The following is a 111,331-nucleotide window of genomic DNA, read 5'->3' as shown; positions in this document are numbered from 1 at the left end:
GTGTTCCTGTTCATGGTCATGTATGCGCCTGGCGGCATTGCCAGCCTGATCATGATGAATCTGCGCCTGGCCAAGTACGGCAAGCTGCGCGGCATCATCAGCGCCTACCTGGCGCTGGGTGGAACGGCACTGGTGGCGGTGCTGGGGGCCGCAGCGATGATCGAGATGACTTATCACCTGCAGCTGAACGAGGCGCTGGGGCCGCAGCTGGAGTTTCTGGGTGCGACGCTGAACGCCAAGAGCGTGGCGAGCTGGTTCGGCGCCGGCTTCGTGCTGGTGACCGGCGTAGGGCTGTTCGAACTCTGTCGCAGGCAGTTCATGCGGCAGTGGGGTGCGATCCAGGAAGAGATCGAGCACGAGATCAAGCGTGGGGAGGCAGGCTGATGGCGGACCAGGCAACCTATGCGTTGGAGCTGCGCGACCTGCGCAAGAGCTTCGGCAAGACCGAGATCATCCGCGGCGCCAACCTGGCGGTACGGCCCGGCGAACGCGTGGCCGTCATCGGACCCAACGGCGCGGGCAAGTCCACGCTGTTCAACCTCGTCAGCGGGCGGTTCGCGCCCACCAGCGGCGAGGTGCTGCTGCACGGCGCGCGCATCGACGGCAAGCAGCCGTTCGAGATCAACCGCATGGGGCTGTCGCGCAGCTTCCAGATCACCAACATCTTTCCCAAGCTCAGCGTGTTCGAGAACCTGCGCTGCGGCGTGCTGTGGAGCCTGGGGTACCGCTATGCGTTCTGGCGCTTCCTGTCCAGGTTGCAGGATGCCAACGACCGGGCCACGCAGCTCATGGAGATGATCAAGCTGGACAAGAAGCGCGACACCCTGGCCATGAACCTGACCTATGCCGAGCAGCGCGCTCTGGAGATCGGGATCACCATCGCCGGCGGCGCCAGCGTCATCCTGCTGGATGAGCCCACTGCGGGTATGAGCAAGAGCGAGACCACGCGCTTCATCCACCTCATCAAGGAGGTCACGCAGGGCCGCACCCTGCTGACCGTGGAGCACGACATGGGCGTGGTCTTCGGCCTGGCCGACAAGATCGCCGTGGTGGTGTATGGCGAGGTGATCGCCTTCGACACGCCCGAGAACGTACGCGCCAACCCGCGCGTGCAGGAAGCCTACCTGGGCTCCGTCATTGCCGCGCAGCAGGCCGGGGGACACTGAGACATGCTGAAAGTCGAAAACCTGCACGCCTACTACGGCAAGAGCCATGTGCTGCACGGCGTGGGATTTGACGTGCAGCCGGGCGAGATCGTCGCGCTGCTGGGCCGCAACGGCTCCGGCCGCTCCACCGCGGCCAAGGCCGTGATGGGCCTGGTGGACTGGCAGGGCACGCTGCAGTGGAAGGGCCAGGATCTCAATGGCAGGAAGGCCTACGAGATCGCCCATCTGGGCATCGGCTACGTGCCCGAAAGCCGCGACGTATTTCCCAACCTCACCGTGCACCAGAACCTGCTGCTGGGCCAGAAGGGCAGTGGCAGGGATAGCCGCTGGAGCTTTGACGACATGTACGAGATGTTCCCGCGCCTGAAGGAGCGCCGCAACATCGAGGCGGGCGTCATGTCCGGCGGCGAGCAGCAGATGCTGACCCTGTGCCGCACGCTCATGGGCGACCCGGACCTCATCATCATCGACGAGCCCACCGAGGGGCTGGCGCCCAAAATCGTCGAACTGGTGGGCGAGTACCTGACGCGGCTCAAGCAGCGGGGCATCTCCGTGCTGCTCATCGAGCAAAAACTCACCATCGCTATGACCATCTCCGACCGCGCGCTGGTCATGGGGCACGGCAGCATCGTCTTTCAGGGCACGCCCGACGAGCTGCGTGCCAACAGCTATGTACGCAAGGAGTGGCTGGAGGTTTGAGGGCCTCATTGGCCTCTAGCCCTTTGTGGATGAGTGCTGTTAGCTATCAAAAGGATAGTTAGACGTTGGTGTGCGCGGCGTGCTTGTCCCGGCTGAGACAAAAAACTGCGACCCCTGCCTCTAGACTTGCGTGCTAAAAACGCACGAGCGTACTTTTCTTTCATCCACCCGAGATTCAAGAGGAACGACAGCATGACGGCTGAATACCAGGTCCACGGCGACGTGGCCGTGATCACCCTCAACAACCCGCCCGTCAACGGGCTTGGCCTGGCCACGCGCCAGGGCGTCGTCGATGGCCTCGATCGCGCCCAGGCCGACGCGGCCGTCAAGGCCATCGTCATCACCGGCGCGGGCGGCGCCTTCTCGGGTGGCGCCGACATCAAGGAGTTCGGCACCGACAAGTCGCTGCAGGAGCCCAATCTGCACTCCGTCATCAACGCCGTCGAGTACTGCACCAAGCCCGTGGTGGCTGTCATCCACACCGTCTGCATGGGCGGCGGGCTGGAGCTGGCCCTGGGCTGCCACTACCGTGTGGCCGCGCCCGGCTGCAACGTGGCGCTGCCCGAGGTGAAGCTGGGCATCCTGCCCGGCGCGGGCGGCACGCAGCGCCTGCCGCGCGTGGTGGGGGTGGAGGCAGCGCTGAACATGATCGTCAGCGGCGAGCCGGTCAAGAGCGAGATGATCGGCGCCGTGCCCGGCCAGAAGCTGTTCGACAAGATGACCGCGTCGCCCGAGTCGCTGGCCGAGGAGGCGCTGGCCTTCGCCCGAAGCGTGGCGGACGTGCGCCCGCTGCCGCTGGTACGCAACCTGCCGTGCAAGCACCCCGAGGGCGATGCGTACTTCCAGTTCGCACGCAACATGGTCAAGGGCATGGCCAAGAACTTCCCCGCGCCCGCCAAGTGCGTGGACGCCGTGGAGGCGGCCACCAAGCGCAAGTTTGCCGACGGCCTGGCGTACGAGCGCGAGCTGTTCATCAACCTGATGTGGACGCCCGAGTCGCGCGCGCTGCGCCACCTGTTCTTTGCGGAGCGTGCCGCGAGCAAGATCCCCGACGTCCCGTCCGAGACTCCCAAGCGGGATATCAAGAAGGTCGGCGTGATCGGTGCGGGCACCATGGGTGGCGGCATCAGCATGAACTTCCTGAACGCGGGCATCCCCGTGACCATCCTGGAGATGAAGCAGGAGGCGCTGGACCGCGGCATCGGCACGATCCAGAAGAATTACGAAGCCCAGGTCAAGAAGGGCAAGCTCAAAGAAGACAAGTACCAGCAGCGCATGGCCCTGCTGTCCACTACGCTGAACTATGCCGACCTGAAGGACTGCGACCTGATCATTGAGGCCGTGTTCGAGGAACTGGGCGTGAAGGAAGCCGTGTTCAAGCAGCTCGACGCCGTGGCCAAGCCCGGCGCCATCCTGGCGTCCAACACCTCCACGCTGGACGTGGACAAAATCGCCGCCTTCACCCAGCGTCCGCAGGACGTGGTGGGCATGCACTTCTTCAGTCCCGCCAACGTGATGAAGCTGCTGGAAGTGGTGCGCGGCAAGGCCACGGCCAAGGACGTGCTGGCCACCGTGATGGCCTTGGCCAAGAAGATCAAGAAGACGGCCGTGGTCTCTGGCGTGTGCGACGGTTTCATCGGCAACCGCATGATCGAGCGCTACAGCCAGCAGGCCGGCTTCCTGCTGGACGAAGGCTGCACGCCCCAGCAGGTGGACAAGGCCATCGAGAAGTTCGGCTTCGCCATGGGCCCGTTCCGCATGGGCGACCTGGCCGGCAACGACATCGGCTGGGCTATCCGCAAGCGCCGCGCCGTCGAGCAGCCCGACATGAAGTACAGCAAGACGGCCGACCTGCTGTGCGAGATGGGACGCTTCGGCCAGAAGACCGGGGCGGGCTGGTACGACTACCAGGCTGGCAAGCGTGACGCGATTCCCAGCGACGTGGTGAACCAGATGATCGAGGCGCACCGCAAGGCCCTGGGCATCACGCCGCGCAAGGTGAGCGACGAGGAGATCGTGCAGCGCCTGGTCTATGCGCTGGTCAACGAGGGCGCCAAGATCCTGGAAGAGGGCATTGCCAGCAAGTCGGGCGACATCGACATGGTGTACCTGACCGGCTACGGCTTCCCCATCCACCGCGGCGGTCCCATGCACTACGCCAGCGAAGTGGGCCTGTTCAACGTGGTGCAGTCCATGAAGCGCTTTGCCCGCAACCCGCTGGATGACGCACGCGCCTGGGAGCCCGCGCCGCTGCTGGCCCGGCTGGCCGCCGAAGGCAAGGCCTTTGCCTGAGCGCCCGTTCGTCCGCCTGAAGCACGCAGAACAAGGAATATTGCAATGACCTCCGCAGTGATCGTTTCCACCGCCCGCACGCCGCTCGCCAAGAGCTGGAAGGGCTCGTTCAACATGACCCACGGCGCCACGCTGGGCGGCCACGCCGTACAGCACGCCGTGCAGCGCGCGGGCATTGACCCCGCCGCCGTCGATGATGTCATCATGGGCTGCGCCAATCCCGAAGGCGCCACCGGCATGAACATCGCGCGCCAGATCGCGCTCAAGGCCGGCCTGCCCGTCACCACGTCGGGCATGACCATCAACCGCTTCTGCTCCTCGGGCCTGCAGACCATCGCCACCGCCGCGCAGCGCATCATCGCGGGCGAGGGCGAGGTGTATGTGGCTGGTGGCGTGGAGAGCATCTCGTGCGTGCAGCAGGAGATGAACCTGCACATGATCCAGGACCTGGCCCTGGCCAAGCAAAAGCCCGAGATCTACTGGAGCATGCTGCAGACCGCCGAGCAGGTGGCCAAGCGCTACCACATCGGCCGCGACGCGATGGACGAGTATGGCGCCGCCAGCCAGCAAAAGGCCTGCGCCGCCCAGGCAGCCGGCCTGTTCGACGCCGAGATCGCGCCCATCACCGTCACCGCGGGCATCGCGGACAAGACGCTGGGCCTGATCACCAAGCAGGTCACCGTGAGCCGCGACGAGGGCACGCGCGAGGGCACCACCAAGGAAGGCATCAGCGGTATCCGCCCGGCCATGCCTGGCGGGCTGATCTCGGCGGGCAACGCCAGCCAGTTCTCGGACGGCGCGGGCGCCTGCGTGGTGGTGGGCGAGGACTACGCTGCTCGCAACAACCTCCAGCCCCTGGGCCGCTTCCTGGGCTTTGCCGTGGCCGGTTGCGAGCCTGACGAAATGGGCATCGGCCCCGTGTTCGCCGTACCCAAGGTGCTCAAGAAACTGGGCCTGACGGTGCAGGACATCGACCTGTGGGAGCTGAACGAAGCCTTCGCCGTGCAGGTGCTGTACTGCCGCGACAAGCTGGGCATTCCCGCCGACCGCCTGAACGTGAACGGCGGCGCCATCGCTCTGGGCCACCCCTATGGTGTTTCGGGCCAACGCCTCACGGGCCACGCCCTCATCGAAGGCAAGCGCCGCGGTGCCAAGCGCGTGTGCGTGACCATGTGCATCGGTGGCGGTATGGGCGCGGCGGGCGTGTTTGAAGTGCTGTAAGCGCCGATCCGCTTTCGGACTGAAATAACAAGCGCCCCGCGCAGACGATGTGGTCTGCGCGGGGCGTTTGCTTTTGTTTTGATAGCTGTCTGCGCTTGCTGCATGGGCGGTAGCAGGAGAAACGAGCGATATTTTTGTGACACGGGTTCCTGTACAGGGAGCGACGCAGCGGGCCAGCCGCTGGAGGGTGCTGCAAGCGTCCTGAAGTGCCGCCCAGCAGGCGGCTGCGTGTGCGGACGATTAAACTTCTCTGAATTACTGGTTGTTACAACAATCCCTGCCTGTCTTCCTGGCTTGGACGACTCGCCAAAGAGTCGGTCAACTCTCCTTTGAACACCCCCATGGTCGCAAGCGTTCTCGTTGGCATGCTCTGCGCGCATCTGCTGTGCTTTGCGGTGATGTTCTTGCTGATCAGCAAGCGGCTGCATGGGCAAAAAATGGGGATGGATCTTTTCGCGCTCGGCAACTTTCTGCTGGGCTCCGCCTATGTGCTGCAGCTGCTGGAGGGCGGCCCCGCCTGGAGTCCGATGAGTGTGGTGAACCACACGCTGACGCTGGCCTCCCCGGTGGTTTACTGGCTCGGAGCCATGCGTTTTTTTGGGCACGCCGTCCCCTTGCTGTCTCCACTTCTCGTATTTGCGGCGCTCTACAGCCTTGCGCAGGTACTGGTGCAATGGAGCTTGGGGCCGGTGGCACGCTACGCCATGCTTTCAGGGGGATCGGCACTCCTGTTTTTTGTGATGGCCCTGACGGTCATCTACGGCGCTCGCACATTTGCCAAGGATCTGTATGGCGAGATGGTCTTTTTTGCCGCGCTGATCAGCGGCATATGCGTACTCAACGCGCTCAAGTTCATGAAGCTTCTGGATGGCGGCCTGGATGCATTGCAGATGGACCGCCAGTTCCAACTGGTGTTCTACATCTACATGTCATTCCTGGCCACGGTGCTGCCGCCATCGATCGTCTGGCTGGTTCTGCGCCGCTTGACCGATCAGTTGCGCCATATCGCTGCGCGGGACCCGATGACGCAGTTGCTCAATCGGCGAGGTCTCACCGAGGCGCTGCAGCTGTCTTTCAACCAGCGCCGGGCGGAGCATGCGCACTTGCTCGTTGTTGACGTTGACCATTTCAAGCGGATCAACGACACCTACGGCCACCACGCCGGAGACACCGTCCTGTGCCGTGTTGCGGAGATACTCCAGGCCACGGCGCGCCGTGGCGATTTGGTAAGCCGTCTGGGCGGGGAAGAGTTCGCGGTGATCTGCCTGCACACCGACTTTCCCGGGGCCATGCACATGGCGGAGCGATTGCGTGCAGCCATCGAGACGCAAACCATCGACATTGCAGAGGGCGGTCATCCGCTGCAGTGCACGGTCACGGTCGGGGTTTCACAGGGCTTTGCAGATGCACACGCCTTGGAGGCAGCCCTGCAACAGGCCGACGCGGCTCTGTACCGTGGCAAAGCCGCGGGACGCAACCGCGTCGAAACGGCCGGGCCGTCTATGGCCACCGCTTCGTACGCCTGAATCACGGGCAATACCGAGACGCCGAGACGGTGATTTGGCCAAAGCCCCGGTGTTCCAGCGCGCGATCCAATGGACCCCCGCGGTGCGCGTCACCCAGCGGACAGGCTTCATCGGCCCATCCCTTCCATAATTTCGCGCATGACCACCTCCCTGCGCTCCACGCTCGACTTCCTGCTCTACGACTGGCTCCAGGCTGAATCGCTCAATGCGCGCGAGCGCTTTGCGGACCACTCGCGCGAGACGTTTGACGCTGTGCTGGACACCTGCGAGCGCATCGCGCGCGAGAAGTACGCGCCGTTCAACCGCACGGTGGACACGCAGGAGCCCCAGTTCGACGGTGAGCGCGTCATCCTGCCCCAATGCACGCACGACGCACGCCAGGCGTTTGCCGACAGCGGCATGCTCAGCGCGGCGCAGGACTATGCGCTGGGCGGCATGCAACTGCCGTATGTCGTGGAGTCGGCGGCCAACAGTTTCTTTGGCTGCGCGTCGATCAGCATTGGCTCCAACCTGCTGACCACGGGCAACGCCAACGCCATCCTGGTGCACGGCACGCCCCTGCAGCAGCAGGTGTTTGCCGCCAACGAATTCAACGGCCGCTGGGCGGGCACCATGTGTCTTTCGGAGCCGCAGGCAGGCTCGTCCTTGAGCGACATCACCACGCGCGCCGAGGCCGACGGCGCAGACTTCGAGGTCGACCCGCTGGGCCCGCGCTACCGCCTGCGTGGCAACAAGATGTGGATCAGCTCGGGCGACCATGAGCTGACCGAGAACATCGTGCACCTGGTGCTCGCCAAGATCCCCGGGCCGGACGGCAAGCTGGTGCCGGGAGTGAAGGGCATTTCGCTCTTCATCGTGCCCAAGAAGCTGGTGGATACCGATGGCCAACTGACGGGTGAGCGCAACGACGTGGCGCTGGCCGGACTGAACCACAAGCTGGGCTGGCGCGGCACCACCAACACGCTGCTGAATTTTGGCGAGGGCAGGTACCCCGTGCGCGGCGGCGCCGGCGCCATCGGCTACCTCGTGGGCCGGCCGGGCGAGGGCCTGAAGTGCATGTTCCACATGATGAACGAGGCACGCATCGCCATCGGCATGGCGGCAACCACGCTGGGCCTGGCAGGCTACTACGCCAGCCTGGACTACGCCAGAACGCGGCTGCAGGGCCGCCCGGTACAGGGCAGCACCAGCGCCGCGGGCAGTGCCGGCAAGGACGCGAGCCAGCCGCAGGTGCCGCTGATCCGGCACGCGGACATCAAGCGCATGCTGCTTGCGCAAAAGAGCTACTGCGAGGGCGCGCTGGCGCTCAACCTGTACTGCGCGCGGCTGGTGGACGAGGGCCGCACGGGCGAGCCGCAGGCGGCGCAGGATGCGAGGCTGCTGCTGGAGGTGTTGACCCCCATCGCCAAGAGCTGGCCCAGCGAGTTCTGCCTGGAGGCCAACAGCCTGGCGATCCAGATCCACGGCGGCTACGGCTACACGCGCGACTTCCCCGTGGAGCAGTACTGGCGCGACAACCGTCTGAACATGATCCACGAGGGCACGCACGGCATCCAGGCCGCCGACCTGCTGGGCCGCAAGGTGGTGATGCAGGGCGGCGCAGGCCTGCAGCTGCTGGCGCGCACCATTGGCGCCACCATTGCCCAGGCGCGCAAGCATCCGGAACTCGCCGCCTGGGCGGACCAGCTGGCCCAGGCCCTGCAGGACGTGGGCGAAGCCACGCAGGCCGCCTGGGCCACCGGCAACCCTACCGAGGCGTTGGCCAACGCCGTGCCCTACATGCAGGCCTTCGGCCACACCGTGCTGGCCTGGGTGTGGCTGGACGTGGCGTGCAGCGTGCTCGCACGGGATGCTACTCTTTCAATAGCTGCTAGCGCTGGAAGGATGGGCGCTGCACGCTATTTTTACCACTATGAATTGCCGCACATCGGTGCTTGGCTGCAGGTGGTGCGCCAGCGTGACCTGACCTGCGCGGCACTGGATGAAGACGCGTTCTGACGCCACGCGCTCTCCGCAGGGTGGTGGTCGCCCGCATGGGCAACGGTCTATGCTTGCCGCATGGATGCGCCCCAGACCCTGCTGATCGTCTACCACTCGCTGACCGGCGGCACGAGCCAGATGGCCGAGGCCGCGCGCGCCGGCGCCGCGGCCGAGCCCGCCGTGTCGGTGCGCCTGCTCCACGCGGCGCAGGCGGGGCCGGACGATGTGCTGGCCGCGCAGGGCTACCTGTTCGCCACGCCCGAAAACCTGGCGGCCATCAGCGGCCAGCTCAAGGACTTCTTCGATCGCTGCTACTACCCGGTGCTGGACCGCGTCAATGGCCGGCCCTACGCCAGCCTGGTCTGCGCCGGCAGCGACGGCCAGAACGCCGCACGCCAGATCGCCCGCATCGCCACGGGCTGGCGGCTGAAGGCCGTGGCCGAGCCGCTGATCGTCTGCACCCACGCCCAGACGCCCGAGGCGATCCTGGCTCCCAAGCAGATTGGCGCGGCGGACCTGGAGCGCTGCCGTGCGCTGGGCGAGGCGCTGGCCACCGGGCTCGCGCTGGGGGTGTTCTAGCAGGCCGTTGAAAAAGTGCTTTTCGAACGCATCAGGGACGCTGAGTTCGAAGACATGAGCTGCCCAGACGCGTCTGCGCAGCGATTGCAACGGCCAATCTGGCCGGTTTGCAGGCCCTCCCGCCCATTTCGGGCGCACGTATCCCTGGGCTCACGCATGATGCGCGTTCCACCAGCCGCCGATGCTGCCCATTCGCACAAGGTTGTAGGTGGCAAAGCACAGCAGCGCCTGGCCCGTGAGCTTGGCCTGACCGATCAGCTTGGTCTTTGCCAGACCACCGACGGTCTTGATCCAGCCAAAGGCCTCTTCGATGCGCTTGCGCACCTTCAGGCTGGTCTTGTAGCCCTCGTGCCGTGTCACTCGCGCATCCACCGCCGAGTGTTTGTCCTTGGCCGCCACGTGGGGCGTGACTTTGAGCTTGCGACAGCCTTTGATGAAGGCCTTGCTGTCGTAGCCCTTGTCGGCACCGACCGTGGCCCGTTTGTTCCTGTTGCCCCGACGCTCCAACATGGCCAGTGCCGCCTCGCGCTCGGCCGTGCCGCTGGCATGGGTGATCTCGACATCCACGATCAGCCCGTTGCGGTTCTCCATGAGGATGTGTCCCATGTGGCACAGGCGGGATTTGTCGCCCCGGCTCTTCTTGAACAGCCGGGCATCGGCGTCCGTGGTGCTCTTGTGGGTGTCGTTGCAGCGCTCCTGCCCCTTGAAGTCCACCTCGGGGTTGCGCCCAGGCGGCGTGCCGCTGTCGTCATCTTTGCGCTTGAAGCTCTTGTGCGAGGCCCAGGCGTCAATGAGCGTGCCGTCCACGCTGAAGTGCTCGTCGCTGGCGAGCTTGCCCCACTGGGCACTGAGCTTGACGCGCTCGAAGAAGGTGCGGGCGAGGTCTTCGTTGAACAGACGTTCGCGGTTGGCGCTGAAAGTGGAGTGGTCCCAGACCTTGTCTTCGATGTTCAGGCCTACGAACCAGCGGTACAGCAGGTTGTAGTTGATCGCTTCGACCAACTGGCGCTCGCTGCGGATGGAGAACAGGATCTGCAGCAGCAAGGCCTTGAGCAGCATCTCCGGTGGCACCGATGGGCGGCCACGGCGGGCGTACACCGCTTCGAATTCGCGGTTCATGGTTGCCAGCAGCGCATCAACCACCGCGCGCAACTTGCGCAGCGGGTGTGCCTGCGGCACGCGCTCTTCAAGGCTGATGTAGCTGAACATCGCCCCCTGGAAGTCTTGGTTGCCTCTCATCGTCCTCGTCTGGGTCGTTCACCTATGGCTTCAGATCGTAGCGGCGAACGCGGGCGTCGGAGGGGGATTTTTCAACGGCCTGCTAGTGCTGCGACCCGAAAGTGTTGGGACATGAAAGCGCGCCTTCGCCCGCGAGGCGGCGTTGCCAATCCTCGCAATGGCCACGGTCGTTGCTGCGGTTCGCGCCTGACCCTTGGGGCGAAGCCATCGATCGCCTTTTGTTCCTCCGCTCCCCGGTTGCGGTACTAGGCCCTGTCCATCCAGCGGCGCAGCGCCGCGCTGGCCCAGTCCACCGCAACCGATAGCACCAGCATCGCCAGGATCACCGTGCCCGCCTGCGCATGGTGGAACAGCGACAGCTCCACGTAAAGCAACTGCCCCAGGCCGCCCGCGCCCACGAAGCCGAGGATGGCGGCCATGCGGATGTTCATCTCCCAGCGGTACAGCGTGTACGCCACCAGTTGCGGCGCCGCCCCGGGCAGCGTGCCGTACAGGAACGCCATGGCGCCGCCGCTGCCGGCCTGGCGCAGCGCACGCGCGGCCGTGGCTGGGGTGTTCTGCAGCGCCTCGGCATACAGCCGGCCCAGCACGCCGGTGGTGTGCAGGGCCAGGGCCAGTGCGCCGGCAAACGGCCCCAGGCCCACGGCCAGGGCGGTGAGCGTGGCCCATACCAGTTCGGGCACCGAGCGCAGTAGGTTCAGCAGCAGGTTCCAGCCCGCGCGCCGGCGCGGCAGGGCCAGCAGCAGCGCCAGCAGGGCGGCCAGCAGCGTGCCCACGATGGAGATGGCCAGCGTCTCCCACACGCCGCGCGCCACCTGCCGCAGCCAGGTGCTGCCCAGCTCGGGCGGGAAGAAGCCGCCGGCAAACTCCGCCATGCTGCGCGCCGCCTCGGCGGTGAAGAGCGCGGGCAAGTCCATGTCCAGCAGCCACAGGCTGGCGGCCAGGGCGGCCAGCACCGTCGCGGTCAACGCGCCGCTGCGCCAGCCCAGCGGCGCGGCGCGTGCCGCGGGGGGCGCATCCAGCGCGCGGCGCAGCCCGCCCGACAGCGCATCGGCCGCCAGCACCAGCAGCATGAAGGTCACAAGGATGGTGCACGCCTCGCCGCCGTTGAGCATCTTCATGGCCTGGTCCATGAGCTGGCCCAGCCCGCCCGCGCCCACGAAGCCCATCACCACCGAGGCGCGCACCGCGCATTCCCAGCGGTACACGGTGTAGGAGGTGAGTTCGCGCGCCGCCTGCGGCAGCAGGCCGTAGAGCAGGGCGATGGGCCGGCGCGCCCCACTGCGCGCCAGCGCCTGGGCGGGTGCGGCGGGCACGGATTCGAGGATCTCGGCATACACCTTGCCCAGCATGCCGCCGTAGGCCAGCCCCAGCGCCAGCACGCCGGCCGTCGGCCCCAGGCCGAACACGCGCACGAACACCAGCGCCCACACCAGCTCGGGGATGCCGCGCAGCACCGTGAGCACGCCGCGCGCTGCCGGGTTCAGCCGGGGGCGTTCGCGTGCAGCGTTGCTGGCCCAGTAGGCCAACGGCACCGCCAGCACGAAGGCCAATGCCAGCCCCGCAGTGGCAATCGCCAGCGTTTCCAGGGTGGCGCGCGCCAGCAGGGCCAGGAAGTCGGCCCCCGTTTCAGGCGGCAGAAACTGGCGCAGGAACCCGCCCAGCACGCGCAGGTTCTCGGGCGCCAGCAGCGCGGCCAGGTCAAAGCCCGACGCCTGCAACAGCGGCCACAGCAGCACCACGGCCAGCAGCGCGCCGCCCAGCCGCCCGCGTGCGGCCGGGTCGCGCAGGTGCGGTGCAGGGGGCGTCAACGGCATGAGGCGTAGCTGCTGGTGGTCGGGGGCGGCGTGGGCGTTTCATCCGGCGGGAGCGCGCCGTCGCCGGGCGGGGCGTACAGCGCCTGCAGCAGATCGGGCGTGACCGCGCCGGCCGGCAGGTCGAAGGCGATGCGCCCCTCGCGCAGGCCCACCACGCGCGCAAAGCAGGCCAGCGCCAGGTCCACCGCGTGCAGGCTGGCGACCAGCGTGGCGCCACGTGCGGCCGCGTCCTGCACCAGCAGCTGCACGGTGGCCAGCGCCAGCGTGGGGTCGAGGGCAGAGACGGGCTCGTCGGCCAGCAGCAGCGCTGGCTGCTGGTACAGCACGCGGGCAATGCCCACGCGCTGCAGCTGCCCGCCCGAGAGCTGGTCGCAGCGCGCGAACAGCTTGTCCTGCAACTGCACGCGCTGCAGCGCGGCGTGCGCACCCGGCAGGTCGGCCGGGTACAGCAGCGAGGCCAGCGCCTTCCATGCGGGCCATTGGCCCAGGCGCCCGGCCAGCACGGCGGTCACCACGCGCTGGCGCGGCGGCAGGGGCGGGGCCTGGTGCACGGTGCCGATGCGCGCGCGCAGCGCACGCGGCGGAGGCCACGAAGCATGGGGCGTGTCGGGCGACGAAGCGCCCAGCGCGGAGCCCAGCACGTGCACGCGGCCGGCGCTGGCGGGTAGGGCTGTGCCCAGCAGGTTCAGCAGGGTGGTCTTACCCGCCCCCGAGGGGCCGATCAGCGCCAGGCTCTCGCCCTGGCGCGCGGCCAGGGTGATGCCGCGCAGCGCCACATGGCCGCCGGGGTGGCATAGATCCACGCCGTTCAGCTCGAAGCTCATGGTTGCTCTTGTTTCAATAGCTGCTAGCGCTTATCCAGCAAGCGCTAGGGGCTGATTTGATCAAAAACGCCAATGGTGCACGCGCGGGCTACCTGGGCCAGGCCCGCGCGCGCCGGCGCGCTTACTTCAGCAGGCCGGCCGTCTTGGCGGCGTCTTCGATGCCGTCGTAGTTGCGCGGCTCGGTGGCGATGAAGCGCGAGGCGCGCTGCAGTTCCAGGATGGCCTTGTGCTCGGGCTTGGCGGGGTCGAGCGCCAGGAAGGCGGCCTTGATCTTCTGCACCACGGCGGGATCGAGATCGCCGCGCACGGTCCAGTTGTAGTCGAAGTAGGGTGGGGTGGTGGCGAACACCCGTACCTTGGACGGATCCACCTTCTTGGTCTCGACCAGCTTGTCCCAGACGGAGGCGTTGAGCACGCCGGCCTGCGCCTTGCCAGCGGCCACGAAGGCCACGGTCGCGTCATGCGCGCCGGAATAGGCCACGGTCTTGAAATCCCGCTCTGGCTGGACGCCGGCTTGCTGCAGGAAGTAGCGCGGCATCAGGCTGCCCGAGGTGGACGAGGGAGCGCCAAAGGCAAAGGTCTTGCCCTTGAGGTCGGCCAGGCCCTGGATGGTGGGGTCGGCGGTGATGAAGCGCGAGGTAAAGCGTGCGTCCTCCTCCCGCTGCACCAGCGGAATGGCCGTACCACCCGTGCGGATGCGCGCCTGCACGTAGGTGAAGCCGCCCAGCCAGGCCAGGTCCAGCTTGCGCGTGGCCAGGGATTCGACCACGGCGGCGTAGTCGGTTACCGGGGTGAACACCACCTTCATTCCGGTGGCCTGCGACAGGTATTCGCCCAGCGGCTTGAACTTGCGTTGCAGTTCGGTAGGCGCTTCGTCGGGGATGGCGGATACGCGCAGCACCTGCGGCTCGGCGGCCTGGGTGGACAGGAGGGGAGAGAAGCTGGCGACAGCGGCGGCGGCTGCGGCAAAGCGGCGCAGCGCCGCACGGCGTGCGGTCGTTGAAGAGGTCATGGCGGTGCGGGAAAGTTGAATCGAGCGCGCTGCAAGCCGAGGGCCTGCGGGGTGTGCGCGAGGGCCGCCATTGTCGCCCAAGGTGGCGCCGGCTGCCCGGAGGGCGCACGGCCGGCGGTGAACGCTCAGCCCGCCGCCTGGGGCGTGGGCAGCGCCGGGGGGCGCCGCCCCGGCAGCAGCAGCGCCACCCCCGCGGCCACCATCAGCAGTGCGCCCGACAGGCCGAAGGCGATCCAGTGCGTGCCGAAATGCTCATAGCCCCAGCCGCCCAGCCAGGCGCTGATCATCGCCCCCACCTGATGCCCCAGGTAGGCCCAGCCGTAGAGCACGCCCACCAGCCGCACGCCGAACATGTCGGCCAGGATGGCGGACGACAGCGCGATGCTGCCCGCCCAGGCAATGCCGCCGATCACCGAGGTGCCGTACAGCTCCAGGGTATTGCCCGCCAGCAGCAGCGCGAAGAACCCCACGCCGCGCACGCAATAGATGGCGGCCAGCAGCTTGCGCCGCGGCAGCCGGTCGGCCAGGCGCCCCAGCACCATGGTGCTGGGAATGGCCACCAGCCCGATCAGGCCGATGCCGAAGGCGCTGGTGGTGGCGTCAAAGCCATGGTCCATCAGCATGGGCATGCCGTGCGTGCCCAGCAGGTTCATGCTGAAGCCGCAGGCGAACAGGCCCAGCGTGATCTTGAGGAAGGTGCCGGTGCGCATGGCCTGCAGCACCGTGTAGTGCTGCCCTGCGGGAGCCACCGGGTTCGCCGCACGAACGGGGCTGCCGGGCGGCGGGGCATCGCCATCGGCAGGCGCCTCGTCGCGGATCACCCACAACGCCGTGGGCACGGTGATGACGGTGAACAGCGCGGCAAAGCCCAGCAGCGTGGCCTGCCAGCTCAGATGCTGCAGCGCGATGCCCAGTGCGGGCGTCATGATGGCGATGCCGGCCATGGAGCCCGTGGACAAGAAGAACAGCGCCATGCCCCGGCGGCGGTTGAACCAGCGGCTGATGACCGGCGTGAGTGCCACCGGGCTGGTGAATCCCGCGCCCACGGACATGAGGATGCCGAAGCTCAGCAGCAGCCCCAGCGGCGTGCGCGTGTTCACTGCCCAGAGTGTCGACGCCACCAGCAGGACCGTGCCCGCCAGCAGCACGAAGCGCGTGCCCCGACGCGCCACCAGCCAGCCCGCCAGCGGCATGGCCGCGCCGTAGCACAGCATGCCCACGGCGACGATGGCCGACAGCAGGCTGCGCGAAAAGCCCAGATCCTCGGTCATGGGCAGGAACAGCGGGCCCAGCCCCAGGCGCAGGCCCACGGTGAGGGCGGTGAGCACGGTGGCCGCGGCCACGATGTTCCAGCCGAAGTACCAGCGGGCCGGTGAGGAATCTTGAGAGGACATGGGAGCGACGGGCGTGGGGCCGGGTGAATGCGACCCTTGGTTGTAACGGCTGCCGTGGGCCGTGTGCGCCGGCTGCGGCCGGCGGCGCATCGCGATTGGCGATGGGGGCTGCCGCGGCGCGCGAGGGGCGGTGACCCGGTAGCCCGGTGGCCCGGTGGCCCCGGTGGCCCCGCGGCGCGGCAGCGACGGCGTCAGCGGCGGAACAGCCCGTCCGCGTCGATGATGGACAGCTCCACGTAGCTGAGGCCCGTGCGGTCGCCGGGGCCGTAGCCCAGCTCCAGCCCGCCCAGGTCGTAGTGGCTCATGCCGCCCAGCGCGGTGACGATCTTCTCGCGCGTGGGCTTGGGGCCGGCGCGGCGCAGGCCTTCCACCAGCACCTTGGCGGAGGTGAAGCCTTCCATCACCGAGGGTGACAGCGTCAGGTTGCCCTTGGCCTTGGCCAGAGCGGCGGCCTCGCGGTTGATGGCGTAGCCCATGGAGCGCACGTTGGGGAACACCTGCGTGACGATCACGCCGCGCACCGAGTCGCCCAGCTGGGCGACGAAGCCGCGGGATGCGTTGTTCGACACCGTGACCACCTGCATGGACGAGCCGGCCTTGCGCAGCGCTTTCACGCCGTCGCTCACCGCCACGCTGGAGCCGATCCAGATGACCGCCTGGGCCTGCGCCTGGATGAGCTGCGGCACGATGGTGGCGTAGTCCGGCTTGGCGCGGTCGGTCTTGATCACGGCCACGGGCTTGCTGCCCACGTTGGCAAAGCCCTTCTGGGCACCGGCCAGGCAGTCCTCGCCAAAGCTGTCGTCCACATGCACCACGGCGATGCGCTGGACCATGATGGTGTGCAGGTGCTCCACGGCCTTCTCGGTCTCGGCCTGGTAGCTGGAGCGCACGTTGAACACCAGCGGGTTGGCGGGCTTGTGGAAGGTCATCGCACCCGTGGAGGGCGCCACCAGCGCCACGCCGTGCTTGGCCAGGTGCGGCAGGATGGCTTCGGTGTGCGGCGTGGCGCGGCTCATGAACAGCGCGGCCACGTTGTCGTCTTCGATCAGGCGGCGCGCGTTCTCGCCGGCGAGCTTGGGCTCGAACTTGTCGTCCAGCGTGATCAGCTTGATGCGTTCGCCATGCACGCCGCCCTTGGCATTGACGTGGTCCAGATACAGGTGCACGCCCGCGACGGTCTCGCCCACGCTGGCCGCCACTGGGCCGCTGACGGCCGTGGTCTGCCCGATCAGGATGTCGGCAGAGGCGGCGCCGCCGCTCAGGGCGCCCGCCAGCAGGCAGGCGGCTTGCCAGGCGCGCAGGCGCCCATGGGGTTTCTGGTTCATGGTTCCTCCCTGTGCCCGCGTTGCACCAAGTGGGTGCATGGGCTGTGGTTTCGCACTGGCAGCGGGTAGCTGCAGTCCCTCAAAAGGTGCATATTGTGACCGCGATGTGGCACGGCCGGCGTACGTGGTGCGCGTGCCGCGCCAGAAAAGTCACATACCGGAACGCACATTCCCGCATCACGCACCTACCGTTGTGAAGCCAGCGCGGCCGCCGGCGATGCTGCCAGCCGCACGGCGCGATAACCTGCGGCGGTGGCCGGGTGCAATGGGCGCGCCTGCACGGCGCCGCGCGCAGCCCGGCGACGCATGCCGGCGCGCCGGTGGCCGTGGCCGTGGCGCGCGCTCAGGCGCCGCAGCGCTGCGGGGGCCAGCCATGCCCCGCGCCCATCAGCGCCATGGGCCGCAGGGTGGGACATGCAGGCGCCGAAAATCCCCATGCCGGCCCGGCGATCCCATGGCCGTGGGGAAGGGGGCCCCGGTTCAGCGTGGCCAGCGCCACCGTCGCCAGACATTCCTATACGCAGGGGCCGGCACCGGCCCCTGCGGCGCTGTGGTCAGGGGTGTCAGGGGCCGTCCGTGGGCCAGGGCGCGTCGCCGTAGAGTTGCTCCACGCCAATGCCCGTGGCCAGGCGTTGCAGCGGCAGGGGCGGCGGGTCCAGCGGCAGCCGCAGGCGCTGGTAGGCGCCTTCGCTGGACAGGCCGTAGGGCGCGGCGTCGCGGTTGTCGAAGGCGTAGAACACCCTGTCCGCGCCGGCCATGACCAGCGCCGCCAGGCACATGGGGCAGGGGTGGCCGCTGGCGTAGACCGTGCAGCCCGCCAGGCTGGGGTTCGCCCGCTGGCGTGTTGCGGCGCGCAGGGCCTGCATCTCGGCGTGGGTACTGGGGTCGTGGCTGTGCACGATGTCGTTCACGCCGGTGGCGATCACCTCGCCGCCGCGCGCGATCACCGCGCCGAAGGGCCGGCCCCCGCGGGCCCGGTTGTCATGGGCCAGGTGCACGGCCCGGCGCAGCAGGGCGGTATCGGTGGACATGGGAACTCCTGAAAAATGAGCGGCCCCCGCTTTCCCCGCGGGCTCCGCGCCCGGATTGTCCTTTGAACACAAAAACCCTGCCGATGAATCACGCATGTGACATGTGTGGCGCGGGCCGCTCGCCACAATAGCCGCTCAAAATCCTGCCGCCGCGCCTCCGTTGCCCACTGTGGGCGATGGCACGGCGTACCACAGACTCTTGGGGAGACACCTTCATGGCCCGTACCGCGCAACAACTCTTCGACCTCTCGGGCAAGACCGCCCTCGTCACCGGCGGCTCGCGCGGCCTGGGGCTGCAGATGGCGCACGCGCTGGGCGAGGCGGGCGCGCGCATCATGCTCAGCTCGCGCAAGGCCGAAGACCTCGAGCAGGCCGCCGCCGAGTTGCAGGCCGCCGGCATCGACGCGCGCTGGGTCGCCGCCGACTGCGCGCGCGAGGAAGACATCCATCGCCTGGCCAGCGAGACGCTGCAGCGCATGGGCGACGTGGACATCCTGATCAACAACGCCGGCGCGAGTTGGGGCGCGCCGGCCGAGGACCACCCCGTGGCCGCATGGGACAAGGTCATGAACCTGAACGTGCGCGGCTACTTCCTGCTGTCGCAGGCGATCGGCAAGCACAGCATGATCCCGCGCAAGAGCGGCCGCATCATCAACGTGGCATCCATCGCGGGGCTGGCGGGCAACCCGATCGAGATGAAGACCATTGCCTACAACACCTCCAAGGGTGCGGTGATCAACTTCACGCGCGCGCTGGCCTGCGAGTGGGGCGTGCACGGCATCGGCGTGAACGCGATCTGCCCGGGTTTCTTCAAGACCAAGATGGCCACCGTGCTCATCGAGACGCTGGGCGAGGAAAAGATGGCCGCGCACGCGCCGCTGCGCCGCCTGGGCGATGACGAAGACCTCAAGGGCATCACGCTGCTGTACGCCAGCGAGGCGGGCAAGCACATCACCGGCCAGTGGCTGGCCGTGGACGGGGGCGTGAGCGCGGTCATCGGCGGCTGACGGCAAGGGCGAACCACCGCGCCAGGGGCACTATCCTTGCGGTCTTTTTTTACCTTGAGCAAGGAGCTTCCCGTGCTGGATTTTGGTGCCGACATTCCCTTCGTCAAAGAGCTGGGCTTCACCCTGCATCACATGCAGGGCGGAACGTCCGAACTGCACTTTGAGGCGCGGCCCGAGCACATGAATTCCTACGCCGTCACCCATGGCGGCGCCACCATGACGCTGCTGGACGTGACCCTGGCCACGGCCGCGCGCAGCGATACGCCGGACATGGGCGTGGTCACCATCGAGATGAAGACCAGCTTCATGCACCCGGCGCGCGGCCCGCTGGTGGCCAAGGGGCGGCTGCTGCACCGCACGCGCTCGCTGGCCTTCGTCGAAGGGGCGGTGTACGACGCCGAAGGGCGCGTTTGCAGCCATGCCACGGGCACTTTCAAATACGTGCCCAAGGCCGTGCCCGGCGGCGTGTCCACCGACTGAGTCTTGAATGAAAAGTGGCTCTGGCGCTTATGTATCAAGCGCTGGAAGCTATTGAAACAATAGCAAAATTTAACCTGGAGATTTCGCATGCCACGCAACCAACAGATCCTCCTCGACAACCGCCCCCAGGGTGAAGCCACGGTGGGCAACTTCCGCCTGGTCACCACCGATACGCCTGCACTGCAGGACGGCCAGGTGCTGGTGCGCCACCATTACCTGAGCCTGGACCCCTACATGCGCGGGCGCATGAACGACAGCAAGAGCTACGCCGCCAGCCAGCCGCTGGGCGAGGTGATGATCGGCGGGACGGTGGGCGAGGTCGTCGAGAGCCGCCACCCGGTCTATGCCGTGGGCGACAAGGTGGTCGGCATGGGCGGCTGGCAGGAGTACAGCGTGGCCGACGGCAACACGCCCGGCATGCTGCGCAAGGTGGATACCACCCACGTGCCGCTGTCGGCCTACCTGGGGGCCGTGGGCATGCCCGGCGTGACCGCCTGGTACGGCCTGGTGAAGATCATCGCCCCGAAGGCGGGCGAGACCGTGGTCGTGAGCGCCGCCAGCGGCGCCGTGGGCAGTGCCTTCGGCGCGCTGGCCAAGGCGCGCGGCTGCCGCGTGGTGGGCATTGCCGGCGGCCCGGACAAGTGCCGCTATGTGACTGAAGAGCTGGGCTTTGACGCCTGCATCGACCACCGTGCGAACGGCGATTTGAAGAGCATGGCCCGCGCGCTCAAGGAAGCCTGCCCGGACGGCATCGACGGCTACTTCGAGAACGTGGGCGGCTACATCCTGGACGCCGTGCTGCTGCGCGCCAACGCGTTCGCCCGCGTGGCCGTGTGCGGCATGATCGCCGGCTACGACGGCCAGCCGCTGCCACTGCAGAACCCGGCGCTCATCCTCATCAACCGCATGAAGGTCGAGGGCTTCATCGTCAGCGAACACATGGAGGTGTGGCCCGAGGCGCTCAAGGAACTGGGAGGCCTGGCGGCCAGCGGCAAGCTGCGCCCGCGCGAGACCATCGCCCAGGGCCTGGCCGCGGCGCCCGAGGCGTTCCTGGGCCTGCTCAAGGGCAAGAACTTCGGCAAGCAACTGGTGAAGCTGGTTTGACGGTGCAGTGGAGCTGGGCACGGTTTGACGACCTGGGCGTGCACGCGCTGCACGATGCCCTGGCCCTGCGCTGCCGGGTGTTCATCCTGGAGCAGGGCCCCTACCAGGACCCGGACGGTGCGGACAAGCACGCCTGGCACCTGCTGGGCCGCGCGCAGCCGCAGGGGCCGCTGCTGGCCACGCTGCGCGTGGTGGACCCCGGCGTGAACTACGCCGAGCCCTCGATCGGCCGCGTGGTCTGCGCGCCCGAGGCGCGCGGAAGCGGCCTGGGCCGCGCGCTGGTGGCTGAAGGGCTGGCGCAGTGCCAGCGGGTGTGGCCGGGGCGCCCGGTGCGCATCAGCGCGCAGGCGCACCTGCAGCGCTTGTATGGCAGCCTGGGGTTTGCTACGGTGTCCGATCCCTATCTGGAAGACGACATCCCGCATGTCGAGATGCTGTGGAGCCCGCCGCCACAGGCCTGAAAGGGCGCAAGGCAGGGGCCGTCTTTCGCACCGCACCGGAGAGCGCGCATGACCGAACTCATCCTGCACCACTATCCCGCCTCGCCGTTTGCACACAAAGTGCGCTGCGTGCTCGGCTTCAAGCAACTGTCGTGGAAGTCGGTGATCGTGCCCAGCGTCATGCCCAAACCCGACGTGGTGGCGCTCACCGGGGGCTACCGGCGCACGCCCTTCCTGCAGATCGGGGCTGACATCTATTGCGACACGGCGCTGATCTGCGATGTGCTGGAGCATCTGCAGCCCGAGCCCGTGCTGTACCCGCCGCACCTCAAAGGCGTCTCGCGCGTGTTCGCCCAGTGGGCGGACATGGTGCTGTTCGGGGCTGCCATGGCCTACTGCCTGCAGCCGCGCGGGGCACAGGCGCTGTTCGCCGGCCTGCCCGATGGTGCGGCCGAGGCCTTTCGCAACGACCGCCGCGCCATGGGCACGGCGCGCACCCACCCGGCGGACGCCACGGCGGCCTACCGCTCGTACCTGCGGCGCATCGCCAACATGGTGGAAGAGCACGACTTTCTCTTCGGCACCGAGCCCTGCGTGGCCGACTTTGCCGCCTACCACCCGCTGTGGTTCACGCGCGAATGCGTGCCGGTGATGGCCGACATTCTCTCGGCCACGCCGGCGGTGCTGGAGTGGATGGATCGCATGGCCGCGCAGGGCCAGGGCCGCGCGGAGAAGTTCAGCGCCCAGGACGCCGTCACCGTTGCCGCAGGCGCGCTACCCCAGCCGCTGCCCGCCGAGGCCTTCCAGGACGAGCATGGCATCCCCCTGGGCAGCCGCGTGACGATCACCGCCGAGAGCTTTGGGCCCGAGCCCACCGAAGGCACGCTGATCGCTGCCACGCGCACGCGCTACACGCTGGCGCGCACCGATCCGCGCGCGGGCGACGTGCATGTGCACTTCCCACGCGTGGGCTATGTGCTGCGCCGCGCCGCATGAGATTTCCATTCATAGACCGCAGGAGACACACAGCATGATCGACAACTTCGCCGGCAAGACCGCCGTGCTCACGGGGGCGGGCTCGGGCTTTGGCCTGGAGTGCGCCCGCATCGGCGCGCGCCTGGGCATGAACCTGGTCCTGGTGGACGTGCAGCAGGACGCGCTGGAGCGCGCCGCCGTGGAGCTGGCCGCCGCTGGCGCCCCCGTGCTGGCGCGCCGGGTGGACGTGTCCAACGCCGCGCAGATGGAGCAACTGGCACAGGACGTGGTGCAGCACTTTGGCGCGCCGCACCTGGTGTTCAACAACGCGGGCGTGGGGTCGGGCGGGCTGGTGTGGGAGAACTCGGCCCGCGACTGGGAATGGGTGCTGGGCGTGAACCTGATGGGCGTGGTGCACGGCGTGCGCCTGTTCACCCCGCTGATGCTGCAGGCCGCCAAGGACGACCCCGCCTGGCGCGGGCACATCGTCAACACCGCCAGCATGGCCGGCTTGCTGGCCCCGCCCAACATGGGCATCTACAACGTCAGCAAGCACGCCGTGGTGGCACTGAGCGAGACGCTGTACCAGGACCTGGCGCTGGTCACCGACCAGGTGGGCGCCAGTGTGCTGTGTCCGTATTTCGTGCCCACGGGCATCAGCCAGAGCGAGCGCAACCGCCCGCAGGTGCTGGCGGACGAGCGGCCCACCAAGAGCCAGCTCATCGGCCAGGCCATGATCGGCAAGGCCGTCACCAGCGGCAAGGTGACGGCCGCCGAGGTGGCGCAGAAGGTCTTCGACGCCGTGGCGGCGGGGCAGTTCTACATCTACAGCCACCCGCAGGCGCTGGGGGCCGTGCGCACGCGCATGGAAGACGTGGTGCAGGCTCGCAACCCCACCGACCCGTTCGCGGACAAACCCGAGCTGGGGGCGCAACTGCGGGCGGCGTTGCGCGCGCAGTGACCGGATTTTGAATTGAAATGGCTTCTGGCGCTTGCTGGATAAGCGCTAGCAGCTATTGAAAATGTAGCGTTTGCGCGACCACCCAGGTGCAGGGTGCGCAGAGCATCCGCTCAGGGCGCCGGGCGCACCAGCCGTATGGGCAGGCGCGTGCTGCGGCCCACGTCGCCGCGGGCCTCGCCGCTGGTCATGTCCACGGCCCAGCCCTGCTGCACCGACAGGCTGCTCTCGCCCGCGCCGCCGCGCGCCACGTTGCCGTAGGCGTAGGGGTTCACGCTGAGGGTGTTGACGCTGGCGGTGCCGGTCCAGTGCCATTCCAGCGGTGCATTGGGAAAGAGTTGGGGGTCGACCGAGGGCGGCTGCGCGTTGCGGTTGACCAGTCGGCGCAGCTCGGGCACGCGCGGCAGGCGCCAGCGCACGCCCTCGTCCTTCCAGCGCTGGCGCACCAGCGCCTGGGCCTCGCCGTAGGTGTAGCGCAGGGCCACGCCGGTGCAAGTGGCGCCTGTCCATTGCATGCCCTGCGCGCAGCGCGGCCAGGCCAGCCGCGCCTGCGTATCGATCACCAGCGCGCCGTCGGGCGACGGCACCAGCACCGGCTGGGCGGGCGCGACCGGAACGGGCGGGGCGTCGTCGGCCTCGTCCTCACGGTCCGTGGCGGCGAGGGCGGGCGCGGCCAGGAGCAGGGCGCCAGCGCACAGGGCCAGGGTGGCGGCCCAGCCGCGCAGGGCGGGGCGATCGGGGGCAGGGGCATGCGGTGTCTCCGGGCGAGGCAGTACAGGACGGCAGGAACAGTGCGGCCGAGCCGCGCACGCGATTGTCGGGCGGCGGCTGGGCCAGGCAACCCGTGAACAGCGGGCTGGAAGGGCGGCTTTTGCGGCCATCGAACGCACGCGGGTGCCGGCCGCGGCGCTGCATGGGAGGCGATGTGGGCCTTCGCGCAGCGCGCCAGCACGATCCGGCCAGTGTGGCGACAATCGCCCGAATGCCCTTTTCCCCGTTCTTCCGCATGGCCCTGATCCTGGGCCTGCTCTCGGCCATCGGCCCATTTGCCATCGACATGTACCTGCCGGCGCTGCCGGCCATCGGCGCGGCGCTGCGGGCCGACGTGGGGGCGGTGCAGTGGAGCCTGACGGCCTTCTTCCTCGCACTGGGCGTGGGCCAGTTGGTCTACGGCCCGGTGTCCGACATGGTCGGGCGCAGGCCGCCGCTGTTCTTCGGGCTGGGCCTGTTCACGCTGGCCAGCGTGGGCTGCGCGCTGGCGACCGACGTGCACACGCTCGTGCTGCTGCGCTTTGTGCAGGGGCTGGGCGCGGCGGCGGGCATGGTGATTCCGCGCGCGGTGGTGCGCGACCTGCACACGGGCACCGAGGCGGCCCGGCTCATGTCGCTGCTGATGCTGGTGTTCAGCGTGTCGCCCTTGTTGGCGCCATTGGTGGGCAGCGGCGTGATCGCGCTGGCCGGCTGGCGCGGCGTGTTCTGGGTGGTGGCGGTGGCGGCGCTGGCCGGGCTGGTGTTGGTCCAGCGGGCGCTGCACGAGACACGGCCCGCTGGCCGGCGGGTGCGCAGCTCCGTGGGCAGCGCGGCTGCGGCCTACACGACGCTGCTGCGCGACTGGCACTACCTGGGGCTGGTGGGCATCGGCGGCTGCTCCATGGCGGGTTTCTTCGTTTACCTGGCGGGCTCGCCTTTCGTGCTGATCAACCACTACGGGTTGTCGCCGGTGCAGTACAGCGTGGCGTTTTCGGTCAACGCGGCGGCCTTCTTCGCCAGCGCGCAGCTCACGGCGCGGCTGGGGCGGCGCTACGGCATGGCGCCGGTGGTGAAGGCGGCCGCCAGCGGCGCGGGCGCGGTCATGCTGGCCCTGCTGGCGCATTACCTGCTGGGCGGCGACCGGCTGGCCGTGCTGCTGGTGCTGTACTTCGTCGCCAGCGCGCTGATGGGGCTGGTGATCCCCACCACCTCCGTGCTGGCGCTGGAGGAGCACGGCACCATTGCGGCGACGGCGTCCGCCCTCATGGGCACGCTGCAGATGCTGATCGGCACCCTCGCCATGGCGGCGGTGGGCCTGTTTGCCAGCGACGCGCCCCTGCCCATGGTGGTGGGCATGGCCACAGGGGCGCTGACGGGGGTGGCGCTGACCTGGATCACGCTGGGGCCGGCGGGCGCGCAGCGCATCGCGCACGGCGCCGCGAAAGACATCGCCCCGGAGCGCCGGCCATGAGCGGCTTACCCGTGGGTGCGCCGCCCCTGGCCGACGGCCTGCCGCAGCCCGCACGCCGCCAGGCGATGCTGGTCATCGTTCTCGGGCTCACGCTGGCGGTGCTCGACAGCAGCATCGTCAACCTGGCGCTGCCCGACATCGCACGCCAGTTGCAGTCGGGCGCGGCGCAGAGCGTGTGGGTGGTCAACGCCTACCAGCTCGCCACGCTGGTCGTGCTGCTGCCGCTGGCCGCGCTGGGTGAGCGCGTGGGCTACCGGCGCGTGTACTTGGTGGGCATGGCGCTGTTCGCGCTGGCGTCGGTGGGCGCCATGCTGGCGGCCAGCATGCCCGCCTTGATTGCCGCGCGGGCGTTGCAGGGCCTGGGCGCCGCGGGCGTGATGGCCGTGAATGCGGCGCTGGTGCGCCTGATCTATCCGCGCGCACAGCTGGGCCACGGCATGGCCATCAATTCGCTGGTGGTGGCCACCGCGTCCATGGCGGGGCCGTCGGTGGCGGCGGCCATCCTGTCGGTGGCGTCGTGGCCCTGGCTGTTTGCCATGAACCTGCCCTTGGGCGTGGGAGTCTGGTGGCTGGGGTGGCGCGCGCTGCCGGTCAATCCTCCATCCGCCAACCATGCGCCGCGCTTTTCCGCCATCGACGTGCTACTCAACGGCGCCATGTTCACGCTGCTGTTCCTGGGCGGGGAGCAACTGGGCGTGCGCAGCGCGGCGCAGGGCGGCAGCGCGGCTACGGGTGCGATCCTGCTGGCCGCGGGTGTGGCCGTGGGGGCGGTGTTCCTGTGGCGCCAGCGCGGCTTGGCGGCGCCGCTGTTTCCGGTGGACCTGCTGCGCATTCCGGTGTTCGCCCTGTCGATGGGCTCGTCCGTGGGGGCGTTCTGCGCGCAGATGCTGGGCTTTCTGTCGCTGCCCTTCCTGCTGTTGGAGGCGCAGGGCCGCACCCACTTGGAGGCCGGACTGCTCATTACGGCCTGGCCCCTGGCCACCGCCGTGGTGGCGCCGCTGGCGGGCCGATTGATTGGCCGCTACCCGGACGGCCTGCTCGGCGGCATTGGCATGGCGGTGTTTGCTGCCGGCCTGGTCTCGCTGGGCCTGATGCCCGCGCAGCCCGCGGACTGGAACGTGGCCTGGCGCATGGCGCTGTGCGGTGCGGGCTTTGCGCTGTTTCAGTCGCCCAACAATCACACCATCGTCACCTCGGCCCCGCTGCACCGCAGCGGCGCGGCCAGCGGCATGCTGGGCACCGCGCGCCTGACGGGCCAGACACTGGGCGCCGTGTCGCTCGCGGCCATCTTCGCCCTGCGGCCGGGGCACGATGGAAGCGCGGAGTCGCTGGCACTGCTGGTGGCAGGGGCGTGCGCGGTGGTGGCAGGGGTGTGCAGCTCGCTGCGGGTGAGGCAGCGGTAACAGAGGCAGAGCCGTGGCGCTTGTGCGCCCCATGTGGGCGGCGTTCTTGGCCTCCCTTTGGCGCAAGAAGAACGTCGTGCGGGCGCGGCAGTCTGTGATCGTCAGATCGTCAGAAAAGATAGCTGCCAGCGCATGCCAGTCAAGCGCTAGAGCTATTTTGATCATAAAGAACCACCTGTTCCGCCAGCCGCTGCACTGTCAGCGGCGCACAGCCTTCCGCGTGGTTGCTGATGGTCACGAAGGCGTTTTGGTCCCGTCCGCAGATGCCCGCCACCGTGCGCGCCAGCAGCGCCAGGTTGTCGGGATCGGGGTCGTGAATGCGGTCGTAGGGCGCGTAGCCCTTTTCAGCGGCTTCATACCCCTGCGGGCCGTGCACGGGGTTCAGGTTCCACCGGCAGACCAGTGGGCCGGGCCAGAGCAGGCGCAGCAGCGGCAGTTGCTCGGCCAGGGGCGGCAGGCGCGCGTGCAGGCCCAGGCAGTAGGTGGCACCGCTGCTGCGCAGTACGTCGGCGAAGTGGGGCAGGTGCGCGGGCGCCAGCCATTCGGGGTCGCGCACCTCGACGGCCAGCACGGCGTCGGGCGCCGCGGGGCGCAGCGCCGGTTGGGCCTGCAAGAGCGTGCGCAGTCGCTCCAACACCTCGGGCAGGCGGTCCAGCAGGTTCCAGGGCAGCGGGCTCAGCTGGAACACCAGCGCGCCGGTGCGCTGGCCCAGCCCCTCCAGTGCGGGCGCCACGAACTCCTGGGCGGCCAACTGCGCATCCAGGAAGGCCGGGTTGGGCTCGCGTCCACGGCCGTCCTCGCTGCGCACCAGCGCGTCGGTGACCAGGCTGGGCGCCTTGACCACAAAGCGGAAGTCCGCCGGCACCTGGGCCGCGTAGCGCGCATAGTCGCTGGCCGTGAGCGGGCGGTAGAAGCTCCGGTCGATGCTCACGGTGCGCATCAGCGGATGCTGGGCGAGCACGGGCAGGCCTTTGCGGGCCAGCAGCTGTTCGGAATGCGTCCCCTCCCACACGAGGCCCTGCCAGCCAGGGTAGCTCCAGGAGGAGGTGCCCAGGCGCAGCGTGGGCGGCAGCCGGTTGGCGAGTGCGTGCAGGTCAACGTCCCAGGTGGCGGGATGCACGCCGGTGCGGCGGGTGGGCGACTTTTCCCGTGGGCGGGCGGGGGTGTCTTCCGGTGGTCGTGGCGGTGCTGAGGGCGATGGCGGCGCACCGCCAAACAGATCGTCCTGCATGGATCACAGGCCCTCGAACAGGCCGCCCGCGTTGAGCAGGGCGTAGACGATCTCGGGGTGCCGCTCCATGCTTTTCTTGATGGCCGCTGGGATGGCCTGGCGCGTCTTGCGGCACAGGCCCGGCTGCTCCTGGACCAGCACGGTGATGCCGCGCAGGCTGCGTACCTCGTTGGGGCTGGTGCCGATGGTCAGGCGTACGCCGAGCTGCTCGAACAGGCGCTGCTCCAAGTGGCGCAGGTCGGCCAGGCTGGTGAGGCTCTCCAGGCGCTGCACGAGGCGCTTTTCCTCCTCGCGCGTGAGGCGCAGGATGCGCACATCACCGCCGGGCGTGCGCATCAGCGCGTCGCGCTCGCACACGCAGGCGCCGGGCGGGCATTCGGTGCGGAGGGGAAAGGGCGGGGTGGACATCGGCAGTTGCAATTTTAGGGAGCAAGCCCTGTGGCAAACTCCCGCGCTTCGTGTTTTGACCCGTCTCAGAAGGCACATGCAGCAGATCGTTCGGCAGTTGGCCGCAGAAATCAAAGTCACCGAATCCCAGGTCCGCGCAGCGGTGGAGCTTCTCGATGGCGGGGCCACCGTGCCCTTCATCGCGCGCTACCGCAAGGAGGTGACCGGCGGCCTGGACGATGTGCAGCTGCGCGAGCTCGAAGCGCGCCTGGCCTACCTGCGCGAGCTGGAAGACCGCCGCGTGGCCGTGCTGAAAAGCATCGACGAGCAGGGCAAGCTCACCGACGCATTGCGCGCTGCCATTGCTGCTGCTCCAACGAAGCAGGAGTTGGAAGACATCTACCTGCCGTTCAAGCAAAAGCGCCGCACCAAGGGCCAGATTGCCCGCGAGTTCGGCATTGAGCCGCTGGCCGACAAGCTGCTGGCCGACCCCACGCTGGATCCGCACGCCGAGGCCCAGGCTTTCTGCCAGCCCGCCACCACGCTCGATGACGGCAAGCCGGGGCCCGACTTCTCGACCACCTTCGCCGTGCTCGACGGCGTGCGCGACATCCTGTCCGAGCGCTGGGCCGAGGACGCCGTGCTGGTGCAGTCGCTGCGCGAATGGCTGTGGGCCGAGGGGCTCTTGCGCAGTAAGAAGGTGGAGGGCAAGAACGAGAATGACCCCGAGGTCGCCAAGTTCCGCGACTACTTTGAGTACGACGAACCGATTGGCCGCGTGCCCTCGCACCGCGCGCTGGCGGTGTTCCGCGGTCGCGCGCTGGAGATTCTGGAAGCCAAGCTGGCGCTGCCTGAGCCGCAGGCGAATTCCACGTTCAAGCCCGAGCCGGGCCAGCCCAGCATTGCCGAGGGCAAGATCGCCCTGCACCTGGGCTGGAGCCACCAGGGCCGCAAGAGCGACGACCTGCTGCGCAAGTGCGTGGCCTGGACCTGGCGCGTGAAGCTCAGCCTGTCCACCGAGCGCGACCTGTTCTCGCGCCTGCGCGAAGAGGCCGAGAAGGTGGCCATCAAGGTGTTTGCCGACAACCTGCGCGACCTGCTGCTGGCCGCGCCCGCCGGCCCGCGCGCCGTGATGGGGCTGGACCCCGGCATCCGCACCGGCGTGAAGGTGGCCGTGGTGGACCGCACCGGCAAGCTGGTGGAGACCGCCACCGTCTACCCGCACGAGCCGCGCCGCGATTGGGACGGCAGCCTGGCCACGCTGGGCCGCCTGTGCATGAAGCACGGCGTGCAGCTCATCGCCATTGGCAACGGCACCGCCAGCCGCGAGACCGACAAGCTGGCGGCCGAGCTGATCAAATTAATGCAAAAACAGGCCGTAGACCAGGCAGATCAAGCGCTACCAGCTATTGAAAAGATAGTGGTGAGTGAGGCCGGCGCCTCGGTGTATTCGGCCAGCGAGTACGCCAGCCAGGAAATGCCCGACGTGGACGTGAGCCTGCGCGGCGCCGCCAGCATTGCGCGCCGCCTGCAGGACCCGCTGGCCGAGCTGGTGAAGATCGAGCCCAAGAGCATTGGCGTGGGCCAGTACCAGCATGACGTGAACCAGAGCGAGCTGGCGCGCACGCTGGACGCCGTGGTCGAGGACTGCGTGAACTCCGTCGGCGTGGACCTGAACACCGCCAGCGCGCCGCTGCTGGCGCGCGTGTCGGGCCTGTCGGGCAGCGTGGCCAAGGCCGTGGTGCGCTGGCGCGAGCAGCACGGTGCCTTCAAGAACCGCAAGCAGCTCATGGAGGTCAGCGGCCTGGGCGCCAAGACTTTCGAGCAGGCGGCGGGCTTCTTGCGCATCCGCGATGGCGACAACCCGCTGGACATGACCGGCGTGCACCCCGAGACCTACCCCGTGGTCGAGCAGATCATGGAAAAGACCGGCAAGCCGGTGGCCGAGCTCATGGGCCGCGCCGAGATGCTCAAGACGCTCAAGCCCGAGCTGTTCGCCAACGAGAAGTTCGGCGTGATCACCGTGCGCGACATCCTGGGCGAACTGGAAAAGCCCGGCCGCGATCCGCGCCCCGACTTCAAGGTGGCGCGCTTCAACGAGGGTGTGGAAGACATTGCCGACCTGCGCGAGGGCATGGTGCTGGAGGGCACGGTGAGCAACGTGGCCCAGTTCGGCGCCTTCGTGGACCTGGGCGTGCACCAGGACGGGCTGGTGCACGTGAGTCAGCTCAGCCACAAGTTCGTGAATGACGCGCGCGAGGTCGTCAAGACCGGCGACATCGTCAAAGTGAAGGTGCTGGAGGTGGACGCGGCGCGCAAGCGCATCAGCCTGAGCATGAAGCTGGACGCCGCGCCGGCCCGGCGCGACGGCCCGCGCGACAACCGCTTCGAAGGCGCGGGCCGTGGCTACGCCCCACCGCGCCGCGCGGCCGAGCCGGCACAGCCCTCGGCCATGGCCTCGGCCTTCGCCAAGCTGCAGCAGGGCAAGCGCTGAAGCGCTGCCCGTAAACAACCGTAAGAGTTGCATGGATAATGGCCCGACCTTCCTGTCTGGGCGATCCGATCCATGGAGTTGAACGCACTGCTGGCGCAGCCCATCACGCTGCCCAGCCTGCCACGCGCGGTTGCGCTGCTGATGAACGAGCTGAGCGCGGTCGAGCCCAACCTGCGGCGCCTGAACCAGCTCTTCGGCACCGACCCTGCACTGGCCGCACGCCTGCTGGAAGAGGCGAACACGCCCCCATTCGCCGCGCAGCGCCAGATCGGCGGTATTCCTGAGGCGCTGGCGCTCCTGGGTGTGTCCCAACTGCGCGCGCTGGTGGCGTCCGCGCCGCTGGGGACCACGTCCCGCTCGGTGCCGGGGATGAACCTGCAGCACTTCTGGCGCTACAGCCTGCACACGGCCAAAGTGGCACGCGCGCTCGCCGGGCTGGTGCACCACAACCAGATCGCCGCCTATACGGCCGGCCTGCTGCACGGGGTGGGCGAGCTGGCCATGCACCTGGCCGACGCGGGCCGCATGCAGACCCTCAACAGCCTGGTGGGCCCGCTGGACCTGCGCCGCGCCCGGCTGGAGCAGCACCTGTGCGGCTACTGCTACGCCCATGTGAGCGCGGGGCTGGCCTGGCGCTGGCAGTTGCCCGAGACCGTGGTGGACGCGCTGCGCCACCACCATGCGCCGTTCGACAACGATGTGTACGAGCCGCTGGCGGGCGTGCTGCACCTGGCCGCGTGGCGCGCCCGCGCGCGCGAGGCGGGGCTGGATGCGCGCGAGCTGGCGGGGTCTTTCCCCGGCGAAGTCGGCATCGCGCTGGGGTTGGACATCGACATGGTGCTGCAGCAGGACCCGATTGACTGGAAGGTCCACCCCGACGCGGGCGATTACGTGTGAGCCGGCGCATGCGTGAGGCGGGGGCGTGATGAAGGCGCTGTGCATCCATGCCGGTCCGCAGGCGCTGCGGCACATCGGGCGCCATGGCCTGGCGCCGAGCGACGTGGCCGTGATTCCCGCGGCCGCGGGCGGCCCGAAGGGACTCATCCTCGGCCCGCTGGACCGGTTTGTTTTTGGTGAATGGCTGGCGCAGTCGGCACAGCCGGTGGACTTGGTGGGCGCCTCCATCGGCGCGTGGCGCATGGCCACGGCGTGCCTGGATAACAGCCTGCCGGCCTTCGAACGGTTGGAGCACGACTACATCCACCAGGAGTACGAGCTGCCCCCCGGCGCGCGCCGCCCCACGGCGGACGCGGTGAGCGCGCAGTTCGGCCAGAACCTGCAGGCCTTTTTTGGCGGCCGTGTGGACACGGTGCTGGGCCATGCGCGCTACCGGTTGCACATCGTCGCCGCGCGCGGGCGCCACCTGCTGGCGCGCGAGCACCGGTGGGCCACGCCGCTGGGCTACCTGGGCGCTTTCGCCAGCAATGCGCTGCACCGCCGCGCGCTGGCGCTGTGGCTGGACCGCGTGGTGTTCTCCACCGCTGCGCCGGGCGCGCTGCCGTTTGACGTGCGCGACTTCCGCACCCACCAGGTGGCCTTGACCCCGCAGAACTTCATGCCCGCGCTGCAGGCCAGTTGTTCCATTCCCTTCGTGCTGCGCGCCGTGCACGATATCGCCGGCGCACCGCGCGGCGCCTACTGGGACGGGGGCATCACCGACTACCACCTGCACCTGCGTTATCAGGCACCAATCGCTATTAAAAATATAGCTGATACCGCTTTACCCGCGGGTGCTGCAGGCCAAAACGGCTTGGAAAGTGCACCGGGGATCGTGCTGTACCCGCACTTCCAGCACCGCGTGGTACCCGGCTGGCTGGACAAGGGGTTGCCCTGGCGCCACCGCGCCACGCCGGCGCTGGACCGCATGGTGTTGCTGTCGCCCCATCCCGACTGGGTGCGCAGCCTGCCCGGCGGCAAACTGCCGGACCGCACCGATTTCACCCGCTACGGCACCGACACGGCCGCGCGCGCCCGTGCCTGGAGCACCGCGACGGCGGCGGCGCAGCAGCTGGCGGACGAGTGGGCGCAGTGGCTGCGGCGGCCCGATCCCGCCCGCGTCCAGCCGCTGTGAGTGTGTCCGCCGCGGCGTGCCGCGGCAGCGTCACCGGGGGCGAAAGACCAGCACGTGGCCCGCGGCGGTGCCGTCGGGCGCGTGCACGGCCGCCACGGAGTAGTCCACCGTGCGCGGCGCACCCGAATGGCAGGCGAGGATCGCGGTGGCCGGGGCGCCCGCGCCGTGCGCAGCATGCCCCTGCGTTCCCGAGGCGGCGAGCACGGAGTGCGGTGGCTCCAGGCGAAAGACCTCATCGACGTGGCGGCTGACCGTCTGCCCCTGCGCGAGCTCGATGACCCGCTGGGCCGCGCCGTTGATCGTGCGCACGAGGCCCTGAGCGTCCATGGTGATGACGCCATCGGCCACGGCGTCCAGCGCGGCCTCCGCACACGCACGGCCGGCGCGCTCTGCCTGCAGTGCCTGGGTGTGCTCCGTCATGTCCACCAGCACGCCGATGGTGCCGGCGGGTACGCCGTCGGGCGCGGTGAAGGTGGCGTGGTAGCAGGCCATCTCGTGCGGCACGCCCTGCAAGGGGCGTACGGTGGTCTGCCATCCCGAGGGCCGGTCGGACAGCCGCTGGGCCAGGACGATGGAGGAGTCCACGCCGTCGGCCCAGAGCTGGTCCAGCGTGCCCGCGACGGTGGCGGGGCGGGAGGCATTGAGCAGTTCGCGCCAGGCCTTGTTGGTCTCCAGGTGCGCGCCATCCGCGCCCAGCACGAACAAAGGCAGAGGCAGGGCGTTCACCAGCTGGCGGCGAAAGTGCAGCTGCTCGTTCTGCTGCCGCTGGGTTTCCTGCAGGGACAGCACCAAGGACTGGACCTTGCCCGCCATGTCATTGAAGGTGTCGGCGATTTCGCGCGCCTCCAGCGTGCCCGTGCGGCGTATGCGCGCGTCCAGGTGGCCTTGCTTGAAGCGCTCCGCCGCGTGCCGCATGCGGTCCAGCATGCGGTCGTTCGCTCGCAGGATCAGGGTCAGCAGGAGCAGGATGGTGAAGATGTTCAGCGCCGTGATGCGCAACTGCGTGGCCAGGGCGCTCCAGGCGCGGTCCACGTAGTGCTGGGGCCACAGCGCCAGCGCCAGCTGCCCCGTGCGGCCGTCCGCCAGCCGGTGCGCCACCGTGTGGCGCGGGGCGGGCAGGTCCAGCAGCTGCACGAACCACGGCGGCGCCTTGGTGGGCGGCATGGCGTTGCGCAGGTCGACGGCCGGGCGGGAGGGCAGTTCCCAGCGGATGGACTGGATCGGTGCGTCCGCGACCTGCGCGGCCTGGCGCAGGCGCTCCTGCGCTGCGGCATTGCCGGCAGGCTCGTCCAGCGCCTGCAGCACGGCGTACGCGGCTGCCTGCAGCTCTGCGCGCATGCGCAGCTGCGCCTCCTCACGCTCGGCGCCCACCAGCGCGTGGTAGCGCAGCAGCGTGACCGCCACCATGATCAGCACAATGGGAACGTATAGGCGCGGGTAGGTGCCTTGCGTCAGCCATTTGGAGAGCGGGTATGTGCGCATGCGGTACGCGGCCCCGCCGAACCGGCGGAATGCGTGTTAATAAATGTTAAGCGCACCAGTGTAGCGAGGCCGCCGGGCGCCTGCTCGGCGGACGCTGCCGCGGGTCAGAGCGACTCGATCAGCATCTCCCGGTAGTCATCTGGCGTGGCCAGGCGGGGATTGGTCTTGTGGCAGTGGTCGGCCAGGGCGCCCTTGATCACGTCGTCGAACACCGCCTCGGTCACGCCCATGGCGGCCAGCCCCGTGGGCAGGCCCAGGCGTGCGCTCATGTCGCGGATGGCATCGGGGATGTCGCTGGCGGAGGCCAGGCCCATGGCATGGGCCATGCGCTCCAGGCGGCGCTCCTTGCGCACCGATTCGGCTTGCGCGTTGAAACGCACCACGGCGGGCAGGAACACGGCGTTCAGCGTGCCGTGGTGCAGGCGCGGGTTCAGCCCGCCCAGGCTGTGGCTCAGGGAGTGCACGCAGCCCAGGCCCTTCTGGAAGGCCATGGCGCCCTGCATGCTGGCGCTCATCATGGCCAGGCGCGCGTCGCGGTCCTGGCCGTCGCGCGTGGCGGCCTCGATATGGTGCCAGCCGCGCTCCAGACCATCGAGAGCAATACCGTCCGCCGGCGGGTTGAAGGCGGCGGACATGAAAGTTTCCATGCAGTGCGCGACGGCGTCCATGCCTGTGGCGGCCGTCAGCAGGGGCGGCAGGCCCAGCGTGAGGCCGGGGTCGCAGATGGCGGCCTTGGGCACCAGGTGCCAGGAGTGAAAGCCCAGCTTGCGGTGGTCATCCACGATGATGATGGCGCCGCGCGCCACCTCGCTGCCCGTGCCGCTGGTGGTGGGCACGGCGATCAGCGGCGCGGCGCGCTCGGTGATGCGCGGCGAACCCCCCTCGATGGTGGCGTAGTGCGTGAGCGGGCCGTCGTGCGTGGCGGCGATGGCAATGCCCTTGGCGCAGTCGATGGCGCTGCCACCGCCCACGGCGATCAGGCCGTCGCAGCCCTGGGCCTTGTAGAGTTCCACGGCCGCGCGCACGGCCGCCTCGGTGGGGTTGGAGGGCGTCTGGTCGAACACGGCGACGTTCAGGCCGGGCAGGGCGTCCAGTGCCTGCTGCAGCACGCCGGCGGCCTTCACGCCGGGGTCGGTGACCACCAGGGGGCGGGTGATGCCGATGCGCTCGCATTCTGCTTTGAGCAGGCGCACGGCGCCGAATTCGAACTGGATCTGGGTGACGTAGTAGATGAAAGCCATGGTGTGCGAAAGAGAGGGAGTGCCAGTAGGATCGCCCGACACACTACAACCAGGAGACACGCATGACCATGAAGCAAACCCTCATCGCCCTGTGCGCGGGGGTCACCTTGGCGACCGGCCTGGGCGCCCAGGCCGAGTGCCTCAGCGACGCTGCGGTGGGGGCGATGGCCTCGCACTACGCCGCCAAGACCCCCGCGCCCAACTTCCCGGCGCTGTCTGACGCCGACGGCGCCTGCACCCGCGCCAAGTTCAATGCGCTGCTGGGCGCCCGGCTGGGCAAGGTGGTGGGCTACAAAGCCGGCCTCACCAACCCCGCGGTGCAAAAGCGCTTCAACACCGACAAGCCGGTGTGGGGCAAGCTGTACGAGGGCATGGTGCGCCCCGGCGGCAGCACCGTGCCCGCCGCGTTTGGGGCGCGCCCGCTGTACGAGGCCGACCTGCTGGTACGCGTGAAGGATGCGGCCATCAACCACGCGCGTACGCCCGAGGAGGTGCTGCAGCACATCGACCAGGTGATCCCCTTCATCGAGCTGCCCGACCTGGTGGTGCAGGCGCCGCCCCAGCTCAACGGCGCCGGCGTGGGCGCGATCAACGTGGGCGCGCGCCTGGGTATCGCCGGGCAGCCTATCGCCGTGCCGGCGACGCGCGGCGAGCGCTATGCGCTGCTGGACGCGCTGGAGCGCATGACCGTGCAGCTCACGGACCATTCCGGCGCGCTGCTCGCCAGCGGCAAGGGCAGCGATATCCTCGGGCATCCGCTCAACGCCGTGGTCTGGCTGGCCCAGGCGCTGCAGCAGGAGGAGATCACGCTGCAGCCCGGCGACCTGGTGAGCCTGGGGTCGTTTTCTCCGCTGCTGCCCCCGCGCGCCGGCCTGAGCGTCACGGCAACCTATCTGGGCCTGCCCGGCGCGCAGCCGGTGCAGGTGCACTTCCAATAACCCAAGGACTTTTCCGTTGACGACGCCCGGTTCCGCTTCCCATGTGCCTTCCCCCCACCACGCGCGGCTCACGCCGCAGATGCGCAACGTCATCGACGGCATGGCGCGCGCCGGGCGCCCCCCACTGCACACCCTGAGCCCTGCACAGGCCCGCGCTGCCTATGAACTGGGTGCCGGGGTGCTGGAGCTGCCCAAGGCGGCCTTGCCGCGCGTGGAAGACCTGCGCATCCCCGCACGCGACGGCACCCCGCTGCCCGCGCGCCTGTATGCACCCACGGCCTCTGACGCGCAGGCGCTGCCGTTGCTGCTGTACCTGCACGGTGGCGGCTTCACCATCGGCAGCATTGCCACCCACGACGTGCTGTGCCGCGAGTTGGCGCGGCTGGCCGGCTGCATGGTGGTGTCGCTGGAATACCGGCTCGCGCCCGAGCATCCGTTCCCCACGGCCAGCGACGATGCGTGGGACGCGCTGGCCTGGCTGGCGCAGCACGCCACCACGCTGGGCGCCGACCCGTCGCGCCTGGCGGTAGGCGGCGACAGCGCAGGCGGCACGTTGGCCGCGGTGTGCGCTCTTCAGGCGCGCGATGCCGGGCTGCCCCTGGCGCTGCAGTTGCTCATCTACCCCGGCACCACGGCGCACCAGGACACGCCCTCGCACACCGAGTTCGCGCACGGCCTGGTGCTCGAACGCGCGGCCATTGGCTGGTTTTTCGACCAGTACATCCCCAGCCGCGCCGAGCGCGAGGACTGGCGCTTCGCCCCCTTGCTCGCGCCCGACGCCGAGGGCGTGGCGCCGGCCTGGATCGGTCTGGCCGAGTACGACCCGCTGGTGGACGAGGGCGTGGAGTACGCGGACAAGCTGCGTGCCGCGGGCGTGCCGGTGCAGCTCGAGATCTACCGCGGCGTGACGCACGAATTCATCAAGATGGGTCGCGCCCTTCCCGAGGCGCGCCAGGCCCATGCCGATGCTGCCGCCGCGCTGCGCAGCGCCTTTCAACTCGACTGATCCCTTCGACGGAAACACGCCATGCAACGCTCTGACTTTCGCTGTTTTCACCGCCTGCGCGTGCGCTGGTCAGAGGTGGACATCCAGAAGATCGTCTTCAATGCCCACTACCTCACCTACGCTGATTGCGCCATGACCGAATACTGGCGCGCGCTGGCGTTGCCGTACGAAACCGGCATGCAGGCGCTGGGCGGCGAGGTGTACCTCAAGAAAGCCAGCGTCGAGTACCACGCCTCGGCCCGGCTCGACGACCTGCTGGACGTGGGCATGCGCTGCGCGCGCGTGGGCACCACGTCGCTGGTGTTCGAGGCCAGCATGTTCGCTGGCGATCGGCTGCTGGTGACCGTGGAACTGGTCTATGTGTTTGCCGACCCCGCCACGCAGACCAAGCGCGCGGTGCCGCCCGCGCTGCGCGCGATGATCGAGCACTTCGAGGCCGGCGGCGAGATGGTGGAGCTGCGCGTGGGCGACTGGGCCACGCTGGGGCGCGACGCCACGGCGCTGCGCACGGCGGTGTTCGTGCAGGAGCAGGGGATTGCGCCCGAGATCGAGCTGGACGCGCTGGACGCCACCGCCGTGCACGCCGTCGCCTACAACCGCCTGGGTCTGCCCGTGGCGACGGGACGACTGCTGCAGGATGCGCCGGGCGAGGCGCGCATTGGCCGTATGGCAGTGGACCGCGTGTTGCGCGGCCAGCGTTGGGGCCGCATGGTGCTGGACGCACTGGTGCAGGCGGCACGCGCGCGCGGCGACGCGCAGGTCACGCTGCATGCCCAGTGCAGCGCCGAGGCGTTCTACCGCCGCGCAGGTTTTGAGGCCGTAGGCCAACCGTATGAGGAGGCGGGCATTGCCCACATCACCATGCGGCGCAGTCTGCAGGGCTGACGGCTTCTTTATTGATAGCTGCTAGCGCTTGTCAAATAAGCGCTAGCGCCTGTTTTTGCTTATATGTCTTCCAGCAGCGCGTAGGGCAGCGGCAGCAGCGTGAGCGCCACGCCATCCGCGGCGCCCACCCGCAGGGCGCCGCCCGTGGCTGCGATCTGCAGCGACACCAGCGCATCCACGCCGCCGGTGGGTGCGGTCGCAACCTGCACCACCGTGCCCACGGGCTGTTCGGCGTCACCGTCGGCAAACACTTCAGCACCCACGGCCACGGCCGACGGAGCGTGCGCCAGGTAAGTGCGCCGCTTGAGCGTGCCGCGGAACTGGCTGCGCGCCACGACCTCCTGGCCGGGGTAGCAGCCCTTCTTGAAGTTCACGCCGCCCACGGATTCATAGTTCAGCATCTGCGGCACGAAGGCCTCGACCACGGGTGCGGTCAGGGTGGCGATGCCGCTGCGCACCTCGCTCCACAGCCACAGCGCTTCGGTCAGGGCTGCGCCAGCGGGCGCGGCGCTGCCAGCGGGCGCTACCCACAGTGCGCGCGGCTGCCCTTCGGCGGGGTAGAGCTGCACCACGCTGGCATCCCCCACATCGGCCTTGGCCCAGGGCTCGCCAGCGGGTAGCACGGCGCGGGCGGCGTCGCCCAGCAGGCCGTACAGCGCAAAGTCGCCGGTGGCATCGGTCAGCTTGGCCTTGGCGCGCATCACGAACATCGACAGGCGCTTGAGCGCGGGCGCCAGCAGGTCGCGGGCGCAGACCAGTAGTACCTCGGCCTCGCTGCGCTTGAAGGCGATGAAGCTGGCCTGCATGCGGCCTTTGACGGTCAGGAACGCCGCCAGGCGGGCGTGGTGCAGATCCAGCAGCGCGAAGTCCTGCGTCAGCTGGCCGTGCAGGAACTTGGCGGCGTCTTCACCGGCCACGCGGATCACGCCAAGGTGGGACAGGGGGACTACGCCGTCCGCAGGCAGGGACGGGGGCACTGGCATGGAGTCGGTCATGGCTGAATTATGATGCCCGGCTTCTTTCATACAGGCTGCAGGGTTGTGCGTCGTTTCCTCGCATTGGTGTTGCTCATCGTGATCGCCGTGGGCGCTGTGGCCGCCTGGTGGCTGCAGGCGCCGTTGCCGGTGCGCGCGGACGTGCCCGCCGGCCAGCCGCTGGAGCTGGAGATCGAGCCTGGCACCACGCCACGCAGCGTGGCCCGCGCGGTGGTGCGGTCGGGCATGGCCACGGATGCAGACGTGCTGTTCCTGTGGTTCCGGCTGTCGGGCAAGGACCGCGAGATCAAGGCCGGCAACTACGAGATTCCCCAGGGCACCAGCCCCTACGCGCTGCTGCAGAAGCTGGTGCGCGGCGAGGAGGCATTGCGCGCCGTCACGCTGGTGGAAGGCTGGACCTTTCGCCAGGTGCGCCAGGCGCTGGCGCGGGCCGAGCAGCTCAAGCCCGACAGCCAGGGCCTGAGCGACGCGGACATCATGGAGCGCCTGGGCCGCGCGGGCGTGCCCGCGGAGGGGCGCTTCTTTCCCGACACCTACACCTATGCCAAGGGCAGCAGCGACATTGCCGTGCTGCGTCGCGCGCTGCACGCCATGGACCGGCGTCTGGACGCGGCCTGGGCGCAGCGCGCGCCGGACACGCCGCTCCAATCCGCCGACCAGGCGCTGATCCTGGCGAGCATCGTCGAGAAGGAAACCGGCCGCGCCGAAGACCGCGCGCAGATCGCCGGCGTGTTCAGCAACCGCCTGCGCGTGGGCATGCTGCTGCAGACCGACCCCACGGTGATCTACGGCCTGGGTGAGAAGTTCGACGGCAACCTGCGCCGCCGTGACCTGACCGCCGACACCCCCTACAACACCTACACACGTGTGGGCCTGCCGCCCACGCCGATTGCCATGCCCGGCAAGGCGGCGCTGTTGGCCGCGGTGCAGCCCGCGCCCACCAAGGCGTTGTACTTCGTGGCGCGCGGCGACGGTTCCAGCCACTTCAGCAGCACGCTCCAAGACCACAACCGTGCGGTGAACCGCTACCAACGCGGCCAGAAATGACCAACGGCGCATTCATCACCTTCGAGGGCATCGACGGCGCGGGCAAGTCCTCGCACATCGACGCGCTGGCCCAGGCGCTGCGCGCTGCGGGGCATACCGTGACCCTGACGCGCGAGCCTGGCGGCACACCGCTGGCCGAGAAGCTGCGCGAGATGCTGCTGCACGACAGCATGGACGCGCTGACCGAAACGCTGCTGGTGTTTGCCGCGCGGCGCGACCATCTGCGCTGCGTGATCGAGCCGGCGCTGGCACGCGGCGAGGTGGTGTTGTGCGACCGGTTCACCGATGCCACCTTTGCCTACCAGGGCGCAGGGCGCGGCTTCGATCTGGAGGTGCTATCGTATATGGAGCGCCTTGCGCAGACTGGTGTTGGTCTGCAGCCTGATTTGATGCGAAACCCGGACCTCACGCTGTGGTTCGACGTGCCACCTGAGGTGGCCGCGCAGCGCCTGTCTGCCGCGCGCGCGCCCGACCGCTTCGAGTCGCAGCCCGTGGAGTTCTTCACCCGCGTGGCGCGCGGCTATGCCGACCGCGCCGCGGGAGCGCCGCAGCGCTTTGCGCGCATCGACTCGTCGCAGCCGCGCGAGCAGGTTGCCGCGCAGCTGCGTGCCGTGGTGGCCGCACGCGGCTGGCTGGCGCAGACGCCATGAGTGCCACGGTCGCCCCCTGGATCGCCGCGCAGCGCCAGGCGCTGCTGGGCCAGCGCGGCCACGCGTGGCTGCTGCAGGGCCCGTCCGGCCTGGGCCAGTACGCGCTGGCGCTGGAGCTGGTGCGCGCCTGGCTGTGCGATGCGCCCACCGCGCATGGCGCCTGCGGCCAGTGCGCCAGCTGCCATGGCATCGATGTGCATACGCATGCCGACCTGTGCGTGCTCATGCCCGAAACGCAGGCGCTGGCCCTGGGCTGGCCGCTGCCCGAGAAGGCGCAGGCCGAGATCGAGGACAAGAAGCGCAAGGCCAGCCGCGAGATCCGCGTCGAGGCCATGCGCGACGCGGTGGAGTTCGCCCAGCGCACCAGCGGGCGCGGCCGCGGAAAGGCCGTGCTGGTCTACCCGGCAGAGCAGATGAACCATGTGACGGCCAACGCGCTGCTCAAGACGCTGGAGGAGCCTCCGGGCGACGTGCGCTTTGTGCTGGCCACCGAGGCCGCGCACGAACTGCTGCCCACCATCCGCAGCCGCTGCCTGGGGCACACCCTGCAGTGGCCCGATCCGGCCCAAAGCCAGCAATGGCTGGTAGAGCAGGGCGTGCCCGCGGACGCGGCCGAGGCCCTGCTGCGCGCCGCCGGCGGCCGGCCTGACGACGCACTGGCCCTGGCGCGTGCGGGCCGCAGCCCGCAGACCTGGGCGCTGCTGCCCAAGGCCGTGGCGCGCGGCGACGTGTCGGCGCTGGCCGGGCTGGAACCCGCACAGGCCGTAGATGCCTTGCAAAAGCTCTGCCACGATCTGCTGGCGCAACGCGTGGGTGCACAGCCGCGCTATTTCTCGCCCGCCGACTTGCCCGCGCCGCCCGGCGTGGGGCCGCTCACGCGTTGGTCGCGCGCCCTCGCCAAGGAGGCGCGCACGGCCGAGCACCCCTTCAACGCCGGCCTGATGCTGGAGTCGCTTGTGGCGCAGGCGCGCCACACACTAAACTCGCGCCATTGAAAGCCTTCTACGACCTATGAGCAGTCCCTCCACAGCGCCGCGCCCCAGCGTCATGCAGCTGAACATCAAGGAAAAGGCCGCGCTGTACGCGGCCTATATCCCGTTCTTCGAAGAGGGCGGCATCTTCGTGCCCACGGCGCGCGAATACAAGCTGGGCGATGATGTGTACGTGCTGCTCACGCTGCCCGACGACCCGCAGCGCTACCCCGTGGCCGGCCGCGTGGCCTGGGTGACACCCGCGCGCGCCGCGGGCAACCGCACGCAGGGCGTGGGCATCCAGTTCCCCAAGGACGAGAAGTCGCGCCAGCTCAAGCACAAGATCGAGGAAGTGCTGGGCTCGGCCCTGGCGTCTGAACGGCCTACGCAGACCATCTAAGGGCAACCCTTCGCGGGCCCCGCAGGATGCCGACCGCGCCCGCCGGTCGGCATTTTTGTTTTTCGAGACCACCATGTTTGTCGATTCCCACTGCCACCTGAACTTTCCCGAACTCATCAGCCAGTTGCCGCAGATCCGCCAGGCCATGGCCGAGGCGCAGGTGGACCGCGCGCTGTGCATCTGCACCACGATGGAGGAGTTCTCCGCCGTGCACGCGCTGGCGACCGGCTATGACAACTTCTGGGCCACGGTTGGCGTGCACCCCGACAACGAAGGCGTGACCGAGCCCTCTGTGCAGGACCTGCTGGAGCGCGCAGCGCTGCCGCGCGTGGTGGCCATCGGGGAGACGGGGCTGGACTACTACGGCATGGACGACCGCAAGGGCGGCCGCAGCATCGCCGACCTGGAGTGGCAGCGCGAGCGCTTTCGCACGCATATCCGCGCCGCGCGCGCGGCGGCCAAGCCGCTGGTGATCCACACGCGCAGCGCTTCGCAGGACACCCTGGCCATCCTGCGCGAAGAGGGCGAGGACGGTGCGGGCAACCGTGCGGGCGGCGTGTTCCACTGCTTCACCGAGACCGCCGAGGTGGCCCGCGCGGCGCTGGACCGGGGCTACTACATCTCGTTCTCGGGCATCGTCACGTTCAAGAACGCGCAGGACCTGCGCGACGTGGCTGCCTTTGTGCCCATGGACCGCCTGCTCATCGAGACCGACAGCCCGTATCTGGCGCCGGTGCCTTACCGGGGCAAGACCAACAACCCGTCTTATGTGCCCTATGTCGCCCAGCAGCTGGCACAGGTGAAAGGGCTGAGCGTCCAGCAGGTGGCCGAGGCAACCAGCCGTAACTTCGAGCAACTTTTCTTGAGCAAGGAGGCAGTATGAAGAGCCTGTTGCGGCGTCGCAGCGCCCTGGCGTGGCTGGCCGCGGTTGCCGCCGGCACCGCGGGGCTGGCGCATGCCGGCGCGTACGACGATTTCCTGCGTGCCATCGCGCGCGACGATGCCGCCACGGTGGCTTCGCTGCTGCGCCGCGGGTTTGACCCCAACGCGCGCGATCCCAAGGGGCAGCCCGCGCTGATCCTGGCCCTGCGCGAGGAAGCGCGGCAGGTGGCCGAGGTGCTGATCGCCGCCAAGGGGCTGAAGGTGGAGGAGCGCAATGCCAAGGACGAAAGCGCGCTGATGATGGCCGCGTTGCGCGGCAATCTGCCCGCTGCGCGCGGCCTGATCGCGCGCGAGGCGGACGTCAACAAGACCGGCTGGGCGCCGCTGCACTATGCCGCCGCGAGCACCACGGCCGATGCCGCGGCCATGGTGGCGCTGTTGCTGGAGCATCACGCCTACATCGACGCCGCATCGCCCAACGGCACCACGCCGCTGATGATGGCCGTGCGCTACGGCACGGCGGATGCGGCGCGCCTGCTGATCAGCGAGGGGGCCGACCCATCGCTGAAGAACCAACTGGGCCTGTCGGCCGTGGATTTCGCCCTGCGCGCCGACCGGCAGGACATGGTGCAACTGGTGGCGGAGGCCGTACGCCGCCGCCAGCCGGACCGCGGGAAATGGTAGGCCCTTGGGCGCGTAGCTATGAATAACGGAGCTGCTGGCGCTTGTCAGTTGGCAGTTTCAGGCCAAAAGAGTGCCGAATCGCTTGCAGGGTAAGCGCAAGCAGCTATTGTTTTTGGTAGGCGTCACGCGCCGCCATGTGCGCGCAGGCGCGCGTACAGGCCGCCCCGGGCCAACAGCTCCGCGTGGGGGCCCTGCTCGACGATGCGCCCTTGCTCCATGACCACCACGCGGTCCGCGTGTTCGATGGTGGAGAGACGGTGGGCAATTACCAGCGTGGTGCGCCCCTGCATGAGACGCTGCAGGGCCTGCTGTACCAGGCGTTCGGACTCGGTATCCAGTGCCGAGGTGGCCTCGTCGAGGATGAGCACCGGAGCGTCGCGGTAGAGCGCCCGCGCGATGGCCAGCCGCTGCCGCTGTCCGCCCGACAGCTGCGTCGCGTTGTGTCCCACCACGGTGTGCATACCCTGCGGGAGGCTGGCCACGTACTCGGCGAGGTTCGCTGCGTCCAGGCAGTGCTGCACACGTTGCTCGTCCACGGCAGCGCCCAGCGCCACGTTGGCGGCGACGCTGTCGTTGAACATCACCACGTCCTGGCTCACCATGGCGAATTGCGCGCGCAGGCTGGGCAACGCCCACTGGTCGGTCGCCACGCCGTCCAGCAGCACCTGGCCGCTGCTGGGGCTGAGAAAGCGCGGCAGCAGGTTCACCAGCGTGGTCTTGCCGGCACCGGAGGGGCCGACGAACGCCACCACTTCGCCCGGGCGGATGTCCAGGCTCACGGCGTCCAGTGCGGGCGCCTGGTCGGGCCGGAAGGACACGGTCACGTTGCGCAGGGCAATCGCCCCCTGGGCGCGCTGCGCGGTGTGCGTGCCGCCTGTCTCGGCCGGCGCCTCGTGCAGCAGGGCCAGGCCCCGTTCCAGCGCCGCCACGCCGCGCGTGATGGGGTTGGCGATGTCGGCCATGCGGCGGATGGGCGCTATCAACATCAGCATCGCCGCGATGAACGAGGCGAAACCGCCCACGGTCACGTCCTTGGCACCGTTGCCATGGCTTTGCCACAGGGCGATGCAGATCACGGTGGACAGCGCGCCCGCGGACAGCAGCTGCGTGGTGGGCGTCATGGCGGCCGAGGCGATCGTGGATTTGATGGCCAGGCGGCGCAGGCGCTGGCTCAGCGTGTCAAAGCGCGCGGCCTGCTCGGTCTGGGCGCCGTGCAGGCGTACCACACGGTGGGCCAGTACGTTCTCTTCGACCACATAGGCCAGGTCGTCGGTGGCCTGTTGGCTGCTCTTGGTGATCTTGTACAGGCGCCGCGAGAGCGTCTTCATCACCCAGGCCACCCCCGGTACCAGCACGGCCACGATCAGCGTGAGTTGCCAGTTCAGGTAGATGAGATAACCCAGCAGGGCGACCAGCGTGAAACCGTCGCGCGATAGGCCCAGCAGCGCCTGGACCAGCGAGGTGAACCCGGTCTGCACCTCATACACCACGGTGTTGGACAGTGCGCTGGCCGACTGGCGATGGAAAAGCCCCATGTCCGCAGCCAGCAGCCGCTCGAACAGCGCCGTGCGCAGGCGCAGCATGCCCTCGTTGGCGATGCGCGTGAGGGCGTACTGTCCCGTGAACTGGGCCAGCCCACGAACCAGGAAGACGCCGATGATGGCCACGGGAACCATCCAGAGCTCCAGCGATCCTTCTGTAAAACCCTGGTCCAGCAATGGTTTGAGAAGCGCGGGAATCAATGGCTCGGTAGCGGCCGCGACGATCGTCGCCACTACCGCCATGGTCCATGCCAGCCGCTGGTGACCGAAGTACGGATGGAGCCTGCGCAACCGCTCCCACAGCGAAAGAGACTGCGGAGCTTGCTGCAAAGTGGTCTTTGGCGCGCTATGATTCGAATCTTGCATGAGGGGCGGATTCTACGTTTCGGCTATTGCAGACCGGCACAGTTTGTCACATGGCACGCTACGCTATGTGTAACATGCGAGGCTCTGTTTGCCGGCATTTGACGGTTATTCGATGGTTCCAATGACTATTGACCGCATCCCCAATACCCTTTCCTTCCGCACGGCTCTGCCGCAGCTTTCGCGGCGCCACGCCGTTGCAGCCTTGGCTGCCAGCTCCTCCCTTTCAGCGCTTGCGCAGTTCCGTGTGGAAATCACGGGCGTAGGCCTGACGCAACTGCCCATTGCGATTGCACCGTTCCGTGGCGAACCGCAGTCGCCGCAGAAAATATCCGCCATCGTCCAGGCTGACCTGGAGCGCAGCGGGCGCTTTTTGGGTGTGGATGCGTCGGGTGTCGCGCTGGATGAATCGTCCCGTCCCGATCTGTCCCTGTGGCGTCAGCGCAAGGCCGACGCACTCACCTCCGGCAGCATCACGCGCTTGGCCGACGGCCGTTTCGACGTGCGATTCCGCTTGTGGGACGTGGTCAAGGCGCAGGACCTGGGCGGCCAGAGCTTCGTGGTCACGCAGGCCGACCTGCGTCTGGTGGCGCACCGCATTGCCGACTTCGTCTACGAAAAACTCACCGGCGAGCGCGGTATTTTCTCCACCCGCATTGCGTATGTGACCAAAGCCGGCTCGCGCTACAGCCTCTGGGTGGCCGATGCGGACGGCGAGAACGCGCAGTCAGCGCTTTCCAGTCCTGAGCCGATCATTTCTCCCGCATGGGCGCCCACCGGCACCCAGCTGGCTTACGTATCGTTCGAGTCGCGCAAGCCGGTGGTGTACGTGCATGACGTGGCCACAGGCCGCCGCCGTTTGATCGCCAATTTCCGTGGCTCCAACAGTGCCCCTGCTTGGTCGCCCGATGGCCGTACCTTGGCCGTGACCCTCAGCCGCGACGGGGGCTCGCAGCTCTACACCATCGACGCCAACGGCGGTGAGCCGCGCCGCCTGATGCAAAGCAGCGGCATCGACACGGAGCCCGTGTTCTCCAGCGACGGCCGCAGCATCTACTTCGTGAGCGACCGTGGAGGTTCGCCCCAGGTGTACCGCGTGGCAGCCAGCGGGGGAGGCGCGGAGCGCGTGACCTTCAACGGGTCCTACAACATTTCACCCAGTATCAGTCCCGATGGTCAGTGGTTGGCCTACATTTCCCGCGTGGGCGGCGCCTATAAGCTGCACGTGATGGATTTCAAGTCGGGCAGCGTGACGGCGGTGACCGACACCTCCGCCGATGAGAATCCCAGCTTTGCTCCCAATAGCCGCCTGATCGTCTACGCCACGCAGCAGCAGGGTCGCGAAGCCCTGATGACCACCACGCTGGACGGCAAAATCAAGGCGCGTCTGGCGGGGCAGGGTGGGGATATCCGCGAGCCCGACTGGGGCCCGTTCCAGAACAAATAAGTTTCCGTTTTTCGAACAACTGCTCTTCAGGAGTCATTAATGAACCGTTTCCCCTTCAAGCGCGTGTCCCTGGCGCTTTCCATCGTCGCCCTCATGGCAGGTTGCAGCTCCGGCGTCAAGCTGGACGATGTGCCGGTCGAAGACCGCGGCGCTACGTCCACCGCCCCGGGCGCCAACTCGGGCAGCACGGGCCAAAGCGGCGTGGCTCCTGTGGACCTGTCCCAGTCGGGGCGCGACGCCGCGGGTCCCGTTGGCGTGGCGCGCGTCATTTACTTCGACTTTGACAGCTTCATCGTCAAGCCTGAGTTCCAGTCCGTGCTGGAGGCCCATGCTCGCTTCATGAAGGCGTCTTCCGCCCGCAAGGTCGTGCTGGAGGGCCATACCGATGAGCGCGGTGGTCGCGAGTACAACCTGGCGCTGGGCCAGAAGCGCGCGGAAGCCGTGCGCCGCTCGTTGGGACTGCTGGGCGTGCAGGACGCGCAGGTGGAGGCGGTGAGCTTTGGCAAGGAAAAGCCGGCGGTGCAGGGCCACACGGAAGACGCGCACTCGCAAAACCGCCGCGTTGAGCTGTCGTACCGTTGATGGCGCGCGTGTCTTTGCTCCTGTGCCCGCGGGCACTGGGCGCGGCGGCGCTGGCCGCCGCTGCCTGCTGGTCGACCCCCAGCTATGCATTATTCGAGGACAGCGAGGCGCGCCGTGCCATCCTTGAGATGCGCCAGCGTGTCGATGCATTGACGCAAGCCAGCCAGCGTGCGGGTGAACGGTCCGGTGATGAGGTCTCGCAACTACGGCGCAGCCTGCTCGACCTACAGATGCAAATCGAGGCATTGCGCACTGAACAGGCGACTCTGCGTGGTCAAAACGAGCAGTTATTGCGCGATGTCGCAGAGCTGCAGCGCCGTCAGAAGGACATGGCGCAGGGTGTCGATGAGCGTTTGCGCCAATTTGAGCCCGCGACGGTGACGCTGGACGGGCGCGAATTCCGGGCTGATCCTGCAGAGAAGCGTGATTTCGAGGCGGCCTTGGCGCTCTTCCGTGCAGGTAAGTTCGGTGAAGCGTCCAACGCTTTCAGCGGCTTCGTGCGCCAGTATCCACAGTCCGGCTATGTGCCGTCTGCCCGGTTTTGGCTGGGCAATGCACAGTACGCCACGCGTGATTACAAAGAGGCCATTAACAACTTCAAGGCTCTGTTGTCGGCGGCGCCAGACCATGCGCGCGCTCCCGAGGCGGCCCTCTCGATTGCCAATTGCCAGATCGAATTGAAAGATACGCGGGCTGCGCGCAAGACCCTGGAAGACTTGCTGCGCGTTTATCCGCAGTCGGAAGCAGCAGCCGCTGCGAAGGAACGACTGGCGCGCCTGAAGTGATCACACCCGTTCACGACACGCCAGACTTGGAGCGGCGCTTCGCAGGGCTGGAACGCCTGTTCGGGCATGAGGGCGCCGCACGCATTCGGTGCGCGCATGTTGCTGTGGTCGGAATTGGCGGCGTGGGTTCTTGGACAGCAGAGGCACTCGCGCGCAGCGGCGTCGGAGCGCTCACGCTGATTGACCTGGACCATGTAGCCGAGTCGAACGTCAACCGGCAAATTCACGCTCTGACCACAACCATAGGCCAAGCCAAGGTACGCGCCATGGCCGAGCGCATTGCCCTGATCAATCCGGCATGTCGGGTGAACTGCGTTGAAGAGTTCGTGGATGCACAGAACTGGCCCACTCTGTTGCCATCTTCGGTGGATGCACTGGTGGATGCATGCGACCAAGTAAACGCCAAGGCCGTAATGGCAGCTTGGGCCGTCTCCACGCGGCTGCCTTTCGTCACGGTAGGTGCTGCCGGGGGCAAGCGTCACGCATATAAAGTCGAGGTAGAAGATCTGGCGTTTACCACGCACGATCCTCTGCTGGCCCAGCTGCGCTATCGCTTGCGCAGGAACCACGGCGCGGCCCGAGAAGGCCGCAAAATCGGTGTCACCTGCGTCTATAGCAAGGAAGCGGTATCAAAGCCACACGCGTCTTGCGGCGTCGGTGAAGGCGACGGATCCCTGAATTGCCATGGTTATGGCTCATCGGTCGCCGTCACGGCCACATTTGGTCACTGTGCAGCGGGATGGATTCTCGACAAGTTGGCGGAAAGGTCGAAGACCTAAAAATCACGCTATAATCTTTAGCTTTGCTACCGAGAGGTGGCAAAGGTTGGGACGTTAGCTCAGTTGGTAGAGCAGCGGACTTTTAATCCGTTGGTCACAAGTTCGAATCTTGTACGTCCTACCAAGTTTCAAAGGCTCTGTAGCGATACAGGGCCTTTTTGTTTTGCTTGGCCAATTGTGAGGGTAGGGGTGCTCCAACGTTTTGCCTACCAATAGCTCCATGATCAGCATAGCAGGCACCCATGAACTGGCTGCTTACCCTTGTCGCTGTGCTAGCGATGAGTGGTACAGCGTCGTTCTACTCCACGGTACGAGTTTCAATCAGTCCGGTAACAATGGGGTACTTCTAAAATGCCTCGACGTTCATCCACATTTCCAGCCATGAAGACTCTGCTTGCCATTGCGGTTGCTGCATTCACGCTTTCCGGTTGCGCGGTCTATCACGACCATTACGACAACCGTGGAGCGGGTCCCAAGAGCCACCCGCACGGGTGCCCTCCCGGTCAGGCGAAAAAAGGCAACTGCTGATGTGACGCCGCGCTTCGCGCCGTATCGGACCTTTTTTGGGAAAGCTCGGTGTGGCGCAAGAGAGGGCAAAAATGCGGGCCCCCGGCCCTCTGCGGCAGATTACGGCGTGCCCAGGCGTTGGTTCGGTCGGTCAGGGCGCGCCAAGTGCGCCTTGCGCCCCGGGATCACCGCTAAAGTGATGGGCTAGGCGGCGCGCTCAGCGCGAGTGCTTTCCTTCCTCCCGCATCCCGGCAAAGTTCCCATGACACTTCACCTCAGCATTGGCCCCCTGGTTTCCCTCATCGCAGGCATCCTGATTCTGATCATGCCCAAACTGCTCAACGTGATCGTTGCGCTGTACCTGATCGTGATGGGCATCCTCGGCCTGTTGGGTATGCACACGCTGCGTTTCTAGCCGGGCTTACCGTTTGCGTTTCGACGGTGTGCCGCCCTTGCGTGTGGGCGCACCGGCCTTTGCCGAGCGGACTGTCGCCCGGCTGATGGGTTGTTTCGCGCTGGTGCGCGCCAGCGAGGTCGCGGCAAGCCGCACGGGCAGGTACATCACGACCTGTTCTCCGGGCTTGAACTTGCTGGAGGTCTTCACGTCGTTCCAGTCGGCAACGTCTGCGGTGCTGACCTTGTAGCGCCGTGCGATGCTGGCCACGGTGTCGCGCTTGCCCGCGCGCACCGTGGTGCGCCGCGTCACGATTTCAGGCGTGAAGCTGACTTGGCCGTTGTCGGCGAGATGACCCGGGACGTCTGCGCGCATGGTGGCTGCGCGGGGCACCATGAGGGCCGAGCCGGCCTTGATCATCATGCGTGGTGGAATGCCATTCACCTGACGCAAATCGTTTTCGCTCATGCCCGTGCGTTGCGCCGCGGTGGAGACGCTCATCGTGTTGGGTACCGTCCATACCGTCCAACTGGCGTATTGGCCTTCGGTGTAGGCCTCCAGATTCTTGCGGAACACCTGGGCGTTTTCCCAGGGCAGCAGGATCTGCGGCATGCCCGCCGCAAGGATCACGGGCTTGTGCAGCGACGGGTTCAGGGCGCGGAAATCCTCGAGGCGTACGCCGGCGAGACTGGCTACCAGGGTGACGTCCATGTCGCGCGTGATCTCCACGCTCTGAAAGTACGGATGGTTCTCGATCAACGGCAGCTCGGTGCTGAACTTGTCGGGATTAGCCACGATGTTCTTCACGGCCTGCAGTTTGGGAACGTACATGCGGGTTTCGGCGGGCATCGTCAACTCGGTGTAGCGCGTGCCCAGACCCTGTTTCTCGTTGCGCGCGATCGCGCGGGCCACGCTGCCTTCTCCCCAGTTGTAGGCGGCCAGGGCCAGATGCCAGTCGCCGAACATGCCGTAGAGCTTCTGCAGGTAGTCCAGTGCCGCGCGCGTGGACGCCAGCACATCGCGCCGGTCGTCGCGGAAGGCGTTCTGCTTCAAGTCGAAGTAGGTTCCCGTGGCCGGCATGAACTGCCACATGCCCGCGGCCTTGGCGCTGGACACTGCCTGAGGGTTGAAGGCGCTCTCGATGTAGGGCAGCAGCGCCAGTTCTGTGGGCATGCCCCGGCGTTCCAGCTCTTCGACGATATGGAACAGGTACTTGCTGGAACGCTCGGTCATGCGCTGCATGTAGTCGGGGCGCGCGGCATACCACTGTTCCCGGTCGCGTACCAGATCGGTGTCCAGGTCGGGCATGGAAAAGCCGCGCCGGATGCGGTCCCACAGATCGGCTGGCGCGCTGACGCCAGCCACTGTGTGGCCGCTGGCGGCGCTCGCCGTGATGGGCTGCAATGGCCCCGACGGATACAGCGGCGTGTGGCTGGCAGTAGTGGGGTCGGTGGTGGATGCGGCGTTGTCCGTAGGGGCAGTGGTCGCGCAACCGGTCAACCACAGCAGGCTTGCCAGCCCCAGGATGTGCAGAAGTCTCATCGAAATTCGTTTTTCCATTGGCGCAGCGCGGCCAGTACGGCTGCGGGTTCGCGCGGGTCTATGAGGGCGTCGAAGCCGTGGGCGGCTTGGGCTACCGTAGCAACGCGCGTGCGCAGAAAAGGGTTGATGTCGCGCTCGATGGCAATGCGCGACGGCAGTGTGGGCTGATCCGCGCGGCGCCGGGACTCGCATTCGGTGATGTACTGGAGTAGCGCAGCGTTATGGGGTTCCACCGCGCGGGCGAACTTCAGGTTGGACAGCGTGTATTCATGGGCGCAGCATACGCGGGTGTTGCCGGGCAATGCAGCCAGCGTATCCAGCGAGGCCTGCATTTGCGTGGGCGTGCCTTCAAACAAGCGCCCGCATCCACCTGAGAACAGCGTATCCCCGCACAACAGCAGGGGCTCGCCTTCCATGTCCGCACAGTAGTAGGCGATATGCCCCGCCGTATGCCCCGGCACGTCCAGCACGGAAAACGTGAGGCCTAGCACCTGAAGAGTGTCGCCGCCCGACAGGCGGATGAGGGGCTCGGGCATGGGCTCCGTGGCAGGGCCATACACGGTTGCGCCCGTGGCTTCGCGCAGGGCGTTCACCCCGCCCACGTGGTCGCCATGGTGGTGCGTGACTAGAATCGCTTCCAATGGCAGCCCCATGCTGCGCAGCGCCTGCAACACGGGTTCTGCATCGCCGGGATCCACAACGACCGCACGCTGCGCGTCGTACAACATCCAGATGTAGTTGTCGGCGAAGGCGGGCAATGGCAGCAAGTTCTTCATGACCGGCGAAATTATAGGTTTGCACCACTGGTTCGATACTGCCCCTGGCCGCTACCTGCTGGCCTGGGAGCAGGAGCGTTACGACGAGCTGGTGGCGGACATCTTCGGCTACCACGCGCTGCAGCTGGGCATGCCGGGCCTGCAGGCATTGCGCAGCAACCGCATGCCGCACCGCTGGCTGGCCGTGATGCCGCCGGAGTTGCTGCTAGAGCGTAGCGATGCGCAGGAGCCACCGGCGCTGCTGGCGGATGCGGTCGCGCTGCCGTTTGCCGAGGCCAGCCTGGACCTGCTGGCGCTGCCCCACACCCTGGAGCTGAGCGTGGACCCGCACACGGCGCTGCGCGAGGTGCACCGCGTGCTGGTGCCAGAGGGCAAGGTGGTCATCAGTGGACTCAACCCGCTCAGTCTGTGGGGGTTACGGCAGCGGCGATCGCGCCTGTACCAGCGCTGTGGCGCAGGGGGGCGGTTGTTCCTGCCGGACGTGGGGGAGTTCATTTCGCCCGGGCGCCTGCGCGACTGGCTGCGCCTGCTTGGCTTTGAGCTGGAATCCATGAGTTTCGGCTGCTACCGGCCCGCCGTGGCCGGCGACCGCTGGCTGCAGCGCTACGGCTGGATGGACGCACTGGGCGCGCGCTGGTGGCCGATCTTCGGGGCCGCGTATGTGATCGTCGCCGTCAAGCGCGTGCAGGGCATGCGCCTGTTGGAGCCTTCGTGGCGCAAGGCGCCGCAGGCGGCTGCCGCGCAGGTGCAGGTAGCGCGGCGCCATGGCCCGGGCTGAGGCGACGGGCCATTTTCTTTATTTCTGGGAGCTATTTTTTGAATCAGGTGGTGATCTATACCGACGGTGCGTGCAAGGGCAATCCGGGCCCCGGCGGTTGGGGGGCAGTGCTACGTTCAGGCACGCTGGAGAAAGAGCTGTTCGGTGGCGAATTGGGAACGACCAACAACCGCATGGAACTGATGGCCGTGATCCAGGCGCTGGGCGCGCTCAAGCGCCCCTGCCAGGTGGCGTTGTACCTGGACAGCCAGTACGTCCGCCAGGGCATCACCGAGTGGATCCACGGCTGGAAGAAAAAGGGCTGGCGTACGGCGGCCGGCCAGCCCGTGAAGAACGTGGAGCTGTGGCAGCGCCTGGACGAGCTGGCGCACCAAGCGGGCCACCGCATCGAATGGCACTGGGTGCGCGGCCATGCAGGCGACCCTGGCAACGAGCGCGCCGACATGCTGGCCAACAAGGGTGTGGAGCAGGCGCTGGGCCGCTGAGAGCGGGTTCCGGGCCTTGCGGGTAATCAGCCGGTGGTGGCGGTGATGCCCTGCACCGCTTCATGGATGCTCTGAGCCGTCTGCGGGCGCACCAGCCGTGCCGTTTCGCGCCCGTCGCGCAGGAACACGAGCGTGGGCCAGAGTTTCACGCCAAAACTGCGGCCCAGGCGCTGGCCGGGGCCGTCCTCCACCTTGACGTGGCGCACATCGTCCCGGTCTTCGAGGGCCTGCTCGATGAGCGGCTGGGCGCGCTGGCAGTGGCCGCACCAGGGCGTACCGAACTCCAGCACGGTGGGGCCCAGCCACTGGTCCACCGTTTCACGCGAAGGCGGCTGAGCGAGATGGGTGGCGGCAAACGGCATGGCGGCTCCTGCAAGGACGGCGATGGGGGCAGGGTAAGGCTGCGGCGCACGCGGCCAAGCCGGCCGCCGCTGCGCGGGCGTGTCAGATCACGCCGTCAAACATCATCACATCAACCATGTCGCCAGGGGCCACGTTGCCCTGGCCGTGGTGCAGCACGATGAGGCCGTTGGCTTGCACCATGGAACTGAGCACCCCTGAGCCCTGGTTGCCCGTGGTGCGCACCTGCAACGTGCCGTCCGCGGCCGTGGTGACCAGGCCGCGCTGGTATTCGGTGCGGCCGGGTTTCTTGCGCATGGCCTCGGTGCTGACGGCGCGCAGCAGTGGCGGTGCGCTGCGCGTGCAGCCCATCATGCGCAGCAGCGCGGGGCGGACGAAAGCCAGGAAGGTGACCATCACCGCCACCGGATTGCCCGGCAGGCCGAACAGCACGCTGCTGCCGTCTGCACTCTGAATGCTTCCATTTTGATAGCTGTTAACGCTTGATGGACGAGCGTTAGGGCCGGATTTGGCTTGTAATTCAGGCCGAAGGCGGCCCACCGCCATCGGCCGGCCCGGGCGCATGGCGATGCGCCAGAACGCCACGTCGCCCAGCTGCTTCATCATGGTGCGCGTGTGGTCGGCCTCGCCCACGCTCACCCCGCCGCTGGTAATGATGGCGTCGGCCTCCGCGGCCGCACGGCGGAAGGCGGCTTCCAGCAGTGTGGGCTCGTCGCGCACCACACCCAGGTCGATCACCTGGACGCCCAGACGTGTCAGCAGGCCAAAGACCGTGTAGCGGTTGCTGTCGTACACCGCGCCCTCGCGCGGTGGCTCGCCCAGGCTGAGGATCTCGTCGCCCGTGGAGAAATAGGCCACGCGCACCCGGCGGTACACCGTCACCGTTTTTAGACCCAAACTGGCCACCAGGCCAATAGCAGCAGGCGCTAAAAGCTCTCCTTTTGATAGCGCTACGCGGCCTTGCATGAGGTCTTCCCCCAGCAGGCGGCGGTTGTCGCCCCGGCGCAGCACGTCGGGTGCGATGCGGATGTGGCCGTCGGGCTCGGCAGTGGTGAACTCCTGCGGCACCACGGTGTCCAGCCCTGCCGGCATGATGGCGCCGGTCATGATCTTCACGCACTCGCCTGCGGCCACGGTGCCGGTCCAGGCGGCGCCGGCAAAGGCTGTGGAGCCCACCGGGCGCAGCACCAGCGGTTGGCCGGGCTGCAGTTGGGCGCCGTCGAAGGCGTAGCCGTCCATGGCCGAGTTGTCGTGCGGCGGCACGCTGACGGGCGAGACCACGTCCCGCGCCAGCACGCGGCCCAGGGCGTCGAAGATGCCGACTTCTTCGGTGCGGGTGACGGGCGCGACCAGGCGCTCCAGGAAGGTGTTCACATCGGCGGCACGCAGCGCCTGCGGGTCGTAGCCCTGCAACTCGGCGGCGATCTGGTCAATGGTTTTCATGCGGTATGGGCAAGGAGGGTTGCAGCTCAGCGGTGGCCCAGGCCTTCCAGGGCGTGCAGCTCGGCCAGGGTGTTGGCGTTGTAGAAAGCATGCGGGTCGTCTCCCGGCTGGTCGAACGCAACCACGGCGCAGGCGTGCTGTTCGGTCCAGCGGTCGATCTTGCGCCCGCCGCCCTGCGTGAAGCGCACCAGGCTCTCCAGCAGCGTCACGCGCAGCAGGCAAAACACCGGCTGGGTGCGCACGCGCACGGTGCCATCGCGCTCGTCGGCCTCGGGTGCCGCTGCCATGGCAATGTCGGCGCCCTCGCGCGTGGCGGCCTGGGCCAGGCGTGCGGCAAGGTCTGGCGGGAACAGCGGTGTGTCGCAGGGCACGGTGAGCAGCCAAGGGGTCTCGCAGCGCTCCAGCCCTGTGAGAAAGCCCGCCAGCGGGCCTGCGTAGTCGGCAAGGCCATCAGGCCACACCGGCACTCCGAATGATTCATAGGCCGCCAGGTTGCGATTGGCGTTGATCATCACGTCGCCCACTTGCGGCTGCAGCCGCATCAGCGTGTGCAGTGCCAGGGGCAGGCCGCGGAAGTTCTGCAGGCCTTTGTCCACCCCGCCCATGCGGGAGCCGCGGCCGCCGGCGAGGATGAGGCCTGTGATGTCGTGGGTGTCGATCATGGGAAAGAAGAAGGGTGGTGAACGGCGCGCCGGGGCCGGTCCGTGCGACGCGGCGGCGGCTCAGCCGCCGATGTAGCTCATCTCGATGCGCCGCTGGCCGCCGCCCGTCTCGGGTGGCAGGCTGGCGCGCAGCTCGGAATAGCGGTCGCCGCGCCCCTGCCAGATGTGGGCGATGGCGGCGCTGATCTGCGCGTCGCCGGCGCTGCCGCGCAGCAGGCTGCGCAGGTCCCAGCCTTGCGAGGCAAACAGGCACAGGTACAGCCGCCCCTCCATGGACAGGCGCGCGCGGTTGCAGTCGCCGCAGAAGGCCTGCGTGACGCTGCTGATCACGCCCACTTCGCCCAAGCGCGGGTCGTGGCGACCGTCGGGGCCGGCGTAGCCCCAACGCTTGGCGGTCTCGCCGGCGGACTGCGCGGCCAGCGGCACCAGCGGCAGCTCGGCCTGCAGCCGCGCGATGACCTCGGCGGAGGGCAGCACCTCATCCATGCGCCAGCCGTTGGTGGCGCCCACGTCCATGTATTCGATGAAGCGCAGCGTGATGCCGGTGCCGCGAAAGTGGCGCGCCATCGCCGGGATCTCGTGGTCGTTGGTGCCGCGCTTGACCACCATGTTGACCTTGATGTGCTCCAGGCCCACCGCCTGCGCGGCCTCGATACCGGCGAGTACGTCGGCCACCGGAAAGTCCACGTCGTTCATGCGGCGGAACACGTCGTCCTGCAGGCTGTCCAGGCTCACGGTGACGCGCCGCAGGCCCGCGGCCTTGAGGGCGCGCGCCTTGCGCGCCAGCAGCGATCCATTGGTGGTCAGCGTGAGGTCGGGCACGCGGCCCTCCAGCGTGCGCAGTTCCGCCAACTGGGCAACCAGGTTCTCCAGGTCCTTGCGCAGCAGCGGCTCACCGCCGGTGAGGCGGATCTTGCGCACCCCATGCGCCATGAACAGGCGCGCCAGCCGCGTGATCTCTTCAAAGCTCAGCAGGTCGCTGTGCGGCAGGTAGCGGTAGTGCTTGTCGAACACTTCCTTGGGCATGCAGTAGCCGCAGCGGAAGTTGCAGCGGTCCGTCACGCTGATGCGCAGGTCGCGCAAGGGACGGGAGAGCGTGTCCTGCAGCAGTCCGGTAGCGGGTGCCGCGGCCAGGAGCGCAGGGGGCTGCAGCACCTTGCTGCGCTGGTCCACGAGGGGAATGACACGTTCAGCCATGGCGAAATTGTGCCCCATCGGCGTCGTAGGGGTATGGCGGCCGTCCGCTAAATTGATGTTGATCAATCTGCTGTCACGGCAGCGACATGAGGTGCCTTTGACCAGTGTCATAGGGGGCGCGGGAGGGCGATTTGAGAATACGGCGCATGCAGAACCAACGCCCAGTCCCCACCCCTCCCTCCGTCGCCGCCTGCCGGCGTGGCCGCCGCACCGCTGTGCGCGCGCTGGCCACCGTGTTGCTGGTGCCGGCCCTGCCGCTGTCGGCCCAGGCGCGCATGGCCCTGGCCACGGCCATCAATCGCACGGCGCGCTTTCGGGCGCTGTCCCAGCGCACGGCCAAGGTTTACGGCCAGCTGTACCTGAACGTGGGTGCCGCGCGCGCCCGCGATGCGCTGGAACACACCCGCCGGCAGGTGCATTCCGGCTTTGAGGACATGGACCGCCAGAGCTGGCCGCCCGAGGTGGCGCGGCTGCTGGCGGACGTGCGCCGCAACGCGGACCGCCTGGACGCGCTCACGGCCCAGGCGCCGACGAAGGAGGGCTTTCAGGCCGTGTCGGCCCAGGCTGACCAGATGCTGGCTGCCGCCAACACCACCACCGAGGCCCTCGAGCGCCTGGCCCAGGCGCCCACGGCACGCCTGGTCAACACCGCCGGGCGCCAGCGCATGCTGTCGCAGCGCCTGGCCAAGAACTATGAGCTGTTGGCCGCCGGCCTTGACAGCCGCACGGTGCGCGAGCAGATGACGGGCGACGCCGATGAGTTCCAGCGTGCCCTCGCGCAGTTGAACAAGGCTCCCATCTCCACCCCGGCCATCCGCTCGGCACTGGAACTGGGCCAGGCGCAGTGGGTGTTTTTCGAGGCCGCCCTCAAGCGCCAGCCAGACCCGCGCGGCCTGGAAAACGTGGCCACCACCAGCGAGCGCCTGCTGGAGGTTACGGACAGCTTGACTTCGCTGTACGAGGTGGCCCTGCAGGACGTGCTGGGCTGACCCCTGCGGCCACAAGAGCAACTGCGTGTCTCATCGGCGCGGCGCCCGGCTGCGCCGCCTTTCCCAGGGGAGGGAAGGCCGACGTGGCTGGGCTGGTTGCCCTGCTGGGCAGCAGCTGTGGCGCGCGGGACACGGCCTTGGCTCGACCGCCCAGTCGCGAGTCCCCTGCGGATGTGCCACACCCTCTGCACTTTGCTAACCAGGGGCTGGCGGAGGCCGTCCGTCGGACCGAGCCGTTCAAGCGCTATTCATCCTCCGCGAGTGGCCGGATGGTGAACCTGAGCTGGGCGCCAGCACATGCTGTCGATCTAAATCAGGCCTATGGGCAAAAAGTGCCTCTAGCGCCCGTGCAGAAAGCGCGGGCAGCTATTGAATCGGGAGCGGTTGCCGATCAGGCTGCCTTCGGCGTGCGCGGCGCGCGGCCGTAGAACTGCGGGTAGTGCTCCTTCACTCCCTGACCGCTGAAGTCCCAACCCGTGCACTGGCCCAAGTGGCGCGGCGGCTCGTCGCCTTCGTTCTGGAATGCGGCGTGAATCGTCTGGAACGTGGCCGTGGCCAGGTTGAACAGCAGTTCCCGCAGATGGGTGCAACCGGCCACGCCGCCCAGGTGGGTCTGGATGGACTGGCGCCAGCCGCGCGCCATGCTGCAGCCCACCATCGCCTGCAGGGCGCGCTGCGCTTGTGTGCAGCCCGCCAGGGGGTGGGCATCCATGGCGGATTCGATGGCACGCACCACCAGGTCGCGGTCCACGGTGACGCGCAGCCACAGGTGGTGGATGGGTTCGCCCGCGCGGCGCACGCCGTCCGGGTAGCGCAGCGACGGCAGGTCCTGCGGCTTGCTGTCGTGCAGCTCGCCCTCGATGTCCCAGAGCCCGTCCTCGCGCTCGTAACCCTGGTAGGTGACGCGTCGGACATGGCGGGCAGTGCGGGGGGCAGGGGATGACAGAGGCATGGGGTCGAGATGGGAAACGTATCAGCGGCCAAGCGAGCACTGGCGGGGCACCGCAGGGCACGCGGCTCGCAGGGATCAGCCGTGGCGGATGGCCACGGTCTTGAGGGTGGTGAAGCCGTAGAGCGCCTCGAAACCCTTCTCGCGTCCGTGTCCGCTGGACTTCACGCCGCCAAACGGCAATTCGACGCCGCCGGCTGCGCCGTAGTTGTTGATGAACACCTGGCCGCTGGCAATGCGCCGCGCCATGCGGAATTGGCGCGCGCCATCGCGCGTCCACACGCCCGCCACCAGCCCAAAGGGCGTGCCGTTGGCGAGCTCCACGGCGTGGTCTTCGTCGTCGAAGGGCATGGCGGCCAGCACGGGGCCGAAGATTTCTTCCTGCGCCAGGCGGTGCTGCGCCGGTACGTCGCGCAGCAGGGTGGGTGCCTGGTAGAAGCCCGTGTCGGGCGCTTCGTCCACCACGGTGCCCTGCGCGGCCAGGGGAATGCCAGCCACCTGCGCATCGGACAGGTAATCCCACACGCGCTGCTGCTGGCTCTGGCGGATCAGCGGCCCCAGGTCCAGGTCCATGGCGGCGGGGCCCACGCGCAGCGCCTCGAAGGCCTTTGACAGGCGCTCCAGCAGCGGTTCGTAGATCAGGGAATCGATCAGCACGCGCGAGCCGGCCGAGCAGGTTTGCCCAGCGTTCTGCACGATGGCGTTCACGAGCACGGGCACGGCGGCGTCCAGGTCGGCGTCGGCAAAGACGATCTGCGGGCTTTTGCCGCCCAGCTCCAGCGTGACCGGGCAGTGGCGCTCGGCGGCGGCCTGCTGGATCAGCGTGCCCACCTTGGGGCTGCCGGTGAAGCTGATGTGCTGGATGCCGGGGTGGCGCGCCAGCGCGTCGCCGACCTCGTGGCCGTAGCCGGTCACGATGTTCAGCGCGCCGGCAGGGAAGCCCACCTCGACCGCCAACTGGGCCACGCGCAGCAGGGACAGGCAGGCGTCCTCGGCCGGCTTGACCACGCACACGTTGCCGGCCGCCAGTGCGGCGCCCACGCAGCGCCCGAAGATCTGCATGGGGTAGTTCCACGGCACGATGTGGCCGGTCACGCCATGCGGCTCGCGCCAGGTCAACACGCTGAAGCCGTCGGGGTAGGGAATGGTCTCGCCGTGCAGCTTGTCGCAGGCGCCGGCGTAGAACTCGAAGTAGCGCGCCAGGGCGTGTGCGTCGGCCCGTGCCTGCCGGGTGGGCTTGCCGCAGTCGCGTTGCTCGATGGCGGCCAACTCCTCGGCATGCTCGGTGATCTTGGCGGACAGCCGCATCAGCAGCCTGCCACGCTCGGCCGGGGCCAGCTTGCGCCACACGCTGTGGTAGCACTGCTGCGCCGCATGCACGGCGGCATCGATGTCCTCGGCCGTGCCGCGCTGGATTTCGTCGTACGGCTGGCCGTCGGAGGGGTCGATCACGGCAATGGTGCGGCCCGAAGTCGAGGCCACGCCGGCGTTGGCGATGTGGTGGAGCTGCATGGGCCTGATTGTGCGGCAGGCGCGCGCAGCGTGCTGGGCTACGAGCCGGAATGCCGTCCAGCGCCCAAGGGACGGGCGCTGGCAGCTTCTTTTTTGATAGTGCCGGGTCAGCCGGCGTGGAACTTCACCACCAGCGGCACGATGAGCAGCGCCACGATATTGATGATCTTGATGAGCGGGTTGACCGCCGGGCCGGCCGTGTCCTTGTAGGGGTCTCCCACGGTGTCGCCGGTGACGGCGGCCTTGTGCGCGTCGCTGCCCTTGCCGCCGTGGTGGCCGTCCTCGATGAACTTTTTGGCGTTGTCCCAGGCGCCGCCGCCGGTGCACATGCTGATGGCCACGAACAGGCCCGTGACGATGGTGCCCATGAGCAGCCCGCCCAGCGCCTTCGGCCCCAGCGCCAGGCCCACGATGATGGGCACTGCCACGGGGAGCAGGCTGGGAATGATCATCTCCTTGATGGCGGCGCTGGTCAGCATGTCCACCGCGCGGCCGTACTCGGGCTTGGCCGTGCCTTCCATGATGCCGGCGATCTCGCTGAACTGGCGGCGCACCTCCACCACCACGCTGCCGGCGGCGCGGCCCACGGCCTCCATGGCCATGGCGCCGAACAGGTAGGGAATGAGCCCGCCGATGAACAGGCCCACGATGACCATCGGGTCGCTCAGGTCGAAGCGGATCGCCTGGCCGAAGCTCTCCAGCTTGTGCGTGTAGTCGGCGAACAGCACCAGTGCTGCCAGGCCCGCCGAGCCGATGGCGTAGCCCTTGGTCACGGCCTTGGTGGTGTTGCCCACGGCGTCCAGCGGGTCGGTGATGTCGCGCACGCTGCTGGGCAGCTCGGCCATCTCGGCAATGCCGCCGGCGTTGTCGGTGATGGGGCCGTAGGCGTCCAGCGCCACCACGATGCCCGCCATGCTGAGCATGGACATGGCGGCCACGGCCACGCCGTACAGGCCCGCCAGCGTGTACGACACGATGATGGCCGCGCACACGAAGATCACCGGCCAGGCCGTGGAGCGCATGGATACGCCCAGACCCGCAATGATGTTGGTGCCGTGGCCCGTGGTGGACGCCTGCGCGATGTGGCGCACGGGCGAATATTGCGTGCCGGTGTAGAACTCCGTGATCCACACCAGCGCCGCCGTCAGCACCAGGCCGGTGGCGCAGGCGCCGAACAGCCGCATCTGCGCGCCCGTGCCGCCCAGCGCGTTGTCGGGGATGACCCAGGCCGTGACGAACCAGAAGGCGACGAGCGACAACACGCCCGCGATGGCCAGCCCCCGGTACAGCGCGGGCATCACGTTGCGCATGCCCGGGCCGGCCTGCACGAAGAAGCAGCCGATGATGGAGGCGATGATGGAGACGGCCCCCAGCGCCAGTGGGTAGGTCACGGCCGCGACGGGCGCAGCACCCACCAGCAGTGCGCCCAGCACCATGGTGGCGATGAGGGTGACGGCATAGGTCTCGAACAGGTCGGCCGCCATACCGGCGCAGTCGCCGACGTTGTCGCCCACGTTGTCGGCGATCACGGCGGGGTTGCGGGGGTCGTCCTCGGGGATGCCGGCCTCCACCTTGCCGACCAGGTCCGCGCCCACGTCGGCACCCTTGGTGAAGATGCCCCCGCCCAAGCGGGCAAAGATGGAAATCAGCGACGAGCCGAACGCAAAGCCGATCAGCGGGTTGAGCAGCGCCGGCAGGCTGGCCGTGGGGGTGAGCCGGCCATTGCCAACCAAGAACCACGCGAAGGCGGTCACGCCCAGCAGGCCCAGGCCCACCACCAGCATGCCCGTGATGGCCCCGCCGCGGAAGGCAACCTGCAGCGCCGGGCCCATGCCCTGCGTGGCGGCCTGGGCCGTGCGCACGTTGGCGCGCACCGAGACGTTCATGCCGATGAAGCCGCAGGCGCCGGAGAGTACCGCGCCGATGACGAAGCCCACGGCGGTGGTGCCGTCCAAGAACGCCGCAATGAGGATGGCCAGCACGATGCCGACGAAGGCGATGGTCTTGTATTGCCGTGCGAGGTAGGCCGCCGCGCCCATCTGGATGGCGCCGGCGATCTCCTGCATGCGGGCGTTGCCCGCGTCCTTGGAAAGGATCCAGCTGCGTGCCCACAGTCCGTAGGCCACAGCAATCAGTCCGCAAACCAGAGCCAGGATGAGAGGGGCAGTCAGCGCCGAGGTGGAACCAGCCATTCGTTATCTCCATCGGTTGTCAGTTGCACGGAGGGGGAAGCGCAACGCATGGGGAAGTGCTTCCGCTGCGTTGCTTCCTCGTGCCCCGGTGGCGGAGACGATTGGCCAACGCAGCCATTTAACGCGAAACCCCCGGTGCAAGCAAGCTGCAAGGGGCGTGCGCCTAAAATCACGGGCCGCCTTGCGCACCGCCCCCGGGGCGAAGGCCGTGTCATTCCAACCACTCAACCCCCAAACCATGTCGCTGAACAACGTCAAGCCCGGCAAGAACATTCCCGAAACCTTCAATGTGGTGATCGAGATCCCGGCGGAATCCGATCCCATCAAGTACGAAGTGGACAAGGAGTCGGGTGCCGTCTTCGTGGACCGTTTCCTGACCACGGCCATGTACTACCCCTGCAACTACGGCTACGTGCCCCAGACCCTGTCGGGCGACGGCGACCCGGTGGACGTGCTGGTGATCACCCCGTACCCGCTGCACCCCGGCGTGGTGGTGCCCTGCCGCGCGCTGGGTATCCTGAAGATGGAAGACGAGGCCGGCGTGGACGGCAAGGTGCTGGCCGTGCCCACCACCAAGATCCTCAAGATGTACGAGCCCTGGAAGACCGTGGAGGATGTGAACCCCATGCGCCTGAAGGCCATCAGCCACTTCTTCGAGCACTACAAGGACTTGGAAGAAGGCAAGTGGGTCAAGGTGCTGGGCTGGGAAGGCATCGACGCCGCCCACAAGGAAATCCTGGACGGCGTGGAAAACTACAAGAAAGCCTGATGGTGGCGGGGTGCGGCCCGCATCGCGCCCACTCCCTCATCCAGCCCGCTGGCACATGCCCGCGGGCTTTTTTCTTGCAGGGATTTCGGCTTCTGGCAAAATTGTCAGCATAAGTAACCGATGACTGCTATGCTGCCAGGGCGTGCGCGACGCTGGTGTGGCCGGCGGTGCCCCGACCTGCGCGCAAGCGCGAGAACATTTCCATAGGAGTTGCCATGTCGTCTTCCATCGCCCAGCGTCCTTCGTACGGCAACGCCAACGCCAGCGGTGCCGCGGAATACCTGACCTTCCGCTTGGGTGAGGAGGAGTACGGCATCGACATCCTGCGCGTGCAGGAAATCCGCTCCTACGAGCAACCCACCCGCATGGCGCACGCGCCGGAGTTCATCAAGGGCGTGATCGATCTGCGCGGCGTGATCGTGCCGATCGTCGACCTGCGCCTGAAGCTGCACTGCGCCGGCGCCGACTACACCGACTTCACGGTGGTCATCATCCTCAACGTGGGTGGCACGGTGCTGGGCGCTGTGGTGGATGCCGTGGCCGACGTGGTGGCTTTGCCGGCCGATGCCATCAAGCCCGCACCGCAGTTCCAGGGGCAAGTGGATTCGTCCTTTGTGCGTGGCATCGCGACCGTGGGCGAGCGCATGCTGATCGTGGTGGACATCGAATCGCTGCTCAGCAGTTCTGAGATGGGATTGGTGCAGTCGGTCGCGACGGCCTGAGGGCCTTCTCGCTGTATCTCTGCCAAGCGCGCCCATGGGCGCGCTTTTTCATGGCCGCGTCCAGCCCGTCAGCCTGCCCGACGGAAGGGGTTGCGCGCGTGCAGATCCTCCAGGTAGTGCTCCACGCCTTCGCCTTCACGCGCCAGGAACCGGTCCACGGCTTCGGCAAACGCCGGGTGCGCCAGCCAGTGGGCGCTCTGCGCGCGCACGGGCAGGAGGGCGCGGGCCATCTTGTGTTCGCCCTGCGCACCGCCTTCGAAACGGTGCACACCCTGCGCGATGCACCACTCGATGGGCTGGTAGTAGCAGGCCTCGAAATGCAGGCAGTCCACCCGTTCTAGCGCACCCCAGTAGCGGCCATAGGCCACGGATTGCATGTCATTTGGGGTGTTTACGCAGTTGGGATAAGCGCCAACAGCTATCAAACTGGTAGCAATGGGGCGGCCCGCGCGCTCCGCCACGAAAAGCACCCAGGCCTCGGGCATGTGCTGCTGCATGGCGTGGAAGAAGGCCCGCGTCAGGTAGGGCGGATTGCCGTGCTCCAGGTAGGTGCGCTCGTAGCAGCGGTAGAAGAAGTCCCAGTCTGCTGTGGTGATCTGCGTGCCCCGCAGCACGCGAAAGCACACCCCCGCCTGGGCCACGCGCCGGCGCTCCTGGCGGATCTTCTTGCGCTTGTCCTGGTTCAGGGAGGCGAGGAAGTCCTCGAAATCCGCGAACCTTGCACCGTCCATGGGCCGCCGGTTGTGCCAGTGGAACTGCACGGTGCTGCGCAGCAGCATCCCCGCCTGGTGCGCTGCAGCCAGATCCTGCTGCGCGCCGAACAGCAGGTGCAGGGACGACAGCTCCGCCTGCTTCGCCCAGTCCAGCACGGCGCGCAGCAGGGCGTCCCGCGCGGCATCGTCGCAGGCCATCAGCCGGGTGCCGGGCACCGGCGTGAACGGCACGGCGGCCACGGCCTTGGGGTAGTACGCCAGCCCGTGGCGGGCGTAGGCATCGGCCCAGGCCCAATCGAACACGTACTCACCGTACGAGTGCGCCTTGGCGTACACGATGCAGGCTGCCTGCAGGTCCGTGCCCGCCCACAGGGTGAACACGACGGGCGTCCAGCCCCGGGCGGGCGTGGCGCTGCCGCTGTCTTCGAGCGCGCACAGGTAGGCATGGCGCAGGAAGGGCGTGGGGTGGGGCTGGAGCGCCAGCAGTGCGTCCCATGCATCGGCGCCCACGCGATGGATCGAGTCGTGCAGGTGCAATGCGTAAGCAGGCGTGCTGGCAGGGCAGGGTGTGGTCATGCAGTGGGCGGTGCCGCAATCAGGGCAGGGCGCATCATGTCCCCAAAGCCCGGACCGCGTGGCCGTGGGGATTTCTCCGCGGTAGCGCAGCCTGCTTAAAAATGAGGCGGTGCAGGGGCGGGCGTTACGAATCAACCACTTAAGCCGCATGTGCCCGCCTCGCCCGCAGCTTATCCACAGGCCTGTCCCTGGCCTGTGGGGACAAGCGCGCAGCCGGGGCGTGCCGCAGGGGCAAGGCGCGGCTCGGGGCGGCGCCAGGGCCCGGGTGACATAATCGTCCGAGACCAACCCGCCCCGCTATTCCCATGCCGTTCGTCATCAGCATCGCCCAACTCAACTTCGTGGTGGGCGACGTGCCGGGCAATGCCCAGAAGATTCTTGCGGCCGCGCGCGATGCCCATGCTGCCGGCGCCCGGCTGCTCCTCACGCCCGAACTGGCACTGTGCGGCTACGCGGCCGAGGATCTGTACCTGCGGCCAGCCTTCGTGCAGGCGTGCGAGCAGGCACTGGAAGGGTTGGCGGCCGCTACGGCGGATTGGCCGGGGCTGACGGTGGTCGTGGGGCACCCGCGGCGCGTGGCGCACGGGGTGGGCGAGGGGGGGCGCGGCCTGTGCCACAACGCGGCCAGCGTGCTGCGCGCGGGGCGTATCGAGCACACCTACGCCAAGCAGTACCTGCCCAACTACGAAGTCTTCGACGAACGCCGCTATTTCGTCCCCGGGGATGAGAACTGCGTGTTCGAGGTCGATGGCGTGCGCATGGGCCTGCTGATCTGCGAGGACGCGTGGTACCCCGGGCCGGCGCGCAGCGCGCGGGAGGCGGGCGCGCAGGTGCTGGTCACGCTCAATGCGTCGCCCTACCACCTGGGCAAGGCTGTCGAGCGCGAACAGGTGATGCGCGAGCGCGTGCTGGAAACCGGCCTGCCCCTGGTCTATGCGCACTTGGTCGGCGGGCAGGACGAGGTGGTTTTCGAGGGCCGATCCTTCGCGCTGAATGCCGATGGCAGCGTGGCGGCCCGTGCGCCAGGATTTGAAGAAAAAACGCTGCTGATCAAGGTGCAGCAAGCGCAGGCAGCTATTGTTTTGGAAGCGCCGGTGGCGCCGCACGAGGGCTGGGAGGCGGAGCTGTGGTCCGCCCTGGTGCTGGGCGTGCGCGACTACGTGGGCAAGAACGGCTTCCCCGGCGTGCTGCTGGGCCTGTCGGGGGGCATGGACTCGGCGCTGGTGCTGGCCATTGCCGTGGACGCGCTGGGCGCCGACAAGGTGCGCACAGTGATGATGCCCTCGCCCTACACGGCCGACATCAGCTGGATCGATGCCCGCGACATGGCCGGGCGGCTGGGGGTGCGCTATGACGAAATCGCCATCGCCCCGCAGTTCGAGGCTTTCAAGACTGCGCTGGCGCCGCAGTTCGCCAGCCTGCCCGAGGACACGACGGAAGAGAATCTGCAAGCGCGCATCCGCGGCATGCTGCTGATGGCGCTGTCGAACAAGTTCGGCAGCCTGGTGCTGACCACGGGCAACAAGAGCGAGCTGGCCACGGGCTACTGCACGCTTTACGGCGACATGGCCGGCGGCTTTGCCGTGATCAAGGACGTGGTCAAGACGCGCGTGTTCGCCCTGGCCCGCTGGCGCAACGCCAATGACCCGTATGGCACCGGCGCGAATCCCATTCCCGAGCGCATCATCACCCGTCCGCCCAGTGCCGAACTGCGTCCCGACCAGAAAGACCAGGACAGTCTGCCGCCCTATGAGGTACTGGACGCCATCGTCGAGCGCTACATGGAAAATGACGAGCCTCTGGAAGACATCGTGCGCGCCGGCTTTGAACGTGCGGATGTCGAACGCGTGACCCGGCTCATCAAGCTCAACGAATACAAGCGCCGCCAGGCGCCTGTGGGCGTGCGCGTCACGCGCCGCAGCTTCGGCAAGGACTGGCGCTACCCCATCACCAACCGATTCAGGGCCTGAGCCCCCTGTGGCGGCCGCTGGGTCGCCGTGCCGTGCCCGCCGCTTTTTAGATATTTGAGGAGTTCCCCATGCAAATGATCACCGCCGTCATCAAGCCCTTCAAACTGGAGGAAGTCCGCGAGGCCTTGGCCGAATGTGGTGTGACGGGGCTGACGGTGACCGAGGTGAAGGGCTTCGGCCGGCAAAAGGGCCACACCGAGCTGTACCGTGGTGCCGAGTACGTGGTGGACTTCCTGCCCAAGGTCAAGATCGAGGTGGTGGTGCGCACCGAAGACGTGGACCGCTGCGTGGACGCGATCGTAGGCGCGGCGCGCACCGGCAAGATCGGTGACGGCAAGATTTTCGTCACCGCCGTGGAGCGCGTGGTGCGCATCCGCACCGGCGACCTGGACGACGCCGCGGTGTAACGAACGGCACGTCTGCCAATCCCGCGCACGCCAGCGCGGTGGGACAGCCGTCAGATCACGCTGCGCAGGGGGATGGCGCTGGCATTCGCGCCTGCGTCCTGTACCAGCGCGGTGAGCAGGGCATCGGGCTCCGTACCCACGCGGATCAGGCCCATCTGCCATTCCCCCATGAGCCCGCCATGTACCGCATGCTGCAGGAAGCCCAGCATGCCGCCGTAGTAGCCGTCGGTGTCCAACAGGCCGATAGGCTTGTCGTGGTAGCCCAGCTGGCGCCAGGTCCAGACTTCGAACAGCTCTTCCAGTGTGCCGATGCCGCCCGGCAGGGCGACGAAGGCATCGCTGCGCTCGGCCATCATGGCCTTGCGCTCGTGCATGGTCTGCACGATGTGCAGCTCATCGCAGAAGTGGTTGGCCAGTTCCTTGTCCACGAGAGCCTGCGGAATGATGCCCACGACCCGGCCGCCTGCCACGCGCGTGGCCTCCGCCACCGTGCCCATGAGGCCGCTGCGGCCGCCGCCGTAGACCAACTGGCCGCCGTGGCGGCCTATCCAGTGGCCCACGGCCGTGGCCGCTTCTGTGAACAAGGGGTTGTTGCCCGGGCGAGAGCCCAGGTACACGCAGATCGAAAAAGCGACATCAGCCATGTAGGAACCTTTGGTAGAGCGCGGCCGCCCACACGGCTGCGCACAGCAGCAGGCTGAGCAGCACCGCTGCGCTGCCCAAGTCCTTGGCGCGCTTGGACAGCGGATGCAGTTCATGCCCGACGCGATCGATGGCGGCCTCGATGCCGGAGTTGAGCAACTCGGTGATCAGCACCAACACCACCACCGCCGCCAGTACAGCAGTCTGCATCCAGTCCCGCCCGACGTAAAAGGACGAGGGCAGCAGCAGGGCTGCCAGGCACACCTCCTGGCGAAACGCCTTTTCTTCCCATCCTGCCCGCAGGCCTGTCAGGGAGTAGCCCGTGGCATGCCACAGCCGGCGCAAGCCGGTGCGTTGCTTGTGGGGGTGTGGTGCGGAGGATGTGGGATCAGGCATTCGGACGGTGATTGTCGCGCTATGGGAAGGCGAACTGCAGGGGTTGTGCGCATAGCTTGCGCGTCAGATGCACGCGTGCGTGGCCCAGTCGGCCCCTCAACCATTGCGGCGGGGCGGCACTTCGTAATGCACCAGGCGGGTACCGGCGAGTGCGTCGTGCCAGAACTGGCGTTGCGGGTGAAATCGGCTGAGCAGGGCCCATACCGCGACCCAGCCCGCCACGATGACGGTGGCTTCGCCCGCGGACAGTTGAAAGGGTGCGATCACCGCCAATGGGGGCAGGAACCACAGCCAGCACAACAAGTAGCGCAGCAGCGCCCGTGGTTGCGAGAGGGAGCGCCCCTGCCGGTCTTCCACCCGGATGTGCCAGGTCTTCATGGCAAGCGTGTGCCCCTGGGACCAGAACCAGACGAAGTAGATGCCGAACACCACGAACAGAAAGGCCTGCAGCGCGTGGCGGTTGTCCAGCCCATGCCGTGTCTGTGTCAGGGTGCCGAATAGGTAGCCCGCGATGAACACCACCCCGAACATCAACATGCCCTCATACAACCAGCAGGCCATGCGGCGCCGCAGCGGAGGGGCGATCGCGCGGGATGCCGCTGGGGCGGCAGCATCGGAAGGGTGGGGGGGCTGCGGATTGGCGCGCGAGGCAGTCATGCGGGACGGCGAACGGAGGTCATGCGCCGATCATTGCGGCGGATGCAGGGGGGTCAGGTCCACTGGCGGTTCCGGAGTGGGTTCGGGAGCCGAGGCGGGCGCAAGGGGGGGGAGCGGCGCAGGCAGTGCGGACGGGATCGTGACCGGCGATGTTTCCACGACCACGGGGGGCGGCACCGGCAGGGCCTGGGGCGAATGGAACTCCGCTGGCGGCTGGATTTTCGGAGGGTTGGGGACGGCCGGCGGCGCATTGGTGGCTGCAGGGACGCGGGCCAGTTTCTTGGGGGAAACCGGGCGTACCGTGGTGGCTGCGCCGGTCGGCCGCGGCGCCGCCTTGGCCGCCAGGCGCTTCTTCTCTTCCGCACTCAGCGCCTGGTATGCCTCCCATCGGGCACGCCGGCTGTCGGCCGGGAGCCTGCTGGCGGCGGCATAGTTCAGTCGCGCCTGGCTGCGCTGCTGGGTGCTGAGGCTGGCCCAATCGGTAATGCGTGCGAGCATCTTCGCCTGCTCGTCCTCAGAGAGTGCGTGAAAGCCCGCCGCTAGGTTGAGCCAGTTGCGCTTTTGCCCTTCGCTGAGCACGCTCCAGCGGTCTGCAAGGGGGTAGAGCGCTTCTTTCTGAGGAGTGCTCAGTTCTGTCCAGCGGGGGCCGGCCTCGGCTTGCGGAGCCTGCCGGGGCTCGCTGTAGATTTTGTGCCTGCCATCTCCCAGCGCCTCGGCCGGGACAGGGGTACTGGGCGCCACCCGCACATAGGCAGCCATCCACCACCCTGTCGTCGCCAGCGCACCCAGCAAGACAAAAGCCAGCAAGAATGCTGGCAGGTGGGGGCGTGGGGCGTGCGGGGACGGCTCGTGCATGCAGGCAGTGATCTTATTGCGTCGTATTGGCTGTCTTGAGGTATTGCAGGAAGCCGGGGTCAGCATAGGCCGACGGGGGAAGATCGTCGGTCAGAAGCGCAGCGTCGACTTCGGCGATTTCGGTGGCCACCGTCTCGTCCTGCGCCATGTTGATGAAGACCAGCCCCACCACCAGCGCCGTCAGCGGCACGGCGGATACCAGGGCGCGCCACCAGTTGCCACCTTCGCTGCCCCAGCCGCTGAGCGTGGCGGTGGAGCCTTGCGAAGACACGTGCGTGGCCGCGGCTGTCTGACGGGCAGACTGTACGGCGGGGCGCTTGCGCTGCGCCAACGCCTGCATGCGTGCGGCGCGCAGGCGCTCGGTGATGTCGTAGGGAAGGCTGGCATTGCCTTCGCTCAGGCGCGCCGTAAGGCGGCGGGCGAACGCATCCGCGGCCTGGGTGATTTCCGGCGGGTATTCTGGAGGGCGGTTCATAGCACGATTCCTTTGGCCTTCAGTGCCTTGCTGAGGGTTTGGATGGCCCGAAAGCAGTGTGTCTTGACGCTGCCTTCGGAGCAACCCATGGCGGCTGCGGTTTCTGCGACATCCATTTCTTCCCAGTAACGCATCAAAAATGCCTCCCGTTGACGTGGGGGCAGTTCTTGGATCTCGGCATCGATATCGCGCAGTACCTGTGCGCGACGCACGGAATCCTCCGCACTCTGTGCCATTTCGCCATTGGCAGCGGCGTGTACCTCGAGAAAATCAAAATCTGAACCATCGTCCGACGGGCCCTCGAAGTCGCTCAGGCTGGAAAAAAGCGCATTGCGCGTCTTCTGTCGCCGGAACCAATCCAGCATGCAGTTGGTGAGGATGCGCTGGAAGAGCATGGGTAGCTCGGCCGGCGGTTTGTCGCCATAGTGCTCGGCCAGCTTGAGCATGCTGTCCTGAACGATGTCCAACGCGGCCTCCTCATTGCGCACATGGTAAAGCGTGCGCTTGAAAGCACGCTTGTCCACGCTTTTGAGGAAGTCGGAGAGCTCTTGTTCAGTAGCCAAAGGCAAAAACCCAAGGAGGGCGAAAGCGGAGTGCGCGCGCAGGTGCGTGCAGCAAGCTGCGAAAGACGGATTATCGCATTGCCGCGTATTTTTTATGCCATGCTGCGCCAACTGCATGTGTGCAGTGCAATAATGTGTACTGCAATTCAAAAAGGCAAACGGGTCCCGGTCCGGCGCAACACTCCTGGCGCCCATGGCCGAGGCCTCAAGTCCCAAGTCGGCTTCACAAGAGTTCGTACAAGGGGCACCCAAGGTTTTTCGTTAGAGAAATTCGCAAAGGTTGATCATGGAAATCTCCAAGGCCGAACTCACGTCGGCGGCTGCGGCCTCTCGCGGCGGCAACTCCTCATCCTCTCCCGGCGCCCAGGACCTCATGGGGTCCGAGATCCTCGTCAAGGCTCTGCAGGCCGAGAACGTCCAGTACATCTGGGGCTACCCCGGCGGCGCCGTGCTGTACATTTACGACGCGCTGTACAAGCAGGACACCATTCAGCACGTGCTGGTGCGCCACGAACAGGCGGCGGTGCACGCGGCCGACGGTTATGCCCGCGCGACGGGCGAGGTCGGGGTGGCGCTGGTGACTTCCGGCCCCGGATTGACGAATGCCGTGACGGGCATCGCCACGGCGTATATGGATTCGATCCCCATGGTGATCATCTCCGGCCAGGTGCCCACGCCCGCGATCGGGCTGGATGCCTTCCAGGAGTGCGACACCGTGGGCATCACGCGTCCCATCGTCAAGCACAACTTCCTGGTCAAAGATGTGCGCGACCTGGCGGTGACGCTCAAAAAAGCCTTCCATATCGCGCGCACCGGCCGCCCCGGCCCCGTGGTGGTGGATATCCCGAAGGATGTGTCGTTCAAGAAGACGGCTTTCCATGGTTATCCGCAGAGCGTGGAAATGCGCTCTTACAACCCCGTCAAGAAGGGGCATGGCGGTCAGATCCGCAAGGCGCTGCAACTGCTGCTGGCCGCGAAACGACCTTATATCTACACCGGCGGCGGCGTGCTGCTGGGCAATGCGGTGCCCGAGCTGCGCACGCTGGTCGACATGCTGGGCTATCCGGTCACCCACACGCTGATGGGTCTGGGTGCCTACCCGGCCACCGACCGCAAATTCCTGGGCATGCTGGGCATGCACGGCACGATCGAGGCCAACAATGCCATGCAGAACTGCGACGTGCTGCTGGCCGTGGGTGCGCGCTTTGATGACCGCGTGATCGGCAATCCCAAGCATTTCGCGCAGAACGAGCGCAAGATCATCCATATCGACATCGACCCGTCGAGCATTTCCAAGCGCGTGAAGGTGGACATTCCGATTGTGGGCGATGTCAAGGACGTGCTGACCGAGCTGATCTCTATGATCCGCGAGACCACGACACGCCCCGACGCTGGTGCGCTGTCGGCGTGGTGGGAGCAGATCGAGAACTGGCGCGGCCGCGACTGCCTGAAGTACGACCGCGGGAACACCGAGGTGATCAAGCCGCAGTACGTGATCGAGACGCTGTGGAATATGACCCGCGATGCGGACGCCTACGTCACCTCCGATGTGGGGCAGCATCAGATGTGGGCCGCCCAGTTTTACAAATTCGACGAGCCGCGCCGCTGGATCAACTCCGGCGGCCTGGGCACCATGGGCGTGGGCATTCCCTATGCCATGGGCATCAAGCTGGCCAAGCCCGAGTCTGAGGTGTTCTGCGTGACGGGCGAAGGCTCGGTGCAGATGAACATCCAGGAGCTCTCCACCTGCCTGCAGTACAACACCCCTATCAAGGTGCTGTCGCTCAACAACCGCTACTTGGGCATGGTGCGCCAGTGGCAAGAAATTGAATACTCGGGCCGCTACAGCCACAGCTACATGGATGCGCTGCCCAACTTCGTGAAGCTGGCCGAGGCCTATGGCCACGTGGGCATGCTCATCGAGCGCCCGCAGGACGTGGAGCCGGCGCTGCGCGAAGCGCGCAAGCTCAAGGACCGCACGGTGTTCCTGGACTTCCGGACCGACCCCACCGAGAACGTGTTCCCGATGGTGCAGGCTGGCAAGGGCATCACCGAGATGCTGCTGGGGTCGGAAGACCTTTAAGCATCAAAAAGGCCTGTAACGCTTGCCTGGCAAGCGCTGGTAGCTATTTATTTAATAGCGTTTTCTGACGAATCTATTGTCTGCCAAGCCTGGCGCTTACCGGCGCCAGGGGAGGGCAGCGAGAAGAGGAAGCTCATCCCATGAAACACATCATCGCCGTCCTGCTGGAGAACGAACCGGGTGCGCTGTCGCGCGTCGTTGGCCTGTTTTCCGCGCGGGGCTACAACATCGAATCGCTGACCGTGGCGCCCACCGAGGACGCGTCCCTGTCGCGCATGACCATCCAGACCCATGGATCGGAAGACGTGATCGAGCAGATCACCAAGCACCTGAACCGCCTCATCGAGGTGGTCAAGGTGGTTGACCTGACCGAAGGCGCCTACACCGAGCGCGAACTCATGATGGTGAAGGTGCGCGCCGTGGGCAAGGAGCGCGAAGAGATGAAGCGCATGGCCGACATCTTTCGCGGACGCATCATCGACGTGACCGAAAAGAGCTACACGATCGAGCTGACCGGCGACCAGTCCAAGAACGACGCTTTCCTGCAGGCTATCGACCGTACCGCCATTTTGGAGACGGTGCGTACGGGCGCCAGCGGCATCGGCCGTGGTGAACGCATCCTGCGTGTGTAAGTACGACAATCCCCCGTTTTCCTTTCCCCCTGAACAGAATCCCAACCGGAGCGACCATGAAAGTTTTCTACGACAAAGACTGTGATCTGAGCCTCATCAAGGGCAAGACCGTGGCCATCATCGGCTATGGCAGCCAAGGCCACGCCCATGCCCAAAACCTCAACGACAGCGGCGTGAAGGTCGTGGTCGGCCTGCGCAAGGGCGGCGCTTCGTGGGACAAGGTCGGCAAGGCCGGCCTGACGGTCAAGGAAGTGAACGACGCCGTGAAGGAAGCCGACGTCGTCATGATCCTGCTGCCCGACGAGCAGATCGCCGAGGTCTACAAGAACAACGTCGAGCCCCACATCAAGCAGGGCGCCTCGCTGGCCTTCGCCCACGGCTTCAACGTGCACTACAACCAGGTCGTGCCCCGCGCCGATCTGGACGTGTGGATGGTGGCGCCCAAGGCCCCCGGCCACACCGTGCGCAACACCTACACCCAGGGCGGCGGCGTGCCCCACCTGGTGGCCGTGCACCAGGACAAGTCCGGCAAGGCGCGTGACCTGGCGCTGTCCTACGCCATGGCCAATGGCGGCGGCAAGGCCGGTATCATCGAGACCAACTTCAAGGAAGAGACCGAGACCGACCTGTTCGGCGAGCAGGCCGTGCTGTGCGGTGGCGCTGTCGAGCTGATCAAGATGGGCTACGAAACGCTGGTGGAAGCCGGCTACGCCCCCGAGATGGCCTACTTCGAGTGCCTGCACGAGCTCAAGCTCATCGTGGACCTGATCTACGAAGGCGGCATCGCCAACATGAACTACTCGATCTCGAACAACGCCGAGTTCGGCGAGTACGTGACCGGCCCCGAAGTGATCAACGAGCAGTCGCGCGCCGCCATGCGCAATGCCTTGAAGCGCATCCAGAACGGCGACTACGCCAAGATGTTCATCCAGGAAGGCCGCCTGAACTACCCGAGCATGACGGCCCGCCGCCGCAACACCGCCGACCACAGCATCGAAGTGGTGGGTGCCCAGCTGCGTGCGATGATGCCCTGGATCGCCAAGAACAAGCTGGTGGACCAGACGCGCAACTGATGCGCGAGCGCGGCCGGGCCGCGCTGGCGTCTTTCCCCAAGGCCACCCTGGTGGCCTTTTTTGCGTGCGGGCAGCGGCTACACTGCGTCCTTTTCCGCACGCGTGTGCGGAACAAAAATACTATTGATTTAATAGCTGTTGGCGCTTGCTGTATGGGCGCTGGAGGTCGATTGAATGCATGATGGCAACGACGCCGCCGAAAACACGGGCGTGATGGTGCGCAAGCGCCGCAAGGGCATCTACATCCTGCCCAACCTGTTCACGCTGGCAGCGTTGTTTGGCGGGTTCTACGCCATTGTCATGGCCATGAATGGCCGCTTCGACTATGCGGCGGTGGGGGTGTTCTGCGCCATGGTGCTGGACAGCCTGGATGGCCGCGTGGCGCGCATGACCAACACGCAAAGCGCGTTCGGCGAGCAGATGGACTCGCTGTCGGACATGGTGTCCTTCGGCGTGGCGCCTGCACTGATCGCCTACGAGTGGGCCCTCAGCGGCCTGGGGCGCTGGGGCTGGATCGCGGCCTTCGTCTACTGTTCATGCGCTGCCCTGCGGCTGGCGCGCTTCAACGTCAACACCGGCACCGTGGACAAGCGCTGGTTCCAGGGGCTTCCATCTCCGGCCGCGGCGGCGCTGGTGACGGGCTTCATCTGGCTGCTGTCCGACTCGGGTGTGCAGCGCGGGCAGGACGGCCTGCTGACCTGGAGCCAGCTCACCTGGGTGATGTTCGGGCTGACGCTGTACGCCGGGCTCACCATGGTGACCAATGCGCCGTTCTATAGCTTCAAGGACCTGCACCTCAAGCGCAGCGTCCCCTTCACGGCCATCGTGCTCATCGTGCTGGGGATCGCCATCATCAACATCCATGCGCCCACGGTGCTGTTCAGCATCTTCGTGGCTTATGGATTGAGCGGCTACGGCGTGTATGCATGGCGGCGCGCCAAGGGGTATCGGGCCAGCGTGATCAGCACCTCCAAGGACGAGCCCGAGGAGCGCGGGTTGCACGAGTAGCCCTGCGTGTCGCCGTGGGTTTTTTGTGCTAGAGTCGTTCGCATGCATTTCCTGTCGCTAGCACTACTACTGAACTTGTCCCTCGGGCAGGCATAGTAGCGCGCGCGTACACACCTACTTCCCACGGCCCGTGAGCACCAGCGACGGGCCGTTTTTGTTTTTCCGGGGTCGCTGGAGCACAGGTCAGACACCTACCTTGTTCCACGAAAGAGAGAATTCCGATGCTGCAGAACCCCGCCGCCAAATACCGTCCCTTTGCCCCCGTGCGCCTGACGGACCGCACCTGGCCCGACGCGGTGATCGACCGCGCGCCCATCTGGTGCAGTGTGGACCTGCGCGACGGCAACCAGGCGTTGATCGAGCCCATGGACATCGCGCGCAAGATGCGCATGTTCGAGCAACTGGTGAAGATCGGATTCAAGGAGATCGAGGTGGGCTTCCCGTCGGCCTCCCAGGTCGAGTTCGACTTCGTGCGCAAGCTCATCGAGGAAGACCGCATTCCTGACGACGTGACCATTCAGGTGTTGACCCAGGCGCGTGACCATCTGATCCGTCGCACGTTTGAGGCACTGGAAGGCGCGCCCCGCGCCATCGTCCACCTCTACAACGCGACCGCGCCTGTGATGCGCCGCGTGGTGCTGGACATGAGCGAGGAGGAAATCGTGGAACTGGCGCGTGGCAACGCGCAGATGTTCAAGGACATTGCTGCCCAGTACCCCCTTACCGACTGGACGTTCCAGTATTCGCCTGAGATGTACTCGGACACCGAACTGGAGTTTTCCAAGCGTGTGATCGATGCGGTGACCGACGTGTGGCAGCCGACACCCCAGAAGAAGTGCATCATCAATCTGCCGACCACGGTGGAGCATTCCACGCCGAACATCTTCGCGGACATGGTCGAGTGGACGCACCGCCACATCCAGCGTCGGGACTGCGTGGTGCTGTCGGTGCACCCGCACAACGACCGCGGCACCGGCACGGCAACGGCGGAGCTGGCCTTGATGGCGGGCGCCGACCGCCTGGAGGGCTGCCTCTTCGGCAACGGCGAACGTACGGGTAACCTGGACGTGGTGAACGTGGCTCTCAACATGTACACGCAAGGCGTGCATCCGGGGCTGGACTTTTCGGACATCGACGGCATCCGCAGCACCGTGGAGTATTGCAACCAGTTACCCGTGCACCCGCGCCATCCGTACGTGGGCGATCTGGTCTATACCTCTTTCTCCGGCTCCCATCAGGACGCCATCAAGAAAGCATTTGCCGCCCGGCGCGAGGGCGACATCTGGGAGATGCCCTACCTGCCGATCGATCCCAAGGATCTGGGGCGCAGTTATGAAGCCATCATTCGCGTCAACAGCCAGTCCGGCAAGGGCGGCATCGCGTATCTGCTGGAGAGTGAATACGGCGTGCAACTGCCGCGGCGCTTGCAGATCGAGTTCAGCCAGGCAGTGCAGCGCGAAATGGACGCCAGCGGCAAGGAGCTCACGGCCGCCGATCTGTGGAGTTTGTTCGAGCGCGAATACCGTCTGGACGAGGCAGCAACGCCGGTATACCGTATGGAAGGCGAAAACGGCACGGTTGCATTGCGCGGACAACTGCCCTGGCAAGGCCAGACGCTGCAGATTGAAGGTGAAGGCACAGGCCCGATCGACGCTTTCGTGCAGGCCGTGGCCGCTGCGCTGGACTGCGATGTGCGCGTGCTGGACTACAACGAACATGCCATCAGCGAGGGCGCCCACGCCAAGGCCGTGGCCTATGTCGAGATGCGCATCGATGATCGCCACACCGTATATGGGGTGGGCATGGATGCCAATATCGTGTCCGCCTCGATCCGTGCCATTCTTTCGGGGCTGCAGCGTGCTCCGCAAATACAAGCCCAGGTGATGGTTGCCTGATTCCCTATCCCCACAACGACCTCAAGAGACGATCCATGACCGACAAGCTCATCATTTTCGACACCACCTTGCGCGACGGCGAGCAGTCGCCGGGAGCTTCCATGACGCGCGATGAAAAGCTGCGCATTGCCCGTCAACTGGAGCGGCTGCGTGTGGATGTGATCGAGGCGGGTTTTGCCGCCAGTTCCAACGGCGACTTCGAATCGGTGCAGGCCATTGCGCGCGCAGTGAAGGACTCCACGGTCTGCTCGCTGGCACGTGCCAACGACCGGGACATCGCACGTGCTGCCGAGGCGCTCAAAGAGGCAAACCGCGCGCGCATCCACACATTCATCGCCACCAGCGCGCTGCACATGGAAAAGAAGCTGCGCATGACGCCCGAGCAGGTGCTGGAGCAAGCCAGGCAGGCGGTGCGTTTTGCACGCAACCTGGTGGAGGACATCGAATTCAGCCCCGAGGATGGCTACCGCAGCGATCCGGACTTCCTGTGCCGCGTGATCGAGACGGTGATCGCGGAGGGCGCCACCACCATCAACGTGCCCGACACCGTGGGTTACGCCATTCCCGAGCTGTACGGCAACTTCATCAAGAACCTTCGCGAGCGCATTCCCAACAGTGACAAGGCCATCTGGTCCGTGCACTGCCACAACGATCTGGGCATGGCGGTCGCCAACTCGCTGGCGGGTGTGAAGATCGGCGGGGCACGCCAGGTGGAGTGCACCATCAACGGCCTGGGAGAGCGTGCGGGCAACTGTTCGCTGGAGGAGGTGGTGATGGCCGTGAAGACGCGGCGCGACTACTTCGGCCTGGACGTCGGCATCGATACCCAGCACATCGTGGCCGCCAGCCGCATGGTCAGCCAGACCACCGGCTTTGTAGTGCAGCCCAACAAGGCCGTGGTGGGCGCCAATGCGTTCGCCCATGCCTCGGGCATCCACCAGGACGGCGTGCTCAAGGCGCGCGACACGTACGAGATCATGCGCGCCGAGGACGTGGGCTGGAGCGCCAACAAGATCGTGCTGGGCAAACTCAGCGGCCGCAATGCGTTCAAGCAACGTCTGCAGGAACTGGGCGTCCAGTTGGAGAGCGAAGGCGAAATCAACGTGGCGTTTGCCAAATTCAAGGAACTCGCCGACCGCAAGAGCGAGATCTTTGACGAGGACATCCTGGCACTCGTGAGCGACGAAAGCGTGACCAGCGAGAAGGAGCAGTTCGGCTTCGTGTCCCTGGCGCAGCACAGCGAGACGGGCGAACGGCCCGAGGCGACCATCGTGTTCACCGTGGACGGCAAGGAAGTCCGCAGCTCCGCGGAGGGTAATGGCCCGGTCGATGCCTCGATGAAGGCCATCGAGGCGCATGTGCGCAGCGGTGCCGAGATGGTGCTGTACTCGGTGAACGCCATCAGTGGCTCCACCGAAAGCCAGGGCGAAGTCACCGTGCGGTTGCAGAGCGCCGGCCGGGTGGTGAATGGCGTAGGGGCCGACCCCGACATCGTGGTGGCATCGGCCAAAGCCTACCTCAGTGCCCTGAATAAATTACAAAGTAAAGCTGAGCGCGTGGCAGCACAGGGCTGATACCGCGTCCTATAATTCAGGCACTTTCTAAAAGAGTCGCGCAAGGTATTGATCTTGCGCGACTTTTTTTGATTTTGTACACTGCCACACAGTTTTTGCTGCTTGGAGCATTTGATGCATATGCGCGCTCGCATCGTCTCCCGTATCTCTCAGGGATTGGCCCTTCTGGTGATGGGTATCGCATTGACCTCGCCCGGCGTGCATGCGGCCGAACGCAAGAAGGCGGTGGCAAAAAAAGCCGCGTCCACCGCGGTTGCCAAACGCACCCCCGCCAAATCGTCGGCCAAGGCGCCCCGCCGGACCGTGGCTGTGAAGGCGGCGCGCGCGTCTGCGGTGAGTGCCCGTGCGCCCGTGCGCGTAGCGGCAGAGCCCGCGCGCCTCTCATTCGGGCAGTTGGCAGGGCTGCACGACGTGAGCGATCCGCTGGACCTGAAGTCGAGCGTGGCACTGGTGATCGATCAGGACACGAAGGAAGTTCTCCTCAGCAAGAATGACCATGCCGTGCTGCCCATCGCTTCGTTGACCAAGCTGATGACCGGCTTGCTCGTTTCCGAGGCGCACTTGCCCATGGACGAGCTCATCACGATCACGCAGGACGACGTGGATACGGAAAAGGGCAGCGGCTCACGGCTTGCCGTGGGAACGACACTCTCGCGCGGTGAACTGCTGCACCTGGCCCTCATGTCCAGTGAGAACCGCGCCGCCCATGCGCTGGGACGCACGTTCCCGGGCGGGCTGGATACGTTCGTGGCACGCATGAATGCCAAGGCGAAGCTGCTGGGCATGGCGGATACGCGCTTTGTCGAGCCCACTGGCCTGTCCAGCCGCAACCAGTCCAGCGCGCACGACCTGGCGACGCTCGTGAATGTGGCGCATGGTGATGCGTTGCTGCGTGAACTCTCCACGTCTCCAAGCCACGAGGTCGCCATTGGCCGGCGCACCCTGCAGTACAACAACACCAACCGGCTGGTGAAGAGCCCTTCGTGGGATATCGGCCTGCAGAAGACTGGCTACATCTCGGAAGCGGGGCGCTGCCTGGTGATGCAGGCCGAGGTGGCGGGCCGCAAGCTGATCATGGTGTTCCTCGATTCGGCAGGAAAGTTCAGCCGTCTGGGCGACGCAGAGCGCGTGCGCTCCTGGGTCGAGAAGACCCACCCCAGCGCCGGCGCCATCCTGCACGCAGGAACCAACGGTTAGCCGCGGTTGCGGCCACGGGTCGCATGCGTCTTGCGACCCACCCGCCGGACGGCCGGCGTCAGGCCGTTCAGGTCTTGAGCGGGCCGTCCAGGGCCGTGCGCTGCCCCGCCGTATAACCCAGCGCCTGGGAGATTTCATCGGCGGTGGACTGGAGCTTGGGCAGCCATCCGTCATCCAGTCGATCGGCGGGCGCTGAAATTGACAGGCCTGCCACGAGCTGGCCCTGGTCGTCAAAGACCCCCGCCGCGATGCAGCGCACCCCGAGTTCCAACTCCTCGTTGTCCCGCGCAATGCCGTATTGGCGCGCCTTGCCCAGTTCACGTTCCAGGATGGGCAACTGGGTGATGCTGTTGCGCGTGTGCCCTGGCAGGCCGGTACGCGTGGCGTACGCGCGCACGCGTTGCGGATCGTCGGCCGCAAGGAAGAGCTTGCCCGTAGAGGTGAGGTGCAGCGGGGCGTGGCCGCCAATGGCGCGCACCACCTGCATGCCCGAACGCTCGCTGTAGGCGCGTTCCACGTACACGATCTCGTCCCCCTGGCGCACGCTGAGGTTCACCGGTTGCTGGATCTGCTTGTGCAATTGCCGCATGGGTGCCATCGCGGCGTCGCGCACGCTCAGGCGCCCCTTCACCAGATTGCCCAGCTCCAGCAGGCGCATGCCCAGGCGGTAGCTGCCCGACTCAGGACGGTCCACGAAACGGCCGATGGTCAGGTCATTGAGGATGCGGTGGGTGGTGGACGGATGCAGGCCCGTCTTCTCGCTGATCTCCTTCAGCGAGATGGCTTCCTCGCGCGAAGCGAGTACGTCAATCAACTGGAACATGCGCTCCAGCACCTGGACACTGGGTTTGGCGGGCGCGTCCGGCGAGTGTTTCTTCATGAGGCAGGGCAGAACCAAGGAACCGGTGATTTTATCTTGTGAAATGCCGCGCTGCTTCTACGCACTGGCTGTCCGGCCGGTCCGTGCCTTCCTCAGTGCGGCGCCAGGCCTCGTGCAGGGAACTGCCGCAGCGAAGACTTGAACGCAGGCTGATAAAAACTTGCGGCCTAGCCACCCCAATGGGTAGGCCAGGCCGGGACCGGATCTTCAACTGCGGAGCAAGGTCCCGCTGCGCTCAAGCGCCGCGGGTGACCGGTTGCGCCGCACCACGCCCGTAGGTGCCGTATTTGCCCAGTTCCCATTTGGCAATGGCGTTGCGGTGCACCTCATCCGGGCCGTCGGCGAAGCGCAGGGTGCGCGCGTTGGCATAGGCGTAGGCCAGCGGGAAATCGTCGCTCACGCCGCCGCCGCCATGCACCTGCATGGCCCAGTCGATCACCTGGCAGGCCATGCTGGGGGCGACGACCTTGATCATGGCGATCTCGGTCTTGGCGACCTTGTTGCCCACGGTGTCCATCATCCAGGCGGCCTTGAGCGTGAGCAGGCGCGCCATGTCGATCTTGCAGCGGGCTTCGGCAATGCGTTCCTGGGTCACGCTCTGTTGTGCCAGCGTCTTGCCGAAGGCCACCCGGCTGCTGGCGCGGCGGCACATCAGTTCCAGCGCGCGCTCGGCCTGGCCGATCAGGCGCATGCAGTGGTGGATGCGCCCGGGGCCCAGGCGTCCCTGGGCGATCTCGAACCCACGGCCTTCGCCCAGCAGGATGTTGTCCACCGGTACGCGCACGTTCTCGAAGAGGACTTCGGCGTGGCCGTGCGGCGCATCGTCATAACCGAACACGTTGAGTGCACGCACCACCGTGATGCCTGGCGTATCGGCTGGCACGACGATCATGCTTTGTTGCGAGTGCTTGGGCGCCTCGGGGTCGGTCTTGCCCATGGTGATGAACACCTTGCAGCGCGGGTCGTTGGCGCCGCTGGTCCACCACTTGCGCCCATTGATCACGTAATGGTCGCCCTGGCGCTCGATGCGCGTTTCGATGTTGGTGGCGTCGCTGGAGGCGACATCGGGTTCGGTCATGGCAAAGGCCGAGCGCATGCGCCCTTCCAGCAGCGGCTTGAGCCACTGGGCCTTGATGGCCTCGGACCCATAACGCGCGATGGTCTCCATGTTGCCCGTGTCGGGGGCCGAGCAGTTGAACACCTCGCTGGACCACAGCACGCGGCCCATGATCTCCGCCAGCGGCGCGTACTCGGCGTTGGTCAACCCGGCGCCTTCGTAGCCCGATGCTTGGGCGGTGTCCACCGGCAGGAACAGGTTCCACAGCCCCGCGGCCTGCGCCTTGGGTTTCAGGTTTTCGATGGTTTGCAGTGGTGTCCAGCGCCTGCCTGCGGCCGTGTTGGCCGCCATCTCCTCGGCATAGGCCTTCTCGGCGGGGTAGATGTGGTCGTCCATGAACTGGATCAGGCGCGCCTGCAGTTCCTTGGTCTTGGGCGAGTAATCGAAGTCCATGGGGTGCTTTCTCGTCAGTGGGGAAGGGGGATCAACTCTTTTGCGCGAAGGACCAGGCCAGCTGCGCCATGGGCTGTGCGGTGGCGCCAGCGGCCTTGGCCTGTGCGCTGGCGGCCGTGCCGGCCTCCACGCGCTTGGCAATGCCTTGCAGGATGGCGGCGATGCGGAACATGTTGTAGGCCAGGTAGAAGTTCCAGTCCCGGTGCAGCGCATCCACGTCGGTGATGCCGGTGCGTTCGCAGTAGCGCTGGATGTAGTCGCGCTCGCACGGGATGCCCAGCGCCGCCAGGTCCAGCCCGCCGATACCCCGGCTCAGCGATGCGGGGATGTGCCAGCTCATGCAGTGGTAGGCAAAGTCCGCGAGCGGATGGCCCAGGGTGGACAGCTCCCAGTCCAGCACCGCGATCACACGTGGCTCGGTGGGGTGAAACACGAGGTTGTCCAGCCGATAGTCGCCATGCACGATGGACACGCGGGTTGCGTCGCGCGCGCTGTCGGGCATGTGCGCGGGCAGCCATTGCATCAGCGCGTCCATCTCGGCGATGGGCTGGGTGACCGAGGCGGTGTACTGCTTGCTCCAGCGCGAGATCTGGCGTTCGAAGTAATTGCCCGGCTTGCCGTAGTCCGCCAGGCCGCGCGCCGTGAAGTCCACCCGGTGCAGGGCGGCGATCACGCGGTTCATCTCGTCGTAGATCGCCGCGCGTTCGGCCGGCTGCATGCCAGGCAGCGACTGGTCCCACAGCACGCGGCCTTGCATGAACTCCATCAAATAAAACGCGCGCCCGATGACGGACTCGTCCTCGCACAGCGCAATCATGCGCGGCACGGGCACGTCGGTGCCGGCGAGCCCGCGCATGACCGCGTATTCGCGCTCGATGGCGTGTGCCGACGGCAGCAGCTTGGCCACCGGGCCGGGCTTGGCGCGCATCACATAGCTGCGCGTGGGGGTCACGAGCTTGTAGGTGGGGTTGGACTGGCCGCCTTTGAACATCTCCACCGACAGCGGTCCGGCAAACCCTTCCACATGCTGCGACAGCCAGGCAGTAAGCGCGTTGGTGTCGAAGGCATGCTGCTCGGAGACGGGGCGTGTGCCGATGAAGTGCTCGAAGTTGCTCATGGGGATGGAGGGTTCTTTCAAAAAAGTGAGCTGCTTGCGCTTGTCAGCTATGGAATTCAAAGGCTTTTCACATGGAAACCGTTGCGGGACAAGCGCTGGAAGCTATGGTTTTTGTAAACCTGGCTCATTGGTTGGCTTCGGAGATGCGCATCAGCGCATCCCGGTCGCGTATCACGAGGCCGCCGGGCTCGATGCGGATGGCGTCCTCGCGCTCCATGGCCTTCAGCTCCTGATTCACGCGCTGGCGCGACGCGCCCAGCAACTGCGCCAGTTCTTCCTGGGCCAGTTGCAGGCTGATGCGCACTTCGTTGCCGTCGGACAGGCTGGGCACGCCATAGCTGCGCACCAGGTGCAGCAACTGCTTGGCCAGCCGCGAGCGCAGGGGCAGGGTGTTGAGGTCTTCCACCAGCCCGAACAGCTGCCGGATGCGCCGCGCATGCAGCCGCAGCATGGCCTCGTACAGTTCCGAGTGCTGTGCAAGGATCTTCTTGAAGTCGGCCCGCGCCACGCACAGGATGGTGGTGTCGCCATGGGCGTAGGCATCGTGCGTGCGCCCGTCCCCGTCGAAGATCGCCACGTCGCCGAACCAGATGCCCGGCTCCACGTAGGTCAGCGTGATCTGCTTGCCGGAGATCGAGGTGGAGCTCACGCGCACGGCGCCGCGTGCGCAGGCAATCCATTCCTCGGGCGGGTCGCCGCGTGCTGCGATGAGTGCGCCATCCTTGAAGCGTTTGACGTAGGAGCATCGCAGTATGTCGTGGCGCAAAGAAGGGGAGAGGGAAGAAAACCAGCGACCTGAGTTGATCGCCTCGCGTTCATCGATGGTAAGAATCGGATCGTCCATGGTCTGTCGTTTGCGTGACTGGGTTGCAGTCCATTGTCGCGTGAGGGACCGGGGCGCGGGGAGCGGGCTGTCACATGGGCGTCCGCGGGCGCGCGCGTGCTGGCGCCGCTGCCGCGGAGCCAGCAATGCCATGGATGGGTTTGAATGAGACAAGCCGCCGGCGCTTGACCGTCAAGCGCTAGCAGCTATAAAAATAGTAGCTTTAAGCGCGTGGGTCGGCAGAAGCCGCCCGGGTTTCGCCCGCCAGGGCATGCTGGAGGTTGCGCACGAAGTGGCTGCGCTCCAGCGCGAGCTGTTCGGTGAAGCTGTGGTGCCGCGCCTCGCCCACCAGTTCCTTGATGCTCGCCAGCGCATGGGGCGGGCCATCGTTCAGGCGCTGGGCCAGCGCCAGCGCCTCATGCAGGGCGCGCCCGGGATCGGCCAGCCGGTTGACCATGCCCAGGGACTGCAGTCGTGCGGCGTCGATGCGGTCGCCGCACATCAGGATCTCATGCGCCAGCGCGCGGGGCAGCATTTGCGCCAGGCTCCAGCTGGCGCCGCCATCGGGCGACAGGCCCGCGTGGACATGGTTCATGGCAAACACCGCGTTGCGCGCGGCCACCATCAGGTCGCATGCCAGCGCGAGTGAAAACCCCGCACCCTTGGCTTCACCCTCCACGGCGGCGATCACGGGCTTGGGATGGGTGCGTATCGCCTCTATCCAGTGGTGCAGCAGATCCAGGCCATGCACCTGCGCTGGCGCGCTCTGATGCCGCAACGCCTGCAGCCGCTGGGGGCTGTTGCCGGCGCTGAACAGGCCGTCCGCGCCCGTGATGACCACGCAGCGCACATCGGGATTGCGCTCCGCCACGTTCAGGGCTTCGATGCCCGCCGCGCAGATGGCCGGCTCCAGGGCATTGCGCAGCTCGGGGTGGCGAAGGGTCAGGACCAGGGTCTGGCCCTGGCTGGTGCTTTGCAGTTCGGCGGGCATGGCGGCGCGGGTGGTGGCAGGGTCAGGGTTCTTCGTGCGTCAGGCTCAGGCCGATGGCGCCGCGCCGGCGCAGCCAGGGGCTGGGGCGGTAGCGCGGGTCGCCGTACACGGTCTGCATGTTGAAGAGCACTTCCAGGATGTTGGTGGGGCCCCAGCGGTCGCCCATGGCCAGCGGGCCCAGCGGGTAGCCCAGGCCCAGGGTCACGGCGGTCTCCAGGTCCTTGGGGCTGCAGATGCGCTGCTGGCAGATGTCCGCGGCGATGTTGACGATGTTGGCCACGACGCGCTGCGTGACGAAGCCGCCGCTGTCGCGGATCACGCTCACTGGCTTGCCGTCGCGCGCGAACAGCGCGTGCGCGGCGTCGCGCATGTCTTCGCGTGTGGCGGGGTTGGTCGCCAGCACGCGCCGGCGGGTGGCCGCGTCGTCGATCAGCATGTCGATGCCGATGGTGCGTGCGGGGTCCAGGCGCTCCACCACGGCCACGGTGGTCACGTCAAAGCCGAGTGGCGCGACCAGCGTGAGCGCCTGGGCCGAGGGCGAGGTGCCCGTCTCGATCGTTGCCCCCAGGTCCTTGAGCAACTGGTACAGCTCGGCGCGGCGGGCGGCGCGCGTGGAGACCCAGACCGGCGGCAGGCCCGATACCTCGGGCACCGGCGGCTCGGCCGGCAGCTCGGGCGCACCGTCCACGTAGCGGTAAAAGCCCTCGCCGGACTTGCGGCCCAGCAGGCCGCCGCTCAAGCGCTGCGCCGTGATCACGCTGGGGCGAAAGCGCGGCTCGTCGTAGTACTGGCGGTAGATCGACTCCATGACCGGGTGCGACACATCGAGCGCGGTGAGGTCCAGCAACTCGAAGGGGCCGAGCTTGAAGCCCACCTGGTCGCGCAGGATGCGGTCCACGGTGGCGAAATCGGCCACGCCCTCGCTCACGATGCGCAGCGCCTCGGTGCCGTAGCCCCGCCCTGCGTGGTTGACGATGAAGCCCGGCGTGTCCTGCGCCATCACCGGGGTGTGGCCCATGGCGCGCGCATAGCCGGCCAGGCGGGTGCAGACATGGGGGTCCGTGCGCAGGCCGGCCACGACCTCGACCACCTTCATCAGCGGCACCGGGTTGAAGAAGTGAAAGCCTGCCATGCGCTGCGGCCGCTGCAGCGGTGCGGCCACGGCGGTGATGGACAGCGATGACGTGTTGCTGGCCAGCACGGCTTCGGGCGAGACGATGGCTTCGAGCTGTTTGAGCAGTTCCTGCTTGGAATCCAGTCGCTCGACGATGGCTTCCACCACCAATTCGCAAGCCGCGAAGTCGTGCAGCGACGTGACGGGAACCAGCCGCTGCACCAGAGCCGGCAACAGGCTCTCGTCCAGCCGACCCTTGTCCACCAGACGCTGCCACTGCTGGTGGATGTGGGTGCGGGCGGCGTCGGCGGCGCCGCCATGGGTGTCATAGAGGTAGACCGTGCTGCCTGCCTGGGCGGCGATCTGCGCGATGCCGCGGCCCATGGCGCCAGTGCCCACGATGCCGATTGAAGTGAAGACCGTTTGCATGGCGGCAATTATCTAGCGCTATCGGATGCGGCAGGGTTATGGCAAAATTTATAAACAAATTGAAACCATTGTGTTTATGCGTAACCTACTTGTCGGCGCCTGGATCTATGCCGCAGCGTTTGGGGCCAGCGCGCTTTCGCTTGGCGGCAGCCACGGCACAGTGGTTCTGGGGTCCACGATCGATCTCACCTTCGAGGTACGGCCTGATCCCGGCAAGACCGTCGCGTCTTCCTGCCTCGGGGCGCGGCTGGTCTTAGGCGCAACCACTGTCCCCGAAACGCGTATGCATGTCACTCCCCTGGAAGGAGGCGCCATTCCGATGGTGCGCGTGCAGGCGCTCATTCCCGTGGATGAGCCGGTGCTGACTGCCACGCTCACCGCCGGCTGCGAAGGGCGTGTGTCGCGCACCTACACGTTCTTGGCAGACCCGCCCGGCACTGCACCCCCAGCGGCACGGCAGCCCATCGATCTGTCGCGCCTGGCGGTGCCCGCACCACGCGCTACGCCGCAAGTGCGGAATGCATTGGGCGGCGAGGGGGAGGACGCACGCACGGTCCGGCGGCCTCGTGCGCAGCCGCGTGTTCCCGCGGCGTCCACGCAAGCCCCGGCCGAGCGGGCAGCTAAGACCGCCACGACGCTGCGCACCAGCGCCAAAGTCTCGCCGCCCGCGGCTGCGGCGGCTCCCTCCCGCCTGGTAATGGAACCCCTGGATTTGGGTCCTGACAATGCGTCCGCGCTGCAGCTCACGCGCGAGCCGCCCCAGATGTCGCCGCGCCCCAGCGAGGCCTTGCGTGCGGAGTCGGCCGCGTGGTGGCAGGCGCTGGACACTTCGACGGCCCAAACACAGCGGTTTGAAGAGCGGCTCAAGAGGCTCGAGGCTGATGCGGCTGCGCAGGGCCAGCTGGTGGAGCGCGAGCGCGCAACGGCGGCTGAGCTGCGCGAGCGCCTGGCGCAGGTGGAGTCGCAGGGGTTCCCCGCGACCGTGGTGTACATGCTCGCGGGGCTGCTGGTGCTCGCGCTGGCCTGCATTGCCTGGCTGCTGCGTCGCACGCGGCGCGAGGCGCTGCAGGCATGGCGTGACTCGGTGGCACTCAGCGGTGGCCTGCGGGACGGGGCCGTGGCCGCGGAAGGCCCGGACGGCAAGCTCCGGCTGCAGGTGGAGCCGGATGCGCGCGATGTCTGGCAGCCGACAGCGCCACCGCCGCAAGGGCCGGACAGTGGGCCGCCTCCGCTCACGCCTACCGCCGCGCCAGTGAGTGCACCCGCGGCGGCTCCAGGCCCCGCGGTGGCGGCGCCGGCTGTGGAGCCCTTGCAGGCAAGGGCCCAGTCCGGTGTGCAGCCCGAGTCGCTGTTCGATCTGCAACAGCAGGCCGAATTTTTCACCTCGGTGGGCGAGCACGAGCAGGCGATCCATGTGCTGCGCCAATACATCGCGCAGCACGGCGAAGACTCGCCGCTGGCGCATCTCGAACTGCTGCGCCTGTACCACCAACTGGGGCGAACCGACAGCTTCGACGGCCTGCGTGCGCAGGTCGAGGAGCGGTTCAACGTACGCGTGCCTCCATTTGCGCAGTTCCAGCAACTGGGCCGGAGCCTGGAAGAGCATCCCGAGGCGCTGGCACGGGTCGAGGCGGCGTGGTCCTCGCCCGAGGTGCTGGCCGTGCTGGAGGGCCTCTTATTTCACCGGGGACAGACGCAGGGCGAGGGGCCCTTCGACCTGGCGGCGCTGGACGATCTGCTGCTGCTGCTGTCCATCGCCCAGACCACGCCCGCACATTTGCGCGGTGCGCCGCCGCCCCGCGCGCGCACCACACCGCGTGCCACGCCAGCGCTCCACCCGATGGGCGCGCAGGATGGGACGGGCCGGTCGTTGGACTCGATGGCGGCCGGCCTGGCGCTGCTGCCGGTGGATGACGGCTCGCCAGCATCCACTTGCGCCGCCGCGGTGGACGTGGACGTGTCCGGGCCGCCTCACATCACCCTCAGCGATCTGCCGCCCGTGCCCGTCACCCCGGCGCCCGCGCAAGGGCAGGCCGTGGGTTTTGGCATGGAAAACGACAAGCTGGAGTTGCGCTTCGAACTGGAGCAGTCGCAAAAGAACCGCTTCTGAAGCGAGAACGCCCCCCATGCGCGGACGGGGCTATCGCCTGCCGGCGTCCATGGCCCGCATGAGCTGCGCTGCAGCGGCTTCCGGCTGATCGGCCGCCACCACGGCGCGCACCACGGCGATCGATCCCACTCCGGTGGCCAGCACTTGCGGGAACTGGGCCAGGCCAATGCCGCCGATGGCAACCAGCGGATAGCCGCGCATCAGCCGGGCATAGCCCGCCAGCCGCGCCACGCCCTGGGGCACTGTGGCCATTTTCTTGAGCGTGGTGGGGAACACCGCGCCCATGGCGATGTAGCTGGGGCTGGCCGCGTCGGCGCGCACCATCTCGGCGTAGCCATGCGTGCTCACGCCCAGGCGCACCCCGGACTCGCGCAGCGTGCGCAGCTCTTCGGGGCTCAGCGCATCCAGATCCTCCTGGCCCAGGTGCACGCCATAGGCCCCGGCCGCGATGGCCTGGCGCCAATGGTCGTTGATGAACAGCAGCGAAGCGGTGCCTTGCACGGCCTGCACTGCGGCGCGTACCTCGCGTGTGATGGCAGCAGGGTCGTCACTTTTGAAGCGCAGCTGCACCGTCGGCACGCCGGCCTGCGCCATGCGGCCCACCCATTGGGCATCGGGCAATACGGCGTAGAGACCCAGGTTCTGCGGGCAGGCTGCAAAGGGGTGCGCATGGGGGCGCGGCTGCAGTCCGAAGTCTGCGGGCTCGTCGGGCCACTGCGCCGGGTCGAAGCGGCCGGTGCGCCGCGTCTGCGCAGCCCAGGCTCGGGCCAGGCAGTCTGCGTCATGGGCGATGAAACCCAGGGCGCTGCAGGCCGCAAGGGCTGCGCGGTACACGGGGTCTTCCACGGTTGTCGCCGGCATCGGCTGGGGCGGGAAGTCCGCGAACGCCGACGCATGGTGCTGGCGGATGGCTTGCTCCATGGCGGCTGCAGAAGGCAATGGCGCGGCGGCTTGCGGCATGCTCAGCCCTGCGCGTGGTGCCAGAACGGCGTGCCCAGCACGGGCGTGCTGGGTTGCGCCGCCTCCTGCGGCGTCATCGCGCCGGCCAGGCGGGCGGCGCGGCCTGCGGCCACGGCATCGGCAAAGGCACCGGCCATTTGCACGGGGTCGGTCGCCAGGGCCACGGCCGTGTTGAGCAGTACGCCGTCGTAACCCCATTCCATCACCTGGCAGGCGTGGGACGGCAGGCCGAGGCCGGCGTCCACGAGCAGCGGCACGTCCAGGCGCTCGCGCAGCAGCTGCAGGCCATAGGGGTTCACCGGGCCGCGGCCCGTGCCGATGGGCGCCGCCCACGGCATGACGGCCTGGCAGCCCACGTCCACCAGGCGCTGGCACAGCACCAGGTCTTCAGTGCAGTAGGGCAGCACGTAGAAGCCTTCGCGGACCAGTTGCTCGGCTGCCTGCACCAGGTTCAGCGTATCGGGCTGCAGCGTGTAGTCGTCGCCGATCAGTTCCAGCTTGATCCAGGGGGTGTCGAAGACTTCACGCGCCATATGGGCGGTGGTGATGGCTTCCTGCAGGCTATGGCAGCCGGCGGTGTTGGGTAGCACCGGCACCTGCAGGCGCTTGAGCAGTTCCCAGAAGCTGCTGCCGGATTCGGCCGGGTTGCTGCCCTGGCGGCGCAGCGATGCGGTGAGCATCGCGGGCCGCGCGCGCTGCACGGCGGCCTCCAGCACGGCGGGAGACGGGTAGCGCGCTGTGCCCAGCAGCAGGCGGCTCTGGAACGCCTGGCCGTAGAGCACCAGCGTGTCGGGGGAAGAGGTAGGACTGTTCATGGGTGAAAAAGGCTCAACCGCCGGTGACCGGCGCAATGATTTCGATCTGGTCGCCGGACTGCAGGGCGTGCGCGGCATAGCGGGCACTGGGCACGAACTGCAGGTTCACGGCCACGGCAAACGGAGGCTGGGGTGCCAGGTGGGCCACGGCGTCGGCGACGGTAGCGCCATCGGGCAGTTGCACGGCGTTTTGGTTGATGAATACGTTCATGTGTGCAGCGCAGCTTCGCGGTCGAGCTGCAGCGAGAGGTCGAATTCAGGGGCGAGCTCGGATTGTCCCGTGTTCAGCACCTGCATGACTACATCGAGCATGGCCGGCGCGATCATGAAGCCGTGGCGGTACAGACCGTTGACCTCCAGCACGCGATCCTGCACTACGCGCACGGCGGGCAGGTTGTCGGGCAGGGTGGGGCGGCAGTGGGTGGAGATTTCCAGGATACGCGCCTCGGCAAAGCCCGGGTGTACGGCGTAGGCGGCGCTCAGCAGCTCCAGCGTGGAGCGCACGCTGGCGGGCGACATGTCGTCGGATTCGATCTCGGTCGCGCCGATGACGAACAGGTGGTTCTCCTTCGGTGCAATGTAGATCGGGTAGCGGGGATGCACGATGCGCGTGGGCCGCTGCAGCGTCACGTCGGGTGCGTGCAGGCGTACCACTTCGCCGCGCAGCCCGCGCAGCTGCGGCCATTGCGCGCGCGCGCCCAGGCCCCGGCAGTCCAGCACCCAGTCGGGCTGGCCGGCCTGGCCGGGAGTGAAGTCGGCCGGCCGGCGCGCGCTGCCCCAATGCGTGACCACGCCCAACTGGTCCATGGTGGCGGCCAGCGCGGCCAGTGCCTGGCGGTTGTCCAATTGGCCCTCGCCGGGCAGGTACAGGCCCTGGTGGAAGCGCTGTGCGGCCGTGGGCTCCAGTGCAACCACGCCAGCACTGTCCAGCGCCTGCATGCGCGGCAGCCCGGGCACCAGGCCTTGCGTCTGCTCGAACTTCAGGCGCATGCGCGCGGCTTCGGGTGCGTCCTGGCGGTGCCACAGGATCAACGTGCCGTCATGTTGGAAGTACACCGGTGCGGCCAGCGGTGCCAGCAGCTCAGGCCAGCGCGCCAGCGAGTGCACGCCCATGCGCACCACGCCGGGCTCGGCCACGATGGATTCGGCCAGGGGGGCCACCATGGCGGCGGCCACGTAGGCTGCGGCGCCTTCGGCGGCACGGGTGCCGGCCTCGTGCACCTCAACGGCGTGGCCCTGGCGGGCGAGTTCGACGGCCAGCAGGCGGCCCATGAGGCCCGCGCCCAGGATGGTGACGCGGGAGGAGGAGCGAAGGGTGGGGAAAGTGTGCATCGTGTCCGTGATGAAAGGCCAGGCCAAACAACCAAAGGACAAAACGGGAGCGCGCGGCGCGCCGATGCTGTTGAAACTCCCCACGCCAGCATGACCTGGATCGGGTGCTTAGGGTATTTCTCAGTCGCCTGCCGCTTTCGTCAACACGTTCTTAGTGCGGCGGGGACACCCCTGTTTCGTCCGTGGCCGGCATTACAGCACAGGGGTGTTGCCCCTGTTGTTGACGTGGCGCAGGCTCTGGCGTTGCCGCGGCTGCGTTGAATGCGCTGCGGCTTGGCCGATAATTTTTGCCATGAACCAAGAGACACAGACGCCCGGCGGTGGCCGGCGCTATGCGCGCGTGTTGACCATCGCGGGCTCAGACAGCGGCGGCGGCGCGGGCATTCAGGCCGACCTGAAGACCTTCAGCGCCCTGGGCTGCTACGGCATGACCGCGATCACCGCCATCACCGCGCAGAACACGCGCGGCGTGACGGGTATCCACGGCATTCCGCCCGAGATGCTGCGCGCACAGATCGACGCCGTGGTCGAGGACATCGGCGTGGACGCGGTGAAGATCGGCATGCTGCATTCGCCCGAGGTGGTGCAGGTGGTGGCCGACGCGATTCTTCGCCATGACTTGCCCAACGTGGTGCTGGACCCGGTGATGGTCGCCACCAGCGGCGACCGGCTGATTGCCGAGGAGACCGTGGGCACGCTGGTGCGCGCGCTGTTCCCGCTGGCCGCCGTGGTCACCCCCAACCTGGACGAGGCCGGCTGGCTGCTGGGCCGCGCCATTGCCGACGAAAGCGCGCTGGACGCGGCCGCCACCGACCTGCTGGCGCTGGGCGCGCGCGCGGTGCTGCTCAAGGGCGGGCATCTGCCGGGCGACCGGGTGGTGGATGTGCTGGCCCTGCCTGGCGACGAGCGCCACCGCCTGGATGCGGCGCGCATCGTCACGCACAACGGCCACGGCACGGGCTGCACTTTGTCGTCGGCGATCGCTGCGCACCTCGCATTGGGCCAGCCGCTGGCGCAGGCGGTGCGGTTGGCTCGCCAGTACATTCTGGGCGCGATCGCTGCGGGGGCCGATGTGCGCACCGGCCACGGCCACGGGCCGCTCAACCATGGCTATGCGCCGGTGGCGCAGCGTGTGATCGAGTAACGGGCGGCTGAGGGAGCGCCGGGCACCGCGCGCGCCACAGGCCCACACCGCCGCGGCACCCGAAATATCACCAGCCCCAGGTCAGGCGCCGGGCCACCCAGCCCTTTTGCCCGTCTTCGCGCTGCACCCGGGCCCAGCTACCCGACTGGCCCAGGCTGCGCACCACCTCATGCTGCTGCAGCTTGCCCACGGTCTTGTGCTGCTGGCCGGGGCCGGCGCGCAGGTTGGCGACGCGTGCCGTCACCACGCGGTGCGGCGTCTTGCTGGTCAGCGGCGCGTACACCCAGCCGAGCGGCTCCTCGAAATCCCGCACTTGGAGCCAACGGCCCTTGCGCTGCTGCACCTGCAGCGGATAGCCCCGGCCCAGCTCCCACAGCGTCGCCGAGCGGGTGCTGGGTTTCTCGCGCACGTTGACCGCATTGCCCTTGATGCTGACGAACTCGCGCGCCTGCACGCCGGCGGGCATGAGCAGGGGCAGGGCCAGCGCGGCGGCGGCCAGGGCTTTGGATAGGATGCGATGCGGCAGGGGCAGTGCGAAGGGCACGGGGTGATCTCCTTGGAGTTGGAACTGAGGGATGACAACCCCCAGGTGGAGGGCCGCCCGCGTGCGAAGTTCCGGCCGTTTCAGGCGCGAACCGATGGCCGAAACGTCAATTGCTATGAAAAATAGAGCTGCCAGCGCAATCTACAAGCCATTCTTAGACAGTTTTCTATTTGGAAACAAGGCGGAAAGCGCGCTGCAAGCTCCTGCTTCAATAGCGCCCGGCGCATTGCCGCAGGGCGCGCCGCGCCGTCGCCGCAGGTCAACGGGCCGGGGCGACGCCCAGCCGGGCCTGCAGCCGTTCGCTGCTGGTGGTGTATTCCAGGGGCAGCTTGTGGCCCGCCTGCCGTTCGGCCTCGGCGAAGGCGGCGAGGGTGGCTTCGTGGAAGCCGCACAGGATCAGCTTGCGCTTGCCGGGGTAGGTGTTGATGTCGCCGACGGCGTAGATGCCGGGGACGCTGGTGGCGAAAGTGGCCGTGTCCACGGCCAGCTGCTTGCGGTCCATCGCCAGGCCCCAGTCGGCAATGGGCCCCAGGCGGGGAGAGATGCCCAGGTAGGCCAGCAGCAGGTCCAGCGGCTGGCGCTGTGGCTGGCCTTGTGGGTCCAGCAGGGCCAGCGCCTGCAGGGTGCCGTCGGGCGCGGTCTCCACGCCCGTGATCTGGCCGATCACGACCTGGATGCGGCCCGCCTCGCGCAGTGCCTGCAGTTGCGCCAGCAGCGCGGGCGCGGCCTGGAAGGCATCGCGCCGGTGCAGCAGCAGCACCTGCGCGGCAGCGTCCACGCAGTCCAGCGCCGCCTGCACGGCCGCCTCGTCGCCGCCATGTACCACCACGCGCTTGCCGGTCGCGGCACGGGTGGCCGTGGCGGCGTCAGGGTGGTAGAGCAATTGGCCGGGGGCCAGCGCCTCTACCCCCTCGGCCTTGATGGCGCGCGGCACGAAGGCGCCCACGCCCGCGGCGATGAAGACGCTGCGTGCCAGCAGCGCGGTGCCGGCGGTGGTGGTGAGCAGAATACGTCCTTCGGCCTGCGCGGCCAGCGTGTGGACCTGCTGGCCCAAGTGCAGCGTGGGGGCGAAAGGGGCGATCTGCCGCTGCAGCAGTTCCACGAGCCCCTGGCCCGTGCACACAGGGATGCCGGGAATGTCGTAGATGGGTTTGTCGGGATACAGCTCGGCGCACTGGCCGCCCACATGGGGCAGCGCATCAACCAGGTGCGCCGCGATGCCCTGCAGCCCGAGCTGGAAGACCTGGAACAGCCCCACTGGCCCGGCGCCGATCACCACGGCGTCCGCGGCCTGGGGCGTCGGGCTGCTGGGGGATGGGTGCATGCGGGCGTGGCGGGAGCGCGGGAGTCAGCGCTCCAGCTGGTCCAGCTTGCCGGGCTTGCCGTTCCAGTCGTCAGCGTCGGGCAGCGCTGCCTTGCGCTTGGTGATGCTCTTGAACTTGGGCGTCAGCTCGGCGTTGATCTTGATGAAGGCCAGCTGGTCGCTGGGCAGGTCTTCCTCGGCAAAGATGGCGTTGGCCGGGCATTCCGGGATGCACACGGCGCAGTCGATGCACTCGTCGGGGTCGATCACGAGGAAGTTGGGACCTTCGCGGAAGCAGTCCACGGGGCACACATCCACGCAATCGGTGTATTTGCACTTGATGCAGTTTTCGGTGACGACGTGAGTCATGAGTAGTTGTGTTCTGGTATGGGGTTAGCCCGCGATTTTAGGCCGACCGCCGCCTCAGCAGGCCAGCCAACCATGCCTGAGGCGCGGAAACCTTAACGTTGATCAAGCTTTTGGGGCCGGTGCGTTCACCAGCACGGCGCCCGCCGTCTTGTGGCTGGCGGTGTCGACCAGGATGAGCGAACCGAGCACGCGGCTGCGCGCGAACGGCGCCGCGGGCAGGGGTTCCTGCAGCAGCAGCTCCACATGGCCGATGGCATTGGGCTCCAGCTGGGTGGCGTCTTCCTCGGCCAGGGTGTTGATGTCCAGGCGGTGGACCACGCGGCGCACCTTGACCTTGACCCAGCGGTGGCCATGCAGCGCCCAGTACACCCGGCCCGCCACCAGCGGCTCGTCGTCCATCCACGCGACGGTGGCGGTGATCTCGCGCTGGCCGGGCCATGCGGGCACGGTGGCGGGGGTGTCGAAGTCGTCCTCGGCCGCGGCAGCGGGTGCGGGCGCAGCCACGATCCAGTCGCCGCGCGAGACGTCCACCTCGCGGTCGAGGGTGATGCCCGCGCTCTGGCCCGCGGCCACGCCGGTGGCGCGGCGCGCATGGTCCAGCACCTGCGCCACCTGCGCCAGCTGGCCGCTGGGGAAGATGGCGACCTGCACACCTGGCTGCACGCGGCCCGTGCCCACCCGGCCCCAGAACACGCGGCGCCCCTGCGAAGTGTCGGACGAGGAAGAAAATTTCTCCACCCACTGCACCGGGAAGGCCAGGGGCAGGCCGGCGTCGGGCGGGGTGTTGGGCAGCCGCTCCAGGATCTGCAGCAGGCTCGGGCCTGCGTAGTCGCACCAGCCGGGCTTGGCCTCTACCACGTTCCAGCCCTTGAGCGCCGACACCGGCACCACGCCCGCCACCGCGATGCCCGCGTGTCGGGCGAACTGCTCCAGCGCGGCACGGATGTGACGGTAGGCGAGCTGTGGGTCGGCCACGGCGTCGAGCTTGTTCACGGCAAACACCAGCGAATGCACACGCAGCAGGTGCACCAGCAGGCTGTGGCGGCGTGTTTGCGGCAGCAGCGTGAGTTGCGGGTTCTGCCAATCCAGCTTGGTGGCGTCCACCAGCACCACGGCGGCGTCGGCCTGGGAGGCGGCGGTGACCATGTTGCGCGTGTACTGTTCGTGGCCGGGCGCGTCGCCGATGATGAACTTGCGCGCCTCGGTGGCGAAGTAGCGGTAGGCCACGTCGATGGTGATGCCCTGCTCGCGCTCGGCACTGAGGCCGTCGGTCAGCAGCGCCAGGTCGGTCTCTCCGCCGCGCTGCACCCCGGCCAAGTGGTCCTGCAGCACGGCGCGGCTGTCCACCAGCAGGCGGCCGATCAGCGTGCTCTTGCCATCGTCCACGCTGCCGCAGGTGATGAAGCGCAGCGCGGAAATGTGATCATTTGTGCCGCCAGCGCTTTCTGGTTGTGCGCTGGAAGCTATTGAATTGATAGTGGCGGTGGTCATCAGAAATACCCGTCTTTCTTGCGCTTTTCCATCGAGGCGTCGCTGGTCTTGTCGTCCATGCGCGTGGCGCCGCGCTCGCTGACCTCGGCGGCCAGGGTCTCGATCACGATTTCGCCTGCCGTGGCGGCCGGGCTTTCCACCGGGCAGGTGCAGGTGATGTCGCCCACGGTGCGAAAGCGCACGGTGCGCGTCTGCACCGCTTCGCCGTCCTTCGGGGGCGTGAGCGGCGTGACGGGCACCAGCAGGCCGCGGCGCTCCACCACTTCGCGCGGGTGGGCGTAGTACAGCGATGGCAGGGCGATCTGCTCGCGCTCGATGTACTGCCACACGTCCAGCTCGGTCCAGTTGCTGATGGGAAAGACGCGGAAATGCTCGCCGGGGGCCAGGCGGGTGTTGAACAGCGTCCACAGCTCGGGGCGCTGCGCCTTGGGCTGCCATTGGCCGAAGCTGTCGCGGTGGCTGAAGATGCGTTCCTTGGCACGGGCCTTCTCCTCGTCCCGGCGCGCACCGCCGATCAAGGCGTCGAAGCGGAACTCCTCAATCGCTTCGAGCAGCGTGACGGACTGGTGCACGTTGCGCGATTCGCCGGGGTGGGCCAGGCGCACGGTGCCGCGCGCCATCGAATCCTCGACGCTGCGCACGATGAGTTCGGCGCCCAGTTCCTTCGCGCGGAAGTCACGGAAGTCGGTCACCTCGGGGAAGTTGTGGCCCGTGTCGATCATCAACAGCGGGTAGGGAATGCGGCCCGCGCCGAAGGCCTTCTCGGCGCACTTGAGCATGACCAGCGAGTCCTTGCCGCCCGAGAACAGCAGGGCGGGGCGCTCGAAGGCCGCGGCCACCTCGCGCAGGATGAAGATGGTTTCTTCTTCCAGCGCGTCCAGGTGGCGGTTGCTGAGCTGGTTGAGCACTTGGGAGTCAACACGGACGTTCATTCGATGTTCCAGTAAAATCTGGCTCCAGCGCTTGTGGGGCAAGCGCAGGCAGCTATCGTTTTTAGTGGGCCAGGTGCAGGCCGCATTCGCGGTTGTCTTCGCCCTTGGTGGGGTCCACGTAGTCAAAGTTGTTGGGCAGGCCGTGCTGCTGGCAGTATTCGTGCAACTGTTTGGACGACCAGTGCAATAGCGGCGCGACCTTGATCAGGCCGTCGGGGTTGATGCTCACGGGCTCCATCTGCGCGCGCACGGCGGTGTCGGTGGCGCGCAGCGCGGTGAACCACACCCTGGGTGCCGTTTCGCGCAGGGCGCGGGCGAAGGGTTCGAGCTTCACCTCTTCGGTGAACGCGGCGTGGCGCGGGTCGTCCAGTGCGGGCGTCGGGCCTTCGACGGCCTCGCGGTGGGCGCGCGAGCGGCGCGGCAGGTAGATCTTCAGGTTGAGCCCCAGCTGCTTCGTCACCGCGTCGGCAAAGCGGTAGGTGGCCTCGGTGTTGTAGCCGTTGTCCATCCAGACCACGGGCACGCCCGGCTGCACGCGGGTGACCAAGTGCAGGATCACGGCCTCGAACGGGCGGAAATTGGTGGTGACGATGGGCGTCTGGCCCAGGCCCAGCGCCCAGGCCACCAGCGCGGCGGCATCGTGGCCGTGCTCGGCGTTGACGCGGGCGAGTTCGGCGGCGCTGACTGCCGTGGCGGTGCTCATGCGGCCTCCCGGGCGAACAGCGGGCGCGGCTCCAGCACGTCGCCCTGGTAGAAGGCGGCATAGCGCGCGAACTGGCGTTCGGCCGCGGCCGGGTCCACGCCGGGCGCCAGCACCGCGCTGCTGAAGCCGCTGCGGTGCATGTGCACCAGCTGGTCGATCAGCACGTCGCCTGTGGCGCGGATGTCGCCCGCAAAGCGGTAGCGGCGGCGCAGCAGCAGCGCCTGGCTGTAGGCGCGGCCGTCGGTGAACTTGGGGAACTGCAGCTCGATGCGCTGCACGCCCTCCAGCGCGCCTTCGGCGGCCAGCGCGGCCAGGTCGGCGTCGTTGGCGATCTGCAGGGTTTTGAGGTCGTCAGCGCCCAGGGACAAAGCGCCAGCAGCTATGATTTTCATAGTGTTCGAGATCTTTCGGATGGGGTCAGGCCACGGCTTCTTCGGCCGCCTTGGGATGGCGCGCGCCGTTGGCGGCGGCCTTGAACGGGTCCTGGCCCACGCGGCGCAGGGTGTCGATGAACAGCTCGTTGCCCTTGCGCAGCGCGCGGTAGGTGTCCAGCAGCGCCTCGATCACGTCGGGCACTTCGGCGGCCGAGAACGACGGGCCGACCACCTTGCCGCCAATGGCGGGGCCGGACAGCTGCGTACCGTCGGAGCCGCCCAGCGTGATCTGGTACCACTCCTTGCCGTCCTTGTCCACGCCCAGGATGCCGATGTGGCCGCTGTGGTGGTGGCCGCAGCTGTTGATGCAGCCGCTCATGTGCAGGTCGATGGGGCCGATGTCGAACAGTTCGTCCAAATCCTGGTAGCGCTCGGTGATCGCCGCGGCGATGGGCAGCGAACGCGCGTTGGCCAGTGAGCAGAAGTCGCCGCCCGGGCAGGCGATCATGTCCGTCAGCAGGCCGATGTTGGGCTGCGCCAGGCCCAGCTTGCGCGCGGCCTCGTACAGCGCGGGCAGGTCGGCTTCGTGCACCCAGGGCAGCAGCAGGTTCTGCTCGTGCGTCAGGCGCGCCTCGCCGGCGCTGAACTGGTCGGCCAGCTGGGCCAGGGCGTCCAGCGTGTCGCCGTCGGCATCGCCGGGCGCAAAGCCCACGCGCTTGAACGACAGTGTCACCGCCTTCAGGCCGGCCATGCGGTGGCCGCGCACGTTCTGCTGCAGCCAGCGCTGGTACAGCTGGCCGGAGGTGTTCACGCCGTGCGGCCGGCCGGCGGGCCGCAGTGGTGGCACGACGAAATGGCCGGTCACGCGGTCCAGCTCGGCCTGGGTGATGGTGTGGGGGGCGCCGTCCTGCTCCAGGATGGCGCGGTATTCGGCCTCCACCGCGTCGATGAACTGCTGGCCTTCGCTCTTGACCAGGATCTTGATGCGCGCCTTCCACTTGTTGTCGCGGCGGCCGTAGCTGTTGTACACGCGCACGATGGCTTCGATGTAGTTCAGCAGCTGGTCCCACGGCAGAAATTCACGCACCACGGTGCCGATGACGGGCGTGCGCCCCATGCCGCCGCCCACCTTGACGGCAAAGCCCACCTCGCCAGCCGCGTTCTTCAGCGCCTGCAGGCCGATGTCATACCAGCCGGTGGCGGCACGGTCTTCCGCGGCGCCGTTGAAGGCGATCTTGAACTTGCGCGGCAGGTAGGTGAACTCGGGGTGCAGCGAACTCCACTGGCGCGTGATCTCGGCGAACGGCCGGGTGTCCACGATCTCGTCCTCGGCGATGCCGGCGTAGGCCTCGCAGGTGATGTTGCGGATGTCGTTGCCGCTGGTCTGGATGCCGTGCATGTGCACGCTGGCCAGCAGGTCCATCACGTCGGCCGCGCGGGTGATGGGAATCCAGTTGAACTGCACGTTGGTGCGCGTGGTGAAGTGGCCGTAGCCGTAGCGCAGCGGGGGCGCGGCCAGTGTCAGGCCCGGCTGGGCGGCCTGCAGCTGGTCCTGCGTGGCCTGGGCATGGGCCAGCAGCTCGGGCGTAGGGCGGTCGTATTCGCGGGCGATGTGGGCCAGCATGCGCAGCTGAGCGCTGTTGATGTCGCCATAGGGCACGGCGATGCGGGCCATGGGCGCGTAGCGCTGGATGTACCAGCCGTTTTGCAGGCGCAGGGGCAGCAGTTGCTCGTCGGTCAACTCGCCGCGCTGCCAGCGTTCGAGCTGATCGCGGAATTGCTGGGCGCGCAGGTGGACGAACTGGCGGTCGAATTCGGTGTACTGGTACATGGCAGGGCCGTGGGCGTTTCAACACAGGTGCCGCCGGGCCCCGAATGGCGCCCGCAGCATCGATGGGCGCACTTTAAAAGTCTGTCTTATAAAGACAAACTATTTTTTAATGCTTCATATATTCCGTTATTTGTATATGAAATGCGTGTCGGCTCACTGTGGCTCATATCCTAGCCAGCGCTCGCTGCTCAACGCGCGCGCCAGAGGGGCGTCCAGCGGCAGGGGCTCACTGTGCAGCCGCGCGGCGATCAGTTCGCCGCACAGCAATGACAGCGTGAGCCCGCGCGCGCCCATGGCAGTGCACAGCCACAGGCCGGGCTGGCGCACCGAGTCCACCGGCCCCACGATGGGGCGGCGGTCCAGCGCACCGCAGCGCACCGCCGCCCAGGTGCGCACGGGGCCGTCCGGCGCGGTGACGGCCTGGGTGAAGGCGGCGTCCATGGCAACGCCCAGGGGGGGCAGCAGCGCGTGCAGTTTGGCCTGATTGGTGGCCAAGCCCTTGGCTTGGTCGTCAGGGCTGGGGGGCAGGGCGGTCTTCAGGCGCTCGAACGTGGAGCCCAGCACCCAGCCTGCGCCACCCTGCAGCGGCACACGGGGCACCAGGTTGCCGTTGCCATTGACCGGCTGGGGCGGCCAGGGGGCGCCCGCGGGAGCCTGGGCATGCAGGCCCCAGGCCAACTGGCCGCGCAGCGGATTCATGGGCCAATGCGCGTGCGTGAGCGGGCCGGTGTGGTGCCCGGCGCAAACCACGGCAAGTTCCGCCTCGGCCAGGACGCGCCCTTCGGCGTCCAGTGCCTGCCAGAGGGGCTGGCCGTCGACGGTGGTGCGGCGCAACTCCGCCACTGCCGCGCTGCCGCGCCAGTGGATGGCCGGGTCGTTCAGCAGGTGGGCGATGAGCTGGGGCGGGCGCACCCAGCCCGCGTGCTCGTGCCAGCAGGCCACCGTGTCTGCCGATAAGCCGTTGGCCTGCAGTTGTGCGGGTGTTGCGGGGCGACTCCAGTCCAGGCCAGGCCCGTCGCTCCAGGCCAATCCTGTGGTGCCGTCCACACGGTGCTCCAGCGTGCCGCACACGCTCCAGTCGGTGCCGCGCGTCTCGGCTGGAAGCTGCGCCAGCGTATTCAGCGTGGTGCGTACCCCCGCGCGCGACAGGCGTGAGATCAGGTTGTCGTCCTGCGAGACATTGGGCGCGAACACCCCCGCCGGCAGGCCGGATGCACCGGCGGCAGGGTGATCGGCCTGGTCCAGCACCTGGACCTGCCAGCCACGGTGCGCCAGGCTGGCCGCCACGGCGGCGCCCGCCAGTCCTGCGCCCACCACCAGGCAGCGGGCCGGGGCGGCCACCGTGGCGTCTGGCAGCACGGGCTGGCCGGCGCGTGGCTCCCAGCGGGGCGCGTAGGTGGCCTGCAGGTTGTCGCGCTTGGGGCGGACACCCGGCACCTTTTGCACCTCGAAGCCGCACTGCACCAGCCCGTCCCGCACGCCGCGCGCCACCGTCCACGTCGCCAGGCGGGTGCCGCGACGGCAGCAGCGCGCCACGGCCTTGAGGGTGTGGATGTCCCACATTTGCGGGTTGTGCTGGGGGTCGAAGCCGTCCAGGTACACCGAATCCGCCGTGGGCTGCTGCTGCCTCAGCAGGGCTTGCGCGTCACCGATGTACAGCGTGAGCAGCACCTGCCCGCCGTCGAACGAGAGCCTGTGCACGCCCGGCAGCAAGCCCCAGTACTGCGCCGCCAACTGTTGGGCCAGCGATTGCAGTGTGGAATCGATGGGCGCGGCGCGCAGCAGATCGGCCGCGCTCACGGGCCAGGCCTCGCAAGACACGAAGTGCAGCCGCTGTGGCCGGTGGGGGTCGGCGCGCCAGGCGGCCCAGGTCACGAGGAAATTCAGGCCCAGGCCGAAGCCGGTTTCCAGCACGCGCCACTGCGGCTGGTTCTGCCAGGCCTGGGGCAGGCCGCAGCCGGCGAGAAATGTGCCGCGGGCTTGTTCCAGGCCGCCTTGCTCGCTGTGGTACCGGTCTGAGAAGCGCGGGCTGTAGGGCGTGCCGTCTTCCAGCCATTCAATCGGTTCGGACATGGTGTTGGGAGGCGCGAAAAGATTACAGAAACAGTGTCATTCCCAGCGCTGCTGGTACGAGAACACCGGCAGGCGCCAGTGGTAGTGCAGTGCCAGTAGCCGCAGCGCCAGGCCGGCGGCGAAGCACACCAAAGTGCTGAGGTTGTTTTCCACTTCCATCGTGCGCAGTCCCAGGAACAGCAGGCACACGGCCAGGGACACGCTGGCGTACAGCTCGCGCCGAAAGACCACGGGCACCTGGTTGCACAGCACGTCGCGCAGGATGCCGCCGCTGATGCCCGTGAGCATGCCGGACATCACCACCACCACGGGCGGGTAGCCCAGTTCCAGGGCCACGTTGCATCCGATCAGTGAGAACGCGATCAGCCCCATGGCGTCCAGCAGCAGGAACACGCGCTTGATCCGGTGCAGGTAGCGCGCCACCACCGTCGTCAGCAGGCCTGCGGAGATCACCAGGTACACGTATTCCGGGTGCTGTGTCCAGCCGATCGGGTAGTGGCCCAGCACCATGTCACGGATGGTGCCGCCGCCCAGCGCGGTCACAAAGGCGATCACGCTGACACCGAAGATGTCCATGTTGCGCCGGCCTGCGGCCAGCGCGCCAGACATGGCCTCGGCCGTGATGGCCACAAGGTAGATCACCAGCAGGGTGGTGAACTGTGAGAACTGGAACGAGTCCAGCAATGACACCGACGGCAACATGAATATCTCCTCAGGGAGCCGGGCCTGGGCCGCCTGCCAGGCGCAGTGGGCTACAACGGCAACGCCCCCGCCACAGTGATGCGACGGGGGCGACTGCAAAGAGGCGCTGCTTCAGCGCAGCGCTGCGTTATGCGCCGGGCGGGACGCAGCCAGCCTCAGCATCTGCACCGCGCCAAAGAAGTGGCTTTAGCGAAACCGCTTCTTGCAGCGCTGCACTGCGTTACGCGCTGGGCGGCACATAACCCGCCGCAGCGTCTGCGCCGCTGCCGAAGAAGTGGTTTTCCATCTGGCGGGCGAGGTATTGGCGGGCGCGCGCGTCGGCCAGGTTCAGGCGGTTCTCGTTGACCAGCATGGTCTGGTGCTTGATCCAGTCGGCCCAGGCTTGCTTGCTCACGTTGTCATAGATGCGTTTGCCCAGATCGCCGGGGTAGGGCGCAAAGTCGAGGCCTTCGGCTTCCTTGCCGAGCTTGATGCAGTGGACGGTACGTGCCATGGAGCGATTCCTTGCTGAAACTTCAGACGTCAATGGAATAACGAACTGAAATCTTATTGGTTTGGATTTTGAAGGGCGACTTCCAGAATGCCTTGCATCGGTGAACCGCACCGACGCACCCTGCAACGAAAGCCCTTCATGAACAATCGCCGCGACTTTATCAAGTTTCCCCTGGCCACCGCCCTGACGGCGGTCATGTCCCTGACGTCTTTGCCGTCGTTCGCGCAGCCCGCGCAGTTCCTCAACGTGTCCTACGACCCCACGCGTGAACTCTATGTGGCCTACAACCAGGCCTTCGCACGCCACTGGAAGGCCAAGACGGGGCAGGAAGTGCAGTTCAAACAGTCGCACGGCGGCTCGGGCAAGCAGGCGCGTTCGATCATCGATGGCATCGACGCCGACGTGGCTACGCTGGCCCTGGGCGGAGACGTGGATGCGCTGGCACAGCACGGCCTGCTGGCGCCCGCTTGGCAAAAGCGCCTCCCGCACAACTCGGCGCCCTATACCTCCACCATCGTGTTCTTGGTGAAGAAGGGCAACCCCAAGGGCGTGAAGGATTGGGATGACTTGGTCAAGCCCGGCGTGCAAGTCATTACCCCCAACCCCAAGACCAGCGGCGGGGCGCGCTGGAACTATCTTGCTGCCTGGGAATTCGCCAAGCGCAAGTACGGCAGCGACACTCAAGCCAAGGATTTCGTGTCCAAGCTCTACAAGAACGTGCCGGTGCTCGACACGGGTGCGCGCGGCTCGACCATCACCTTCGTGCAGCGCGGTGTGGGCGACGTGCTGCTGGCCTGGGAGAACGAGGCGTTTCTTGCGCTCAAGGAGTTCGGCAAGGACAAGTTCGAGATCGTCGTGCCATCGCTGTCCATCCTGGCCGAACCCACAGTGGCGGTGGTGGACAAGGTGGTGGACAAGAAGGGCACGCGCGCGCTGGCGGAGGAGTACCTTGCCTACCTCTATTCCGACGAGGGGCAGGACATTGCTGGAAAGAACTTCTACCGTCCAACCAGCGAGAAGGCCAAGGCCCAGTACGACAAGCAATTCCCCAAGCTCACACTGGCCACCATCGACCAGGCTTTCGGTGGCTGGGCCAAGGCCAATCGGGAGCATTTTGCGGACGGCGCACTGTTTGACCAGATCTACAGCCGGCGTTGATCCGTCTTTGGATGAAAATCGGCGCTAAGCGTTGATGAGTAAGCGCTATAAGCTATCAAAAATATAGTTTGCAAAGCGCCCCGCGCTCCTTTGGCGAAGTGAGGGACGTGGGTCCGGGCCTCGGCGCGAGGGACAGCACACCCATGGCGGGGCACGCCGTGCCGCGGCAGGCGCCAACCCTTCGCGCGCGACTGCACTACCATGCCGCCCATGCTGACCGTTCACCACCTGGAAACCTCGCGCTCCCAGCGCATTCTGTGGCTGCTGGAAGAACTGGGCGTGCCCTACGACATCCGCCGTTACTCGCGTGACCCCGCGACCAAGCTGGCGCCCCCAGAGCTCAAGCGGGTGCACCCGCTGGGCAAGTCGCCCGTCATCACCGAAGGCGACATGGTGGTGGCCGAATCTGGCGCCATCATCGAGTATCTGGCCGAGCGCTACGGCGCACAGGCGCCGGCGGATCTGGCCCATCTGGAACCCGCGCGCGGCACGGCAGAACAGCGCCAGTGCAGGTTCTGGATGCACTACGCCGAGGGGTCCCTGATGAATTGGCTGGTGATGAAGCTGGTGTTTGACACCATTGCGCGCCAGCCCATGCCGTTTTTTGTGCGCCCCATCGCGCGCACCCTGTGCGCCAAAGTGCAGCAAAGACTCATCGGCCCGAATGTGCAAACCGCGCTGGCTTTCATGGACGCGCACCTGGCACAGCACGACTGGTTCGCCGGGGGCCACCTGACCATGGCCGATTTTCAGATGAGCTTTGCCGTGGAGGCGGCCCTCGCGCGCGGGGGCGACGAAACGGCCTGGCCGCACCTGGTGGCCTACCGCCAGCGTATGCGGGCGCGTCCGGCCTACCAGCGGGCGCTGGAGCAGGGCGGCCCCGTGGTGATGCAGGCCTGAGGGGTACTGCCGCGCCGTCAGCCAGACCAGTCCTTCCCGTCCCATGCCAGCCAGCGCCCTTGTGTGGCTGCGGCGCGATCTGCGCTGCCATGACCACGCCGCCCTGTACCACGCACTGCGCCGTTTCGAACGCGTGTACTGCGTCTTCGTCTTTGACACCGACATCCTCGATGCGCTGCTGACCCGGTGCGACCGGCGGGTGGAGTTCATTCACGCCAGCGTGTGCGCATTGGATGAGGACCTGCGCGCGCTGGCGGCGCGCAGTGGCGCCCCCGGCGGCGGCCTGATCGTGCGCCACGGTACGGCGGTGCAGTGCATCGTGCAATTGGCTCGCAGCCTGGGCGTGCGCGAAGTGCTGGCCAATCGCGACTACGAACCTGCAGCCCTGGCCCGCGACCGACGCGTGGCAGACGGCCTGGCGGCGTGTGGCATCGCGTTCAGCGACTACAAGGACCAGGTGCTGCTGGAGCAGGGCGAGGTGCTGAACCAGCTGGGCCAGCCCTACAGCGTCTTCACGCCATACAAACGCACTTGGCTGCAGAAGCTGGATGCCTTCCAGACCAAGCCTTATCCCGTGGAGCGCCACGCACATCACCTGGCCGTGCCCCCGGCGGGGGAGCGGCTGCCCACGCTGGCGGATCTGGGCTTCGTGGCCACCAACCTGGCTGATTTGCAGCTGCCTGTGGGCTCGCGCGGCGCGCAGCAGTTGCTGCAGGATTTCCTGCCGCACATGGCAGCTTACAAGCTGGCGCGCGACTTTCCTGGACGTAAAGGCGTGTCCTACCTGTCGGTGCATCTGCGCTTTGGCACCGTGTCCATCCGCCAACTGGCCTCACTGGCCGCGCGACAGGCCGCGCAAGGCTGCGAAGGCGCGCAGACTTGGCTGTCCGAACTGGCGTGGCGCGACTTCTATTTCATGATTCTGTGGCACCACCCGCACGTGGTCACCCAGGCATTCCGCCCCGAGTACGACCGCGTCCAGTGGGATGACGCGCCTGAGTACTGGCAGGCATGGTGCGCGGCGCGCACTGGCTATCCGTTGGTCGACGCCGCCATGCGCCAACTGCTGCAAACGGGCTACATGCACAACCGGCTGCGCATGGTGGTGGCGAGCTTCTTGACCAAGGATTTGGGTATCGATTGGCGCCGTGGCGAGCGCTTCTTTGCCCAGCACCTGAACGACTACGACCTGGCTGCCAACAATGGCGGCTGGCAATGGGCGGCGTCAACCGGCTGCGACGCTCAGCCCTGGTTTCGCATCTTCAACCCGGTGGCGCAGTCGCAGAAGTTTGACCCCGACGGCAGGTTTATCCGCCGCTATCTCCCAGAGCTGGCGTGTGTTCCTGATAAGCACCTCCACTTCCCTGCAAGCATGAAGCCGCTGGAATTGCAGGCCTGTGGGTTGCGTTTAGGCATCGACTATCCACTGCCGGTAGTGGACCACGCCAGCGCACGGGAGCGTACCCTGATGCGGTTCCATTTTTTGGGGCGTGGGCGAGAGGCATCCTGAAAGGCGGGGAACCGGGATGTTCCATCTTAGGACCCGTGAGGAAGCATGTTTTTTCGAGGGGAACAGTCAGATCTTTGAAAAAGTGTCTGTGCAGCATCTATAATGGAGGGCTTCGGAGAGGTGGATGAGCGGTTTAAGTCGCACGCCTGGAAAGCGTGTGTGGGCTAATCCCCACCGCGGGTTCGAATCCCGCCCTCTCCGCCAGTCGTTCCAAGGGTTAGCAGGTACTCATCTGCTAACCCTTTTTCGTTGCGGCTCCTCTGAAAACGAGGGCTGTAGTAGAGGCAGCATCCCGGCAAACCATATAAGGTTGGCATGTGAACTAAGCTGGGCCGGTTATGCCATTACTGGATGGCGAGATGACCGCCGCGCCTGCGACGGATGCGGCCAGCCTGTACAAGGCAAGCGGCCACGCTGACTCCCCGGCACAGCGCGAACCTGTGGGTGACCGAGGCACTGGGGCACGGCTTTGGCGTGGGCGGCGGCCTGAACTATGTGGGAGCGCGGTTCGCCAACCCCGGCAACTCGGTCACCTTGCGTGGCTACCACGGTGGATGTCATGGCCTACTACTGCCTGGGCGCCTGGGATGTGCAACTCAAGCTGAACAATCTGTTCGACCACCGCTATATCGTGGCGGGCATGGCAGTTCGCCGAACTTGAACCTGCCGTGTGCCCCGCGTTCGGTGCAGGTGGTGGCACGCTACCGATTCTGAGATCCAGGCCCCGGGGCCATGCCCGCAGGAGTCTTGGCGCGCCGACGAAGGCTCGATCATGGGCAACCAGCGGTCCTGAAAAGGCCGCGCACAGTGACCGAAACGAACAACGGGCCTTGCAGGCCCGTTGGTTCTTCAAGCAAGGGCGGTGTGGCGCACCCACTCCGCAGTCATTGCCGCAGGCTCACACCTGGTCTGCCGAAAGCCCGGCGGTTTGGCTGAAGCCGCCGTCCACATAGGTGATCTCGGCGGTCACGCCGCTGGCCAGGTCGGACAGCAGGAACGCGGCCACGTTGCCCACGTCTTCGATCGTCACGTTGCGGCGCAGCGGGGCGGCATCAGCCACGCGGCCCAACAGCTTGCCGAAGTCCTTGATGCCGCTGGCGGCCAGCGTCTTGATGGGGCCCGCGCTGATGCCGTTGGCACGGATGCAGCGGCCGTCTTCAGTGCGGCCCACCGCTTCTGCCAGGTAGCGCACGCTGGCTTCCAGGCTGGCCTTGGCCAGGCCCATGGTGTTGTAGTTGGGGATGGAGCGCAGGGCGCCCAGGTACGACAGCGTCAGCAGCGACGACTTGTCGTTCAGGTAGGGCAGGGCCGCCTTGGCCATGGCCGGGAAGCTGTAGGCACTGATGTCGTGGGCCACCTTGAAGGCTTCGCGAGAGAGGCCTTCCAGGAAGTTGCCTGCGATGGCCTCGCGCGGAGCAAAGCCGATGGAGTGCACGAAGCCATCGAACTTGCCCCAGGCGGCGCCGATGTCGGCGAACAATTTGTCGATCTGCGCGTCGTCGGCCACGTCGCAGTCAAAGACCAGCTTGGAGTCGAATTCGGCGGCGAACTCGGTGATGCGGTCCTTGAAGCGCTCGCCCACGTAGCTGAAGGCCAGTTCCGCGCCTTGTTGGTGGCAGGCCCTGGCGATGCCGTACGCGATCGAACGATTGGACAGCACGCCCGTGATGAGCAGCTTCTTGCCGGCGAGAAAACCCATTGTTGTTCTCCTGAAATGCGATGTGCGAAGGGAAATGGCAAGCGTGGCGCGGGGGCTTGCGGGCCGCTTGCGTGGTGCAGAATTGTCGCATGCGGTTCTGGCGTATCTGTTTATTGATCGGTTGGCTGGGAGGGAGCAGCGTGGCGGGCGGGGCGGCCTGGGCCGCGCATGCCTACGCGATGTGGGGGGCGCCCGCGCTGGCGGCCGACTTCGCGCACTTCCCCTACGTCAACCCACAGGCGCCCAAGGGCGGCGAACTGCGCCTGGTGAGCAATCTGCGCACCTCCACCTTCGACAAGTACAACCCATTCACGATCCGCGGCAACGCGCCGGCCTACCTGTCGGCGCTGATGTTCGACTCGCTGCTCACCGGCTCGCTGGACGAAACGGCCACCGGCTACGGACTGCTGGCCGAGGATGTGGCGGTGGCGCCGGACGGCCTGTCGGCCACCTTCAGGCTGCGGCCCGAGGCGCGCT

General features: G+C 67.3%; 106 protein-coding genes, 2 tRNA genes and 1 riboswitch (2 of these 109 only partly in view). Of the genes, 55 read left to right on the top strand and 53 right to left on the bottom strand.

Annotated elements, in window-relative coordinates:
• From DTPSY_RS10160 to DTPSY_RS10125, 8 genes are all read left to right on the top strand, one after another.
• Positions 1-384 carry the final stretch of a branched-chain amino acid ABC transporter permease gene (locus DTPSY_RS10160; RefSeq protein WP_015913515.1) on the top strand. 954 nt of this gene lie to the left of the window's left edge, so the window shows 384 of its 1,338 coding nt (coding positions 955-1,338); the start codon falls outside the window, past its left edge; it ends in the stop codon at positions 382-384.
• Positions 384-1,166: an ABC transporter ATP-binding protein gene (locus DTPSY_RS10155; RefSeq protein ID WP_011804953.1), complete on the top strand. Its 783-nt coding sequence runs from the start codon at positions 384-386 to the stop codon at positions 1,164-1,166. Before DTPSY_RS10160 ends, DTPSY_RS10155 begins: the two co-directional genes overlap by 1 nt.
• Positions 1,167-1,169: 3 nt before the next feature.
• On the top strand, positions 1,170-1,865 hold the full coding sequence (locus DTPSY_RS10150; protein WP_015913514.1) for an ABC transporter ATP-binding protein: 696 nt from the start codon (positions 1,170-1,172) through the stop codon (positions 1,863-1,865).
• Between the two features lie 192 nt (positions 1,866-2,057).
• Positions 2,058-4,157, top strand: a complete 2,100-nt coding sequence (locus tag DTPSY_RS10145) for a 3-hydroxyacyl-CoA dehydrogenase NAD-binding domain-containing protein (RefSeq protein ID WP_015913513.1) — start codon at positions 2,058-2,060, stop codon at positions 4,155-4,157.
• Between the two features lie 45 nt (positions 4,158-4,202).
• Positions 4,203-5,378, top strand: coding sequence for an acetyl-CoA C-acyltransferase (locus DTPSY_RS10140; protein ID WP_011804956.1), 1,176 nt, complete (start codon positions 4,203-4,205; stop codon positions 5,376-5,378).
• A 341-nt stretch (positions 5,379-5,719) separates the two neighbouring features.
• Positions 5,720-6,904: a GGDEF domain-containing protein gene (locus DTPSY_RS10135; protein WP_041838854.1), complete on the top strand. Its 1,185-nt coding sequence runs from the start codon at positions 5,720-5,722 to the stop codon at positions 6,902-6,904.
• A 138-nt stretch (positions 6,905-7,042) separates the two neighbouring features.
• Positions 7,043-8,902 (top strand): acyl-CoA dehydrogenase, encoded by a 1,860-nt coding sequence (locus DTPSY_RS10130; protein ID WP_015913511.1) that lies wholly within the window; start codon positions 7,043-7,045, stop codon positions 8,900-8,902.
• Positions 8,903-8,962: 60 nt separating this feature from the next.
• Positions 8,963-9,463, top strand: coding sequence for a flavodoxin family protein (locus DTPSY_RS10125; protein WP_015913510.1), 501 nt, complete (start codon positions 8,963-8,965; stop codon positions 9,461-9,463).
• A gap of 150 nt (positions 9,464-9,613) precedes the next feature.
• On the opposite strand, the gene DTPSY_RS10120 is transcribed toward DTPSY_RS10125, so the two are convergent.
• The 8 genes from DTPSY_RS10120 to DTPSY_RS10085 all read right to left on the bottom strand — a co-directional run bounded on the left by DTPSY_RS10120 (position 9,614) and on the right by DTPSY_RS10085 (position 18,105).
• On the bottom strand, positions 9,614-10,702 hold the full coding sequence (locus DTPSY_RS10120; protein ID WP_012655322.1) for an IS5-like element ISDisp1 family transposase: 1,089 nt from the start codon (positions 10,700-10,702) through the stop codon (positions 9,614-9,616).
• Positions 10,703-10,947: 245 nt separating this feature from the next.
• Positions 10,948-12,519, bottom strand: a complete 1,572-nt coding sequence (locus DTPSY_RS10115) for a PhnE/PtxC family ABC transporter permease (protein ID WP_015913509.1) — start codon at positions 12,517-12,519, stop codon at positions 10,948-10,950.
• Positions 12,510-13,343 (bottom strand): phosphonate ABC transporter ATP-binding protein, encoded by an 834-nt coding sequence (locus DTPSY_RS10110; RefSeq protein WP_015913508.1) that lies wholly within the window; start codon positions 13,341-13,343, stop codon positions 12,510-12,512. Before DTPSY_RS10110 ends, DTPSY_RS10115 begins: the two co-directional genes overlap by 10 nt.
• A gap of 121 nt (positions 13,344-13,464) precedes the next feature.
• Positions 13,465-14,355 carry a putative selenate ABC transporter substrate-binding protein gene (locus DTPSY_RS10105; protein WP_015913507.1) on the bottom strand — a complete coding sequence of 297 codons (891 nt, stop codon included), beginning with the start codon at positions 14,353-14,355 and terminating at the stop codon, positions 13,465-13,467.
• Positions 14,356-14,480: 125 nt separating this feature from the next.
• Entirely contained in the window at positions 14,481-15,749 is a 1,269-nt protein-coding gene (locus tag DTPSY_RS10100) for an MFS transporter (RefSeq protein WP_041838853.1), read from the bottom strand.
• A 191-nt stretch (positions 15,750-15,940) separates the two neighbouring features.
• The gene (locus tag DTPSY_RS10095; protein ID WP_015913505.1) at positions 15,941-17,074 is read right to left on the bottom strand and encodes an ABC transporter substrate-binding protein; all 1,134 of its coding nucleotides are present in this window, start codon (positions 17,072-17,074) and stop codon (positions 15,941-15,943) included.
• 185 nt (positions 17,075-17,259) lie between these two features.
• The gene (locus DTPSY_RS10090) at positions 17,260-17,490 is read right to left on the bottom strand and encodes a hypothetical protein (protein ID WP_148215374.1); all 231 of its coding nucleotides are present in this window, start codon (positions 17,488-17,490) and stop codon (positions 17,260-17,262) included.
• 147 nt (positions 17,491-17,637) lie between these two features.
• Positions 17,638-18,105, bottom strand: coding sequence for a nucleoside deaminase (locus DTPSY_RS10085; RefSeq protein WP_015913504.1), 468 nt, complete (start codon positions 18,103-18,105; stop codon positions 17,638-17,640).
• A 215-nt stretch (positions 18,106-18,320) separates the two neighbouring features.
• Here DTPSY_RS10085 and DTPSY_RS10080 point away from each other — a divergent pair, with 215 nt between their 5' ends.
• From DTPSY_RS10080 to DTPSY_RS10055, 6 genes are all read left to right on the top strand, one after another.
• Positions 18,321-19,112: an SDR family oxidoreductase gene (locus DTPSY_RS10080; RefSeq protein ID WP_011804965.1), complete on the top strand. Its 792-nt coding sequence runs from the start codon at positions 18,321-18,323 to the stop codon at positions 19,110-19,112.
• A 72-nt stretch (positions 19,113-19,184) separates the two neighbouring features.
• Positions 19,185-19,592 carry a PaaI family thioesterase gene (locus tag DTPSY_RS10075; protein WP_015913503.1) on the top strand — a complete coding sequence of 136 codons (408 nt, stop codon included), beginning with the start codon at positions 19,185-19,187 and terminating at the stop codon, positions 19,590-19,592.
• 87 nt (positions 19,593-19,679) lie between these two features.
• Entirely contained in the window at positions 19,680-20,696 is a 1,017-nt protein-coding gene (locus tag DTPSY_RS10070; RefSeq protein WP_015913502.1) for an NADP-dependent oxidoreductase, read from the top strand.
• The gene (locus tag DTPSY_RS10065; RefSeq protein WP_015913501.1) at positions 20,693-21,157 is read left to right on the top strand and encodes a GNAT family N-acetyltransferase; all 465 of its coding nucleotides are present in this window, start codon (positions 20,693-20,695) and stop codon (positions 21,155-21,157) included. Before DTPSY_RS10070 ends, DTPSY_RS10065 begins: the two co-directional genes overlap by 4 nt.
• A 48-nt stretch (positions 21,158-21,205) precedes the next feature.
• Positions 21,206-22,132, top strand: a complete 927-nt coding sequence (locus tag DTPSY_RS10060; protein WP_015913500.1) for a glutathione S-transferase family protein — start codon at positions 21,206-21,208, stop codon at positions 22,130-22,132.
• A 34-nt stretch (positions 22,133-22,166) separates the two neighbouring features.
• Entirely contained in the window at positions 22,167-23,072 is a 906-nt protein-coding gene (locus tag DTPSY_RS10055) for an SDR family oxidoreductase (protein WP_011804970.1), read from the top strand.
• Between the two features lie 110 nt (positions 23,073-23,182).
• On the opposite strand, the gene DTPSY_RS10050 is transcribed toward DTPSY_RS10055, so the two are convergent.
• Positions 23,183-23,950 (bottom strand): Lcl C-terminal domain-containing protein, encoded by a 768-nt coding sequence (locus DTPSY_RS10050; RefSeq protein WP_015913499.1) that lies wholly within the window; start codon positions 23,948-23,950, stop codon positions 23,183-23,185.
• A gap of 101 nt (positions 23,951-24,051) precedes the next feature.
• Between DTPSY_RS10050 and DTPSY_RS10045 the strand changes: the two genes are divergently transcribed.
• A complete protein-coding gene (locus DTPSY_RS10045; protein WP_015913498.1) occupies positions 24,052-25,290 on the top strand; it encodes a multidrug effflux MFS transporter in 1,239 nt (412 codons plus the stop codon).
• The gene (locus tag DTPSY_RS10040; RefSeq protein WP_015913497.1) at positions 25,287-26,693 is read left to right on the top strand and encodes an MFS transporter; all 1,407 of its coding nucleotides are present in this window, start codon (positions 25,287-25,289) and stop codon (positions 26,691-26,693) included. Before DTPSY_RS10045 ends, DTPSY_RS10040 begins: the two co-directional genes overlap by 4 nt.
• Positions 26,694-26,832: 139 nt before the next feature.
• Here the strand turns inward: DTPSY_RS10040 and DTPSY_RS10035 are convergent, their stop codons facing one another.
• Both DTPSY_RS10035 and DTPSY_RS10030 read right to left on the bottom strand, forming a co-directional pair.
• On the bottom strand, positions 26,833-27,924 hold the full coding sequence (locus tag DTPSY_RS10035; RefSeq protein ID WP_015913496.1) for a DUF72 domain-containing protein: 1,092 nt from the start codon (positions 27,922-27,924) through the stop codon (positions 26,833-26,835).
• A 3-nt stretch (positions 27,925-27,927) separates the two neighbouring features.
• Positions 27,928-28,332, bottom strand: coding sequence for a hypothetical protein (locus DTPSY_RS10030; RefSeq protein ID WP_015913495.1), 405 nt, complete (start codon positions 28,330-28,332; stop codon positions 27,928-27,930).
• A gap of 76 nt (positions 28,333-28,408) precedes the next feature.
• Here DTPSY_RS10030 and DTPSY_RS10025 point away from each other — a divergent pair, with 76 nt between their 5' ends.
• The 3 genes from DTPSY_RS10025 (at position 28,409) to DTPSY_RS10015 (ending at position 32,876) form a co-directional block, all read left to right on the top strand.
• Positions 28,409-30,805, top strand: coding sequence for a Tex family protein (locus DTPSY_RS10025; protein ID WP_015913494.1), 2,397 nt, complete (start codon positions 28,409-28,411; stop codon positions 30,803-30,805).
• A gap of 72 nt (positions 30,806-30,877) precedes the next feature.
• Complete coding sequence (locus DTPSY_RS10020; protein WP_015913493.1) at positions 30,878-31,702, top strand: HDOD domain-containing protein; 825 nt, start codon at positions 30,878-30,880, stop codon at positions 31,700-31,702.
• Between the two features lie 28 nt (positions 31,703-31,730).
• Complete coding sequence (locus tag DTPSY_RS10015; protein ID WP_015913492.1) at positions 31,731-32,876, top strand: patatin-like phospholipase domain-containing protein; 1,146 nt, start codon at positions 31,731-31,733, stop codon at positions 32,874-32,876.
• A gap of 30 nt (positions 32,877-32,906) precedes the next feature.
• Here DTPSY_RS10015 and DTPSY_RS10010 read toward each other — a convergent pair whose 3' ends face one another.
• Both DTPSY_RS10010 and DTPSY_RS10005 read right to left on the bottom strand, forming a co-directional pair.
• Positions 32,907-34,358 (bottom strand): PAS domain-containing protein, encoded by a 1,452-nt coding sequence (locus DTPSY_RS10010; protein WP_015913491.1) that lies wholly within the window; start codon positions 34,356-34,358, stop codon positions 32,907-32,909.
• Positions 34,359-34,462: 104 nt separating this feature from the next.
• On the bottom strand, positions 34,463-35,599 hold the full coding sequence (locus DTPSY_RS10005; protein ID WP_015913490.1) for a 4-hydroxybutyrate dehydrogenase: 1,137 nt from the start codon (positions 35,597-35,599) through the stop codon (positions 34,463-34,465).
• 62 nt (positions 35,600-35,661) lie between these two features.
• On the opposite strand from DTPSY_RS10005, the gene DTPSY_RS10000 reads away from it, so the two are divergent.
• The 3 genes from DTPSY_RS10000 (at position 35,662) to DTPSY_RS09990 (ending at position 38,428) form a co-directional block, all read left to right on the top strand.
• Positions 35,662-36,537, top strand: coding sequence for a 2-keto-4-pentenoate hydratase (locus tag DTPSY_RS10000; RefSeq protein ID WP_015913489.1), 876 nt, complete (start codon positions 35,662-35,664; stop codon positions 36,535-36,537).
• A gap of 79 nt (positions 36,538-36,616) precedes the next feature.
• A complete protein-coding gene (locus DTPSY_RS09995) occupies positions 36,617-37,543 on the top strand; it encodes an alpha/beta hydrolase (protein WP_172209278.1) in 927 nt (308 codons plus the stop codon).
• A gap of 21 nt (positions 37,544-37,564) precedes the next feature.
• Positions 37,565-38,428, top strand: a complete 864-nt coding sequence (locus DTPSY_RS09990; RefSeq protein ID WP_015913487.1) for a YbgC/FadM family acyl-CoA thioesterase — start codon at positions 37,565-37,567, stop codon at positions 38,426-38,428.
• Positions 38,429-38,487: 59 nt separating this feature from the next.
• On the opposite strand, the gene ygfZ is transcribed toward DTPSY_RS09990, so the two are convergent.
• On the bottom strand, positions 38,488-39,423 hold the full coding sequence (gene ygfZ, locus DTPSY_RS09985; RefSeq protein WP_015913486.1) for a CAF17-like 4Fe-4S cluster assembly/insertion protein YgfZ: 936 nt from the start codon (positions 39,421-39,423) through the stop codon (positions 38,488-38,490).
• A gap of 45 nt (positions 39,424-39,468) precedes the next feature.
• Here ygfZ and mltG point away from each other — a divergent pair, with 45 nt between their 5' ends.
• The 6 genes from mltG (at position 39,469) to DTPSY_RS09955 (ending at position 44,057) form a co-directional block, all read left to right on the top strand.
• Complete coding sequence (mltG, locus tag DTPSY_RS09980; protein ID WP_041838850.1) at positions 39,469-40,470, top strand: endolytic transglycosylase MltG; 1,002 nt, start codon at positions 39,469-39,471, stop codon at positions 40,468-40,470.
• Entirely contained in the window at positions 40,467-41,120 is a 654-nt protein-coding gene (tmk, locus tag DTPSY_RS09975; RefSeq protein ID WP_015913484.1) for a dTMP kinase, read from the top strand. Before mltG ends, tmk begins: the two co-directional genes overlap by 4 nt.
• Entirely contained in the window at positions 41,117-42,115 is a 999-nt protein-coding gene (locus tag DTPSY_RS09970) for a DNA polymerase III subunit delta' (protein WP_015913483.1), read from the top strand. Before tmk ends, DTPSY_RS09970 begins: the two co-directional genes overlap by 4 nt.
• Positions 42,116-42,131: 16 nt before the next feature.
• Positions 42,132-42,491, top strand: coding sequence for a PilZ domain-containing protein (locus DTPSY_RS09965; protein ID WP_011804989.1), 360 nt, complete (start codon positions 42,132-42,134; stop codon positions 42,489-42,491).
• Positions 42,492-42,564: 73 nt separating this feature from the next.
• The gene (locus DTPSY_RS09960; protein ID WP_015913482.1) at positions 42,565-43,374 is read left to right on the top strand and encodes a TatD family hydrolase; all 810 of its coding nucleotides are present in this window, start codon (positions 42,565-42,567) and stop codon (positions 43,372-43,374) included.
• Positions 43,371-44,057 (top strand): ankyrin repeat domain-containing protein, encoded by a 687-nt coding sequence (locus DTPSY_RS09955; RefSeq protein WP_015913481.1) that lies wholly within the window; start codon positions 43,371-43,373, stop codon positions 44,055-44,057. Before DTPSY_RS09960 ends, DTPSY_RS09955 begins: the two co-directional genes overlap by 4 nt.
• 122 nt (positions 44,058-44,179) lie before the next feature.
• On the opposite strand, the gene msbA is transcribed toward DTPSY_RS09955, so the two are convergent.
• Positions 44,180-45,964, bottom strand: a complete 1,785-nt coding sequence (gene msbA, locus DTPSY_RS09950; RefSeq protein ID WP_015913480.1) for a lipid A export permease/ATP-binding protein MsbA — start codon at positions 45,962-45,964, stop codon at positions 44,180-44,182.
• Between the two features lie 121 nt (positions 45,965-46,085).
• Between msbA and tolB the strand changes: the two genes are divergently transcribed.
• From tolB to DTPSY_RS18075, 6 genes are all read left to right on the top strand, one after another.
• On the top strand, positions 46,086-47,408 hold the full coding sequence (tolB, locus tag DTPSY_RS09945) for a Tol-Pal system beta propeller repeat protein TolB (protein ID WP_015913479.1): 1,323 nt from the start codon (positions 46,086-46,088) through the stop codon (positions 47,406-47,408).
• Between the two features lie 39 nt (positions 47,409-47,447).
• On the top strand, positions 47,448-47,990 hold the full coding sequence (gene pal / locus DTPSY_RS09940; RefSeq protein WP_011804994.1) for a peptidoglycan-associated lipoprotein Pal: 543 nt from the start codon (positions 47,448-47,450) through the stop codon (positions 47,988-47,990).
• A complete protein-coding gene (gene ybgF / locus DTPSY_RS09935) occupies positions 47,990-48,775 on the top strand; it encodes a tol-pal system protein YbgF (protein WP_015913478.1) in 786 nt (261 codons plus the stop codon). Before pal ends, ybgF begins: the two co-directional genes overlap by 1 nt.
• Positions 48,772-49,554: a tRNA threonylcarbamoyladenosine dehydratase gene (locus DTPSY_RS18080; RefSeq protein ID WP_094766844.1), complete on the top strand. Its 783-nt coding sequence runs from the start codon at positions 48,772-48,774 to the stop codon at positions 49,552-49,554. The genes ybgF and DTPSY_RS18080 overlap by 4 nt, the downstream gene beginning before the upstream one ends.
• Positions 49,555-49,602: 48 nt before the next feature.
• Positions 49,603-49,678: transfer RNA gene (locus tag DTPSY_RS09930), tRNA-Lys, on the top strand.
• A 645-nt stretch (positions 49,679-50,323) separates the two neighbouring features.
• Complete coding sequence (locus tag DTPSY_RS18075) at positions 50,324-50,476, top strand: DUF3096 domain-containing protein (RefSeq protein WP_011805007.1); 153 nt, start codon at positions 50,324-50,326, stop codon at positions 50,474-50,476.
• Between the two features lie 6 nt (positions 50,477-50,482).
• Here DTPSY_RS18075 and DTPSY_RS09925 read toward each other — a convergent pair whose 3' ends face one another.
• Complete coding sequence (locus DTPSY_RS09925; RefSeq protein ID WP_015913476.1) at positions 50,483-51,997, bottom strand: transglycosylase SLT domain-containing protein; 1,515 nt, start codon at positions 51,995-51,997, stop codon at positions 50,483-50,485.
• Complete coding sequence (gene gloB / locus DTPSY_RS09920; RefSeq protein ID WP_015913475.1) at positions 51,994-52,773, bottom strand: hydroxyacylglutathione hydrolase; 780 nt, start codon at positions 52,771-52,773, stop codon at positions 51,994-51,996. The genes DTPSY_RS09925 and gloB overlap by 4 nt, the downstream gene beginning before the upstream one ends.
• On the opposite strand from gloB, the gene DTPSY_RS09915 reads away from it, so the two are divergent.
• The gene (locus tag DTPSY_RS09915) at positions 52,772-53,551 is read left to right on the top strand and encodes a class I SAM-dependent methyltransferase (protein WP_011805010.1); all 780 of its coding nucleotides are present in this window, start codon (positions 52,772-52,774) and stop codon (positions 53,549-53,551) included. The two genes, gloB and DTPSY_RS09915, sit on opposite strands and share 2 nt — an antisense overlap.
• Before the next feature lie 38 nt (positions 53,552-53,589).
• A complete protein-coding gene (gene rnhA, locus DTPSY_RS09910) occupies positions 53,590-54,036 on the top strand; it encodes a ribonuclease HI (protein ID WP_015913473.1) in 447 nt (148 codons plus the stop codon).
• A gap of 26 nt (positions 54,037-54,062) precedes the next feature.
• Here rnhA and DTPSY_RS09905 read toward each other — a convergent pair whose 3' ends face one another.
• The 4 genes from DTPSY_RS09905 to moaA all read right to left on the bottom strand — a co-directional run bounded on the left by DTPSY_RS09905 (position 54,063) and on the right by moaA (position 57,698).
• Positions 54,063-54,398 carry a thioredoxin family protein gene (locus DTPSY_RS09905; RefSeq protein ID WP_011805012.1) on the bottom strand — a complete coding sequence of 112 codons (336 nt, stop codon included), beginning with the start codon at positions 54,396-54,398 and terminating at the stop codon, positions 54,063-54,065.
• 82 nt (positions 54,399-54,480) lie between these two features.
• On the bottom strand, positions 54,481-55,839 hold the full coding sequence (moeA, locus tag DTPSY_RS09900) for a molybdopterin molybdotransferase MoeA (RefSeq protein WP_015913472.1): 1,359 nt from the start codon (positions 55,837-55,839) through the stop codon (positions 54,481-54,483).
• Positions 55,840-55,865: 26 nt separating this feature from the next.
• Positions 55,866-56,501 carry a molybdenum cofactor guanylyltransferase MobA gene (gene mobA, locus DTPSY_RS09895; protein WP_015913471.1) on the bottom strand — a complete coding sequence of 212 codons (636 nt, stop codon included), beginning with the start codon at positions 56,499-56,501 and terminating at the stop codon, positions 55,866-55,868.
• 60 nt (positions 56,502-56,561) lie between these two features.
• Positions 56,562-57,698, bottom strand: a complete 1,137-nt coding sequence (gene moaA, locus DTPSY_RS09890; RefSeq protein WP_015913470.1) for a GTP 3',8-cyclase MoaA — start codon at positions 57,696-57,698, stop codon at positions 56,562-56,564.
• Between the two features lie 146 nt (positions 57,699-57,844).
• Between moaA and DTPSY_RS09885 the strand changes: the two genes are divergently transcribed.
• Positions 57,845-58,687: a type IV pili methyl-accepting chemotaxis transducer N-terminal domain-containing protein gene (locus tag DTPSY_RS09885; protein WP_015913469.1), complete on the top strand. Its 843-nt coding sequence runs from the start codon at positions 57,845-57,847 to the stop codon at positions 58,685-58,687.
• Positions 58,688-59,078: 391 nt separating this feature from the next.
• On the opposite strand, the gene DTPSY_RS09880 is transcribed toward DTPSY_RS09885, so the two are convergent.
• The 3 genes from DTPSY_RS09880 to DTPSY_RS09870 form a co-directional block, all read right to left on the bottom strand.
• On the bottom strand, positions 59,079-59,639 hold the full coding sequence (locus DTPSY_RS09880; protein ID WP_015913468.1) for a DUF2889 domain-containing protein: 561 nt from the start codon (positions 59,637-59,639) through the stop codon (positions 59,079-59,081).
• A gap of 75 nt (positions 59,640-59,714) precedes the next feature.
• Positions 59,715-61,148 (bottom strand): aldehyde dehydrogenase family protein, encoded by a 1,434-nt coding sequence (locus DTPSY_RS09875; protein ID WP_015913467.1) that lies wholly within the window; start codon positions 61,146-61,148, stop codon positions 59,715-59,717.
• A gap of 107 nt (positions 61,149-61,255) precedes the next feature.
• Positions 61,256-63,340, bottom strand: coding sequence for a sodium-translocating pyrophosphatase (locus tag DTPSY_RS09870; RefSeq protein ID WP_015913466.1), 2,085 nt, complete (start codon positions 63,338-63,340; stop codon positions 61,256-61,258).
• Positions 63,341-63,578: 238 nt separating this feature from the next.
• Here DTPSY_RS09870 and ppa point away from each other — a divergent pair, with 238 nt between their 5' ends.
• Together ppa and DTPSY_RS09860 are read left to right on the top strand one after the other, a co-directional pair.
• Entirely contained in the window at positions 63,579-64,109 is a 531-nt protein-coding gene (gene ppa / locus DTPSY_RS09865; RefSeq protein ID WP_015913465.1) for an inorganic diphosphatase, read from the top strand.
• A gap of 215 nt (positions 64,110-64,324) precedes the next feature.
• Positions 64,325-64,831: a chemotaxis protein CheW gene (locus DTPSY_RS09860; protein ID WP_015913464.1), complete on the top strand. Its 507-nt coding sequence runs from the start codon at positions 64,325-64,327 to the stop codon at positions 64,829-64,831.
• 68 nt (positions 64,832-64,899) lie between these two features.
• Here DTPSY_RS09860 and DTPSY_RS09855 read toward each other — a convergent pair whose 3' ends face one another.
• Complete coding sequence (locus DTPSY_RS09855) at positions 64,900-66,120, bottom strand: GNAT family N-acetyltransferase (RefSeq protein WP_041838849.1); 1,221 nt, start codon at positions 66,118-66,120, stop codon at positions 64,900-64,902.
• A gap of 305 nt (positions 66,121-66,425) precedes the next feature.
• Between DTPSY_RS09855 and DTPSY_RS09850 the strand changes: the two genes are divergently transcribed.
• Positions 66,426-68,090, top strand: coding sequence for an NAD+ synthase (locus DTPSY_RS09850; RefSeq protein ID WP_015913462.1), 1,665 nt, complete (start codon positions 66,426-66,428; stop codon positions 68,088-68,090).
• 68 nt (positions 68,091-68,158) lie between these two features.
• Positions 68,159-68,497 (top strand): P-II family nitrogen regulator, encoded by a 339-nt coding sequence (locus DTPSY_RS09845; RefSeq protein ID WP_011805026.1) that lies wholly within the window; start codon positions 68,159-68,161, stop codon positions 68,495-68,497.
• A gap of 50 nt (positions 68,498-68,547) precedes the next feature.
• Here the strand turns inward: DTPSY_RS09845 and DTPSY_RS09840 are convergent, their stop codons facing one another.
• The 6 genes from DTPSY_RS09840 to DTPSY_RS09815 form a co-directional block, all read right to left on the bottom strand.
• Positions 68,548-69,141, bottom strand: a complete 594-nt coding sequence (locus DTPSY_RS09840) for an LOG family protein (RefSeq protein ID WP_011805027.1) — start codon at positions 69,139-69,141, stop codon at positions 68,548-68,550.
• On the bottom strand, positions 69,134-69,535 hold the full coding sequence (locus DTPSY_RS09835; RefSeq protein WP_011805028.1) for a diacylglycerol kinase: 402 nt from the start codon (positions 69,533-69,535) through the stop codon (positions 69,134-69,136). Before DTPSY_RS09835 ends, DTPSY_RS09840 begins: the two co-directional genes overlap by 8 nt.
• 96 nt (positions 69,536-69,631) lie before the next feature.
• Positions 69,632-70,192, bottom strand: a complete 561-nt coding sequence (locus tag DTPSY_RS09830; RefSeq protein WP_041838848.1) for an RDD family protein — start codon at positions 70,190-70,192, stop codon at positions 69,632-69,634.
• 30 nt (positions 70,193-70,222) lie between these two features.
• A complete protein-coding gene (locus tag DTPSY_RS09825) occupies positions 70,223-71,047 on the bottom strand; it encodes a DUF3106 domain-containing protein (RefSeq protein WP_041838847.1) in 825 nt (274 codons plus the stop codon).
• A 13-nt stretch (positions 71,048-71,060) separates the two neighbouring features.
• Entirely contained in the window at positions 71,061-71,522 is a 462-nt protein-coding gene (locus tag DTPSY_RS09820; RefSeq protein WP_011805031.1) for a DUF3619 family protein, read from the bottom strand.
• Positions 71,519-72,085, bottom strand: a complete 567-nt coding sequence (locus DTPSY_RS09815; protein ID WP_011805032.1) for an RNA polymerase sigma factor — start codon at positions 72,083-72,085, stop codon at positions 71,519-71,521. Before DTPSY_RS09815 ends, DTPSY_RS09820 begins: the two co-directional genes overlap by 4 nt.
• 286 nt (positions 72,086-72,371) lie before the next feature.
• Between DTPSY_RS09815 and DTPSY_RS09810 the strand changes: the two genes are divergently transcribed.
• From DTPSY_RS09810 to DTPSY_RS09780, 7 genes are all read left to right on the top strand, one after another.
• Positions 72,372-74,168 carry an acetolactate synthase 3 catalytic subunit gene (locus DTPSY_RS09810; RefSeq protein ID WP_015913459.1) on the top strand — a complete coding sequence of 599 codons (1,797 nt, stop codon included), beginning with the start codon at positions 72,372-72,374 and terminating at the stop codon, positions 74,166-74,168.
• Between the two features lie 140 nt (positions 74,169-74,308).
• Entirely contained in the window at positions 74,309-74,800 is a 492-nt protein-coding gene (gene ilvN, locus DTPSY_RS09805; RefSeq protein ID WP_011805034.1) for an acetolactate synthase small subunit, read from the top strand.
• 56 nt (positions 74,801-74,856) lie between these two features.
• Positions 74,857-75,873: a ketol-acid reductoisomerase gene (gene ilvC, locus DTPSY_RS09800; RefSeq protein ID WP_011805035.1), complete on the top strand. Its 1,017-nt coding sequence runs from the start codon at positions 74,857-74,859 to the stop codon at positions 75,871-75,873.
• Positions 75,874-76,047: 174 nt separating this feature from the next.
• Positions 76,048-76,881: a CDP-diacylglycerol--serine O-phosphatidyltransferase gene (pssA, locus tag DTPSY_RS09795; RefSeq protein WP_015913458.1), complete on the top strand. Its 834-nt coding sequence runs from the start codon at positions 76,048-76,050 to the stop codon at positions 76,879-76,881.
• 221 nt (positions 76,882-77,102) lie between these two features.
• A complete protein-coding gene (gene leuA, locus DTPSY_RS09790) occupies positions 77,103-78,776 on the top strand; it encodes a 2-isopropylmalate synthase (protein ID WP_015913457.1) in 1,674 nt (557 codons plus the stop codon).
• A gap of 35 nt (positions 78,777-78,811) precedes the next feature.
• The gene (locus DTPSY_RS09785; RefSeq protein ID WP_015913456.1) at positions 78,812-80,350 is read left to right on the top strand and encodes a 2-isopropylmalate synthase; all 1,539 of its coding nucleotides are present in this window, start codon (positions 78,812-78,814) and stop codon (positions 80,348-80,350) included.
• 114 nt (positions 80,351-80,464) lie between these two features.
• Entirely contained in the window at positions 80,465-81,547 is a 1,083-nt protein-coding gene (locus tag DTPSY_RS09780) for a serine hydrolase (RefSeq protein WP_015913455.1), read from the top strand.
• Positions 81,548-81,614: 67 nt separating this feature from the next.
• Here the strand turns inward: DTPSY_RS09780 and DTPSY_RS09775 are convergent, their stop codons facing one another.
• The 6 genes from DTPSY_RS09775 to DTPSY_RS09750 form a co-directional block, all read right to left on the bottom strand.
• Positions 81,615-82,427 (bottom strand): IclR family transcriptional regulator, encoded by an 813-nt coding sequence (locus DTPSY_RS09775; RefSeq protein ID WP_011805040.1) that lies wholly within the window; start codon positions 82,425-82,427, stop codon positions 81,615-81,617.
• 235 nt (positions 82,428-82,662) lie between these two features.
• On the bottom strand, positions 82,663-83,937 hold the full coding sequence (locus DTPSY_RS09770; RefSeq protein ID WP_015913454.1) for an acyl-CoA dehydrogenase family protein: 1,275 nt from the start codon (positions 83,935-83,937) through the stop codon (positions 82,663-82,665).
• Between the two features lie 31 nt (positions 83,938-83,968).
• A complete protein-coding gene (locus DTPSY_RS09765) occupies positions 83,969-85,054 on the bottom strand; it encodes a phosphotransferase (RefSeq protein WP_015913453.1) in 1,086 nt (361 codons plus the stop codon).
• Positions 85,055-85,178: 124 nt separating this feature from the next.
• A complete protein-coding gene (locus DTPSY_RS09760; RefSeq protein WP_015913452.1) occupies positions 85,179-85,898 on the bottom strand; it encodes a Crp/Fnr family transcriptional regulator in 720 nt (239 codons plus the stop codon).
• 202 nt (positions 85,899-86,100) lie between these two features.
• Complete coding sequence (locus tag DTPSY_RS09755) at positions 86,101-86,868, bottom strand: oxepin-CoA hydrolase, alternative type (protein WP_015913451.1); 768 nt, start codon at positions 86,866-86,868, stop codon at positions 86,101-86,103.
• A gap of 22 nt (positions 86,869-86,890) precedes the next feature.
• Positions 86,891-88,411 (bottom strand): 3-hydroxyacyl-CoA dehydrogenase, encoded by a 1,521-nt coding sequence (locus DTPSY_RS09750; protein ID WP_015913450.1) that lies wholly within the window; start codon positions 88,409-88,411, stop codon positions 86,891-86,893.
• Positions 88,412-88,694: 283 nt separating this feature from the next.
• Between DTPSY_RS09750 and DTPSY_RS09745 the strand changes: the two genes are divergently transcribed.
• Complete coding sequence (locus DTPSY_RS09745) at positions 88,695-90,521, top strand: type IV pilus assembly protein FimV (RefSeq protein WP_238526522.1); 1,827 nt, start codon at positions 88,695-88,697, stop codon at positions 90,519-90,521.
• A gap of 30 nt (positions 90,522-90,551) precedes the next feature.
• Here DTPSY_RS09745 and DTPSY_RS09740 read toward each other — a convergent pair whose 3' ends face one another.
• Genes DTPSY_RS09740 through DTPSY_RS09725 form a run of 4 tightly spaced genes read right to left on the bottom strand, consistent with a single transcriptional unit; the run spans position 90,552 to position 93,628 of the window.
• A complete protein-coding gene (locus tag DTPSY_RS09740; protein ID WP_015913448.1) occupies positions 90,552-91,481 on the bottom strand; it encodes a thiamine phosphate synthase in 930 nt (309 codons plus the stop codon).
• Between the two features lie 2 nt (positions 91,482-91,483).
• Entirely contained in the window at positions 91,484-92,296 is an 813-nt protein-coding gene (locus tag DTPSY_RS09735; protein ID WP_015913447.1) for a thiazole synthase, read from the bottom strand.
• 13 nt (positions 92,297-92,309) lie between these two features.
• Positions 92,310-92,507 carry a sulfur carrier protein ThiS gene (thiS, locus tag DTPSY_RS09730; RefSeq protein ID WP_011805049.1) on the bottom strand — a complete coding sequence of 66 codons (198 nt, stop codon included), beginning with the start codon at positions 92,505-92,507 and terminating at the stop codon, positions 92,310-92,312.
• Positions 92,504-93,628, bottom strand: a complete 1,125-nt coding sequence (locus tag DTPSY_RS09725; RefSeq protein WP_015913446.1) for an FAD-dependent oxidoreductase — start codon at positions 93,626-93,628, stop codon at positions 92,504-92,506. The genes thiS and DTPSY_RS09725 overlap by 4 nt, the downstream gene beginning before the upstream one ends.
• Positions 93,629-93,688: 60 nt before the next feature.
• Positions 93,689-93,811, bottom strand: a riboswitch (TPP riboswitch).
• Positions 93,812-93,920: 109 nt separating this feature from the next.
• On the opposite strand from DTPSY_RS09725, the gene thiD reads away from it, so the two are divergent.
• Positions 93,921-94,772: a bifunctional hydroxymethylpyrimidine kinase/phosphomethylpyrimidine kinase gene (gene thiD, locus DTPSY_RS09720; RefSeq protein ID WP_015913445.1), complete on the top strand. Its 852-nt coding sequence runs from the start codon at positions 93,921-93,923 to the stop codon at positions 94,770-94,772.
• Positions 94,773-94,839: 67 nt separating this feature from the next.
• Here the strand turns inward: thiD and DTPSY_RS09715 are convergent, their stop codons facing one another.
• The 11 genes from DTPSY_RS09715 to DTPSY_RS09665 form a co-directional block, all read right to left on the bottom strand.
• The gene (locus DTPSY_RS09715) at positions 94,840-95,238 is read right to left on the bottom strand and encodes an SH3 domain-containing protein (protein ID WP_250645006.1); all 399 of its coding nucleotides are present in this window, start codon (positions 95,236-95,238) and stop codon (positions 94,840-94,842) included.
• 337 nt (positions 95,239-95,575) lie between these two features.
• The gene (locus DTPSY_RS09710; RefSeq protein WP_015913444.1) at positions 95,576-96,640 is read right to left on the bottom strand and encodes an NAD(P)/FAD-dependent oxidoreductase; all 1,065 of its coding nucleotides are present in this window, start codon (positions 96,638-96,640) and stop codon (positions 95,576-95,578) included.
• Between the two features lie 24 nt (positions 96,641-96,664).
• Positions 96,665-96,988: a ferredoxin FdxA gene (gene fdxA / locus DTPSY_RS09705; protein ID WP_011805054.1), complete on the bottom strand. Its 324-nt coding sequence runs from the start codon at positions 96,986-96,988 to the stop codon at positions 96,665-96,667.
• A gap of 102 nt (positions 96,989-97,090) precedes the next feature.
• Positions 97,091-98,479, bottom strand: a complete 1,389-nt coding sequence (locus DTPSY_RS09700; protein ID WP_015913443.1) for a sulfate adenylyltransferase subunit 1 — start codon at positions 98,477-98,479, stop codon at positions 97,091-97,093.
• A complete protein-coding gene (gene cysD / locus DTPSY_RS09695; RefSeq protein WP_015913442.1) occupies positions 98,479-99,411 on the bottom strand; it encodes a sulfate adenylyltransferase subunit CysD in 933 nt (310 codons plus the stop codon). Before cysD ends, DTPSY_RS09700 begins: the two co-directional genes overlap by 1 nt.
• Positions 99,412-99,472: 61 nt before the next feature.
• Positions 99,473-100,114, bottom strand: coding sequence for a phosphoadenosine phosphosulfate reductase domain-containing protein (locus DTPSY_RS09690; RefSeq protein ID WP_015913441.1), 642 nt, complete (start codon positions 100,112-100,114; stop codon positions 99,473-99,475).
• Positions 100,111-100,506, bottom strand: a complete 396-nt coding sequence (locus DTPSY_RS09685) for a DUF934 domain-containing protein (RefSeq protein ID WP_011805058.1) — start codon at positions 100,504-100,506, stop codon at positions 100,111-100,113. Before DTPSY_RS09685 ends, DTPSY_RS09690 begins: the two co-directional genes overlap by 4 nt.
• A gap of 25 nt (positions 100,507-100,531) precedes the next feature.
• Complete coding sequence (locus tag DTPSY_RS09680) at positions 100,532-102,319, bottom strand: nitrite/sulfite reductase (protein ID WP_015913440.1); 1,788 nt, start codon at positions 102,317-102,319, stop codon at positions 100,532-100,534.
• Positions 102,320-102,472: 153 nt separating this feature from the next.
• Complete coding sequence (mnmC, locus tag DTPSY_RS09675; protein ID WP_015913439.1) at positions 102,473-104,392, bottom strand: bifunctional tRNA (5-methylaminomethyl-2-thiouridine)(34)-methyltransferase MnmC2/FAD-dependent 5-carboxymethylaminomethyl-2-thiouridine(34) oxidoreductase MnmC1; 1,920 nt, start codon at positions 104,390-104,392, stop codon at positions 102,473-102,475.
• A gap of 36 nt (positions 104,393-104,428) precedes the next feature.
• Positions 104,429-105,094 (bottom strand): trimeric intracellular cation channel family protein, encoded by a 666-nt coding sequence (locus DTPSY_RS09670; RefSeq protein WP_011805061.1) that lies wholly within the window; start codon positions 105,092-105,094, stop codon positions 104,429-104,431.
• Between the two features lie 220 nt (positions 105,095-105,314).
• Entirely contained in the window at positions 105,315-105,587 is a 273-nt protein-coding gene (locus DTPSY_RS09665; protein ID WP_011805062.1) for an oxidative damage protection protein, read from the bottom strand.
• Positions 105,588-105,725: 138 nt separating this feature from the next.
• Between DTPSY_RS09665 and DTPSY_RS09660 the strand changes: the two genes are divergently transcribed.
• From DTPSY_RS09660 to DTPSY_RS09645, 4 genes are all read left to right on the top strand, one after another.
• Positions 105,726-106,745 carry a sulfate ABC transporter substrate-binding protein gene (locus tag DTPSY_RS09660; RefSeq protein WP_015913438.1) on the top strand — a complete coding sequence of 340 codons (1,020 nt, stop codon included), beginning with the start codon at positions 105,726-105,728 and terminating at the stop codon, positions 106,743-106,745.
• A 210-nt stretch (positions 106,746-106,955) separates the two neighbouring features.
• Entirely contained in the window at positions 106,956-107,645 is a 690-nt protein-coding gene (locus DTPSY_RS09655) for a glutathione S-transferase family protein (RefSeq protein WP_187148576.1), read from the top strand.
• A 43-nt stretch (positions 107,646-107,688) separates the two neighbouring features.
• On the top strand, positions 107,689-109,155 hold the full coding sequence (locus DTPSY_RS09650; RefSeq protein WP_015913436.1) for a cryptochrome/photolyase family protein: 1,467 nt from the start codon (positions 107,689-107,691) through the stop codon (positions 109,153-109,155).
• A gap of 114 nt (positions 109,156-109,269) precedes the next feature.
• Positions 109,270-109,359 (top strand) — tRNA-Ser (locus DTPSY_RS09645).
• A 694-nt stretch (positions 109,360-110,053) separates the two neighbouring features.
• Here DTPSY_RS09645 and fabI read toward each other — a convergent pair.
• Positions 110,054-110,854, bottom strand: a complete 801-nt coding sequence (gene fabI, locus DTPSY_RS09640) for an enoyl-ACP reductase FabI (RefSeq protein ID WP_015913435.1) — start codon at positions 110,852-110,854, stop codon at positions 110,054-110,056.
• Between the two features lie 89 nt (positions 110,855-110,943).
• On the opposite strand from fabI, the gene DTPSY_RS09635 reads away from it, so the two are divergent.
• On the top strand, positions 110,944-111,331 hold the beginning of the coding sequence (locus DTPSY_RS09635) for an extracellular solute-binding protein (RefSeq protein WP_015913434.1). 1,487 nt of this gene lie beyond the right edge of the window; only the first 388 of its 1,875 coding nucleotides appear in the window; the start codon lies at positions 110,944-110,946; its stop codon lies beyond the right edge, outside the window.

Source organism: [Acidovorax] ebreus TPSY (genome assembly GCF_000022305.1).
GTDB lineage: Bacteria > Pseudomonadota > Gammaproteobacteria > Burkholderiales > Burkholderiaceae_C > Diaphorobacter > Diaphorobacter nitroreducens.
Note: the sequence above shows the minus strand (reverse complement) of the source record. Positions and strands in the feature narration are given on the sequence as shown.

Bases quoted from the DNA above. Each gene is read 5' to 3' on its own strand.
- DTPSY_RS10090 (WP_148215374.1), bottom strand. From the start codon at position 17,490: ATGTCCCACCCTGCGGCCCATGGCGCTGATGGGCGCGGGGCATGGCTG.
- DTPSY_RS10025 (WP_015913494.1), top strand. From the start codon at position 28,409: ATGCAGCAGATCGTTCGGCAGTTGGCCGCAGAAATCAAAGTCACCGAA.
- DTPSY_RS09760 (WP_015913452.1), bottom strand. From the start codon at position 85,898: ATGGACGATCCGATTCTTACCATCGATGAACGCGAGGCGATCAACTCA.
- DTPSY_RS10155 (WP_011804953.1), top strand. From the start codon at position 384: ATGGCGGACCAGGCAACCTATGCGTTGGAGCTGCGCGACCTGCGCAAG.
- DTPSY_RS09665 (WP_011805062.1), bottom strand. From the start codon at position 105,587: ATGGCACGTACCGTCCACTGCATCAAGCTCGGCAAGGAAGCCGAAGGC.
- DTPSY_RS10145 (WP_015913513.1), top strand. From the start codon at position 2,058: ATGACGGCTGAATACCAGGTCCACGGCGACGTGGCCGTGATCACCCTC.
- DTPSY_RS09860 (WP_015913464.1), top strand. From the start codon at position 64,325: ATGTCGTCTTCCATCGCCCAGCGTCCTTCGTACGGCAACGCCAACGCC.
- DTPSY_RS09925 (WP_015913476.1), bottom strand. From the start codon at position 51,997: ATGAGACTTCTGCACATCCTGGGGCTGGCAAGCCTGCTGTGGTTGACC.
- DTPSY_RS10150 (WP_015913514.1), top strand. From the start codon at position 1,170: ATGCTGAAAGTCGAAAACCTGCACGCCTACTACGGCAAGAGCCATGTG.
- DTPSY_RS09770 (WP_015913454.1), bottom strand. From the start codon at position 83,937: ATGGACTTCGATTACTCGCCCAAGACCAAGGAACTGCAGGCGCGCCTG.
- ppa (WP_015913465.1), top strand. From the start codon at position 63,579: ATGTCGCTGAACAACGTCAAGCCCGGCAAGAACATTCCCGAAACCTTC.
- DTPSY_RS09810 (WP_015913459.1), top strand. From the start codon at position 72,372: ATGGAAATCTCCAAGGCCGAACTCACGTCGGCGGCTGCGGCCTCTCGC.
- DTPSY_RS09880 (WP_015913468.1), bottom strand. From the start codon at position 59,639: ATGCCTCTGTCATCCCCTGCCCCCCGCACTGCCCGCCATGTCCGACGC.
- fdxA (WP_011805054.1), bottom strand. From the start codon at position 96,988: ATGACTCACGTCGTCACCGAAAACTGCATCAAGTGCAAATACACCGAT.
- leuA (WP_015913457.1), top strand. From the start codon at position 77,103: ATGCTGCAGAACCCCGCCGCCAAATACCGTCCCTTTGCCCCCGTGCGC.
- DTPSY_RS10080 (WP_011804965.1), top strand. From the start codon at position 18,321: ATGGCCCGTACCGCGCAACAACTCTTCGACCTCTCGGGCAAGACCGCC.
- DTPSY_RS09995 (WP_172209278.1), top strand. From the start codon at position 36,617: ATGCGCAACGTCATCGACGGCATGGCGCGCGCCGGGCGCCCCCCACTG.
- DTPSY_RS09725 (WP_015913446.1), bottom strand. From the start codon at position 93,628: ATGCACACTTTCCCCACCCTTCGCTCCTCCTCCCGCGTCACCATCCTG.
- DTPSY_RS09965 (WP_011804989.1), top strand. From the start codon at position 42,132: ATGAGCAGTCCCTCCACAGCGCCGCGCCCCAGCGTCATGCAGCTGAAC.
- DTPSY_RS10085 (WP_015913504.1), bottom strand. From the start codon at position 18,105: ATGTCCACCGATACCGCCCTGCTGCGCCGGGCCGTGCACCTGGCCCAT.
- ygfZ (WP_015913486.1), bottom strand. From the start codon at position 39,423: ATGACCGACTCCATGCCAGTGCCCCCGTCCCTGCCTGCGGACGGCGTA.
- DTPSY_RS10130 (WP_015913511.1), top strand. From the start codon at position 7,043: ATGACCACCTCCCTGCGCTCCACGCTCGACTTCCTGCTCTACGACTGG.
- DTPSY_RS10015 (WP_015913492.1), top strand. From the start codon at position 31,731: ATGAAGGCGCTGTGCATCCATGCCGGTCCGCAGGCGCTGCGGCACATC.
- DTPSY_RS09970 (WP_015913483.1), top strand. From the start codon at position 41,117: ATGAGTGCCACGGTCGCCCCCTGGATCGCCGCGCAGCGCCAGGCGCTG.
- DTPSY_RS09680 (WP_015913440.1), bottom strand. From the start codon at position 102,319: ATGTACCAGTACACCGAATTCGACCGCCAGTTCGTCCACCTGCGCGCC.
- DTPSY_RS09655 (WP_187148576.1), top strand. From the start codon at position 106,956: ATGCTGACCGTTCACCACCTGGAAACCTCGCGCTCCCAGCGCATTCTG.
- DTPSY_RS09870 (WP_015913466.1), bottom strand. From the start codon at position 63,340: ATGGCTGGTTCCACCTCGGCGCTGACTGCCCCTCTCATCCTGGCTCTG.
- DTPSY_RS09845 (WP_011805026.1), top strand. From the start codon at position 68,159: ATGCAAATGATCACCGCCGTCATCAAGCCCTTCAAACTGGAGGAAGTC.
- DTPSY_RS09740 (WP_015913448.1), bottom strand. From the start codon at position 91,481: ATGCCGCAAGCCGCCGCGCCATTGCCTTCTGCAGCCGCCATGGAGCAA.
- DTPSY_RS10060 (WP_015913500.1), top strand. From the start codon at position 21,206: ATGACCGAACTCATCCTGCACCACTATCCCGCCTCGCCGTTTGCACAC.
- DTPSY_RS09875 (WP_015913467.1), bottom strand. From the start codon at position 61,148: ATGCAGCTCCACCACATCGCCAACGCCGGCGTGGCCTCGACTTCGGGC.
- pssA (WP_015913458.1), top strand. From the start codon at position 76,048: ATGCATGATGGCAACGACGCCGCCGAAAACACGGGCGTGATGGTGCGC.
- DTPSY_RS10120 (WP_012655322.1), bottom strand. From the start codon at position 10,702: ATGAGAGGCAACCAAGACTTCCAGGGGGCGATGTTCAGCTACATCAGC.
- gloB (WP_015913475.1), bottom strand. From the start codon at position 52,773: ATGAAGAACTTGCTGCCATTGCCCGCCTTCGCCGACAACTACATCTGG.
- DTPSY_RS10125 (WP_015913510.1), top strand. From the start codon at position 8,963: ATGGATGCGCCCCAGACCCTGCTGATCGTCTACCACTCGCTGACCGGC.
- DTPSY_RS09955 (WP_015913481.1), top strand. From the start codon at position 43,371: ATGAAGAGCCTGTTGCGGCGTCGCAGCGCCCTGGCGTGGCTGGCCGCG.
- msbA (WP_015913480.1), bottom strand. From the start codon at position 45,964: ATGCAAGATTCGAATCATAGCGCGCCAAAGACCACTTTGCAGCAAGCT.
- DTPSY_RS09915 (WP_011805010.1), top strand. From the start codon at position 52,772: ATGACCGGCGAAATTATAGGTTTGCACCACTGGTTCGATACTGCCCCT.
- DTPSY_RS10030 (WP_015913495.1), bottom strand. From the start codon at position 28,332: ATGTCCACCCCGCCCTTTCCCCTCCGCACCGAATGCCCGCCCGGCGCC.
- DTPSY_RS10135 (WP_041838854.1), top strand. From the start codon at position 5,720: ATGGTCGCAAGCGTTCTCGTTGGCATGCTCTGCGCGCATCTGCTGTGC.
- DTPSY_RS10095 (WP_015913505.1), bottom strand. From the start codon at position 17,074: ATGAACCAGAAACCCCATGGGCGCCTGCGCGCCTGGCAAGCCGCCTGC.
- DTPSY_RS09670 (WP_011805061.1), bottom strand. From the start codon at position 105,094: ATGTTGCCGTCGGTGTCATTGCTGGACTCGTTCCAGTTCTCACAGTTC.
- fabI (WP_015913435.1), bottom strand. From the start codon at position 110,854: ATGGGTTTTCTCGCCGGCAAGAAGCTGCTCATCACGGGCGTGCTGTCC.
- DTPSY_RS10000 (WP_015913489.1), top strand. From the start codon at position 35,662: ATGACCATGAAGCAAACCCTCATCGCCCTGTGCGCGGGGGTCACCTTG.
- DTPSY_RS09735 (WP_015913447.1), bottom strand. From the start codon at position 92,296: ATGAACAGTCCTACCTCTTCCCCCGACACGCTGGTGCTCTACGGCCAG.
- DTPSY_RS10005 (WP_015913490.1), bottom strand. From the start codon at position 35,599: ATGGCTTTCATCTACTACGTCACCCAGATCCAGTTCGAATTCGGCGCC.
- DTPSY_RS09765 (WP_015913453.1), bottom strand. From the start codon at position 85,054: ATGAGCAACTTCGAGCACTTCATCGGCACACGCCCCGTCTCCGAGCAG.
- thiS (WP_011805049.1), bottom strand. From the start codon at position 92,507: ATGAACGTATTCATCAACCAAAACGCCGTGCAACTGCCCGATGGCGCT.
- thiD (WP_015913445.1), top strand. From the start codon at position 93,921: ATGAACCAAGAGACACAGACGCCCGGCGGTGGCCGGCGCTATGCGCGC.
- DTPSY_RS09650 (WP_015913436.1), top strand. From the start codon at position 107,689: ATGCCAGCCAGCGCCCTTGTGTGGCTGCGGCGCGATCTGCGCTGCCAT.
- DTPSY_RS09820 (WP_011805031.1), bottom strand. From the start codon at position 71,522: ATGAACCGCCCTCCAGAATACCCGCCGGAAATCACCCAGGCCGCGGAT.
- DTPSY_RS10100 (WP_041838853.1), bottom strand. From the start codon at position 15,749: ATGTCCTCTCAAGATTCCTCACCGGCCCGCTGGTACTTCGGCTGGAAC.
- cysD (WP_015913442.1), bottom strand. From the start codon at position 99,411: ATGAACGTCCGTGTTGACTCCCAAGTGCTCAACCAGCTCAGCAACCGC.
- ybgF (WP_015913478.1), top strand. From the start codon at position 47,990: ATGGCGCGCGTGTCTTTGCTCCTGTGCCCGCGGGCACTGGGCGCGGCG.
- DTPSY_RS09785 (WP_015913456.1), top strand. From the start codon at position 78,812: ATGACCGACAAGCTCATCATTTTCGACACCACCTTGCGCGACGGCGAG.
- DTPSY_RS10110 (WP_015913508.1), bottom strand. From the start codon at position 13,343: ATGAGCTTCGAGCTGAACGGCGTGGATCTATGCCACCCCGGCGGCCAT.
- DTPSY_RS10035 (WP_015913496.1), bottom strand. From the start codon at position 27,924: ATGCAGGACGATCTGTTTGGCGGTGCGCCGCCATCGCCCTCAGCACCG.
- mnmC (WP_015913439.1), bottom strand. From the start codon at position 104,392: ATGTCCGAACCGATTGAATGGCTGGAAGACGGCACGCCCTACAGCCCG.
- DTPSY_RS09835 (WP_011805028.1), bottom strand. From the start codon at position 69,535: ATGCCTGATCCCACATCCTCCGCACCACACCCCCACAAGCAACGCACC.
- DTPSY_RS10115 (WP_015913509.1), bottom strand. From the start codon at position 12,519: ATGCCGTTGACGCCCCCTGCACCGCACCTGCGCGACCCGGCCGCACGC.
- DTPSY_RS09755 (WP_015913451.1), bottom strand. From the start codon at position 86,868: ATGCCCGCCGAACTGCAAAGCACCAGCCAGGGCCAGACCCTGGTCCTG.
- DTPSY_RS09710 (WP_015913444.1), bottom strand. From the start codon at position 96,640: ATGCACCCATCCCCCAGCAGCCCGACGCCCCAGGCCGCGGACGCCGTG.
- ilvN (WP_011805034.1), top strand. From the start codon at position 74,309: ATGAAACACATCATCGCCGTCCTGCTGGAGAACGAACCGGGTGCGCTG.
- DTPSY_RS09840 (WP_011805027.1), bottom strand. From the start codon at position 69,141: ATGGCTGATGTCGCTTTTTCGATCTGCGTGTACCTGGGCTCTCGCCCG.
- DTPSY_RS09885 (WP_015913469.1), top strand. From the start codon at position 57,845: ATGCAGAACCAACGCCCAGTCCCCACCCCTCCCTCCGTCGCCGCCTGC.
- DTPSY_RS09960 (WP_015913482.1), top strand. From the start codon at position 42,565: ATGTTTGTCGATTCCCACTGCCACCTGAACTTTCCCGAACTCATCAGC.
- DTPSY_RS09825 (WP_041838847.1), bottom strand. From the start codon at position 71,047: ATGCACGAGCCGTCCCCGCACGCCCCACGCCCCCACCTGCCAGCATTC.
- DTPSY_RS10055 (WP_011804970.1), top strand. From the start codon at position 22,167: ATGATCGACAACTTCGCCGGCAAGACCGCCGTGCTCACGGGGGCGGGC.
- DTPSY_RS09690 (WP_015913441.1), bottom strand. From the start codon at position 100,114: ATGAGCACCGCCACGGCAGTCAGCGCCGCCGAACTCGCCCGCGTCAAC.
- DTPSY_RS09750 (WP_015913450.1), bottom strand. From the start codon at position 88,411: ATGCAAACGGTCTTCACTTCAATCGGCATCGTGGGCACTGGCGCCATG.
- DTPSY_RS09990 (WP_015913487.1), top strand. From the start codon at position 37,565: ATGCAACGCTCTGACTTTCGCTGTTTTCACCGCCTGCGCGTGCGCTGG.
- DTPSY_RS09850 (WP_015913462.1), top strand. From the start codon at position 66,426: ATGCCGTTCGTCATCAGCATCGCCCAACTCAACTTCGTGGTGGGCGAC.
- moeA (WP_015913472.1), bottom strand. From the start codon at position 55,839: ATGAAAACCATTGACCAGATCGCCGCCGAGTTGCAGGGCTACGACCCG.
- DTPSY_RS09780 (WP_015913455.1), top strand. From the start codon at position 80,465: ATGCATATGCGCGCTCGCATCGTCTCCCGTATCTCTCAGGGATTGGCC.
- DTPSY_RS09700 (WP_015913443.1), bottom strand. From the start codon at position 98,479: ATGACCACCGCCACTATCAATTCAATAGCTTCCAGCGCACAACCAGAA.
- DTPSY_RS10070 (WP_015913502.1), top strand. From the start codon at position 19,680: ATGCCACGCAACCAACAGATCCTCCTCGACAACCGCCCCCAGGGTGAA.
- DTPSY_RS10010 (WP_015913491.1), bottom strand. From the start codon at position 34,358: ATGCGCACATACCCGCTCTCCAAATGGCTGACGCAAGGCACCTACCCG.
- DTPSY_RS09660 (WP_015913438.1), top strand. From the start codon at position 105,726: ATGAACAATCGCCGCGACTTTATCAAGTTTCCCCTGGCCACCGCCCTG.
- DTPSY_RS10050 (WP_015913499.1), bottom strand. From the start codon at position 23,950: ATGGCCGCAAAAGCCGCCCTTCCAGCCCGCTGTTCACGGGTTGCCTGG.
- ilvC (WP_011805035.1), top strand. From the start codon at position 74,857: ATGAAAGTTTTCTACGACAAAGACTGTGATCTGAGCCTCATCAAGGGC.
- mobA (WP_015913471.1), bottom strand. From the start codon at position 56,501: ATGATCGACACCCACGACATCACAGGCCTCATCCTCGCCGGCGGCCGC.
- DTPSY_RS09745 (WP_238526522.1), top strand. From the start codon at position 88,695: ATGCATGTCACTCCCCTGGAAGGAGGCGCCATTCCGATGGTGCGCGTG.
- DTPSY_RS10140 (WP_011804956.1), top strand. From the start codon at position 4,203: ATGACCTCCGCAGTGATCGTTTCCACCGCCCGCACGCCGCTCGCCAAG.
- DTPSY_RS09830 (WP_041838848.1), bottom strand. From the start codon at position 70,192: ATGACTGCCTCGCGCGCCAATCCGCAGCCCCCCCACCCTTCCGATGCT.
- DTPSY_RS09855 (WP_041838849.1), bottom strand. From the start codon at position 66,120: ATGACCACACCCTGCCCTGCCAGCACGCCTGCTTACGCATTGCACCTG.
- DTPSY_RS09775 (WP_011805040.1), bottom strand. From the start codon at position 82,427: ATGAAGAAACACTCGCCGGACGCGCCCGCCAAACCCAGTGTCCAGGTG.
- DTPSY_RS10105 (WP_015913507.1), bottom strand. From the start codon at position 14,355: ATGACCTCTTCAACGACCGCACGCCGTGCGGCGCTGCGCCGCTTTGCC.
- tmk (WP_015913484.1), top strand. From the start codon at position 40,467: ATGACCAACGGCGCATTCATCACCTTCGAGGGCATCGACGGCGCGGGC.
- DTPSY_RS10020 (WP_015913493.1), top strand. From the start codon at position 30,878: ATGGAGTTGAACGCACTGCTGGCGCAGCCCATCACGCTGCCCAGCCTG.
- tolB (WP_015913479.1), top strand. From the start codon at position 46,086: ATGACTATTGACCGCATCCCCAATACCCTTTCCTTCCGCACGGCTCTG.
- DTPSY_RS18075 (WP_011805007.1), top strand. From the start codon at position 50,324: ATGACACTTCACCTCAGCATTGGCCCCCTGGTTTCCCTCATCGCAGGC.
- DTPSY_RS10040 (WP_015913497.1), top strand. From the start codon at position 25,287: ATGAGCGGCTTACCCGTGGGTGCGCCGCCCCTGGCCGACGGCCTGCCG.
- pal (WP_011804994.1), top strand. From the start codon at position 47,448: ATGAACCGTTTCCCCTTCAAGCGCGTGTCCCTGGCGCTTTCCATCGTC.
- DTPSY_RS09715 (WP_250645006.1), bottom strand. From the start codon at position 95,238: ATGCCCGCCGGCGTGCAGGCGCGCGAGTTCGTCAGCATCAAGGGCAAT.
- moaA (WP_015913470.1), bottom strand. From the start codon at position 57,698: ATGGCTGAACGTGTCATTCCCCTCGTGGACCAGCGCAGCAAGGTGCTG.
- DTPSY_RS09685 (WP_011805058.1), bottom strand. From the start codon at position 100,506: ATGAAAATCATAGCTGCTGGCGCTTTGTCCCTGGGCGCTGACGACCTC.
- DTPSY_RS09905 (WP_011805012.1), bottom strand. From the start codon at position 54,398: ATGCCGTTTGCCGCCACCCATCTCGCTCAGCCGCCTTCGCGTGAAACG.
- DTPSY_RS10045 (WP_015913498.1), top strand. From the start codon at position 24,052: ATGCCCTTTTCCCCGTTCTTCCGCATGGCCCTGATCCTGGGCCTGCTC.